Consider the following 111,732-nt stretch of genomic DNA (forward strand, 5'->3'; position numbering starts at 1 on the left):
CCAAGGGCGATTCCGCGAGCCCCGACCGGTGGTTCGGAACCTTCCGCTACCACTGGTACTTCATCGGGATCTTCGGCGCTTCGATCACCGCCGGTTTCGTCTACGGGCACTCGCACCCCGCGATGATCATCTGGGCGACGTTTGCCATGCTGATCACGGCGACGCCGATCTTCGCCTGGCGCTACATGCTGCGTCAGGACCGGAAGAAGCCCGCCGCGACCGTGCCGACCCAGACCGGGCCGCAGGACGCGGTGGCCACGGGCGCAGGCGCGGCTGCGTACCAGCCGCAGCCGATGCCCGCGCACGCCACGCCACCGCACGGCCAGCACGGCCAGCACGGCCAGCACGGCCAGCACGGCCAGCACAAGCCGAGCTGGGCCGCGTCCGGCAGTGGCGGTAACGACCAGACGATGCAGATCGCCCTGGGTGGACTTGGGGGACGTAAGGAATGAACGACCGTGCAGGCCGCCGCCGCGCCCGTCGACTCGCGATAGGCACGGCGGTGGTGCTAGCGCTGGCCGGAATGAACGGGCCGTGGCTCTATCGCGTCGGCACCGAGAAATACCACCAGTACCAGATCAACAGACCCGAGTACAAAGCCGAGAACGGCAAGTGGGAGGTCGTCGACTTCCCCGAGGAGTACCGCCTCAACACGATCCACGCGGCGCTCCTGCACACCGGCAAGGTGCTGTTGATCGCGGGTTCGGGCAACAACCAGGACAACTTCGACGCGAAGAAGTACGACACGCGTATCTGGGACCCGGTCAAGGGCACGATCAAGAAGGTGCCGACGCCGAACGACCTGTTCTGCACGGGCCACACCCAGCTGTCCAACGGCAACCTGCTGATCGCGGGCGGCACGAAGCGCTACGAGAAGCTCAAGGGTGACGTCACCAAGGCCGGCGGCCTGATGATCGTCCACAACGAGAACCCGGACGAGCCGATCACGCTGCCCGCGGGCACCAAGTTCACCGGCAAGGAGAACGGCAAGACGTTCGTCTCCAAGGACCCGGTGCTGGTGCCGCGTGCGAAGAAGGTCTTCGACAAGGCGACCGGCGAGTTCCTGCGCAACGACCCCGGCCTCGGCCGGATCTATGTCGAGGCGCAGAAGAAGGGCAGACAGTTCGAGACCGGCACCCAGGACAACTACCGGATCCAGGGCCTGTCCGGCGCCGACGCGCGCAACACGTACGGCATCGCGCAGAAGCTCGCCCTGGACAAGAAGGACTTCCAGGGCATCCGGGATGCCTATGAGTTCGACCCGGTCGCCGAGAAGTACATCAAGGTCGACCCGATGCACGAGGCCCGCTGGTACCCGACGCTCACCACACTCGGCAACGGCAAGATCCTCAGCGTCTCCGGCCTCGACGACATCGGCCAGTTGGTGCCGGGCAAGAACGAGGTGTACGACCCGAAGACCAAGAAGTGGACGTACCTGTCGAAGTTGCGGCAGTTCCCGACGTACCCGGCGCTGTTCCCGCTGGAGAACGGGAAGATCTTCTACTCGGGTTCGAACGCGGGCTACGGTCCCGACAACGTGGGCCGCGATCCCGGCATCTGGGACGTCGACACCAACAAGTTCAGCAAGCTGCCCGGCATGAGCGATCCCAAGCTGATGGAGACCTCGGGCACGGTGCTGCTGCCGCCGGCGCAGGACGAGAAGTACATGGTGATCGGCGGCGGTGGCGTCGGTGAGTCCAAGGAGTCCAGCGAGAAGACCCGGATCATCGATCTGAACGACGACAGCCCGGAGTTCGAGGACGGGCCGTCGCTGGAGAAGGGCACGCGGTATCCGCAGGCCTCCGTGCTGCCGGACGACAGTGTGCTGGTGTCCGGTGGTTCCGAGGACTACCGGGGCCGCGGTGACTCCAACATCCTTCAGGCGCACCTCTATCGGCCCGGCGCGAAGGCTCTCGACCGGGTCGCCGACCCGCTCGTGGGCCGGAACTACCACTCGGGGTCGATCCTGCTGCCCGACGGGCGCGTGATGTTCTTCGGCTCCGACTCGCTGTACGCCGACAAGGCCAACACCAAGCCGGGGAAGTTCGAGCAGCGGGTCGAGATCTATACGCCGCCCTATCTGTACCGGGACGCTCAGCCGTCGCTGTCGGGTGGGCCGCAGACCATCAAGCGGGGCGGGACGGGCACGTTCACCTCGCAGCACGCCTCGTCGATCGAGAACGTGCGGCTGATGCGGCCGAGTGCGTCGACGCATGTCACGGACGTGGACCAGCGGTCGGTGAAGCTGGACTTCAAGAAGTCCGGTGACAAGATCACGGTGGATGTGCCGACGAACCGGAATCTGGTTCCGTCGGGGTGGTACATGCTGTTCGTGATGGACGACCAAGGGACGCCCAGCAAGGCGCAGTGGGTCAAGGTCCCGTAGCGGATACGCAAATAGGGGCGCCCTCCGGGATGGAGGGCGCCCCCGTTCACGTAAGAGCTATTTGCTGCCCTTCGCCAGAGTCAGGGCGTAATCCGCCCACCACTCGCCCGCCTTCGGGCCGCCCTTGCACTCGCCGTCGGACTCGCCGGGGCGTTTGACCCAGACGTACGCGTCCACCAGCGGGTCCGACGTCTTGGTGGTCGGGGTTTCGCCGAGCGCCCGGCCGGGCGGGTTGCACCAGCGTTCGTTCGGGTCGCCCTGGGTGTACGGGCCGTTGCCGTTGCGGCTGGTGTCGATGACGAACGGCTTGTTGCCCACCTTGGTGGAGAGCTGCTTGCCGTACGCGATCGAGTCCTTGGTCGTGTAGAAGTTGGAGACGTTGACGGAGAAGCCGTCGGCCTGGTCGATGCCCGCCCACTTCAGGGGCTCGAAGATCTGGTCGGGATGACCCCAGCCGGCGTTGCCCGCGTCCACGTAGACCTTGGTGTTCTTCAGGGACTTGAGCTTGCCGATGGCACCCTTGAGGAGGTCGTAGCGCTCCTCGTGGAACTCGTCCGGGGTGCAGCCGTCCACCAGGTGCAGCAGCGCGTCCGGCTCCAGGATCACCGTCGTGTCCCGGTCCTCGATGCCCTTGGCCACGCCGTCGATCCAGGACCGGTAGGCGTTGCCGTCCGCGGCGCCGCCCTGGGAGTACTGGCCGCAGTCGCGGTGCGGGATGTTGTAGAGGACCAGCAGCGCCGTACGGCCTGCCTTGTCGGCGGCCTCGGTGTAGCCGCGGGCCTCCTGCTCCGGGTTCTCCGGGCCGATCCACTCGCCCGTCGGCTGCTGCGCGATCTTGCGGATCTGCTCGGCGTCCTCCTTCTTGCCGTCCTTCACGTAGTCGGCCACCTGCTCTGCCGCGTTCCCGTCCGGGTTCACCCAGAACGGGTCGGTGTCCTTGGGCTGTTGGCTGATCCCGGCGCCGGCGTTGTCGTCCGGCTGGTCCGCGTCCCCGGAAGAACAGCCCGCGATCAGCAGTGCCGCCCCCAGCACCATCGCGGACGTCCGCGCGCGAGCGCCCCTCCAGGCCCCCCTGTTCAGGTACATCCAGCTCCCCCTCGGGTGCTCCGTTCCAAGGCTCAATCCTGACATACGTGTCGCGAGGCACACGAGGACGCCGATCCTTGTCGGGGAGCTGTTACAGCCACTATGACGACTGCGACGGCGACAGGGGAACAGGGGAAGGGAAGTGTGCGGTCATGCACCAGTCCACCCGGGAGATCCGGCTGGCACAGGCGTTGGTGGAGTCGGCGGACACGCTCGTCGAGGGGTTCGAGAGCGCGCACCACTTATCGCGGGTCGCCGACCACTGTGTGCGGTTGCTGGCAGCGCAGGCGGCCGGCTTCATGCTGTTCGAGGAGGGCGGCACGGTGGCGCTGGCGGCGGGCGGCATCCGGCGGGAGATCGCGCTGGAGCTGCTGCGGGCCCAGCACGGCGGCGGGCCCTGCCTGGACAGCTACGGCTCCGGCCGGCCGGTGCCACCGGTCTCGATCAGGGCGGCACGGGCGGCCGGCCGCTGGCCCGAGTTCACCGAGCGGGCGCTCGCCCATGACATCGCCACCACCTACGCGGTCCCGCTGCGCCACCACGAGCGGCTGCTGGGCGCGCTCAACGTCTTCGGCCCCGCCCTGCCCGGCGGCTCCCGGTCCGAGGACGACCCGACGCTGCGGCTGGCCCAGCTCATCGCCGACAGCGCGGCCCTCGGCCTCGCGAACAACACCCGGTACGCCCAGTGCCAGAGCTTCGCCGGTCAGCTGCAGCAGGCGCTGTCCAGCCGGGTGCGCATCGAGCAGGCCAAGGGCATGCTCGCCGAGCGCTGGAACACCCCCGCCGACCATGCCTTCGTGGCGCTGCGGCAGTACGCGCGCCGGCATCAGCTGCCCCTGGACCGGGTCGCGCGGGCGGTCATCGACCGGGTCGCGGACGACGCCGGGCTGCGCCGGGAGGCGGAGCGGGCGGACGACGAGGGACGCGCCTAGGGCCTGTCCTGCGGCCCCCCGCACTTTTCCCTAGGCCCCGGCCGTCTTTCCGTTCTACAGTCAACTCCGGACGACCCCAGCCCCCGGTCGGACCGTCTCCACTGTGGTCACTCAAGACCTCCCGCGTCGGACGCCGGGTTACTCCCGCAGCCCGTGCGCCCGCGGTCGAGGACCCAGCCCGGTCGGCGGCTTCGGGGGGAGCAGGTCGTCGGCCGGGCCAGGTACGCCCTGTCCGGTCAGGGCCTCACAGTCCTGTGCCCGTCAGGTACGCCGAGACCACGACGTTCGCCGTGTAGTCACGGGCCGCCCGGTCGAAGGTGCCGGCGCAGGTGATCAGGCGCAGTTCGGCGCGGCCCGGCCGGTGGGCCCCGTAGACCTGGTGGGCGTCGAAGCGGTCGCGGGTGACGACCCGGACGTCGTCCACGGTGAACTCGGCGACCCTGCCGTCGTCGCGCAGCACCCGAACCGTGGCGCCGGGCCGCAGTGTGCCCAGGCGGTGGAAGACGGCGGGCCGGCTCTCGGTGTCGACATGCCCCACCATCAGCGCCGCGCCGGCCGCTCCCGGCTTCACCCCGGCCGCGTACCACCCGACGGCGGCGGCCTGCTCGTAGGGCGGCGGATCGATCGCGGCGTGGGCGTCGAGCCCACGGGCGACGACCGGTGCCCGCAGATCGAGCCCGGGGATGTCGAGGCGCTGCGGAAGTGCGTCGCCCAACGGCCGTGCGGTGGGCGGCAGTTGTACGGGCGCCGGCCGTCCGACCGCCGCGACGTCACCGGACACCGGTGCGGTGACGCCCTGCCGCACGCCGGTGACCTCCCTCCCCCACAGCCACAGCCCGAGCAGCAGCACGGTCCAGGCGACGCCCATGAGGAGACGGCCGCCGTGGGTGGAGCGTTCGGGCTCGGCCATGGTCAGCGCGGCCGTCGGCTCCGGCGGGCGCTGCGCAGCGCCACGGCCGTGGCGGCGACGCCCGCCAGGATCAGCCCGGTCACGGTGTGCGCCGTGCCGGGGCCGGCCTCGCGGGCGTCCACCATCGCGAGCCGGGACGTGCCACCGCCGCCGGCCCGGACGGGGGCCGTGGGAGAGGCGGGGGCCGACGGCTGCGGTCCGTGCCGTACGGACTGTTCGGCGCCGCCCTTTGCGGCGACGGTGACGGCGCCCGTGCGGGACTCCTCGCCGCAGGCGACCAGCACGTCGTACGTGCCCGCCTTGGCCGTGGAGCGGACGCGGCTCTCGCCGACGAGGATGCCGTCGGCTGCGAGGGTGAGGCGGGCGTCGGCGACGAACGCCTTGGAGAGGGCTGTGGCGGTCCGCTGGGGGCATCCGTCCACCCGCAGGGTGATGTCGCCGCCCGGGCGGGGGGACGAGGGACTGAGCGAGACGCCTCCGTCCGCCGCGTGTGCCGCCGGGGTGACGGCGACCGCCCCGAGAGCGGCGATCGTACAGAGAGTGACCCGCAGTGATCCCATCGTGAACCTCCAGTTATCTGGAGGCTCCCCCCGGAGCACGGGCCCCGCATCCTCAGCGGGGCCCGCACTGCTCCGTATGGGTCGTGTCGCGGGTGTGAGGGGTTTCAGATCCGGTCGACGAGGTCCGCGATGGAGTCCACGATCTTGGACGGCCGGTACGGGAAGTTCTCCACCTGCTCGGGCCGGGTCAGGCCGGTGAGCACCAGGTACGTCTGCATGCCGGCCTCGATGCCCGCGAGCACGTCGGTGTCCATGCGGTCGCCGATCATGGCGCTGGTCTCGGAGTGGGCGCCGATGGCGTTCAGGCCGGTCCGCATCATCAGCGGGTTCGGCTTGCCGGCGAAGTACGGCTGCTTGCCGGTCGCCTTGGTGATCAGCGCGGCGACGGCGCCGGTCGCGGGCAGCGGGCCCTCGGTCGACGGACCCGTCTCGTCGGGGTTGGTGCAGATGAAGCGGGCGCCGGCGTTGATGAGCCGGACCGCCTTGGTCATGGCTTCGAAGGAGTAGGTGCGGGTCTCGCCGAGGACGACGTAGTCCGGGTCGTGGTCGGTGAGGATGTAGCCGATGTCGTGCAGCGCGGTGGTCAGGCCTGCCTCGCCGATGACGTACGCGGAGCCGCCCGGGCGCTGGTCGTCGAGGAACTTGGCGGTGGCCAGCGCCGAGGTCCAGATGTTCTCGATCGGCACTTCCAGGCCCATGCGGTTCAGCCGGGCGTGCAGGTCACGCGGGGTGTACATCGAGTTGTTGGTGAGGACGAGGAAGGGCTTGCCGGACTCGCGCAGCCTCTTGATGAAGGCGTCGGCGCCGGGGATCGGTACGCCCTCGTGGATGAGCACACCGTCCATGTCGGTGAGCCATGACTCGATGGGCTTGCGGTCTGCCATGTTGCTCTGCTCCTGGCCTGCGTACGGGACGAGCTGGGGGCGCCGGAACCACGCCGTACCGACGCCCCCAGAGTAATCAGGACTGACTGATCCTGACCCCGTCGATCACCCAGTACCAGTTGTTGGAGCCGGTGTACCGGAACCGGAAGTTGACGCTGGAGGCCCCGGAGGGGACGTCGACGGTCAGCGACTGGGGCTGGGAGACGACGTCGGAGGTGTAGCTCTTGACGACGGTGGGCGTGCCGCCGTTGAAGGAGGCGAGGATTTGGGCCGTCTGGGCGCCCTCCTGCCGGTAGAAGGTGGTGAAGTCCAGCCGCACCTTGGTCTTGCCGGTGACGTCGTACGCGGGCGTCACCAGGGTCGAGTCGTAGGTGCCGGAGAGGGTCTTGTCCGACCACTCGTCGGAGTCGGCGACCGCGAAGACGCCGCGCGAGCGGACGTTGAGCTCGCGCCACTGGTCGCGCTGGGTGCGGGACCAGAACTCGTCGGTGGCGAAGGCCCAGCCGCGCCACTCGGTCATCCCGCCGGTGCCCATGGCGTTGTTGATGACGGACCAGCCGCTGGGCGCGGTGTGCGTGAAGCCGAGCACGCCGGCCGGGATGCCGGTCTCGTCGACCCGCCCGGCGAGGGAGGGCCGCAGGGCCTCGAAGGGGTCGGTGGAGCGCTCCTGGACCGGCTTGCCGTCCAGGCCCCAGGCGGGGTCGACGGTGATGCCGAGCTGCTTGAAGACGGTGGCGGCGACGTCGACGAGCCGGGTGTCGATCGGGCGGGCGCCCGCCGCGATGCCGGGCCCGGTGGCCAGGACGAAGGTGCGCCGCTCCTCCACCGAGGACCCGCCGTGGCCGCCCGCGTCGAGGTGGCCGTGGTCGGTGGCGATGATCACGGTCCAGCGCTCGGAGGCGTAGGAGGGCCGGGCCTTGATCGCGGCGCGCAGGCGGCCGACGTAGGCGTCCTGTACGGCGATCTGGTCGAGGTAGGCCTGGCTGCCGGCGCCCTGGTTGTGGCCGACGATGTCGGACTGGCCGAAGTAGACGAACAGGACGTCCGGGTTCTGGTCGCGGATGATCGCCTCGGTCTCGGCGGCGATGGTGGCGTCGTGCCCGGTGTAGCCGTCGCGGTCGCCGTCGAGGACCAGCTTCGCGTCGGCGCCGGGGGTGACGGTGCCCTGCGCGTCCAGGGGCTTCCAGTCGACGGCCGCGTAGGTGGACAGCGCGGGCCGCACCTGGGCGAGGCGGGCCAGGAAGCCGGGGTACTGGCCGTACTTCTTGCCGGCGAAGGTGTTGTCCTTCACGCCGTGCTTGTCGGGCCACACTCCGGTGGAGATGGTGGACCAACCGGGGCCCGAGGACGTGGCGGCCATCGGGTTCGCGTACAGCAGCGAGGTGCCGTACGTGCCCTCGCTCATCATCGCCTTCAGGTGCGGGGCGTCGGCGGCGTCGATGCGGTCGTGGCGGAGCCCGTCCATGCCGATGACGAGCACCTTGTCGTTGCTGGTGCCGTTCGGGAGCGTGGGGACGGCGTGGGCCTGGGAAGCGCTGGCGGTGCCGAGTGCCAAGGTGGCGGCGGTCGCCGCGGTGGTGGTGAGGACGGAGCGGCGGGACAGGTGTGACGTCACGTGATCCTCCTGGGAACGGGTGGGTGCGCGCATGGCAACGCCCCCGGTGGTGGTGCCAGGGGCGTTGCGGGTGGTGCTGCTCTGCAGGTGTGGCCTTGGTGGTATGGCCCCGGTGGGTGGCCTTGAGGGGGCGGGTCAGCTGCCGGTGGCCGACTTCCAGGCGTCGACATACGTCGTCAGGTTCTTGTCGATGTCGTCCCAGTCCGGCTCGAAGACCTCGACACCCTCGATGATCTTGGCGAGGGCGATGGCGTTGGCGTCGGTGGCCTTGACGTCCTGGCGGGCGCTGAAGCCGCCGCCGATCTCGCTGACCTGCTGCTGGGCGCCCTGGCTCAGCATGAAGTCGAGGAGCTGCTTGCCGTTCTCGGTGTGCGGGGCGTCGGTCACGAGGCCGGCGGCGTAGGGCAGGGCGAAGGTGGTGGGCTTGCCGCCGTCCTTCGCCGGGAACCAGATGCCGAGGTTCGGCATGTCCTTGGACTGGGCGAAGTTCATCTGGACGTCACCGTTGGCGACGAGGAGTTCGCCCTTGTCGACCTTGGGGGCGAGCTTGCCGGTGGAGGCGGACGGGCCGACGTTGTTGGCCTGGAGCTTGCCCAGGTACTCCAGGGCGGCCTTGTCACCGCCGAAGTCGTGCATGGCCTTGATGAGGACGGCGGTTCCGTCACCGGCGACGCCCGGGGTGGAGTACTGGAGCTTGTTCTTGTACTTGCCGTCCAGCAGCTCCTCCCACGTCTTGGGCGCCTGCGCCAGCTCCTTCTTGTTGTAGATGAAGCCGAAGTAGTTGTTGACGACCGAGGTCCAGGTGGCGTCGGCGCCCTTGTCGGCGCCGTTGACCTGGTCGGAGCCCTTCGGGGCGTACTTCTGCAGCAGGCCCTTGCCGTCGGCCTGCTGGATGAACGGCGGGAGCGTGACGATCACGTCGGCCTGCGGGTTGTTCTTCTCGCGGGCGGCGCGCTGCACCATCTCGCCCGAGCCGCCCTCGACGTACTCGACCTTGATGCCGGTCTGCTTCTCGAAGTCCTTGAAGATGCGGTCGTACCAGCCGTCGCCGTTCTCGCCCTTGAGGCCGTCGGCGCTGTAGACGGTGACGACCTTCTCGTCGGAGGCGGCCGTGTTGCCGCCGCAGGCGGACAGCAGCGGGGTGGCGAGGAGGGAGAGGGCGATGGCGAGCTTGAGGGTGTTTCTGGGCATGGCGGGGTGAACTCCTTGCACGGGGAGGGGCTTCGGGGTCAGCGGTACGAGGCTTTGGTGCGGATGCGGGAGACGGCGAACAGCGCGAGCAGGGTCGCCGTCATCAGGACCACCGCGAGGGCGGAGCCGGCGAAGAGGGCGCCGCGGTCGGTGGCCGCGTAGATCAGGACGGGGAGCGGGGTCCAGTCGGGCGGGTAGAGCATCATCGTCGCGCTCAACTCGCCCATGGAGAGGGCGAAGCAGAGCCCGGCGGCCGCGGTGAGCGAGGGCAGCAGGAGGGGGAGCCTGACCCGCCACAGGACGTAGGCGGGCCGGGCGCCGAGCGAGGCGGCGGCCTGTTCGTACGCCGGGTCCAGGCGGGCCAGGGCGGCGGACACGGACTGGTAGGCGAACGCCGTGACCAGGACGGTGTGGGCGAGGATCACGATCTCCCGCGTGCCGTTGAGCAGGAACGGCGGCTTGGAGAAGGCGACCAGGATCGCGAGGCCGACGACCACGGAGGGCACGGCGACCGGGAGGACGAAGAGCGCGTCCATGACCCTGCGGCACCGCCTCTTCAGTCCGGCCGCCGCGAGCGCGGCCCACGTCCCGGCGGCCAGGGCGAGCAGGCTCGCGGCGGCGGCCGTGACCAGGCTGGTGGTGAGGGCCTGGAGGGCCTCACCACGGGTGGCGGACGAGTAGTGCTCGGCGGTGAAGCCGGAGGGCAGCACGCTCGACCAGTTGGTGGCGAAGGAGGCACCGAGGACGACGAGGAGCGGAAGGGCGAACAGGGGCAGGAAGAGGACGAGGAACAGCAGCCATACGGCCCACCTGGCCCCGCGGCTATGCACCAGCACGGCGGCTCACCACCCGGTAGAGGCCGTAGAGGCCCACGGATATCAGGACGTTGACGACGGCGACCACGCAGGCGCCCGGGTAGTCGGACTCCAGGATCGCCTTGCTGTAGACGAGCATCGGCAGGGTCGTGACGCCTTTCGCGCCGGTGAACAGGACGATCCCGAACTCGTTCAGACACAGCACCAGGACCAGGCTGCCGCCCGCCGCGAGAGCGGGCACCGCCTCGGGGAGGATCACCCGCCGGACGATGCGCAGGGGGCGCGCGCCGAGCGAACTGGCCGCCTCCAGCTGGGCCGTGTCCAGCTGGGAGAAGGCCGCGAGCAGGGGTCGTACGACGAAGGGCGTGAAGTAGGTGATCTCGGCCAGCAGCACGCCCCAGGGGGTGGTGAGGAACTGGAAGGGGCCGTCCGCCGCGCCGGTGACGTCGGTCCACAGGCCGTTGGCCATGCCGACCGTGCCGTAGATGAACAGCAGCGCCAGCGTGATCAGGAAGGACGGGAAGGACAGGAAGACGTCGATGAAGCGGGCCACCGCCCGTGCCCCGGGGAAGGGCACGAAGGCGATGACGAGCGCGATCACGAATCCCAGGACCAGACAGCCGACGGTCGAACCGGCCGCCAGCCAGACGGTGGTCCACAGCGCCTCACGGAAGGAGTCGGAGGCGAAGACGTCGGCGTAGGGCTGGAGGGAGGTGCCGCCGGTGTCCGGTTGGAGGGACTGCTGAACGACGAGGGCCAGCGGGTAGAGGAAGACGAGGGCGAGGAGGGCGACCGGTGGGGCGGCCCACAGCAGCCGTTTAGTCATGGGTGACTCCGGCGGTCAGCAGCACCGCGTCCTCCGGGGCGAAGTGCAGCGTCACCTCGTCGCCGTGCGCCGGCGGGTCCTTGAGTTCCCGCAGGTCGGCGATGACCCGGTGGCCGTCGACCTCGACGTACAGCCGATGGGTGGACCCACGCCACTGGATCTCCGTCACGGTCCCGGCGAGCCGGTTGGGTCCGTCGCCGAGGCCGACGAGGTGGGGCCGTACGCACAGCGTCGCCTTCGCACCCCGCGCCGCGCCCTCCGTGTCCACCTTCAGCTCGCCGCCGCCGAAGGCGACGCCGCCCGAACCGACCGTCACCGGCAGCAGGTTGGCGTTGCCGACGAAGGAGGCCGTGAACTCGTTGGCCGGGGCCCGGTACAGCTCTCTCGGCGTCCCACAGGCCTGGAGCCGGGCGCTGTCCATCACCGCGATCCGGTCGGCGAGGGTGAGCGCCTCGACCTGGTCGTGGGTGACGTAGAGGATCGTGACGTCGGGCAACTCGCGGTGCAGCCGGGCCAGTTCGGCCAGCATGCCGGAGCGCAGCCGGGCGTCGAGGGCGGACAGCGGCTCGTCGAGGAGGAGGACGCCGGGGCGGATGGCGAGCGCGCGGGCGATGGCGACGCGCTGCTGCTGGCCGCCGGACAGCTCACGCGGGTAGCGGCGGGCGTAGGCCGCCATGCCGGTCATCTCCAGGGCCTCGGCGACCCGGGTGCGGATCTCGGCCTTGGTCACCTTGGGGGTCTTCTGCGCCTTCAGTCCGAAGGCGACGTTCTCCTCGACCCGCATGTGCGGGAACAGGGCGTACTGCTGGACGACCATCCCGATGCCCCGCCGGTACGGCGGCAGGTCGGTGACGTCCTGGCCGCCGAGGAACACCCGCCCGGAGGCGGGCCGTACGAACCCGGCGACCGCCCGCAGCGCGGTGGTCTTGCCGGATCCGGACGGCCCGAGCAGCGCCATGACCTCGCCGGGCTCGACGGTGAGGTCGAGGGAGTCGAGGACGACGTTGCCGTCGTAGGCGACGCTGACGGAGTCGAAGCGGATGCCGCTCATGTCAGCGCCCCTGGCAACTGAGCGACCGAGCCGAGGACATGGGTGGCCCCGGCCTTCCGCAGCGCGTCGGCGTCGTGCGCGCCGGTCAGGACACCGGCGACCAGGCCCGCGCCCGCGCGGACCCCGCTGAGCATGTCGTAGGAGGTGTCGCCGACGGCGGCGATCTCCCGGACGTCGTCGGCGGCAGCCGTCCGCAGCAGCGCGGTGAGGACCATGTCCGGGTACGGCCGCCCCCGGCCCCCGGCGTCGGCCGGGCACAGGGTGAGGGGGACGAGGTCCTGCCAGCCGAGCGCGTCGAGGATCGCGTCCTGGGTGACCCGGGCGAAACCGGTGGTGAGGACGACGCTGCGGCCGCCGGCCTGGAGTTCCTCGATGGTCTCGCGGGCGCCGGGGATCGGCGCGACGAGGCCGCCGTCGACGAGTTCGCCGTACGCCTTCTCGAAGGCCGCGTTGGCGCGCTGCGCCCGCTCCTCGTCGCCGAACAGATGCCGGAAGACGGAGATCTTGGACTCGCCCATGGTGGCGCGGACGTAGGCCAGCTTGTCGGCGTGGTCCGGGGAGCCGGGCTCGACGCCCAGTTCGGCGGCGGCCGCCGCGAAGGCCCGCTCGACGAGACCGCCGTCGGCGACGGTCGTACCGGCCATGTCGAGCACGACCAGCCGGATGTCCTGATGGAGCGTCATGTCTGTCACCAACCCAGTTCGTTCGCGGTCGTCTCGGCTATCGCGGGCGAGCAGGTCATGCCGCGCCCGCCGGGCCCGGTGACCAGCCACACCCCGTCGCGCACCTGCTGCCGGTGCACGACCCGCGTCGTGTCGGTGCACTGCGCGTACACGCCCGCCCAGCGGCGCCGGACCTTCGGCAGCGGGCGGCCGAGGAGGGACTCGACGACCTCGGTGAGGTGGTCGTAGGGGTCCTCCAGCGTGTCGAACGCGAAGGGGTGCTCGTACTCGTGGGTGTCGCCGATGGTCAGCCCGCCGTCGGCGCGCTGCACCATCAGCAGCTGCATCTTGTGGGCCGCGGCGGTCTCCGCCTGCGCCTGACCGGCGTTGAGGGCGTCGAGCGCGGCGGAGGCGTAGGCCGGGTAGTAGCGGAAGCTGTCCGAGTCGGCGACCGAGGTGGTCAGCGGCTCGCCCAGCGGGTCGGTCTGCATCATCTGCAGGCGGACGCGGCGCACGGGCAGGTCGGGTCCGGCCAGCTCGCGGACCAGGCCGCCGAGCCAGGCGCCGGTGCACAGGACGACGACGTCGCCGCTGTGCACGTCCCCGTGGTCGTCGCGGACGGCGCTGGTGCCGATGACCTCGCGGACCTCACGGCCGGGCTTGAACGTGTAGTTCGGGGACTTCAGCAGTTCCTCGCGCAGGGCGAGCTGTGCGGTGCGCGGCTCGACGGCGGCGTCCCGCTCGCAGTACAGGGCGGCGGTGAACTCGCCGCGCAGGGCGGGGTTCAGGGCCCGAGCTTCGTCGGGGGTCAGCAGCTTGTGGCCGCGGGCGGCGGCGTCCTCACGGGCCACGGCGGCCTCGGCGACGGCGAGTTCGAGGTCGCCGCGGACGGGGGTCAGGGAGCCGTTGGGCCTGAAGCCGAGGCCCGGTACCCGGGTCCCGATCTCCTCCCACAGCTCCCGGGCGCGCAGGGCGGTCTCCAGCTCCGCACCGCCCGCGCGTCCGCTCACCCAGATCTGGCCGAAGTTGCGCAATGACGCGCCGCGAGCCTCCGCCTCGCGCTCGATCTGTACGACCTCATGGCCGCGTTCCACTGCTTGCCAGGCGTGCATGGTGCCCACCACGCCGGCTCCGACGACTATCACTCTCACGACGGCAACGCTCCTCGGGATCGGGTAACCGGAAGGGTCCGGCTGACAACGAGAGCGTGAACTGGCTATCACGTTTGGGCTAGACCCGTTATCTGTTCGTGATATTCCAGGGGGGGTTGAAAGTGTCGATTTCCGAACTTTTCAGCCGCCGGGGTCAGCCGCCTGATCAGCCGCTGAGATGCGCGCTGAACGAGAACCGGTCGCCCCGGTACAGCGTCCGTACCCGCTCCAGCGGCAGGCCTTCGGTGTCCCGTGAGACACGGTGGATCAGCAGCATCGGCAGGGCGGGCGGGGTGCCGATGAGCAGCGCCTCGCGCGGGGTGGCCAGGACGGTCTCGATGCGCTCGTCGGCGTCGCCGAAGCCGATGCCCTGCTCGTGGAGGAAGGCGTAGAAGGAGGAGTCGGGGTCGAAGTCCACATCGAGACGCGGCACGCGGGCGACTGCCACGTACGTGCTCTCCAGGCCGACCCGCTCGTCGTCGGCGAGCAGCACGCGCTCCAGGTGCCAGACGGGTTCGCCGCGTTCGAGTCCGGCCTCGGCGGCGAGGGCGGCGGGGCAGGGGAAGCGGTCGAGGGTGACGAGGGTACGGCCGGGGGTGCGGCCCTGCCGGCGGACGCCCTCGGTGTAGCTGGCGAGGGAGAGGGGCTGTTCGAGCTTGGGGCCGGCGACGACGGTGCCCCGCCCCTGCCGCCGCAGCTTCCCCTCCAGCACGAGCTCGCGGATCGCCTGCCGGACGGTCTCGCGGGCGACCTCGTACTCCTCCGAGAGATCACGCTCGGTGGGCAGCGGGTCGCCCTCGCCGAGTTCGCCGATGAGCTGGTCGAGCCGGGCCTTCACCGCGTAGTACTTCGGGATGCGGCCGTGCTCCGGGATGCCCTGGCGCACGGGGGCGCCGGGGGCCTGGTCGTTCGGGTAGTCCACGCAGGGATCGTCGCAGACGGGGTGGGCCGCTCAGGCGGCGCCTCCCGGTGATCCGCGGGGACTTGGCCTCAGCGGCGTCTGCGGACGACCAGCAGGCCGACGCCGGTCAGGAGCAGGGCCAGGGTGGCGGCGAGGGTGACGCCGGGGGCCGAGGTGAGGCCGGTTCCGGCGAGTTCGTCAGCGAGGGTGAGCCGGTTGCGGGACGGGTCGGTGCCGGGGGAGGCCGAGGTGCTCGGGCCGACGGAGAGGGCGGGGCCGGCCGAGGCGTCGCGGTGGGCGGGGTCGGTGGGGTGGCCCCGGCCGGGCGGGGGGGTCTCGCCGGCGGCGTCCGTGGGGTCGGCCTCGATCCTGAAGCGGTAGTCGTTGGACTGGCCGACCCAGTCGCCGTCGCCCTCGTGGCGCTGTACGACGGCCGCGTTGACGGTGACGTCGTTCGGTACGGCGTCCGAGGTGACCGCGAGGCGGACCTTCACGGTGACGGTCTTGCGGGGGCCGACGGTGAAGCCGGGGAAGCCGTCGAAGGCGCCGACGAGTTCGTCCTCGTCGGTGGTCTCGAAGCGGACGGGGTGCGGGCCGGTGCCGTCCGGGGTGGCGTCCGCAGTGCCGTTCGGGGCGGCGTAGAACTCCAGGCGGGGCTGGGACGGCTTGAGGGCGTGCTTGCCGTCGACCAGGACGACGACGGGGTGGATGCCGGTGCAGGTCCGGCCGGTGGTGTTGGTGAGGTCCAGGTACCAGACGCCGAATCCGCCGCCCGCCGCGTACGAGCGCGGGCCGCCGTGGAGGCGGGTGGTGAGCGGGAAGGCCCCGTCGCCGTTGGCACAGCTGGGGAGGGCGTCGGGCGGCCGTGCGGACGCCGGGGGCGCCGCGGCCAGGAGGGCGGCTGCTGCGAGGCAGAGGGAAGCAGGTGTGTGCAGTCGCATGATCACATGAGCATGCCGGGTGGCAGGCGGCGCGCGGCGGAGCCATTCCGTACGGCCGGGCAAGTCCGCTCGATCAGCGCATGCCGGCCAGGGCGGACGGACCCGCACTCGGATCGCCCTCCCCCGTCCGGACGCACCTCGCCCTCACCCCTCCGCCCGCCCGAACAACGGCGCCAGCAGCAACTGCGCCGCCCCCTCGGCGACCCCCAGCCCCTCGCCGGAGGCGACCCGTACCGGTACCGCTTCCTCGCCCGCGCGGCCGGCGCGTTCGGCGAGGACCGCGCCGACCCCCCGTACGAAGGTCTCGGGCGCGGCGGCGACCGTGCGGCCGCCCAGCAGGACGAGGTCGACGTCGAGCAGGGCGACCAGGTTGCCGGCCGCGGTGCCGAGCACGCGCGCCGCCTCCGCCACGTCGCCGCGCGCCACGGCGGCCAGGCACAGCGCCTCCACGCAGCCGCGGTTGCCGCACCCGCAGGGCGGCCCGTCCAGCTGGACCACCTGGTGTCCGAACTCCCCGGCCCCCGTCCGGGCACCTCGGTGCACGGCTCCCCCGATCACCAGCCCGCCTCCGAGGCCCGCCCCGAAGTGCAGGTACGCGAAGGACGCGAGGGCCCCAGCCGCGCCCCCGACCGCGAGGCCGAGCGCGGCGGCGTTGGTGTCCTTGTCGACGACGACCGGCAGCGAGAGGCGCCGCGCGAGCACGTCCCGCAGCGGGAAGCCGTTCCACTCCGGGAACCCGGTGACCCGGTGCAGGACACCGCGCCGGTGGTCCAGCGGCCCGGGCAGCGCCACGCCGACCCCGAGCACCGGAACCGTCGTGGCCGGTCGCACAGTTCCCCGCGCCTCTTGAGGCCGACGGTCACTCGCCCCCCCTAGGGGCGCGGGGAAATGCGCGACCAGCCCCCCACCACCCGCACCCGACCACCCACCATCCCCCGCCAGCTCCCCCACCACCCGCACCGCCCGCTCGACGACCGTCTCCGCACCGGCCCCCAGATCCAGCGCGGCGCTCCGCCGCGCCACCACCGCACCGGTCAGGTCGCAGAGCACGGCCGTCAGCTCGTCGCGGTCCAGATGCACGCCCACCGCGTGCCCGGCCTCCGGCACCAGCCGCAGCACCGTGCGCGGCTTGCCCCCGGTCGACGCCCGCCGCCCCGCCTCCGCCGCGAGCCCGTCCTCCCGCAGCCGGGCGGTGATCTTGCTGACCGCCTGCGGGGTGAGACCGGTGCGCTCGGCGAGTTCGAGCCGGCTGATCCCCTCGGCTCCCGCCGTGCGCAGCAGGTCGAGCACCAGCGCGGCGTTGTGGCTGCGCAGGGCACCCAGCTGCAACGATGTGCGGCTCTGCCGCGCGTCGCCGCCCGCCCCGTCGGCGGCCTGGCCCTTCGTCCTGTTCACGCCGTGCCCTTCGTCCTGTTCACGGCGTCCATTGTCCCCGCCGCTTGCACTTTGGCAACAGCGTTGCGAAAGTGGGATCCATGAGTGCTACTCCCCTCCGCGTCGGCCTGGTCGGCTACGGCCTGGCCGGCTCCGTCTTCCACGCTCCGCTGATCGCCGCCACCGAGGGCCTCGCCCTGGACACGGTGGTCACCTCGAACCCCGAGCGGCAGAAGCAGGCCCGCACCGAGCACCCGGACGTACGCGTCGCCGCCACGCCCGACGAGCTGCTGGCCCGCGCGGGCGACCTCGACCTGATCGTCATCGCGTCCCCGAACAAGACGCACGTCCCGCTCGCCACCGCCGCCCTCAAGGCAGGCCTCCCGGTCGTCGTCGACAAGCCGATCGCCGGCACGGCCGCCGAGGCACGCGAGCTGGCGGCGCTCGCCGAGGAGCGCGGCCTGCTCCTCTCCGTCTTCCAGAACCGCCGCTGGGACAACGACTTCCTGACCCTGCGCCACCTCCTGGCCGAGGGCGAGCTGGGCGACGTATGGCGCTTCGAGTCCCGCTTCGAGCGCTGGCGTCCGCAGCTGAAGGGCGGCTGGCGGGAGTCCGGCGACCCGGCAGAGATCGGAGGTCTGCTGTACGACCTCGGCAGCCATGTCGTCGACCAGGCGCTGGTCCTGTTCGGTCCGGTCACGCAGGTGTACGCCGAGGCGGTCGTCCGCCGTGCCGGCGCGGAGACGGACGACGACACCTTCATCGCGCTCACGCACGCGAACGGCGTCCGCTCCCACCTGTACGTCTCCGCCACGACCGCCCAACTCGGCCCGCGCTTCCGGGTGCTGGGCTCCAAGGCGGGCTACGTCAAGCACGGCCTGGACCCGCAGGAGGCGGCGCTGCGGGACGGCCGACGCCCGGACACGACCGCCGACTGGGGCACGGAACCCGAGTCGCTGTGGGGCCGGGTGGGCGCCGGCGAGTCCCCGCTGACGGGCGGCGGCCGCGTCGCACCCACGCTCCCCGGCGACTACCCGGCCTACTATGCGGCCGTGGCGAGGGCGCTGCTGGACGGCGCTCCCAACCCGGTGACCGCCCTGGAGGCGGCCGCCACGCTGGACGTACTGGAGGCGGCGCGCCGTTCGGCGCACGACAAGGTGGCGGTGACGCTGTGACACCCGGTAAGACACACGGTTCGGAGATCACCCCGAAGTTCCAGCCGGAGATCACTCCGCCGCTTCAGGAGCTGGAGGCCCAGGAACGGCGCCTGGTCTTCCGCGGGTTCACCTACGACGACGCCTGGACGCTGGGCTCCCTGCTGGTCGAGATGGCCCGCGAGCGCCAGGCCCCGGTCGCCATCGACATCCACCGGGCCGGCCAGCAGCTGTTCCACGCGGCCCTGCCCGGCTCCACCCCGGACAACGACGCCTGGATTTCCCGCAAGCGCCGGGTGGTGGAGCGCTACGGCACCTCCTCCTACGTGGTCGGTGCCCGCTTCCGCGCCAAGGGCACGACGTTCGAGGACTCCTCCCGCCTGGACCCCGACACCTACGCGGCGCACGGCGGGTCGTTCCCGATCAACGTCGAGGGCGTGGGCGTCATCGGGTCGGTGACGGTGAGCGGCTTGCCGCAGCTGGAGGACCACCGATTCGTGACGGAGGCGCTGGAGCGGTTCCTGGGGCTGTAGTCGGGCGCCCGGCGGGGAAAAGGTGCGGGGCCGGACCGCCGCGCGGACCATGAGGGAGGTTTCTCAAGTCCGGTGGTGGCGCGACGAGATGTCGGCCCCGCCGGTTCCTCCGGGCGGAAAGCCGTACACATGCCACGCAAGAGCTGGGTGGCTGCCGCGCTGACCGTGCTCGCAGTCACCGTATCCACGACCAGTTGTGCGACCGGCCCCGGTCACGAGCGTGCCGGGGCCGCCACGCACCAGGCGGCCCCGCGGCAGACCACCCCCGAGGCCACGGGCACGGGCGCGCTCGTTCCGGGCTACCAGCCGGGCGTCACCTCGCAGGACGTCATGGAGCAGAACCTGCTCCAGCAGAACGAGGTCCTGCAGAGCGCGGCGGCCTACGCCAACTCCTTGATAGCCCTGCCCCAGAACGTGCCCCTGACGGGGCAGAGCTGCGGCGAAGCCAATGCGATGTGGGACCCGGAGAGCCAGAGCATCGCCCTGTGCTACGAGTTGCTCGAGGTGTACCGAGGGTATTTCCAGGGCCAGAACACCACCGGCACCGAGGCGCAGCAGACACGGGCCGTCGACGACGACCTCATCGGCTTCACCAACAGCGTCGTGTTCCACGAGCTGGGCCATGCCCTGATCGACCTGTACGACCTTCCCGCCACCGGGCAGGAGGAGGACTCGGCCGACCAGCTCTCCATCCTGCTGCTGTCCCGCGACGCGCTGCACCAGGAGTACGCGGCCAGCGCCATCGAGGCCTGGGCGAGCGCCTGGCAGGCGGCCGAGCAGGGGCCCAGCGACGACCAACTCGCCGACGAGCACGCGCTCGACGCCCAGCGCTACTTCAACGCCATCTGCTGGCTGTACGGCTCCGACCCCGCCACGTTCCAAGGTGTGGTGCGGACCGAGGACAACCCTGACGCCCCGCTGCCGGCGACCCGAGCCGCGAAGTGCCCCGACGAGTTCACGAAGATCAACAAGTCGTGGAGCACCCTGCTGCAGCCCTACCTGAAGAGCTGACGGTTCACGCGTCCTTGAGTTCCTGCCGCTGCCGCCCCAGCCCCTCGATCTCCAGCTCCACGACGTCCCCGGCCCGCAGGAACGGCTTCGGCTCGGGCTGGCCGAGGGCGACGCCCGCCGGCGTACCGGTGTTGATGACGTCACCGGGGTACAGGGTCATGAACTGGCTGACGTAGCGCACGACTTCGCCCACCGGGAAGATCTGATCGGCGGTGGTGCCGTCCTGCTTCAGCTCGCCGTTGACCCACAGCTTCAGGGACAGGTTCTGCGGGTCGGCCACCTCGTCCGCCGTCACCAGCCAGGGGCCCAGCGGGTTGAACGTCTCGCAGTTCTTGCCCTTGTCCCAGGTCCCGCCCCGCTCGATCTGGAACTCCCGCTCGGACACGTCGTGCGCGACCGCGTACCCGGCGACATGCGCAAGGGCCTCCTCGGCCGAGTCCAGATAGCGGGCCGTACGTCCGATGACGACCGCGAGTTCGACCTCCCAGTCGGTCTTCGTCGAATTACGGGGGACGAGCACCGTGTCGTTCGGGCCGACGACCGTGTCCGCGGCCTTGAAGAAGATGACCGGCTCGGCGGGCGGCTCGGCGCCGGTCTCGCGGGCGTGGTCGTGGTAGTTCAGCCCGATGCACACGACCTTGCCGATGCGGCTGACCGGCGGCCCCACGCGCAGGCCGGTCGCGTCCAGCGCGGGCAGCTCACCGGCGTCAGCGGCGGCGCGGATCCGGCCGAGCGCGGCGTCGTCGGCGAGCAGCGGCCCGTCGATGTCCTGCGCGACGCCCGACAGGTCCCGCAGGGTCCCCTCGGCGTCGAGCAGCGCGGGCCGCTCCGCTCCCGCCGTACCGACTCGCAGCAGCTTCATGATCACAATCTCCCTCGATCGCGGGCGCCCGCCGACGGGTGCAGCCATCGGAGGACTGGTCGATCCTCCAAGGTCCACGGCCAGTCCGCAATACCCGGTTCACGTACTGGACCGTAGGGACCTCGGCATCACCGGTCTCAGCGGTACAGCGCGGCCCGCTCCACTGCGCTCCAGGTCGTGCTGGTCACCACGTACAGGGCGGCGGCCAGCGGGACGACGGCCACGGTGACCAGCGTGAAGAAGGACATGAACGGCATGACCTTGGTCATGGCCCCCATCCCCGGCACCGCCTCACCGTCGGCGACCGGCATCGCCGGATTCGCGGCCATCATCAGCTTCGTCCGGCGGAAATTGAACGCGGCGACACAGGCGACGACCACGAACAGCGCGACGTAGACGAGCCCCGCGCCGCCGAAGGCCCCGGCGGCGCCGAGCGCGTCCGCCCACCGGTCCCCGAGGGGCGCGGCGAACAACTGGTGCGAGAGCAGTTCGTTCGCCTGGCCGCCGATCGTCGTGTTCGAGAACAGGTGGTAGAGGAGGAAGAAGGCGGGCAGCTGGAACAGGCTGGGCAGGCACCCGGACAGCGGCGACACCTTCTCCTTGGTGTGCAGCTCCAGCACGGCCTGCTGGAGCCGCTCCGGGTTCTTCGCATGCTTCTTGCGCAGCTCGGCGATCTTCGGCTGCAGCCCGGCCCGCGCCTTCTGCCCGCGTGCGGCGGCCCGGGACAGGGGATGCACGAGCAGCCGTACGAACGCGGTGAACAGGATGATCGCGGCGGCGGCCGCGCCGGCGCCGAACAGCGGGTCGAGCAGATCGGCCAGCCGCTGAACAAGGTCGGCGAATACGGACATGGGTGAGCCCTCCGGGGGTCTCGTCGTGCCGGATGAGGAATGCCGGGAATCGGCATGGCGGCATGACGACCCGCGTGGGGTCACACGTCTCGGATGTGTCGGTGCGTGCCCTACGCGACGGTCGCCGGGAGGGCGTGCCCGGGTGCCCTGGGGCGTGGCCGGCCCGAGGCGTCAGGGTCGCGCTGGGGCAGGAAGGCCGTACGGCGGGCCCGGTCGCGGATGGCCGTACGCACGCGCGTCGGCGCCACGGCGGGCGCGGCACGCGAGGCGAGCAGGGAGCACACGGCGAACGCCGAACCGGCGGCGGCGGTCGCGGCGAGCGCGACGGTCGCGGAGAGGCTGCCGGTGTCGAGCAGCACGATCTCCAGGAAGAGCAGCACCAGCGCGGCGGCGGGACGCGGATTGGCCCAGCTGCGGATCATCGGCGGCCCCTCCCCTCGCGTGTGCGGTCCGTTACGACACTCGTCCTGACGTTCGTCCTGACGTTCGTTATACAGGATCCGTCACGCCGGCTCGGTCTCGATGGGCTGCAACAGCCGCTTGGGGCCGAGCAGTGCCCGGCTGACCGGGTCCGCCGGGTCCGGGTCGAGTCCGGGTCCCGGCGTCATGAGGACGTCCTCGACCGGTACGACGGTTGCGCAGGCGGGGCACTCGCCGTACGGCCCGAGTTCCGTACCGCACTGGGCGTGCAGGAAGTAGCGCAGCCGGGCCTCGCCGAGTTGCTCGCGCCCCCACAGGCCGAGCGAGCGCAAGGTGGGCCACAGGGCGATGCCGCGCTCGGTGATGACGTACTCGTCGCGCGGCGGCGACTGCTGATACCGGCGCTTTTCGAGGATCCCCTCGGCGGCGAGCGACTGGAGGCGGGCGGCCAGGACGGCGCGCGGGATGCCGAGGTGGACGAGGAAGTCGTTGTAGCGACGGACGCCGTACAGGGCGTCGCGGATGACGAGCAGCGTCCAGCGCTCGCCGACGATCTCCAGCGCCCGGGCGATCGAGCACTGCTGGGTCGCGTAGTCCTTCCCCAATGCCATGCCGACCACTGTAACCCCTTTTCACCTTCTTGGTTCAATGAATGAACCTAGGATGTTACGGTGGGCCGCATGCCAAGGTTCAATGAACGAACTCTCCCCGAGGCCGCCACCGCAGCGGCCGTGCCGTCCCCCGCCGAGCCCGCTCCGAACCGGCGCGCCACCCTCGCCCTGACCAGCGCCGCCACCGCCGTCGCCCTGATGACGTACACGGCGCCGATGGTCACGCTCCCCCAGACCGCCGCCGCCCTGCACACCCCGCTCTCCGCCCAGGCGTGGCTGCTCAACGGCACCCCGCTCGGCCTCGCCGCCCTCCTGCTGGTGGCCGGCAGCCTCGCCGACGACTACGGCCGCCGCCGGATCTTCGTCGCCGGCACCTTCGCCCTGGGCATCACCACGGCCCTCGGCGCCCTGACGACCACCACCTGGCTCTTCACGCTGGCCCGCATCACCCAGGGCGCGGCGAGCGCGGCGCTCCTCGCCAGCAGCCTCGGCCTGATCGTCCACGCCTTCCCCGACCCGCGCGGCCGGCTGCACGCGACCGGCGTATGGGGCGCCTTCGTCAGCGGCGGCATCGCGCTGGGCCCGGTCGTCACCGGCGCGATACCGAACTGGCGCCTGTCGTACGGCGTCCTGGGCGCCGCCGCGCTGATCGTGGCGGCCCTGTCCGCGCGCAGACTGTCGGAGTCACGCGCACCCCGCGGCGGCCGCCCCGATCTCGCCGGCGCGGTGACCTTCGGGCTGGCCCTGGTCTCCCTGGTGGCGGCACTCACCCTGGGCCGGGACGGCTGGCTGCGGGCACCCGTGGGCCTGCTGCTCCTGGCGGCCGTGGCACTGCTGGGCCTCTTCGTCGCGGTGGAACGCCGTACGGCGACACCGATGATCGACCTGTCCCTGCTCCGCCGCCCCCGCTTCCTCGCGTCGTCCGCCGGCGGTCTGTTCACCGGACTCGCGGTGATCGGCCTGTTCAGCTTCCTGCCGGCCCTGCTCCAGCAGACGCTCGGCCTGTCCGCGATGGACACGGCCTGGCTGTTCCTGCTCTGGTCCGGCCTGTCCTTCGCGGTGGCCCTCCAGGCCCGCAGACTGTCGGGCCGGATCTCACCCCGCCACCAACTCGCCCTCGGTTTCGTCCTGCACGCGGGCGGCGTCCTGGCGATGCTGGGCGCGCTCGACGCGGGCTCCTGGCCCCGGCTGCTGCCCGGCCTGCTGATCGCCGGCGTCGGCAGCGGCCTGCTCAACGCCGCGCTGCCCCTGCTCTCGGTGGAGTCCGTACCGGCCCAGCGCGCCGCGATGGGCTCCGGCGCCCAGCAGACCTTCCGCTACATCGGCTCCTGTGCCGGCGTGGCCCTGACCATCGCCCTCGCCACGTCCTCCGGTGGCGGACTGGCCCACGGCGCGGACACCGTGATGACGGTCTCGGCGGGACTGGCACTGCTGGCCGCGGTGGGCGTGGTGGCGCTACGAGAGCGGGCGGCCTGACGGGCGGCCTCATTGCCCGCGTACTCAACGCGGCCGCATCGAGACGAGCTTGCCCCACACCACCAGCCGGTACTTCGACGTGTACTCCGGCGTGCAGGTGGTGAGCGTGAGGTAGTAGCCGGGCTCCGTGTAGCCGTGACCCCGCCTGACGGTGGAGCGCGGGACGGGCTGGATGACGCCCCCGTCATGGGCGGCGGTCTGCGGCAGCGTCCGGTCGACGGCGTACGTGTACGTCGCGCTCCGCGTCTCGACCCGGATGGTGTCCTTGGGCGCGAGCCGGTTGATGTACCGGAAGGGCTCGCCGTGGGTGTTGCGGTGCCCGGCGAGGGCGAAGTTGCCCGCCCGGCCCGGCTGCCCGGTACCGGGGTAGTGGCCGACGTAGCCCTTGTTGAGGACGCCGCTCTTGCTGACGCCCTCGGCGACGGGGACGCGCAGGTGGAGGCGGGGGATGGTGAGGATGGCGTAGGCCCGGGACCAGTCGGGTGCGGGCTGCGCCGCGGACCGGCGCCGGGTGCCGGCCGCGCGCTCGGGCGACCCGGTGTCCGCGGGGGCGGGTTCGGCCGTGGCCGACGGCGCCGCCACGGCCGTACCGGAGTCGCCGCCCGCGCCGTCCCAGGCCCGCTCCAGCGCCCGGACCTCGCGCGCGGCGCCCTCCCGCGCCTCCCGGTTGGTCCACCACATCTGGTGGACGACCAGCAGCAGAAGCACCACCCCGACGGTGACGAGCGCCTCGCCGCCACTCCACAGCACGCGCCGCCGCAGGGCACGCCGCCGCAGCCCGCTGTGCCGCACGACGCGAACCCGCTCCATCCGTGAGCCTCCTCGCGCTTGTCTCGCGCTTGTCTCGCCGGGGCCGCCCGCACGATAGGTGCCGGGGCGCGAGGTCTCCATACCTGTGCGCACACGGTCCGCGCGGGGCGTGCGCGCACGGGTCTGGAGACCTCGCATCCGTCCTCCCCGCATCCGGCCTCCGCGTCCGGCCCCCCGAACACCCCGCCCCCCTTCCTCCACAGGTTTGAGAAAGGGCTGTCGGAACCCTCGACAACCCCACGCGTCACACCCGATGCTTCGTGTCGGCATCAACGGGACAGGCCACGGAGCCGGTTCGACGACGACACCGCCGACACCGGCCGTTGAGCGAAGCGGAGAAGTCATGATCCGACGCAGAACTCTGCTGGCGGCGACAGGCGGCGCATTCCTCGGCGGCGCCCTGGCGACGGGCACCGCACACGCGGACGCGACCATCGCTGTCAACCCCGGCACCTCGTACGGCACTTGGGAGGGCTGGGGCACCTCGCTGGCCTGGTGGGCCAACGTCTTCGGCGCCCGGGACGACTTCGCCGACCTCTTCTTCACCACCAAGTCGGTGACCTACAACGGCACGACGCTCCCCGGCCTCGGCCTCAACATCGCCCGCTACAACCTCGGCGGGTGCAGCTGGAACACGGTGAACGGCGAATCGATGGCCGAGTCGCCGAACATCCCCGCCTTCAAGCAGATCGAGGGCTTCTGGCAGGACTGGAACAACGAGGACCCCACCTCCTCGGCCTGGAAGTGGACCGCGGACGCCAACCAGCGCGCGATGCTGGTGAAGGCGACGCAGCGGGGCGCGGTGAGCGAGCTCTTCGCGAACTCCCCGATGTGGTGGATGTGCAACAACCACAACCCCTCCGGCGCGGCCGACGGCGGCAACAACCTCCAGACCTGGAACTACCGCCAGCACGCGTCGCACTTGGCGGCAACGGCGTTGTACGCCAGGAACAACTGGGGCGTGAACTTCGCGACGGTCGACCCCTTCAACGAACCGGCGTCGAGCTGGTGGACGGCGACCGGCACCCAGGAGGGCTGCCACCTCGACCCCGCGGTCCAGGCGGCCGTACTCCCGTACATGCGCAGCGAGTTGGACGCGCGGGGCCTGTCAGGCATCCGCATCTCGGCGTCGGACGAGACGAACTACGACACGGCCCGCTCGACCTGGTCGTCCTTCAACTCCTCCACCAAGGCCCTGGTCAGCCAGGTGAACGTGCACGGCTACCAGGGCTCGGGCGGCCGCCGCGACCTCCTCTACACGGACGTGGTGACGACGTCCGGCAAGAAGCTGTGGAACTCGGAGACGGGCGACGGCGACGGCACCGGCCTCGCCCTGGCCTCCAACCTCTGCTACGACTTCCGCTGGCTGCACCCGACGGCCTGGTGCTACTGGCAGGTCATGGACCCGACGACGGGCTGGGCGCTGATCGCGTACGACGCGAACACGCTGCAGCCCACGACAGTCCAGACCAAGTACTACGTAATGGCCCAGTTCAGCCGCCACATCCGCCCGGGGATGAGGATCCTCGACACGGGCGTGAGCTACGCGGCGGCGGCCTACGACGCGTCGGCGCGCCGCTTGGTGATCGTGGCGGTGAACACGTCGACGTCGGCCCAGACGTTGACCTTCGACCTGTCCCGCTTCACGACGGTGAGCGGCGGCTCGGGCGGTCTGGTCCCGCGCTGGAACACGGTGACGACGGGCGGGGACCAATACCGGTCGTACTCGAACACGACGCTGAGCGGGAAGTCGGTGGCGGTGCCGTTCGCGGCGCAGTCGGTGCAGACGTTGCAGATCGACGGGGTGGTGATCTGACGGAATCCGGCAGGGCGGACGCCTCTCTGGAGGCAACCGGAGCGGCCTGCGGGGCGTCGTGAGCCACGTGACGAAGGCGGCAGCGGTGGAAGCGACGGAAGACGACGAGCGCGGGCGCCGGCGGCCAGGCCTGCTGGCGCCCGCGCTCGCGAACCTGGCCCTCGGGGTACCCGCGATCGTCCCGCTGCACCTGACGTACTGGCTGCTGACGGACTACCTCCCCTCGGACTGCGACGCCTTCGCGTCCACGCCGCAACTGTCGAACTGCGACTACCACACGCTCGATCACGCCCCGGTGCTGATGTTCCTGCTGGCGCTGACCGGGCTGATGCTGCTGCTCACGCTGCTTGCCGTGGACGTCCTGGGCCCACGCCGCCGTGCCGATCCCCGCCCCGGCAGGTGGCTGGCCATGGCGACGCTGATCCCGGTGCCGTTCGTGATGCTGCTGTGCCTGGCGAAGACGTGAGGGCGACGACGCCCCCTCCCGGCGACGGCCTCGACCAGGCAATATCTGCACCCTGTTCCCCTCTCTGTTCTCCGCACCGCCACCCCTGGGCAGTACGGTGTCCCCCATGCGCCCCGACACGCCTGCCGAAAACGTCGACCACACCGCCGAAGCGGCACGCCTGGAGCGAACCGCCGGCCTCTACCCCGAGGACGCCGAGGCCTTGCTGCTGCGCGCCGCGGCCCACCTGGAACTGTCCGGCGACCGCCCCGCCGCGACCGCGCTGTACGACCGCCTGCTGTCGTCGTCGACGCCCCTGGAGGACCCCCACCTGGTACGGGCCCTGAAGGCCTCGAACCTGTGGGAGTACGGCCACGAGGCGGAAGCCCGCGCGATCATCGACGGCGTCCGCGCAGCTGCCCCCAGGGACCCGGCCCCCTGGGTGATCATCGCGGAGGCGCTGGAGTCGCATGACGAGCTGGAGGCAGCGCAGGAGACGTTCACGCAGGGGGCACGGCTCCTGCTGACGGACGCACCGGAGCCGCCGTACTCCACCCGCCCGCTGCTCTTCGGCCGCCACAGGGTCCGGCGGATGCTGGGCGTGGCCCACGACGAGTGGGACGCCTTGGCGGACACCCTCCACTCGATGCCGATCTCCCTGGACGAACTCCACGACCCGAAGCGGGTGTGGTCCCTGGGCTCGGACAATCCGGCGGAGCTGGAGGCGGAGATCTCGCGGCTGCGGGCCGAACTGGGCGCGTATCGGGAGGCCCTGTCCCGCCCGTTCCCGGTGGCGATACTCCACTGGACGGGGGATGAACTGACGGAACTGGTGACGGCGTATCCGTCCCTGTCCGCGGAGTACCCCTCCCACGAGGAGCACCTGGCGACGATAGAGGGCTCGCTGAGGGAGCTGTCCGCCTCCGGCACCCCGAACCTGGGCATCGTGACAGGCACGGTCCCGTCGTACGAGGCCTTCGCCGCATCGGAGGGCTCGTCCCCGGAGGACCCGACCCTGCTGCCGCAGTACGCGACGACGCTGGCGGCGCGGGGACGGGCGGTGGCTTGGCCGCCGCAGCGGGGGGCGGGGTGCTGGTGCGGGTCGGGTCAGACGTATGGGGAGTGCCACGGGGCGCAGGCGCCGGCCTGACGCCCACACCCGCTCAACGCAGCCAAAGGCCGCTTAGCCAACCCGGCGTGCCCCCGCATCGCGAACGCGCCCCAACCCCGCCCAACCACCCAGCCGACCTGCCCCCAACCAACCTGGGCCACCCACCCCTCCGGGCCGCCCGCTCGCTTCTCCCCCGTGCTGGAGCGAGCCGGGTCAAGGGTGGCCCGCAGGGCCATCGGCGCAGCCGACGCGGAACGCAGCGCAGCGGAGTGAAGCGCCCTTGAGGCGGCTCGCGGAAGCACGACACTGACAAAGAAGCGGGCGACCCAACGGCACATACAGAGAAACCAAGCTGCCATTGGGGCCTGTCAGTGCCACCTGCTAGAACAGAGCCATTGCTGTGCGGGGATTGGGGAAATCAGCGTGGCTCAGCCGATGGATCTGTCGCAGCCTGTCGCGGGTGTTTACGAGGAACTCGTCACCCAACGCATGCAGGAACAGATGGAGCAGTTGAATGCAGCAGGTTGGAAGGCCATCGATGACGAGGTCAGCGAAGAATCGTCACCTCATGTACTCGCCCGCCACATCAGTCAGGCCGTAAGCCGGCGCCTCAGTCAGCTGCCGCATGACAGGCGCGTCGCCGTAGCCAACCAGATCATCGAGTCGCTCGCCTCCGACTCCGCCGATCTCGGAAGCGGTGATGCAGTCGAGGCCATCGCTGAGGGCCCTCGACAGCTCCTCGCTCTGGCCGAGAAGGAAGCCCCCGGCGTCTTCGCGGTACGCCCACTCACGCCTCTATCCGAGACCGCGCTCATCACCAACTCCCCCGAGGATCCAAGCCTCGGCAGCGAGCTGCGCGCTGAACTGGCAACAGCGGACCGCATTGATCTGCTCTGTGCCTTCGTGAAGTGGTACGGCCTTCGCGTACTCGAAGACTCCCTCCGTGCCGCCGCGGAACGCGGCGTCCCCATCCGCGTCATCACCACCACCTACATCGGCGCAACCGATCGCCATGCGCTCGACCGGCTCGTCCGCGACTTCGGCGCCGAAGTGAGGGTGAACTACGAGATCCGCTCGACACGCCTCCACGCCAAAGCCTGGCTGTTTCGCCGCAAAAGTGGCTTTGATACGGCGTACGTCGGCAGCTCCAATCTCTCGAAGGCTGCTCTACTCGACGGCTTGGAGTGGAACGTGCGCCTATCCTCTGTGGCCACTCCAGCAGTGCTCAACAAATTCGAGGCCACTTTCGACGCGTACTGGAACGACATCGCATTCGAGCCCTACGACCCCGATCGCGACGCCCACAAGTTGGACGAAGCTCTGCACCTGGCGGGCGGATCGGCATCCGGCCAAGACTCCAAGATCAGCCTCTCCGGTCTTGAAGTACGGCCGCACCCCCACCAGGCCGACATGCTGGAGCGGCTACGAGTCGCGCGCGAGGTCCATGGCCACCAGCACAACTTGCTAGTTGCTGCCACCGGTACGGGCAAGACAGTCATGGCCGCCCTTGACTACCGCAATCTGCATAAAGAGTGGGGCGGCAAGCAGTACCCGCGGCTTCTGTTCGTGGCACACCGCAAAGAGATTCTTAAGCAGTCCCTGCGCATGTACCGCGAAGTACTCGACGACGCATCCTTCGGCGAACCTCTGTTCAGCGGCGAACTCCCACGCGACTGGACGCACGTCTTCGCCAGCGTCCAGTCCCTCACCGACCAACGCCTCGACCAGTTCGCCCCGGAACACTTCGACATCATCGTCATCGACGAGTTCCATCACGCCACGGCTACGACGTACCGCCGCGTTCTCAACCATTTCAAGCCGAAGCAGCTCCTGGGCCTAACCGCCACTCCCGAACGCGCCGACGGCCTCAACGTCCAGGACACGTTCTTTGAGGGACGGATAGCCGCCGAGATGCGGCTGTGGGAGGCCCTCGACAACGACCTCCTCTGCCCGTTCCACTACTTCGGTGTGCCCGATGGGACGGACCTCACCCGCCTCGACTGGCGTTCTGGGACGTACGACCAAAGCCAACTCGGCGACTTGTTCTCCGCCGACCACGCGCGGGCCCGTATCGTCATCAAACAGGTACAGGACAAGGTCTCCGACCCGATGAGCATGCGGGCGCTCGGCTTCTGTGTCAGCCGGAAGCACGCCCACTTCATGGCGAAGTGCTTCCGCGATGCTGGCTTCAAGGCTGAAGCTCTGGATAGCGCGTCGACGCCCGAGGTTCGTGACCAGGTTCTCTCGCAGCTCAAGGCCGGCGAGATCCAAGTCATCTTCTCCGTGGACCTCTTCAACGAGGGCTTGGACATCCCCGACGTCGATACGCTGCTCCTGCTACGCCCCACAAGCAGTGCCACCGTCTTCCTGCAACAGCTCGGTCGAGGACTGCGCCGCACGCCGGACAAGCCCGTGCTTACGGTGCTCGACTTCATCGGCCAGCATCGCGCCGAGTTCCGCTTCGAGGAGCAGTTCCGTGCGATGACCAACCTGTCGCGCAACCGCCTCCTTGAGCACGCTGAGCACGACTTCCCGCTGCTGCCGTCCGGCTGCCAGATCATCCTCGAAGGCAAATCCAAGGATCTGGTGCTGAACAACATCCGCACCCAGATCAAGGCGACCGTCCAGACCCTCGCCAAGGAGGTCCGGGCCTTCGATACACCGCTCCTCGCGGACTATCTGAGGGAGAGCCGTCGCGAAATCAGGGAGCTGTACAAGTCAAGCAACTCGTGGACGTCGGTACTGCGCCGAGCCGGCCTGGCCGACCTGCCTGAACAGGCAGGCGAGGATGACTTGTTGAAGCGTGTTCACGCATTTTTGCACGTAGACGACCTTGAACGCGCTGAGGCATACACCCGCTTGTTGAGCGATGACGCACCGAGGTACGAGTCGCTCAACCCAAGGGACCAAACCTACGCGCGCATGCTCTTCTTCAACCTTTGGGACAAGGCTGGCGGGTTCAGCTCCTACGCGCAGGGACTTGAATCGCTAGGCGAGCAGCGGGCCCTGCGGAGCGAACTACGACAGGTACTCCACCATGTGATGAGGCAAGCCGACCACTTCCCCATTCCGTTGGATGGCCCGCACGCCCACATCCCTCTGAAAGTCCACAGCGCGTACAACCGCTCGGAGATCCTGGCCGCGCTTGGCGTCGCTCGCCTCGGTGGCCAGATGCCCGGATCCTTTGCACAGGGTGTCCTGTGGGACGAGTCGAACCAGACGGACGCACTGCTGATCACACTCGAGAAGAACGAGAAGGACTTCTCGCCGACAGTCCGCTACAAGGACTACGCGTTGGCCCCCTCCCTCTTCCATTGGGAGTCACAGAGCACCACCGCAGACACCTCACCCACGGGCCTGCGATACCAACAACACGAGCAACGCGGAAGCCACGTGCTGCTGTTCATGCGGCGCTACAAGGACACCGACATCGGCAAGGCCCAACCATGGATGCTGCTGGGCCCGGCCACCTACGTCCAGCACGACGGCAGCAAGCCCATGGCCATCACTTGGCGACTGCACTATGAGCTGCCTGCGGATGTGTGGTCGTACTCAGCCATCGCTACGAGCTAACCGACTCGGCGCTCAGACAACCTCGCCGATCTCGGCCTCAAAGTGAGACTGCGCCCGGTCGAGCACGTCATCGGGGTCATAGCCGCGTGCACGCAGCCAGTGCAGCAGGTCGGTCATGACCCCGATGGCAGCGTCCTCGACCACTGCCATGCTCAGCACACCGCCCTCGCCGTAGATCGCTCTACCGTGCGGGAGTCGCCACGACCCGTACAAGTCAAGAATGGCCTCGACTCGCGTGACACGGGGGCCGTTCGTCTGGCCGCAGGCGGCGGAAGCATCCGTAGCAAGCTCACACCACACCACCTTCGAGTTGCCTCGGAGGGACACGCCCCAGCGGTGAGCCGTCAGGGTGTCGACGAGCGCCACTCCTCTGCCCGACTCCAGCGCGGTACTGGCGGCGAGCAGTGTGGGCAATGACCGCGTATCGGGATCCTCAACCTCCAAGCGTAGATATGGCTCGTTGAGCGCCATGCGTAGCGTGGCGGGCGTTCCCTCCCCAACGTGCCGGATGACGTTGGTCACCAGCTCTGATACGCAGATCTGCGCCGCGTCAACATGATCGGGGAGCCCCCACAGAATGAGGCGGAGCTTCAACATTCGCCGCAACTCAGAGAGTTGCCTTGGCTGGGCGACGAACTTGTGCACCCAGGGCTCTCGGCCGGCACAGCCGCTCACATACATCATCTTCGACCCCTCTCACGCGCTCCATCGCGCACAGCTTTCACGCAATGACTCTGAGTGACAGAGTTGCAGTGCATGTCCCGCCGTGCAACATGCATAAAGGGATTCCCCCTTTAGGGTGATTGGCCTTTCGCGCCCCTTCCGATGGGATGGAACATCCGCTATCCCCCGAGGAGTTGCCATGACCGGGTCCCCCACGGCTCGCCGTCGCCGCCTTGCGATCGAGCTCAAGCGGCTACGCGAAGAGAGCGGCCTGACCTGTAGCCAGGTGGGCAAGGAGCTGGACTGGAGCAGTTCCAAGGTCAGCCGCATGGAGACGGGGCAGGGGCGTGTCCAACCCTCGGATGTCGACGCCGTGTGCCGTTTCTACGGGACCGCCGATGAGCTGCGTGATCTTCTGAAGTCGCTAGCCAAGGAGTCCAAGACGAAGGGGTGGTGGCACGCACACAGCGATGCGATCCCTGCGTGGTTCTCTGTGTACGTCGGCCTCGAACAGGCAGTCTCCGACCTGCGCACCTATCAAGCCGAGTTCATCCCCGGCCTGCTGCAGACCAGGGAGTACGCATCCGAGCTGAGCCGCGCATGGGTCGACCACACCCCCGAGGACATTCAGCGCATGGTCGACGTCCGGGTGCGGCGACAAGAGCTCCTCACCAGCGAGAGCGCGCCTGACCTATGGGCCGTCGTCCACGAGAGCACCCTGCTGCACACGATCGGCAGCCGCCAGGTCATGGCCCGCCAGCTCGAACGTATGCTGGAAATCCAGAGGTTGAAGAACGTGACCGTGCAGATCCTGCCGTTCGATGCAGGCGCCTATCCCACCACCGGGTCGTTCACGGTCCTCGGTTTTCCAGAGCAGGAGGACCCAGACGTGGTGTACCGAGAGGGGCTTACCGATTCGGTCTACCTCGAGGAACCCAAGGACGTTGCCCTCTACACGAAGGCATTCGATCATCTCAGGGCGTTGGCCCTGAGCCCTCAGCGCTCGGCCTTGCTGATCACAAGACTCTTGGAGGAGAACTCCCGATGATCCCGCCGTCGAGCACCCCGTGGCACAGGAGCAGCTACAGCAACGGCATGGGGGGCGAGTGCCTAGAGATGGCCTCGTTCGCTGGGACTATCGCCGTGCGCGACTCGAAGGTCCCCTCGGGGCCGCACCTAACTATCAGCTCGCCCACGTGGGAAAACTTCATAGGCGTGATTTCTCAGACAAGCCAGCCGCGCTAACTGACGGCCTGCATAGGGTCGCGAACTATCTCTCCGGCTCTCTGGAGGAAGGTGGCATAAGCCTCGTTCATGCCACCCCTCGCCTGTTCGTAGTTCGACCACTCTGGTATCCGACCTTGAGAAGTTGCCTGCTCTGCTTGAAGCAAGGACCTGACTGACTCAACTGCTCTACGAGTCAAGGCATATGCCAGCGCCCTTGCCTCGTCCGGCCCCCATAACGCCAACAGGCTTGTCTTGTCTTGCAGGTCCAGCGTGGCCCGCCGCAGTGCATCCTTGGTTGCTACGTCAAGCGGGACTCCACCCCTGACCTCAGGCGTGATTCCTGCGAGCACATCATCAAGAGCCGTGTAGGCCGCGAGGAGAGAAGCGAAGGACTGGTACCGCTGGCTACGCACCCACTGCCAGTGCTCCGCTGCCGCTTGCCCCTGAACCTGTGCGAGCGCAGCCTCAACAGCCTTGCGCCCACCCGCCTTTGCTCCACGCTCGGCGTACCTCCCCGCGATCACAGCCCCAATAACCGCTGCTATAAGACCGATGCCACCTGCTACGACCGTCGCCGTCGCGTCACCCATGGCACCATCCTCACCTGGGCCGTGCACTGTCACAACGTCACCACAAGCGAACCGCATCAGATCCGTCACTCTGTGCCTACTGAAACCACTAGCCTCGGATCATGACGACCCACACGTCCGGGCCTCGCCCCGGTCAGATCCTCACGCGCGCAGAAATACATCCCATACTTGGCGGGGCCGGCTACGCCGGAATCTGCCCAGCGGTCGAGAAGAGGAACGTTCTCATCTTCTCCGACAGCAAGGTGGGCGAGCGCTTCGGGTACCGCGACGGGTGGCTTGCCGAGGATGACGACATCGGCCCCATATTCACGTATACCGGCGCCGGGAAGCGCGGCGATCAAGCCTTAGAAGGTGGCAACAAGGCAATACTGGAGCACGTCGACAAGGGCCGCACCCTGCACTTATTTATCGCCGTGGGTAAGGTTCCCGGAAGTGATACTCGGACACATGCATACATAGGGGAATTCAAGGTCGATGCGCGCAATCCCTTCGAAATAAGGGAAGCCAAGGATGAACTAGGCGCAGATCGCAACGTAATCGTCTTCCGCCTACGCCCCACCGGCCCGCACATCCGACGGGAAGAGGACACCCTCCCGCGCGCCACGCAGGCCCGCTCCCGGTTTAACCGCAGCGCAGCCAAGCTCACTCGCGCCTATCGACGTCAGAAGCGCCAGCAACGCCAACTGTCCGACACCGAACAAGTAGCCGCTGCTCGCGATGACTTGGCAGACACCTTCGAAGAGAGCTCTCTCGTCGCAGGAGAAACGATCGGTCAGCTCGAAGTATCGATGCGTGACGCAACGGCCCAGCTCATGGTCGAGCTCTACAACCCAACGAGCAACACGGTCTATGAGCCGACAGGGAGTGCGGCCAGCGAGTCGATAGCGGAAGCTATGACTCAACTCCTTCTAGCACGCCACCACTTGAGAAGCATTGCCCACAGCCAGCCTCTCCACCTGATGGTCCTGTCCCCCGAGCTCCCCCGCGAGGACCTACGGAACCTGCTCGCCGAACACGGGATTGGCGTGGTGTATCGCAACGAGAGCGGCGACTTCTCGGAGTTCGCGGCCAGCACCTCCACCTCAGGCAGCGCCCCTCGCGCCTTCCGCTGCTTGGATTGCCCGGTGCCCGCCTAAGGCTGTCTCGTAGACAGGCCTGCTTGCACGCAATCCATGCCTACAGCCCAGGATGCGCAATCTGCTGCAATCTTTGAGCGTGCTCAGGCCGGCACCCGCATCCTGGATCTCCAAGCAGCACAGGTGGAGGGCGACATGACACTCAGGTTCCTCGGCACAACCAGCGACGACGGCGACTGCCCCACCCTCTACGAGATCGAGGGCACAGACGAGATCCTCGTCCAGGGCGAGCGGGAGACCGACCCGGAGCACCTCGCCCAGCTGCGGGACGTCAAGGATTCCGAAACCTTCGTCCGCGTGCCGCGCAGCCTGCTGACCCGCTACGCGCCCAGGAGCGATGCCCCCGAGCTCCAGCCGTTCGCCTCCATCTCGCATCTCTTCAGCGACTTCAAGCACACGGCTTGGCGCCTCGAGGCGCGCTGCGGCTACGCCTCCGACCGCAACAGCCCGAAGTGGCCACGATTCCTCGCAGGAGAAGACATCGCCCGTGACCCCGACAACGCCTGGCGGGAGAACGTCCGCGTGCAAACGGCGAAGGGCAAGCGGTTCGGACGTGTTCGGCTGGTTGATGAACCGCCCACTCAGGGGCAGGAGTTCCTCCTGGCCAGCGCCCCCAGCAACATCGCAGCGGGCGAAGACATCCGGTACCTGACGCGTTCCCAGGCGCGGGAATTGCGGCTGCCGGACCACGACTTCTGGCTCTTCGACTCCAAGATCCTCGCCCGTTTCGCGTTCGACGACGAAGACACCACCCTGGGTGTGTACGTCACCCAGGACCCGGCCGAGGTCCTCGCCGCCTGCCAAGTCCGGGACGCAGCCTGGCACCATGCCGTACGTACCGAGGAGTTCGCCAGGCCGGTACGTTCCACCATGTGAGCACGGACTACCAGACCGCCAGAGAGGCACTCGGTGCGCGGCTTCGTGAGCTGCGCACCAAGGCCGGTCTCGAAGGTAAGGACCTGGCTGCCAAGGTCGACTGGCAGCCCTCGAAGGTCTCCCGGCTCCAGAATGGCAAGCAGACTCCGTCCGCAGCAGACCTGACAGCTTGGGCGCAGGCCTGCCGCCGCCCGGACGTCGAGCCTGAGCTCCAAGGGCTCCGTGCCGGACTGGAGCTGAAGCAGCGGCACCGCTCCTGGCGACGCCAGTTGGCCGGCGGGCACCGCGGCCGCCAAGAGATCGCCGTACGCCAGACCCAGGCGACGAAGGCGATCCGCGGGCTTGAAGTCTCACGCGTTCCGGGGCTGTTCCAGACGCCGGAGTACGCCCGCATCATCTTCGAGGCGAACGCCGAGTTCCGGGGTATCCCGCCTACCACTGAGGCCGCCGTCGAAGCCCGGATGCGTCGCCAGGAAGCGCTGTACGACCCCGACAAGACGTTCCGGTTCCTCGTGTGCGAGGCAGCGCTATACCACCGGCCGTGCCCAGCAGACGTGATGGCTGAGCAACTGGACCGGCTGTACAACCTGGTGGGCCAGCGCCGGATTGAGCTCGGCATCCTGCCGTTCGGCACTCAACTGCGCCGTACGGCTCCGCACGCCTTCTGGATCTACGACCGCAGGCTGGTCATCGTCGAGACGATCAGCGAAGAGCTGTGGCTCACCGGCGAGGACGACATCCAGCTGTACGAGCGGGCGTGGGACTGGCTCTCGGAATCCGCCGAGTACGGGGCGTCGGCGCGCCGCCTGGTGGGCCGCGCGCGGGCGTCTCTGGACCTTGCCTGAGCAACCAGCCGCAAGCACGACAATCGTGTGCGCAATCAAGCGCAATCGCTGGCCAGGTGCGCAATCGAACTGCCTAACGTCCTGGTCATGGCCACGAACCCCATCCGGTTAACCCTGCAAGCGGGCCAGGACTGGCTTCTGTCCTGCACTCGGAATCCCAGTGCGGTCTGTCGCGCGTGGGCCGCGGACGAGTTCGCGCGGATCCCGAGCGGCGACCACTGGCTCGTAGTCGAGGGACCATTACTCCAGTCCATCCAGGCCATGAAGCACGTTGGCGGCCAAAGGCTCGGCCCCGTCCTGGTGGATGCCCCGAAGAGCCGGGCCTGGTGGCTGGTGTCTCCGGGCCTCGGTAACGAAGTAGGGAACGTACCGCAGTTGACCGTGCACGCGTCCGGCTGGCAGCTCGCGTGCCCGCCAGTCCTGTACGCGATCAACGAGCGCCTGTGGCTGGAGCGCCCGGACGGCTCGGGCCGCCTTACCGATCCGACTGCGCTGGGCATCGCGTTCGGCCGCACCGGGCGACCTCATGCGGAGGCACTCGGATGACGACCAGCCCAACTGCGTCCGGTGCGACTTGCGACGAGCCCGATGCCCCATCGCTCGGAGAGCTACTTGCACGGTCTGCCACCGGCCTCCGCGAGCGCACCGCGGTACAGGCCTTGGCTGAAGAGGAGAAGCTCCTCGCCCTGAGCAATGTCCGCGCGGCGCTCGTGACGAAGGAAGACGGCGTCATGACGTGCCGGTGGGAGAGCATTGCCGGACGCGTGTACACGCTCGGACTCGATGAAGGCGAGCGTGCATTCCTCGGGCTGGTGCTGTCGATCGTCGGCGTGCAGCGAAGCCACCTGGCCGCCGTTCGGTATCTGGACGAGCGCCGCTTGAAGATCGTGCTCCAGGCGATGGTGCGGCTGGCCGGCAACGACCGGATCGCGATCGGCACGCGTGTCTGAACCGTTGCGGTCAGCGCCGTAGGCCGGCCGAAAGGCCGCCGGATGCGCCGCCGTCCGGCGTCATCACATCTCATTCCCGCTCTTCCCGCTGTGTACGGGCGAGTGCTACCTCACGCGGTGCGGTGCAGAAGCCCCTCTGCCGGGTCACACGACACACGTCCAGCGCCGCGAGGGAGAGCTCCCCGAAGGTCCTCCAACCGTGAGGTGAATTCGTGCTCCACACGACCCTGTTCCGCCCCGACCAGCGTCCGGTCCTGGCCGCATCCGTCAACGGAACAATCATGAAGCGGGAGACCCGACGATGACCACCGCCGTCGCAGCCCAACCACGTACCGGCCGCTCCCTCGTCACAGACACCGAGTTCGACACGCTCGCCGCCTTCTGCGCCGACGAATACGGGCTGGAGCGCTGTGCCGCTGACCGCGTTGTCGACCAAGCTCTGGCATTGGTCTACGTCATGGGAACGACTGGCGAGGGCGCCGCCATGGCCCCGTCCCAGCTGGTCGACCCCGGCTGGCACACGCTCATCCTGCACACCGGGTGGTACGCCGACTGGTGTGAGCGGCAGTTCGGCTACTTCCTGCATCACCAACCCAACTCCAAGGTCCGCACGCACGGGCTGATGACGGACGTCGTCGCCAGGATCCGAGCCGCCGGCTTCGAGGTCGACGAGCGGCTGTGGGGCACTGCGGCCGACTGCAATCCACCCACTTGCTGTGGCGACGGGCCCTGCTGCTGACCCCTGCGTTCCCCATCCCCTTCTACGAGAGGGGCGGGGCCTGCCCTGCCTGCCCTGGCCCGATGGGTCTGCCCCTCTCGTCATCCCAGAACGGACCCATCCGTGTCCCTCACCGTGCTGACCGCAACCAGCCGCGTGACCGTCTTTCCCCTCGAAGACCTCTCCATCGCGTACACCACCCAGTCCAGCGATCAGCGCGGCCTCGGCGACGTCGGTCTCGTCACCGTCGTCGATGAGCTGTCCGACGGCGAGGAGCTGTGGCAGCTGGCCTGCAGACTCGGAGGGCGCAACAACGAACAGGATCAGGCTCGTTGGATCCTCACTCAGGCCGGTCGTGCTCGGGTGGTGAGGTCACCGGCCTACGACGATTGGGCGGACGTTCCATGGACGGCGCACGTGCGTCGGCGCCTTGAACTCGACGCGCTCTACGCGAACCACGACGTGCTGCTCACCGGTCGCATCACGCTGGCCTGCAGTTGATTGAACGAGGGAGAGTCCAAGTGAAGTTGGAACCGGCATCCGCTGTGGATGATGTACAACGCGAGCTTGCCGCATTGGAAAGGAATGCCGTGCGTCTGCGGTATTTCCTCCCGGCGATCCCCACCGGACTGATCCAGACACCCGAGTACATGCGGTGTGTGATGACGCGTGCATCGGGCGCCGCCGACATGGACGTTGAGCAAGTCATCGCGCGGAAGCTGGAACGTCAGGCCGTACTCGACGACCTCGACAAACGGTTCGAGTTCCTGCTCACCGAGTCGGCGATCCGGTGGCAGCTGTGCGAGGCGGCCGTGATGGCCGGACAGATCGAGCACCTCGTATCGCTGTCCTATCGCCCGAATGTCGACCTCAAGGTGCTTCCGCTGACGGGCCGGTTCTCCGAGGTTCCGTTCAACACCTTCACGCTGTATGACACCAGCCTTGCCACATTGGAGGTGTTCACCGGGCGAGTGGTGCTGCGCGACGCGTCGGCCATCGCGCGCTACGACCGGATCTTCGACTCTCTTGCAGAGCGTGCAGGTGTGGGGGAAATGGGGAGGCAGATGCTCGCCGGGTGGGCTGAGTGCTTCTAGGCGGGCACGTGATCGGGCAGGGCTGACGCCTTCTCACTCGCGGGGATACGGACCCCGACTTGTGCCGGCTTCGGTGGAGGCTGTTGCAGCTGATGGGGCCTCATGGCGTCCGAAGCTGATTGACCCTCATGGCCGTGGCCCGTATGGCAGCTCCGATGAGCGCCCCGGGAGATATCGGATTAGCCTCCGAAATGAGCGCAATGTGGATCTTAGGTATGCGCTCTACTCGACCCAAGGAGGAGACATGCGCAAGCTTCAGAAGGCCGCTCTTGCGGCCGCGATGGTCGGGACCCTCAGCCTCATAGCCACCGGCACCGCCTCCGCCGACGACCACGGCCATGGGCACGGGCATTGCAAGTCGCACGACCTGAATGTTGACGTTCTCGGTCAGGTCGGCTTGCTCAACGGTCTTGCCGGCAACCTGGCCAACGGTGAGGGCCACCCCGGCGCCCAGTTCAACAACGTCGGTTCCAGCTGCCACCACTGAGCGACCTGGAATCCGACACGTAGTTCACCGAAATGGGCCCCGGTGCCCTGGGCGACGAGCCCGGGCACCGGGCCCTTCTTTCATGCGGTCGCTTTCATGCGTTCCAGTAGTCCCGCTTCGCCAGCTCCACCCACGCATCCGGCGGGCCCACGATCGCCCGCGCGTCCGTCAGGCGCAGGCCCGCCCACGCGCACGCGTACGCCACCGCGTCGTGGCGGAAGAGGTAGGACGACAGGACCTCCTCGGCGGAGGACTCCTCGTCGGGGGCGCCTCCCGGGTGGAGGTCCCAGCCCTCTATGACGCCGTCTCTGGTGATGCTGCCCTGGTTGCCGCTCTTGGGGTTGGCGTAGAGGCCGTAGCTGATGGTGCCTCGGGACAGGCGGGTGTGGATGCCCGGCATGGACGGTGCGTAGCCCCAGGGCTGCGCGACTACGCAGCCGCCGGGGACCGTCGTCACGCCGACGATGTGCAGGGTTTCGTCCAGGTCGCAGGCGTACGGGTCGTCGAGGATTTCGGCCACCTCCGCCTCATCCGCCGGCGTTGCCTCCAGGCGGCTCACCGCCTCCTCCGCGTCGATGCCGGCCACGCAGGCCAGGCCGAAGCCGTCGTGGTCGATGCCGGTCAGCACGTCGGTCAGGCGTCTGCCCTCCTCGGCCGCCGCTCGCTGTGCGTCGGTGAGGCCGGGCTCGCCGGGCGGCAGGGAGAAGAGGTCCGGGGTGGGGCCCGCCAGGCTGAGGCGTCCGGGTGACCAGCCGCCGAGCAGGGGGCGCCAGGGGTCGGCTCCCGCGGCGGCGAGAGCGCGGGCGTTGTCGGGGTGGTCGCACATGACGGCCTCCCACAGGGCGGTCGTGCCGTCCTCCAGGGCGTCCACGTCCGCCACGCGTCGGGCCAGTTCCGCGACGACCTCCGGTGAGCCGTGGGCCGCCGCCCGGTGCAGCGGACGGCGCCCTCCGCGGCCCCATCGCTCGGGGTCGGCGCCCTGTTCCAGGCGGCGCCTGATGTCGTCGTGGTCCTCCCAGCCCTGCCAGGTCATGCCGCTCCAGCCGCCGTCCTCACGAGCCGTCACCATGCCACCTCCAGACGCGATACGAGCTCCAGACGCGATACGAGCTCCAGATGCGATACGAGGGTCGATGGGCCCGCCCGCTGCCCGTGACGGCCAACCTCCCCACCCCCTCCACTCACACCATCGCAGGCGGCACTGACAATCCCCTCCTCCCTCGGGCAGCCGCGGCAAAACCAAAGTCGCAGCGCCGTAGACCATCGGCCGATGGCAGGGCCTACGGCCCCTCGTCAGACTCGGCGTTGCGCCATATCGGCGACTGGCAACCGGCAACCGGCGCAACGGGAGAGCGCCGGTGCGGTGGTGAGTCGGTGGGCGCGCTGGATCTGACGCGGCATGAGGACGGGGGACAGGGTGACGGATACGGGGCGCACCGTGGGTGCGAGAGGGCGTCTGGAGAAGGTGGGGAAGGGTGATCCGGGCGTCGGTGATGTCACCGTGCTCAAGGAGTCGGCCTGGGTTCTGACACTGTTTTGGGTGGCGTGCGGGGCCGTCGTCGGCTGGCTGGTCACCCTTCTTGCCGAGTGGCTCGTGACGTTGTCCTGGGCTCCCTTGCGGGGGCCGGCCGAGCTGCTGACGTCCGTACCGGAGCCCTGGCTGACCATCGGTTCCGTCGCGGTGGGGGCGGCGGTGGGGCTGGTGGTCGGGTTCATCGCGGTGCACGAGTCGCTGTCGGTGTGCGTGTCCGACGGCCGTGTGGTGCTCGGCGTCAGGGACTCGTCGCAGGAGTTCGGGCGCGACGAGATCGCCTTGGCGGTACGGGACGGCAAGCAGCTCGTGCTGCTGGGGCCGGACGGTATGGAGGTCGCGCGGGAGGAGTGCCATCTGTCCTGGACGCGGCTGGCCGATGCCTTCGCCGCGCACGGGTTCCGGTGGGCGGACGAGGATCCGCACCGGGAGGAGTTCCGGCGCTGGGTGCCCGGGATGCCCGGGCTGCCCGTGGGGGCGGACGCGTTGCTGAGGGCTCGTGCGGCGGCTCGGGAGAAGGACGAGGGCGCGGCGGACGCCCGGGAGCTGCGCGGGGAACTGCTCGGGCTCGGCGTCGTCGTACGGGACGAGAAGGAGCGGCAGTACTGGCGGGTGCCGCCGCGGTCCTGAAGGGCGGCGGCCACCAGGTCACCACTCCCCGACCGCCGTGTCGACAGCCATAGGCCCTGCGGAACAGGGCTTGTCATACCGACTGAGAGGATGGCGGCGACCCTAGAGGAAGAAGGGGGATGAGCATGGCAGTGCTCGTCTTGGTCGGTGTCCTGGTGCTCGTCGTCGGGGGATGCGTCTGTGTCGTGTGGGCTTCACGCGGAGGCCCGCGCTGGGTGCGCATAGTGGCCCAAGTGACCATGGGGCTGGGCGAAGTGGTCCGGGTGCTGGCCCGTAGCGGGCGGAAGTCGGGGTCGGGGTCGAACTCCGACTCCAGTGACTGACGCCGTACGGCCGCCGTCCTCCGACCGCCACCACGCGAACGCGGGCCGCGCCGCCGGGTGTTGAACGGCAGCGCGGCCCGCGTCGTGGGACGGGTCAGGCGGTCTTCGTCGGGGGCGGGCTCGCCGTCGCCGTGGCCTTGCCCTCCGTCAGGAGCCACTCGTGGTGCAGGGCGCCCAGCGGGATCCTCGTCTGGAAGACGGGGGTGCCGAAGATGGTCAGTTGGAGATTGAGGGAGCCGGTGAGGTCCACGCCGCCGTAGATGGCGTAGGTGCCGGTTGCCGAACCCGTGCCGTCGGCGGAGCCCTCGGCCGTCGCGTCGGCGTGGGCGCGCAGGTACGGGGCCAGGTCGGCGGTGACGCCCACCGCGCCGTAGAGACCCACGGTGGCCTCGGCGCCGAGGGCCGCCTTGACGTCGCCCGCGGCCGTCACCGTGGTCTTCAGGGGCTCGCCCGTCATGTCGGACTCGCTGACCGGGGTCCAGCCCTTGGCCCAGGAGAAGCTGCCGCCGACGCGGAAGTCGCCCTTGAGATCCTGTTCGACGTCGACAGTGACCTTGCCGTCCGCGTTGACCTGGAGGTAGCAGGTCAGGTCGAGGTTGACGACGACGGGGATCGGGCCGACCTGGATCACCGGGTCGGAGTGGAGCTGGGCGAAGGGGATGCGGATCGGCTTGCCGTTGGTCGAGCCGGCCGCGCGGCCCTTCAGGGACCACTGGGAGGCCCAGTCTCCGGACAGGCCCAGGAAGGCGGCGCCCGGTGACGAGCCCGTGCCGGCACCGTCGTACGAGAACGCGACTTCGGGGGCCAGCTGGACGAAGCCCTTCACCGACGCGGCCGCCGACGCCGGGGCGCCCTCGGCCGTGGAGACCGCCGCGCCCACGTCGATCCGCAGGCTGCCCAGCGGGAGTTTCGCGCCCTCGGGGCCGAAGTGGAGGTCGCCGGTCTTCGCCCAGGAGACCTTCACGCCGTTCACGAGCGGCTTGACGTCGACGGACGACGGGTCGACCGGGACCTCGCCCTCGGCCTTGCTCGCGCCCAGCACGGAGTTGAGCTTCGCCGGCTCGGTCTCGACGGTCGTACCGCCGGTCTTCGCGGTGCCCACGACGTCCGTGACCTCGGCCAGTACGCCGTCGGGGGCACCGGGGGCGGGCGCGCTGGCGATGATGTCGCCGACGGCCACCGCGGGTGGCGCCGCGGGGCTGGAGGTAGGACTGGACGAGGAACTCGTCGAGGGGGTGGGCGTCGGCTTCGTCACGGACGGCGCCGAGATGACGGCCCGTCCGGTCTTCCTGTCGTACGAGGCGACCTTGAGGGAGGACTTCTTCGCCATGCCGTCCCCGTCACCGCCGGCCACGGCGGTGGGAGTGGCCGTACCGGACGGGGCCGATACGACGGCGAGTTGTTCCTGGGCCGCGGCGGGGTTGGGGCTCTCCGAAGCCGTGGAGGCCGCCGCGTCCGTGGTGGTCGAGGTGTTGGTGGAGCAGCCGGTGGTCAGTACGGCCGCGAGAGCGATCGCCGACAGTACGGCGTGGCTCTTGAACTTGGGTCTGTGCATGCGTGTTCCTCGGGAGCGGTGTATGGGGGTGCGCTGCAGGAGGTGACGCATGGGGAGCGGGCATGCCGGTCAACCAGGCATGCCGAGAAAGCCGTTCCGGCGCGGTGCGCGGCCGGTGGTTACCCCCCAGTAGTCATGCATGAGCATGCCAGTACGGCGGGGGTGGCATCCGCTTTCTTTTCATGGGGGGCCGGTGACGTGAGTCACACCTGACGAGAGGTCAGTTCCCGCAGTCATTCCCGGGGTTGTCGGGGGTTGGCTGCGGGGTGGGGGTGTCGGGGGCATCGGGGGAGTCCGGGTCCTCCGGGGTGCTCGGAGTCTCCGGATCCGCCGGGACTTCCGGCGTTTCCGGGACCTCGGGCTTACCCGGCTTACCCGGCTTCTCCGGGTCCCCTGGCTTATCCGGCTTCCCTGGCTTCTCCGGCTTCGGATCATCCGGATACGGCGCCTCGTCCCCGGGCGGCTCCGGCTGCCCCTCCACGGGATCGGACGGTCTCGGGTCGGCCGGCACCGGGTCAGCGGGCTCCGGGACAGGCGGCACCGAATCAGCGGGCGCCGGGTCAGCCGGAACCGTCACCGGCACAACAACCGCCCCCACCCCCGCCGCACCACCGGCATCGACGTCCACGTCCACGACCGGCTCGGTCCCGTCACCACCCCGCTCCGCCTCCACCGCGGCCGACCCGACCAACTCCCCCGACCCCCGAGGCACCCCGGTCCCCGACCCCGACCCCGGCCCCTCCGACGGCTGGGCCACCGGCGCCTCCGCCAGCGGCACCCGCGGTGGAAGCGGCGTGGCGGAAGGGCCACCCGTGCCGAGCGCGAGCATCATCGCGAGGGCCGCGCCGGCCACCGTGGCACCGGCCGCAACGGCCGCCGGCGCCTTCGCCCCGGCACCGCCGCCGGTCACCGCTTGGCGGGCGGAATGCAGCACGCTGCCCAGCTGACCGCTCAGCGCGGCGGTCGTACCGGCGGCTGACCCGGCCGCCAGCGGCAGCAGGAACTTGCCCGCGCCGCCCACGGCGAAGACCAGCAGGGCGGGGCCGACGAGTGCGGGCAGACGGTCGTTGGCGCGCATGAGCACCGCGAGCCGGCCGCGGCAGTCGTCGCAGGCGTCCACGTGGGCGAGCAGGCGTTCCGACTGGCGGGGCGTCGCGTTGCCGCGGACGTACGCCGGCATGCGCACCCAGTGGACCTCACAGGCGGGGTCGTCGGGGGCGCCCGTCTGGGAGCGCAGGAAGGCCTGGCGCATGCCCTCGCGGGCGCGGTGCAGCAGTACGGCCGTGGCGCCCTGCTTGGCGCCGATGCGCTGCCCGACCGCCTCCAGCGGCTGCCCCTCCGCCTCCGCGAGCCACAGCGCCTGCACCCAGCGTTCGGGGAGCTGGCCGAGCACGCGCACCAACAGGTCGACGGACGAGACCTGTTCGGCCGGGTCGGCCACGCCCTCGGCGTGGTCCGCTATCTCCGTCCGCTCGGCGGCGGTCCGCGGGTCGTGCGGGGTCTCGCGCGCCTCGCCGGCGCCGGCCGTCGCGGCCAGGTGCCGCACCGTCGTCATCAGGTACGCCGGTACGTTCTCGATCTCGTGGCCCTCCGACAGCCGGCGCCAGACGCGGAAGTGCGCCTCGGCCACCAGGTCCTCGGCCGCCCAGGAGTTGTTGCGGGTGAGCGAGCGCGCGAACGCGACCAGGCGGGGCTGCTGTTCCTCGTAGATACGGGCGTACGAGGCGGTGGCGGACGCGTGGGGTGATGCCTGGGCGGGCACCTTGGGGGAACCGTCGGACATGGCGGGAACGCTCCGGTTGCCTGCTGAGCTGGTGGGCGCGGACGGGGTTTGTCAGCGTAGATGACTAAAATCTCAAGTAAATGGTTCGCGTGAGCTAGATCACAGGGGCGAGGTTCCGGTTCGGCGTAATCAGCAGGCCTGCGGCGCGGTCGAGAAAGCGCAATCACACCGAGCCAGAGCCCAAGACCGGAAAAGACCGGAGATGAACGACCATGCGCCTCACCCTCGAACAGCCCGTCCGCGCCCGCCTCGTCACGCCCGACCACCCGGCGCTGCCGATCCGTCCCACCCTGCGTTACACCGCCACCGACCCCTTCGCCGTGCACATCGACTTCCCCGCGGATGTCTCTGAGGACGATCGGGGGGCCACCTGGACGTTCGCCCGCTCGCTCCTGGAGGAGGGGCTCGACTCGGCGGCCGGGATGGGGGACGTCCGCATGGTGCCGAGCGGGCGGTCCCGCACGATCATCGAATTCCACGCGCCGCACGGCATGGTGACCATCAGATTCGGCACCGCCGCTCTCCGGCGGTTCCTGCAGCGGTCGTACTCCGTCGTCGAGCGAGGGAGAGAGGACCTGGGGCCCGAACTCGACCACGGTCTCCTGTCCCTGCTCGACGGGGTCTGAAGCTCAGCGGGGCTCGATCGGCGTCAGGACGCGGGCGGTCGTCTGCCGGTAGATCACCGAGCTGCGGAAGGTGACCACCTCACGGCGGGCGCTGAAGCGGTCCATGAGGAAGGCGTGCAGGTGCTCGATGTCCGGGACGGCCACATGGACGAGGAAGTCGTCGTCGCCCGAGACCACGAAGACCGAGACGACCTCGGGGAGTTGGGTCAGATAGCCCTCGAAGTCGTGGATCACCTCACGGCTCAGAGGACGCAGCTTGACGAAGACCAGGGCCTGGAGCGAGCGGCCCAGCAGGCGTGGCTGTACGGCCGCGTGGTAGCCGGTGATCACGCCGCGGGCGCGCAGGGCGCGGACCCGTTCCAGGCAGGTGGAGGGTGCGATGCCGACCTTGCGGGCGAGTTCGCGGTTGGTGAGCCGTGCATCGCGCTGGAGATGGGTGAGGATCGCCGAATCAGTGTCGTCCATGGCCGTGATTCTTCCCGCGCTGCCGAATTTCGTTCGGCCGAGCCGTCCAACTCCCGTATTACGCCCTACATTTCACTCGCCACCGGACTGAATGGAGCCTCGTCCATGACGACCACGACGCCCGCCCCCACCCCCGTCCCCACCCCCGTCGCCGTCGACCACTACGACCGTTTCCTCGCCGAGCACTACACCTGGATGCTCGGCGGTGATCTCGACGCGCTCGCGGCGGGGCAGCGTGCCGCTCTCGCGGGGTGGGGTGTGACGCCCGGGTCGGCGATCGGTACGGCGGCCGGGTCGCTGGCCGTGGATCTGGGGTGCGGCCCCGGGCACACGAGTCTCGCGCTGGCCGCTCTCGGCTTCGACTCCGTCCTCGCGGTCGATCTGAGCCGGCCACTGCTGGGCGAACTCGCCGCCCATGCCGCCCATTTGCCCGCCGTGCGGGCGGTGCGGGCGGATGTGCGGACCGCGCTGCGGGAACTGGTGCGGCCGGGGTCGGCCGGGGCCGTCGTCTGTCTGGGCGACACGCTGACTCATCTGCCGACCCGCGCGGACGTGGCCGCCCTCTTCGCCGATGTCGCCGCGGCCCTCGCGCCCGGGGGGACGGCGGTGTTCGCCTACCGCGACCTGACGGTCCCGCTCACGGGTACCGACCGCTTCCTTCCGGTCCGGGCCACCGAGGACCGGATCATGACGTGCTTCCTGGAGTACCCGGACGACTACGACGACTACACGGTCGTCGTGCACGACCTGGTCCACGAGCGGGATGCCCCTGACGCCACCTGGACGCTCACCGCCCGCAGTTACCGCAAACTGCGGCTCTCCCACGCCTGGGTGCTGGAGCAGCTGCGCACGGCCGGGCTGCGGGTGCGCCGCGAGGAGAGCGGGGCGGGCGGCATGCGGACGGTCGTCCTTGAGCGCGGCTGCGGACGACCGGGCCGGTAGGGAAGCGGCACCCCTCGGGAAGGGGCGCCGCCGGATGTCCCTGCCGGGTCAGGACTCGCTCCAGTAGACGCCGTTCAGCCCGTCCTGGGCGATGGTCCTGGCCATCACGTTGCCGTCCAGCACGTAGCGCGCGTGCTTGTCGGTGAGGAAGAAGTCGAAGGCGGCCACGGGCGTCGTCGCGTCGCAGGCCAGGTCGCCGCGGATGCAGAAGCGGGCGACCGGGACACCCGGGAACTCCCGGGGGCCGGGACCTGCGGAGGTGAAGCCGAAGGCGCCCAGGCCCTTGGGCACCTTGGCCCACATGCCGGTGTCGGGCTGCTTCGGGTCGGCGTACAGCTTGCCGTCGACGAGCTCGCGCGGGATGTCCGTGCCGCCGTTCGCGATCGTCTCCAGGACCGCGTCGGCTGCCTGTGCGCCCTGGGAGTAGCCGACGATGGTCAGGCGTGCGGTCGGGTTCTCGCGGTGGGTCCGCTCGACGGCGGCCAGGAGGTTCCGGTAGCCCTCGGCGACGCTGCTGTCGTAGCTCTGCGCGGTGAGGTCCGGCTTGTTCTGGCCGTTGAGCCAGGGGCCCGCGCTGGCCGGGTAGCAGACGCGGACGGCCTCGGCGCCCTCCTCCAGGTGCTGGTTGGCGAAGTAGAACGTCCCGGTGCAGTCGGGCGCGGGCAGCGCGGTGCCGGTGCCGCCGAGCTCGATGTAGTAGTGGTGAGGGGCCTCGTCGGCCTGCGCGACGGTGGGTGTGAGGGCGGCGACGGCCGTCATCACCGCCGTGACGGCGACGGTTTTGGCGCGGCGCGCGAGTCGGTCGGTCTTCGGCATGGGTGTCCCCCTGGGTCGGTCGGCAGGCCGGGCACGTGCGGCATGTCCGCCCCGTTTGCGGCTCATTCGTGGTCCGGCCTGTGCTGTGGCGCCAGACGCTAAAGAGGCGCGATGAAATCGTCGTGAAGGGTGGCGCGGCGATGGCGCTGGGCGAGGTGGTGTTGCAGGCGGGCGTGGCGGAACTGGTAGACCGCGCCGGCCTGGCGGAGCACGCCGCGCTGGTAGGCGTCCTCCAGGAACGTGACCACGGCCCACGGCAGGCGCCCGGTCAACGGCAGCCAGATCCGGGTGAGGAGGAGCCACTGGCCCCAGGCGGTCAGGGTGAGGGCGTAGCCGAGGCCGCCGCCGAGGCCACTGATGACGCCGAGCATGAGGCTGGCCTCGCCGGGCATGGCGAGGGGGCCCAGCGGCGACTGGAGGAGGTCGACGGCCACCCCGCTGCCGAATCCGACGACCGCCCCGAAGGTGGGTGCCCAGACCAGCAGTTGGGTGGTCACCATGGCGCGGTTGGTGAGCAGGAGGCTTCGCGGGTTGACGGCGGAGTCGATGTCGAGGGGCGTTTCGAGCAGGCCGAGGAGGCAGAAGGTGAGGCCGGCGCCGGCGCTGAAGACCGAGCCGAACACGAGCCCGTCGACCAGGCCGACGTGCAGCATGGCCGAGAGGTCGTCCGTCCAGGCGTACGACTTCATCAGGCCGACCACGAAGCCGTAGCCGAAGCCGAAGATCGCCCCGCCCAGCGTGCCGATCACCAGTCGGGGGACGGCCTTCCACGCGGTGTTCTCGGGCCGGCCGCGGATCTGCAGCCGCACGGCGGACGGTGTGACCTGCTTGCCCTTGGCCGTGTACGTCAGCCAGTGCACGAAGCCGAACATGAGGCCGGCGAGGAGGCCGACGATCGACGCGTCCACGATGGGGCCGGTGAGCGTGCCGCGGAAGGCCGCGGCGACGGCGCCGTCGACGAGGCCGATGGCCAGTCCGGTCAGGACGGCGGAGACGAGGGTGCGGGTGGTGCGGCCCAGTCCGTTGCCGAGCCGCCACCAGGCGAGGTCGGGGGTCTTGAGCCGGGTCAGGTGGTGGGCGAGGTAGCCGAGCCAGTGCCGGGCGCGGTCCGCCTCGAAGCCGGGGTGCGGGCGACTGCCGCTGCTGGACGGGCCGCCGTGGAGGCGGTGGCGGTAGACGGTGGGTATGAAGTTGTCCAGCAGGTGGTCCTCCAGCTCCTCCGGGCCGGCGAACCGGTCGGTGTCGAGGAGCGAGACCGGGTCGTGGTCGGGGGTGTCGCTGTAGATGGTGCGGGCGAGCGCGACCATCAGCGGGGTCTTCAGGACCGTGGCGAGGGGGGATGCGGGTTCGTCCCTCGGCTGTGCGCGCAGTGCGGTCAGCACCGGGTCCCAGGCGTTCTCGGCGAGGTGCGCGCGGCCGGGTTTGCGGGTGGTGCGGGGCAGGTAGTCGGCCAGGTCGTCGAGGGTGAGGTCGGTGAGCTGGATCGCGGCGGCCGAGGTCAGTACGTCGGTCTCGGCGACCGCGGCGGCGTATTCGTCGGGGCGGCTGGTCAGCAGCAGCGGGAGGGTGATGGCGTTGAGGGCCTCCAGCGCGGGGCGGCGCAGGCCGTCGGCGATCTCGTCGAAGCCGTCCAGTACGGGGAGTACGCGGCCGGACTCGACCAGTTCGGCGGCCAGGCTCTCGCTGCCCCGGCCGCGGGCGGCGTAACCGGGGTGGTCGCGCGTCAACTGCTCGGCCAGCCAGTCGCGCAGGGTGATGGCGGTGGGGTTCCAGGCGCCGATACTGAAGATCACCGGGACGGGTTCGGCGGCGGTGCGCGTCTTCAGGTGGTCGAGGACGAAGCGCAGGGCCAGGATCGTCTTTCCGGAGCCGGATCTGCCGAGGACAACCATCCGGCCGGACGGGATGCGCCGGTAGACGTCGCTGATGTCGTCCAGCCGTCCGGCGAGGTCGAGGGGTTCGGCGGTGGCCCTCGCGGGCAGCCGGAGGATGTTGGCCCAGTGGTCGGTCAGTGACTCGGGGGTCGTCTCCCAGCGGACCGGCAGCGGAAAGGGGTCCTGGACCTGACGTTGTTCCTCTTCGCGCTGCCAGCGGGCCGCGACCAGCCTGGCCAGCTGCTCGGCCGGGTCGGGGGCCGGCGGATCGGAGCGGTCGGGGGCCAGGGGATCGGAGCGGTCGGGCGAGGGCTGCTCGGCGGTGGGGGGTCCTTCGGCCGGGGTGCCGGTGGAGTCCTCGGTACGTGGGCCGGTGGAGTCCTCGGTACGTGGGCCGGTGGTCTCGTCGATGCCGGAGCTGCCGCTGCCGGTCGTGGTGTCGTCGCTACGGTCGCCGGGCGGCCCGGCGTCGGTTTCGTGCGGGCGTTCGCCGTCCGGGGTGCGCGGGACGGCGGCGCTGAGTAACTCCTCGCGCTCCCGGGGCCGTAGCGAGAGCGCCTTGGCCAGTTCCTGCACCGTCGTCATGCGCGGGTTGGTCCGCTTGCCGGTCTCCAGACCGCGGATGGTGCGCTCGCTGACCCCGGAATGCTCCGCCAGTTCCTCCTGGGTCAGCCCCGCCTGCGTCCGCAGCCGTCGCAGCACCTCGCCGAACTCACCGGCCACAAGTCACGGCCCTTCCCCCACAGGTGTCGCCTTTTCGCAGGTGAGGGACTCTAGCGCGGTCACCGGCCACATATGACCGCCTCAATGGCCTGTCCACGTTTCCTACACCAGGGCCACCTTCGATGGCATCGACGGGATCGACCGGAGCGAGTGGATCGACCGGTCCGGAGAACGGGGAACCGCCATGCCTACGACGACGACCGCACGCCAGGGACACCCGAGCGCACGACAGGGATGCCCGGGCGCCGCGTCCCAGGCGCGCCCGGGTGCCCACCAGGGCCCGGCGCGCCCGGCCGGGCGCCGGCCTCAGGAGGGCGCGAGCCTCGCCGCGCTGACGGCTCAGGAGCGCGAGGTGCTCTACGCGCTCGGCTGCGGCCTGGAGGACGCCGAGATCGCCGACGTGCTCGCGCTGCCGGAGCATGTGGTGGCCGGACAACTGGGCCGCGTCCTGGTGAAGTTGGGGCTGCGCGACCGCAGTGCCGCGATCGTGCACGCCTTCGACTGCGGCCTGGTCGTACCGGGGCAGGGGCCGCGCAGGTGGGCGGCCCCGGGGGGCACCGGCCGCGTGGGGACCGGTCCCGCGTCCGAGGCGAGGCTGCGGGTCTGTGTGCTCGGACCGTTGCGGGCCCGGCTCGGCGGGCGGCCCGTGGACGTCGGCCCGGTCCGGCAGCAGGCCGTGCTGGCGGCGCTGGCGCTGAGCCCCGGCCGGTCGGTCAGCCGGCAGGAACTGCTGGACGGCGTATGGGGGATGGAGTCGCCCGGCGCGAACGTCGTACCGGTCTATGTGTACCGCCTGCGCAAGGGCCTGCGGCTCGGGGAGTGCCCCGACTCGGTGATCGGGCGCGACCGGTACGGCTATCGGCTGGTGCGGGACGCGGTCGAGGTGGACGTGTCGTGCATGGAGAACCTGGTCACCGCGGCCGAGGCGGCCGAGCGGGCCGGTGACACGTCCGAGGCGGTGCGGCTGTGCGGCCGGGCGCTGGACCTGTTCCACGGTGAGCCGCTCGCCGGACTGCCGGGACCCCTGGCCGAGTTGGAGCGGCTGCGGCTCGTCGAGCGCAGGGTCGCCCTGGCGCACCGGAAGGCGCACTGGCAGCTGCGGCTGGGCCGGGTCACCGACGCGATCGCCGACCTGTCCGCGCTGGCCCTGGAACAGCCGCTGAACGAACCCGTCGCCGCGCTGCTGATGCACGCGCTGCACCGCGCCGGCCGACGGGCCGAGGCCCTGGCCGTGTTCGAGCGCACGGCCCGCCGACTCGCCGACGAACTGGACGTCGCCCCGGGCGAACCACTGCGCCGGGCACGTCGGTCGATCCTGCGCGGGGACGAGGCGGGGCGCGGTGGGGCGGGGGCGGCGTGAGCGACGGGGCGGACGGGGGGATGGACCGGGGGCGGGTGGATGGGGGGACTCGTGGGGACTGCCCGGATGAGGAATCCCGGCGTGACCGCGCCAGCGACGGGAGTCGCCGGGACCCCCCGGACGAGGCCACTCACCGAGACCGCGCGGGCGACGGAACCCACCAGAACCGCGTGGGCGCCGGCACCCACCGGAACCGCGTGCACGAACGCGCCGACGCGTTGTTGCTGGCGCGGGTCTCCGAGGCCGCGGGCCTGGCACGCCTCGGCAGGCGGCGCGCCACCTATCGGGCGCCCACGCACCGGGCATCCACGCAGCGAGCGTCCACACGTCGCCTGCTGCGAGTCGACGGCGGCAGCGGCAGCGAAGGCGCCGGCGCCCGACTGGACCTGTACGAGCACGGCCTGACGGTCACCGTCGACGGGCGGATCCATGTCGTCCGGTACGACACCACGGTGGTGCGCAGGCGCCGGGTCCTGTCCCCGCAGGGCCTCACCCGCGCCCATGTGCTCGTCGGCGTCGACGGTGAGCGGATCGTGCTGCGCTGCGGCGACTTCGGCGAGCCGCAGGAGTGGGGACCGGAGATCCACCGGTCCGTCGCCGACGCCCAGGTACCGCGGGCGCTGGTCGCGCTGACCCGGGGTGAGCGCCTCGTCTTCGGCCCGGTGTGGATCACCAGGGCCGAGCTCGGTTCCCGGGGGACCACGCTGCGCTGGGCGCAGGTCCAGCGGATCGAGGTCCTCAAGGGTTCCGTCGCCGTGCGCACCGCCGGCCGGTGGCAGGTGTGGGGATCCGTCACGTCCGGGATCCCGAACCTCTGCGTCCTGCGCGCCCTCGTCCAGCACCTCACCGCCGCCGAACGGGACGACGACTGACGTACGGCGATTCAGAACACCCAACCCACCTGGCACAGAAGGAGATTCCGGCATGGCCGACAGCTACCGATACCGATGCGGCGAGTGCGGGCACCGCACCGCCTGGGGGAGCGAGTCCCAGGGCGAGCAGGCGATCGAGACGCACTACGCCCACCGTCATCCGCACATCGCCCCCGGCGGAATGGTCGAGTTCCGCAAGGGGTCCTCCGGCGGCGGCAGCGGCTGCCTGATCGCCCTGGGGATCGTGGTGCTGCTCCTGATCATCGCCTCCCGCCGCTGACGAGACGCACGGCTGAAGACGCCCGACACATGACCGGCAAGACACGGAGGAACAAGTGAGCACGCCCGGCGGCAACATGACGAACGTACTGATCGACAAGGCCAGAGCCGATCGCGAGCGGCGCCGAAGCGGCCGCAGCCGGATCACCGCACTGACCACTCTGGCGGTGGTGGGCGGGCTCGGGCTGCTGCTGGCCCTCACCGTCGGCGGGGACCCGAACGAGTCGCCCACCTGCGACGACAAGACCATGGCGCGCGGCGACACATGCGTCATCTATTCGAGCCGCGGCGGCGGTGGCTCGTTCTCGTACGACGAGATGGTCGACCGCAGCGAGTCGAGCGACTCGGTCCTGCGCGGGATCGGGTTCGGACTCGCCGGGCTCTGCGCGGTGCTGATGGTCCCCGTGGCGATACGGCTGGATCCGGCCACCCCCTGGGGCGACCCGGTCAGCGGGCCCTGTCCGCGCTGCGGCAAGCCGAACCGCCGGGAGCGGAAGACCACGCACAGCGTCTCCCAGGGCCGAACGACCGCGTACTGGACGGGCGTTGTCACGCTGTGCACCTGCGGCTTCAGTGACGTACGGCGGCCCTGACGCGGGGAAAATCGTTTGTCGCGTGCGGTCGGCCCGCCGTACGGTGAGCCGACTTCGACGAGACGTTCCCCCGGAAACACGCCGCAGAGCGGGAGCGTCCCACCTCCCTGAGGTGCAGGAGGGGGCGGCAGCTGACTTTGTCGACCCCTCTTCTCGGAAGGCTCTTTCATGAACGTCCCCACGAGCGTCGGTATCGGTCTGCCCATCGGCGACCCGGCCGCCCTGCTCACCTGGGCCCGGCGTGCCGACGCCGGTCCCTTCAGCACAGTCGGTCTGCTCGACCGGCTCGTCTTCGACAACCCCGAGCCGCTGGTCGCGCTGGCCGTCCTCGCGGGCGCCACCACCCGCGTCCGCGTCCAGACCGAGGTCCTGCTCGCCCCGCTGCGCGACACCGCCCTGCTGGCCAAGCAGGCCGCCACCCTGGACCGGATGACCGACGGGCGGCTCGTCCTCGGCCTGGGCATCGGCGGCCGCGAGGACGACCACCGGGTCGCGGGCACCGACCCGCGCACCCGCGGCCGTCGCCTGGACGAACAGATGGCGTTGATGTGCCGTCTGTGGCACGGCGAGTCCTACGGCGACGGCATCGGCCCCGTCGGCCCGGTGCCCGCCCGCATCGGCGGCCCGGAGGTCCTCTTCGGCGGTTTCAAGCCCGCCGCCCTCGAACGCGTCGCCCGCTGGGGCAGCGGCTTCCTCGCGGCGGCGCCGCCCTCCTGGGCGGGCGGCCTGTTCGACACCGTGCGCGGCTTCTGGAAGGAGTACGGCCGCGATGGAGCGCCCCGGCTGGTGGCCCAGGTGAACGTCGCCCTCGGCCCGCAGCAGGTCATCGACGACGCCCGTGCCCGTATGCACGCGTACTACGCCTTCACGGGAATGGCCGACCGCATGGTCGACGGCCTGCTCACCACCCCCGCCGAGATCCGCGCCGCGCTCACCGCCTTCGCCGACCTCGGCGCCGACGAGGTCATGCTCTACTGCTACGGCCTCGACCCGGACCAGGTGGACCGCCTGTCCGACTTGCTGTGAGGGCCGGTCGGTGACGCCGATCCTGTGACGCCCCTGTTGCCGGAACTGTGGGCTCCACCACAGCCGGGTGCGCCGGGCCCTGTTGGACTCGGCGCACCCGTCGTCGCCCACACGGCCTGGAGGCCAGGTGTTTCTGCTTCTCCTGCTGTTCGTCCTGATCGCGGTGATCACCGCGGTGGGTCTGGCCGGCTACGGCAGCCGCACCCTGGCCGACCGGCGCGCCCGGCATACGGGCACCCCCGGCGCGCTGCGCGGGCTCGCTGCCCTCGCGGGCGCCGGGGCGTGTGCCCTGTACGCCTGGGGCCTGCTCGGCGTCTGCGGCGCGGTCATGGTGGCCGAGGACGGCGGCACCGACTCGGCGCCGCCGCAGTCCTGCCGTACGGCGGGCTGGTGGGAACGGCATCAGCAGGGCATCGAGATCACCGGCCACACGGTCACGTATGTCCCGCTCGGGTTCGTCTGCGAGACGAGCGACGGGGGGAGTTACGACACCGGTGACGTGCCCGGGTACGTCAATCCGGCCGTACTTGCCCTCGCCCTCACCGCCGCCGGGTGCGCCATCGGCGCGGGGTACGTGTCGGAGCTGCGGGCCCGGGCGCAGTTGCGCGGGGGCGGGGGCGGTTAGCCTCGGCTCTCCAGGGCCCGGCCGAGGCCCGGCAGCACTGGTGGGAGGCAACATGGCGAAGGTTCCGAGCGCGGTGGTCGCGGCGGGCGGGCTCGTCGGCGGGTACGGCGTGGCCCGCTGGACCAGAAACCGGCAGCTCGGCGGCGCCGTGCTGGCCGTCGCGGGGGCCACCGCCGCACAGCAGTGGCGGCAGCAGGCGGGCGGCAAGGCAGCGGGTGCACTGACCGCCGCGTATGTCGCCGCCTTCGCCGGCTCGCACCCGCTGGCCAAGAAGGTGGGCGCCTGGCCGGCGGTCCTCGGCGTGGCGGGCGCGGTGGCGCTGGCGTCGTGGGCGGTGGCGGACCGCAACAGCTGACGCCCGGCCCGGCCGGTCCCGGGCGTCGTCCCGGACCGGCCTGCGCTAGGCGGGCCGGTGCGTCAGCACATTCACCACCCGCCCGCCCGGATCCCGGACGAAGAACCGCCGTACGCCCCACTCCTCGTCCCGGATCTCCCGTACGATCTCCGCGCCCGACGCCAGCACCTGCGCGTACACGGCGTCGACGTCCTCGACCTCCACGCTCAGGTCGGGGACGACGGGGGCGGTGCGTTCCTCGGTGAGGAAGCTGATCTGGGCAGTGGGGTTGGCAGGGGACGCCATGGTCATCACCCAGCCCATGTCCATCACCTCTTCGAAGCCGAGCAGGCCGTAGAAGTCACGGTTCGTCGCGATCGCTTCCTGCGACCCGGCGTGCACGTTGGGGACGATCCTGCGAATGGTCATCGGTGCGGCTCCCTGCTTCCTGTTCGTTGTTCGCTGTTCGCTGTTCGCTGTTCGCTGTTCGCTGTTCGCTGTTCGGAGTTTTTGTTATCCCCCGCAGTCTCGCTCCGTCTCCTCACCGTCCCCAGCCGTAGGCACGCGAGGAATTGACGACGTGACACGACAGATCAGCCGCCGGACCATGTTCAAGGCCGCGGGCGCGGCAGCCGGAGCCGTCGGCATCGGTACGGCCGTGACGCCCACGCCCGCCGTGGCGTCCGGCTCCTACGCGCACCCCGGCCTCCTGCACACCCGCGCCGACCTGGACCGTATGGCCGCCAAGGTGAAGGCCGGCGCCGCCCCCTACACGGCCGGGTTCGCCAAGCTCACCGCCAGCCGGCACGCGCAGAGCGGCTGGACGGCCAACCCGCAGGCGACCGTCATCCGGGGAGGCGAAGGGCAGAACTACGGGATCCTCTACCGCGACATCCACGCCGCCTACCAGAACGCCCTGCGCGGCCACGTCAGCGGGGACGGCGCGCACCTCGACACCGCCGTGGCGATCCTCAACGCCTGGTCGGCGAAGCTGACCGGCCTCGGTGGCAACGCCGACCGCTTCCTGGCCGCCGGACTGTACGGCTACCAGATCGCCAATGCCGCCGAACTCGTCCGCGACCACCCCGACTTCGAGCTCGACCGGTTCCAGGAGATGCTCACCGGCGTCTTCGCACCACTCAGCGACAGCTTCCTCGTCAAGCACAACGACGCCGTGGTCAGCAACTACTGGACCAACTGGGACCTCACCGCCATGTGCTGCGTCCTTGCGACCGGCATCTTCTGCGACGACCGGGCCCAGGTCGCCCGCGCCGTCGACTACTTCAAGCACGGCGAGGGCCTCGGCTCCCTGCGCAACGCCATCCCCGTCGTGCACGACGACGGACTCGCCGAATGGCTGGAGGCCGGCCGCGACCAGGGCCACGCGCTGCTCGGCGTCGGCCTGATGGGCACCTTCTGCGAGATGGCCTGGAACCAGGGCGTCGACCTGTACGGCTACGACGACAGCCGCTTCCTCAAGGGCGCCCAGTACGTCGCCAAGTGGGCCATGGGCGGGGAGGTGCCGTTCACCGCGAACACCCGCCGCAAAGGCGCGATCAACGGCTGGTCCGGGTCGGAGACCGTCAGCGAGGCCGCGCCCGTGGACCCGGCGATGACCCGCCCGATCTGGGCGATGATCGCCAACCACTACACCAAGCGCCGTGGCCTGTCGGCGTCGTACCTCACGCGGATCGCCGCGAAGTCCGCGCCGGAGGGCGGCGGCGGGGACTACGGGCCCAACAGCGGCGGCTACGACCAACTCGGCTTCGGCACGCTGGCGTTCACGCGGGACAAGCGCGACGCCGCCGGCCCGTCGGCATCGGCGTCGCCGTCGGCAGCCGGGTCGGCCGGCATCGGTTCGGATCCACGACCGCAGACGCAGGCCACGGCCTCGCCCTCCGCGTCCGCCACCGGCACCGACCTCGCCGCCACCGGCTCGAACCAGATCATCGGCTGGACCGCCGCCACCGGCATCACGGCCCTCGCCGGCGGCCTCCTCCTGCTCCGCCGCCGCGACCGGGCCCGGCCCGGGTCGCGCTAACCCCGCGAAGGTCACGATCTCCGGTCCCGGCGCCCACCACGAGGGGCACCGGGACCGGCTACGGTCCGGCCGCGCCCCGAAGGGGCGCGGGGCTGTATCGATGTGCGGCTCCGCCGCGTGGGCGCGACCAGCCACGACGGCGCGGCAGCCGACCGACGGCATATCGCGGCACCACCAGCGGAGCGCCTACGCCCCGAGCCCCCGCGACACCGTGTAGATCAGCAGCCCGGCGAGCGAGCCCACCACGGTGCCGTTGATGCGGATGAACTGCAGGTCGCGGCCGATGTGCGCCTCGATCTTCTTCGTCGTGTGCTCGGCGTCCCAGCCCGCCACGGTGTCCGTGATCAGGGAGGTGATCTCCTTGCGGTAGGTGGAGACGACGTACACCGCCGCGCCCTCCACCCAGCTGTCGACCTTGGCCTGCAGCCGCGGCTCGACTGCCATCCGCGAGCCCAGCGACAGCAGCGAGGCGCGCACCCGCAGACGCAGCTCGCTGCGCTCGTCCTCGGCCGCCGAGACGATCATCGAGCGTACGGCGGTCCACGCGGAGGCGATCAGGTCCTGCACCTCGCCGCGGCCCAGCACCTCGCCCTTGAGCCGCTCGACACGCGCGCATGTCTCCGTGTCGGACTGGAGGTCGGAGGCGAAGTCGGTGAGGAAGCGGTCGAGGGCGGCGCGGGCCGGGTGGGAGGGCATGTCGCGCATCTCGGTGGCGAAGCGGAGCAGCTCCTTGTAGACCCGCTCGCCGATCCTGCGGTCGACGAACCTGGGGGTCCAGCCGGGGGCGCCGCCCTGGACGGCGTACATGATCTCGTCGTCGTGCAGGATCAGCCAGCTCTGCGCCTTCGCGATGATCAGGTCGACGAAGCGCTTGTGGCCGCCGTCGGCGACGATCTTCTCCAGCATCTTTCCTATGCCGGGCGCGATCTCCTGGGCGTCGGCCCGCCGGGTGATCGCCTCCCCCACCACCGCCTGGACGTCGCTGTCGCGCAGGACCGTCAGCGCGCCTCTGAGCGCCGCCGACAGCTCCGCCGTGACCCGGTCCGCGTGGTCGGGCTCGGCCAGCCAGGCGCCGAGGCGGCTGCCGATGCCGACGGCGCGCAGACGCTGCCGTACGACGTCCTCGGAGAGGAAGTTCTCACCGACGAACTCTCCCAGCGAGACGCCCAGCTGGTCCTTCTTGGTCGGGATGATCGCGGTGTGCGGGATGGGCAGGCCCAGGGGGTGGCGGAACAGGGCCGTGACGGCGAACCAGTCGGCGAGCGCGCCGACCATGCCGGCCTCGGCGGCCGCGGCGACGTAGTTCGCCCATTCCCCGGCGCCCTGGTTCGACGCCACCTTGGCGAGGACGTACACCAGCGCCACGAAGACCAGCAGCCCGGTCGCGGTGAGCTTCATCCGCCGGACGCCGCGCTGCTTCTCCTCGTCGGCCTCGGTGAACGTCGTCATCGCACGTACGGCCGATGCGGGGACGCGCCGGTTATCGGCGGGGCCCTGCCGGGCATGCTGCTCTACGTCACGTGTTCCCGTTTCATCCGGATTCGTACGTTCCATTCCGCTCCACCCGTCCCGGTTCCCCCGCACACATTGTCCCTTCCTGACCGACTCCTGGAACGAATCAAGAGTTCCCGGCGTCTGTCCGATGGGGGGAGGTCGATGGCGAAGTCCGGATGAACTCCGGCGGCCCAAAGGGGGGTCCGTGCAACTCCCCTCTGCCTCATGACGCATCATGAGGTGATCACATCGGAGCCTCGGGCTCCCATTCCGCCCGAGGAGAAACGCACCGCATGACCAGGCGAAACGGTTATGCCCTGCTCTCCGCGATCATCGCCCTGATCGTGGCCGTGTCCGCCGCCATATACGTCGGAGTCGCCTCCGACCACGGCAGCGCCACCGGCAAGAGCGCCCCCACCAACGAACGCACCCAGCGTGGCCCCGCCGCCCCCGCCTCCACCGGCATCTGGGTCGGCGCCTGGTCCGCCTCCCCGGTCGGCGCCGAGGCCGGCACCGAGTTGCGGGGCATGGCGGGCACCTCCGTACGCAACGTCGTGCACACCAGCGTCGGCGGTACGAGTGCCCGGATCACGCTGTCCAACCTGTACGGCCAGTCGGCGCTGACGATCACGCACGCGTCGATCGCCGTGTCGGCCTCCGCCGGCACCGCGGCCGCCGTCACGGACACCATGCGGCGGCTGACCTTCGCGGGCAGCCCCCGGGTCGTCGTCCCGCCCGGCCAGCAGGTGCTCAGCGACGTCGTGCGGCTCGTGATCCCGGGCGACGCCGACGTCCTGGTCACCACCTACTCCCCCACCCCGTCCGGCCCGGTCACCTTCCACCCGCACGCCCGCCAGATCAGCTTCCTCGCCCAGGGCGACGTCACCGAGGACGCGACCGGGGCGGCGTACACCGGGCGGACCGGGGCCTGGCGCTATGTGACCGCGCTGGACGTGCTCAGCCACGACTCCGACGGCACCGTAGTGGTCTTCGGCGACTCGCTGACCGACGGCATCACGTCCACCGAGAACGCCAACCGTCGCTGGACGGACGTCCTGTCGCGCCGGCTGCGCGCCGCGGTCGCGGCCGGCGAGGAAGTGCCGCGCTACAGCGTCGTCAACCAGGGCATCAGCGGCAACCAGATCCTCGCCAGCGGCTCCGGGCGCCCCGCGGACAACCAGGCGGGCGTCGGCCGCTTCCGCCGCGACGTCCTCTCCCGTACGAACGTCAAGGTCGTCGTCATCGCCCTCGGCGTCAACGACATCCTGCGCAACCCGAACCTCGCCGACCCCGACCGCATCCTCGACGGCCTGCGCGCCCTGGTCCGCCAGGCCCACGCCCGCGGCATCAAGGTCGTCGGCGCGACCCTGATGCCCTTCCAGGGGCACCGCGGCTACACGGACGACCGCGAGAACGTACGCCGGCAGATCAACGCCGAGATCCGCGCCGGCAAGGTCTTCGACGCGGTGGCCGACTTCGACGAGGCCGTGCGGGACCCGTACAACCCCCGCAGGTTCCGGCCCGACTACGACTCGGGCGACCACCTCCACCCGAGCGACAAGGGCTACGAACAGATGGCGGAGTCCTTCGACCTGCAGAACCTGAAGGGCGCGGCTCCGGCGGAGCTGTAGGGGCAAACCCGGCCGGGGCGCTCACGCCGCCCCGGCTGCGGGCCCCCTCGCCCCACGTTCAGTCCTCGTCCCGCTCCCGCTCCCGCGCCCGTTCCCAACCGTGCCCATGGCGCAGATGGTCCCGATGCTCCTCGAGCATCCGCCGGTGAGTGTCGTACGCCTCGTCCCGCTCGGCCGCCCGCAGCTCTCCCCGCTCGCCCTGCCGCTCCAGCTTCTCCCGCCGCCGCTCCTCGCGAAGCTCCTGCTTCTGCGCCCGCGTCAGCTTCCGCTCGACCCCGACCCCGCCCCAGAAGGCGAACCCGGTCACGATCACGCGAGGCGCCCCGGGATCCCCGGGCGCCCCGTCCTCACGCTGGTCGAAACCGCCCATGATGCCGATCCCGCGCACCTCGACCTCGACCCCGGGCGGCACGATGACCTCGATCCCGCCCATGATCGCGACGCAGTTGATCTCGATCACCCGGTCCGCGAAGTTCGCCTCCCGCAGATCGATCTCCCCGCCACCCCAGAAGGCGAAGCAGTTGAACCGCTTCGGCGCGGTCCACCGCCCCTTGCGCTGGAACGCCGACATCACGGCGACACCCCACGTCGACGACCCCTCGCCGCCGACGATCCGCTCACCCCAACTCCCCAGCGGGGCACCGGACTTCTTGACCATGTCGACCTTCGGCACCGCCACGACGCCGTCCGGCAGATCCCGGGTGATCGGCGCCAGATCCCCGTAGGTGCGCGCCTTGTACGTCGCGTCGAGGCGTTCCTCGAACTCCTCCATGTCGAGCCGCCCCTCCGCGAGGGCGTCCCGCAGGACCTCGGCGACCCGTTCACGATCGGCGTCGGAGGCACGCAGCTCCGGTACGGGGGGCCTGGGGGGTGTCCCCCCAGAAGGCGCAGCGTCGCTCATGTATGCAGCCTACGAGGAACCCCGTCCAGGGGCTACGAGATCGCCCGCTCGGCCCGTCCCGCCTCCTCGGCCTGCTCGGCGTACATCTTCGCGATCACGGCCTCGATGTCGGGCTCCCGTACGGACAGGTCCACCAGCGGATACTCCGCCGCGATCCGCGCCACCAGCACCGCCGCCGACTCGGCCGCCGGGAACGCCAGCCACTGCCGCGGTCCCTCCACCTTCACCACGCGCGCGGGCGCGGCCTCGATCGGCGGCAGCTCCCGCTCCAGGTCGACCACGAGGGTCCGCTCGCTCTCCCCCACCTCGTGCAGCCCGGCGAGCGGACCGTCGTACATCAGCCGCCCGTGGTCGATGACCATCACCCGCGAGCACAACTGCTCGATGTCCTGGAGGTCGTGTGTGGTCAGCAGCACCGTCGTGCCGCGCTCGGTGTTCAACTCCCGCAGGAAATCACGGACCCTGGCCTTGGAGATCACGTCGAGCCCGATCGTCGGCTCGTCCAGGTACAGCACCTCGGGATCGTGCAGGAGCGCCGCCGCGATGTCGCCGCGCATCCGCTGGCCGAGGGAGAGCTGGCGTACCGGGACGTCCAACAGGGCGTCCAGGTCGAGGAGTTCCACCAGCCGGTCGAGGTTCTCCCGGTAGCGGCCGTCCGGGATGCGGTACATGCGGTGCATCAGCTTGTACGAGTCGATCAGCGGCAGGTCCCACCACAGCGTCGTACGCTGCCCGAACACCACCCCGATGCGGTGCGCGAGCCGGGTCCGCTCACGGGAAGGGTCGATGCCGGCGACCCGCAGCCGGCCGCCGCTCGGGGTCAGGATGCCGGTCAGCATCTTGATCGTCGTCGACTTGCCGGCGCCGTTCGGCCCGATGTAGCCGACCATCTCGCCGCGTGCCACGCGAAAGGAGATCGAGTCGACGGCCCGCACCTGCCGCCGCTCCCGCTTGAGGAAACCGGTCTTCCTGCGCACGTCGAAGACCTTCTCGACGCCGTCGAGCTCGATGAACGCCTCGTCCGCCTCGTCCCGCATGGCCTGCCCCTAACTCCCCGTACTCCGATACGACCGCAGCCCGGCCCGCCACGCCAGACCGGCCAGCGCACAGCACGCCGCCGCCACCAGGGGCGAGGCGAAGGCCGTCCACCCGGGCAGGGCGATCGGGTACGGCCGGTCCAACACGTAGGCGGCCGGCACCCAGTTGACGAAAGCGAGCGGCAGCATGAAGGTCACGCCGCGCACCAGGTCCTTGCCGAACACGGTGGGCGGGTACTGAAGCAGCGTGGTCCCGCCGTACGTGAACGCGTTCTGCACCTCGGCGGCGTCCTGCGCGAGTATCTGGAAGGACGCGCCCGCCACGAACACCGCCGAGAAGATCGCCGCGCCGCTGATCACCATCACCGGCATCAGCAGCACCTTCGCGGGCGTCCAGTCGATGTCGGCCGACATCAGCGCCCAGCCCAGGACCAGCGCGCCCTGCGTGATCCGGCCGAGGCGGCGCAGCGCGAACCGGTCCGCGCCGACCTGCGCGAGCACCGGAGCGGGTCGCACCAGCAACGTGTCGAAGGAGCCGTCGCGGATCCGGGCGCCCAGGACGTCCATCGAGCCCAGCACCAGGTCGGCGATCCCGAACGCGGTCGCCGACAGGCCGTACAGCAGGGCGATCTCGGGCAGCGACCAGCCGCCCAGGGTGTCGACCTGCGAGAACATCAGCAGGATCGCCACGAAGTCCAGGCCGGTCACCAGCAGGTTGCCGAGCACCGTGACGGCGAAGGAGGTGCGGTAGGTCATGCTTGAGCGCACCCACATGGCGGCGATCAGCCGGTAGGCCCGCAGTCCTTCGAGCAGTGCGCCGCGCTCAGCCACCCTGCACCACCACCCGCCGCGTCGCCGCCGACTGCAGGAGCCGCCCCGCGGCCAGCAGCACCACCGCCCACACCGCCTGGAAGGCGAACGCCCCGAGCGGCGCGGTCTCGCCCATCAGCACGTCCGCCGGCATCTGGATCTGCGCCGCCCACGGCAGCGCCCGCACGATCTCGCCGAACACGCCCGGGAAGGCGTTCAGCGGCAGCACCATGCCCGAGAAGAAGATCCCGGTGATCATCAGGGCCTGGTTGACGCCCATGCCGTCCAGGAGCCAGAACACGCTCAGGGCGGCCAGATAGCGGATCGCGAAACTGACGACCGCCGCCAGCAGCAGCGTCACCGCGAAGGCGGCCCAGAGGGTGGCGTCCGTGGGCAGCGCCATCGGGAAGAACAGCGCGCCGAACAGGAACGGGACCACGCCCCGCCCGATCATCTGGAACAGCGCCCGCCCCATGTCCCCCGCCAGCCACCAGAGTTGGAGGTCGGCCGGCCGGTACAGGTCGACGGCGATCTCGCCGGTGCGGATGCGCTCCATGAGGTCCTTCTCGGCGCCGCCGCCCTGGATGGCGAGCGTCGCGTAAAGGCACTGGCCCAGCCACACGTAGGTGACGGCCTGCGCCTGGTCGTACCCGCCGAGATGGGGCTTCTCGTGCCACAGCGCGAGGTAGGTGTAGACGAGGATCACGCCGAAGACGGTGTTGGTGAACACCCCGGCCGCGGTGGCGATCCGATAGGTCGCATACCTTCGGAAGCCGCCTGCCGCGACGGTCAGATACAACCGCCCGGAGCCCACATCCACAGCCCTCCTCGCCCGCGCCCGGCACCGAAGCGCAGGAGCCTAGTGCGCGCGCGAGCGTGGCTGCCAGCCATTTTCCGGGCGCTGCGGGCCCGCCCCGCGCGAGAATCCGGTCACTTTCCGATGACACGCGCGTTTTCCGGGAACGGAGCGCCCGATACGAGAGTCTTCAATGGGGGCGCAGTAGGCGTACGAGGGCGTACGGGAACGTACGACGCGAAACAGGAGTCCGTGCACGAGATGAGCGACGAGCCGCAGTCACAGGCGCAAGCGCCGAACGGGAAGGCCAAGCGGCCGAAGAGGACGGGCTGGCGGCGGATCATCCCGACCTGGCGGATGGTGCTGGGCACCTTCGTCATCGGCACGCTGCTGGTCGTCGGCCTGTTCTTCCTCGGCTATTCCCTGGTCAAGATCCCGCCGGCCAACGCGCTCGCGACGAAGCAGGCCAACGTCTACATGTACGCGGACGGCTCGGTGATCGCCCGCGACGGCCAGGTCAACCGGGAGAACGTCTCCCTCGCGCACATGTCCAAGGACGCGCAGCACGCGATCCTGGCCGCCGAGGACCGGGACTTCTACAGCGAGTCCGCCGTCGACCCCAAGGCGATGCTGCGGGCCGCCTGGAACACGGCCACCGGCAAGGGCAAGCAGTCCGGCTCCACGATCACCCAGCAGTACGTGAAGAACTACTACCTACGCCAGGAGCAGTCCGTCACCCGCAAGGCGAAGGAGTTCATCATCGCGATCAAGCTGGATCGCGAGAAGACCAAGGCCGAGATCCTCGAGGGCTACCTCAACACCAGCTTCTTCGGCCGCAACGCGTACGGCATCCAGGCCGCCGCCCAGGCCTACTACGGCACGGACGCCAAGAGCCTCGACCCGGCCCGCGCCGCCTATCTGGCCGCGCTGGTCAACGCGCCCAGCGAGTACGACGTCGTCGCCCACCCGGAGAACAAGGCCGCGGCCGTGGCCCGCTGGAACTACGTCCTGGACGGCATGGTCACCAAGGGCTGGCTCAGCGAGAGCAAGCGGGCCGGCATGAAGTTCCCGATGCCGAAGGAGGCCTCGACCTCCACCAACCTGTCCGGTCAGCGCGGTTACATCGTGCAGATCGTCAAGGACTATCTGACCAAGAACAAGATCGTCAGCGCGGAGGACCTGGAGGCCGGCGGCTACCGCGTCACCACCACCCTCCAGAAGGACAAGCAGAACGCGTTCGTCGACGCGGTCAACGACCAGCTGATCTCCAAGCTGGACAAGAAGAACAACAAGGTCGACAACTACGTCCGCGCGGGCGGCGCCTCCGTCGACCCGAAGACCGGCAAGGTCGTCGCGATGTACAACGGCATCGACTACGTCAAGCAGTACACCCCGAACGCCACCCGCCGGGACTTCCAGGTCGGCTCCACGTTCAAGCCGTTCGTGTTCACCTCGGCCGTGGAGAACGACTCGACCACGCAGGACGGCCGCCAGATCACCCCGAACACGATCTACGACGGCACCAACGAGCGCCCGGTACAGGGCTGGAACGGCACCTACGCCCCCGAGAACGAGGACCAGCACTCCTACGGCGACATCAGCGTCCGCACGGCCACCAACGACTCCGTCAACTCGGTGTACGCGCAGATGGCCGTCGACGTGGGCCCGGAGCGGGTGAAGGACACCGCGGTCGAGCTCGGTCTCCCCTCCGGCACCCCCGACCTCCAGCCGTACCCGTCGATCGCCCTCGGCACCGCCACGGCCAGCGTCCTCGACATGGCGGAGGCCTACGCGACGCTCGCCAACCACGGCAAGCACGGCACGTACACGATGATCGAGAAGATCACCAAGGACGGCGCCGACGTCGTCGAGCTGCCCGAGCGCAAGACCTCCCAGGTCATCAGCCGCGAGGCCGCCGACACGACGACCTCCGTCCTGCAGAGCGTCGTCGACAGCGGCACCGCCACCGCCGCCCTGGCCGCCGGCCGGCCCGCGGCGGGCAAGACCGGTACGGCCGAGGAGGACACCGCGGCCTGGTTCGCCGGCTACACCCCGGATCTCGCCACCGTCGTCTCCGTCATGGGCCAGGACCCGGTCACGGCCAAGCACAAGTCGCTGTACGGCGTGATGGGGCTGGACCGCATCAACGGCGGCGGGGCACCCACCGACATCTGGGCCCAGTTCACCAAGGACGCCCTGAAGGGCAAGCCGGTCAGCGAATTCGACCTGGAGCTCCAGCAGGGCGCCGACGTGCCCCAGTACCCGACGACCGACCCGACCCAGGGCGACGAGGACTCCGGCGACCAGGAAGAGGACGGCACCACCGGCGAGACCACGACCGGCGGCCAGGACACCGAGGGCCAGACCGGGGGCGAGACCCCGGGCCAGACGGACGGCGGCACCACGGGCGACACGACGACCGGCGGCACCACGGACGGGGGCACGACGGACGGCGGCGCGACCGGCGGGACCGACACCGGCGGCACCACCGACGGCGGCACCACGGACGGCGGCACGGACTCGGGCGGTACGGACACCGGCGGTACGGACACCGGCGGCAATACCGGCGGGGACGACTCCACCGGCGGGACCGACACCGGTGGAGGCGGAGCGACGTCCGGGAACACGGCCGGGACGCTGAGCACGACCCGCCGGCCGTGAGCGCCGGGGCTCAGTGACCGCTGGTCGCCTTGAGCCCCACCACGGCGACCAGCAGCAGGCAGACGAAGAAGATCCGCGCGGCGGTGGCGGGCTCCCCGAGCGCCAGCATGCCGACCACCGCCGCACCGGCCGCACCGATGCCCACCCACACGCCGTAGGCGGTACCGATGGGCAGGGACTTCGCGGCGTAGGACAGCAGCAGCATGCTGGCGACGATGCCTGCGCCGGTGAACAGGCTGGGGACGAGCCGGGTGAATCCGTCGGTGTACTTCATACCGATCGACCAGCCGACCTCGAGCAGACCGGCGACGACAAGCAGAACCCAGGCCATGACAGGCACCTCCGAGACGTACGACGTGGAACGGGGTGCGTCGTCTTTGCCTGTGTCCCGGTACGGCGCGTCTCGTCGGGTTCCTTCAAAGCTAGCAAGGAAGCAGCAAAAGGGGCTGGTGACGATGGTCACCAGCCCCTCGAACCGTCGAACCGGAGGTAGCGCTCGTGCTCGCTACAGGTAGAGCCCGGTCGAGTCCTCCGAGCCCTCGAACCGGTCGGCGGCCACGGCGTGCAGATCCCGCTCGCGCATGAGCACGTACGCGACCCCGCGCACCTCGACCTCGGCGCGGTCCTCCGGGTCGTACAGGACCCGGTCGCCGGGCTCCACGGTCCGGACGTTCTGTCCCACCGCGACGACCTCGGCCCAGGCCAGCCGGCGGCCGACGGCCGCGGTGGCGGGGATCAGGATGCCGCCACCGGAACGCCGCTCACCCTCGGCGGTGTCCTGCCGCACGAGTACTCGGTCGTGCAGCATCCGGATGGGCAGCTTGTCGTGGTGCGTGCTGTGCTCGTTTTTCTTGGCGCTCACGCTGTGAACCTACCTGCCTCTGCCGCCTGCGTACGCCGTCGGGTCCGCCGCCGCTCAGCCCCTGCGGCGCCGGGTGCCCAGGGCCAGCAGCCCCACGAGGCCGACGGCGACGAGCGCGACGGGCACGATGCGCTCCAGGCGGGGCGCGCCCTCCTCGTCGGTGAACTTGGCCGTCACACCGCTCACGGCCCGGTTGACCTCGACATAGGCCCGCCCGAGCGTGTGGTCGATGTTCGAGACGACCTTGGCCTTGGCGTCGCCGACGATCGTCCTGGGGTGCACCCGCACCCCGATCTCGTCGAGCGTCTCGGCCAGCGCTGCGCGGCGGGATTTGATGTCCGCCTCGATCTGCGCCGGTGTTCTGGTGTCCGACGTGTCCGCCACCGTACGGCCTCCGAAGTGAAGCTGATGCTGTTTCCGGACAGTCTGTCAGCTCAACGCCGGACCGCACTGTCAGGCTCCCCGGTTACGCTGGTTCGATGAGCGAGCGACTCCAGCCGGGGGACGTGGCCCCCGCCTTCACCCTGCCCGACGCCGACGGCCACGAGGTGTCCCTGTCGGACCACAAGGGCCGCAAGGTCATCGTGTACTTCTACCCGGCCGCCCTGACGCCCGGCTGCACCAAGCAGGCCTGCGACTTCACGGACAACCTGGAGCTGCTGGCCGGCGCCGGATACGACGTCATCGGCGTCTCCCCGGACAAGCCGGAGAAGCTCGCCAAGTTCCGCGAGAAGGAGTCCCTGAAGGTCACGCTGGTGGGCGACCCGGACAAGAAGGTCCTGGAGGCCTACGGCGCCTTCGGCGAGAAGAAGCTCTACGGCAAGACTGTCGTGGGCGTCATCCGCTCGACCGTGGTCGTCGACGAGGACGGCAAGGTCGAGCGGGCGCTGTACAACGTCAAGGCGACCGGCCACGTGGCGAAGATCATCAAGGATCTGGGCATCTGAGCACCCGGCCCGGCCAGTAGCATGGCCGGGCAAGGTCACGCGGCCGTGGTGGAATTGGCAGTCACGCTGGGTTTAGGTCCCAGTGGGGTAACACCCGTGAGGGTTCGAGTCCCTCCGGCCGCACCACTTCCTGCTCACTGCGCGAGCAGCTCCCGCACGACCGGCACCAGCCCTCGGAACGCCTTGCCCCGGTGGCTGATCGCGTTCTTCTCGTCCGGCGTCAGCTCGGCGCAGGTGCGCGTCTCGCCCTCCGGCTGGAGGATCGGGTCGTAGCCGAACCCGTTCGTGCCCACGGGCGAGTGCCTCAGGCTTCCCCTGAGCTGCCCCTCGACCACGCGCTCCGTGCCGTCCGGCAGGGCGAGTGCGGCGGCGCAGGCGAAGTGGGCGCCGCGGTGGACGTCGTCGATGTCGGACAGCTGGGCCAGCAGCAGGTCCAGGTTGGCCTTGTCGTCGCCGTGGCGGCCGGCCCAGCGGGCGGAGAAGATGCCGGGGGCGCCGTTCAGGACGTCGACGCACAGGCCGGAGTCGTCGGCGACTGCGGGCAGTCCGGTCGCCTGTGCCAGGGCGTGGGCCTTCAGCAGCGCGTTCTCGGCGAAGGTGACGCCGGTTTCCTTGACGTCGGGAATCTCCGGGTACGCGTCCGCGCCGACGAGGTCGTGATCGAGACCTGCGTCGGCGAGGATCGTCCGGAGCTCGGTGATCTTCCCGGCGTTACGGGTGGCGAGGATGAGGCGGGTCATGGGGACCAGTATCCCGGCCTCACCACTGCGCCTACCCGTCGCGGGTGTTGTCGCAGGTGTTACGGCGTACAGACCTTCGTCAGCTCGCCCGCCGCGTCGGTGACCGGGCTGATGTCCGGCGTCTCGTCGCCGTTCTTCACGGCGTCCCGCACGTTGGTGACGGCCTGCTGAAGGTCGTCCACGGCCTTGTTGACGTCGGTGTTGTCGGTCTTGTCGCCGATCTTGTCGAGGTTCTTGTCGATGGAGGTCAGGGACTCCTCCAGCTGCGTCGGGTCGTTCGCGGCGCTCTCCACGGCCTGCTGGAGTTCCGTGACGCTGTCGGCGATGGCGTCAGCGGTCTGGACGCAGTCCAGCGCCTTGTTGACGGCGTCGCAGCCGGTGGTCAGCCCCGCCGTCAGCCCGACTGCCGCGATGGCTGCGGCGGCTATGGCGATACGGCTCCGGCGTCGTCGGCTCGTGGCCATACTTGACGTTCCCTCCCTGCCCAGGCCTCGCAGGCCCCCGTTTCACTGGCCGAGCGCACAGCGGTGAGCCGTGCGCCCGTACCCCTAGTGACGCCGGGGAAGGCGGCGTGGTTGCCCGAGGACCTGGCTCCTCTTGGTGCGACCTTTACTTTTCGAGGACCGTATCAAGTGCCTTGCGCTGGAGTTCCGCCAGCTCCCCACAGCCCGAAACCGCAAGGTCCAGCAGGGAGTTGAGCTCCTCGCGGGCAAAGGGCTCGGCCTCGGCGGTGCCCTGGACCTCGACGAAGCGGCCGTCGCCGGTGCAGACGACGTTCATGTCGGTGTCGGCCTTGACGTCCTCCTCGTAGCAGAGGTCGAGGAGCGGTACGCCGCCGACGATGCCGACCGAGACGGCGCTGACCGTGCCGGTGAGCGGCTTGCGGCCGGGCTTGATCAGCTTCTTGCCCTGGGCCCAGGCGACGGCGTCCGCGAGGGCGACGTAGGCGCCGGTGATGGCGGCCGTGCGGGTGCCGCCGTCGGCCTGGAGGACGTCGCAGTCGAGGACGATCGTGTTCTCGCCGAGCGCCTTGTAGTCGATGACCGCGCGCAGGGAGCGGCCGATGAGGCGGCTGATCTCGTGCGTACGGCCACCGATCTTGCCCCGGACGGACTCGCGGTCGCCGCGGGTGTTGGTGGCGCGGGGCAGCATGGCGTACTCCGCGGTGACCCAGCCCTCGCCACTGCCCTTGCGCCAACGCGGGACGCCTTCGGTGAAGGAGGCGGTGCACAGGACCTTCGTGTCGCCGAAGGAGACGAGGACGGAGCCCTCCGCGTGCTTGCTCCAGGCACGTTCGATGGTGACCGTGCGGAGCTGTTCGGCGGTGCGGCCGTCGATTCGGGGAGTTGAGGTGGTAGCTGCCATGGCGTGAGCCTAGCCCCAGATACGGAAGGGGCCCCTCCCGCACTGGGAAGGGGCCCCGTTCGGTGAGCGCGCAGGCTCACATCAGGTCTTCGATCTCCGCCGCGATCGGGTCGGCGTCGGTGCCGATGACGACCTGGATGGCGGTGCCCATCTTCACGACGCCATGGGCGCCGGCGGCCTTCAGGGCGGCCTCGTCGACCAGCGAGGGGTCGCTGACCTCGGTGCGCAGCCGGGTGATGCAGCCCTCGATCTCCTCGATGTTGTCGATGCCACCGAGCCCGGCGACGATCTTCTCAGCCTTGCTGGCCATGTGCCTTCTCCCTGATCCGAACCGCTTTGTCGCAGTAACCCACAGTTGGCCCATCTTCGCGAGCGGTCATGTCGTCCTTGCCGAAGGATGGCGTTCACGACAGCGGAACCGCCCGAGCAACTGGTCTACACCACCTTACCGAGGGGCGTCCATGAGTGCCGACAGCTCCGCCATCAGCCCCGCGCGCGCTCGCTGGAACACCGCGTTCCAGGGCCTGCAGAAGATGGGCCGCAGCCTCCAGCTCCCCATCGCCGTGCTGCCGGCCGCCGGCATCCTCAACCGCCTTGGCCAGCCGGACGTGTTCGGGGACGACGGACTCGGCTGGACCGACGTCTCCAAGGTGATGGTGGGCGCGGGCGGCGCGCTGCTCGACGGTTCGCTCGGACTGCCGCTGCTGTTCTGCGTGGGTGTGGCCATCGGCATGGCGAAGAAGTCCGACGGCTCGACGGCGCTGGCGGCGGTCGCGGGGTTCCTCGTCTACTACAACGTGCTGCGCCAGTTCCCGGAGGACTGCCCCGAGGGCTCGAAGGCGGTCCCGAACGTCGGCTGCCAGGTGCAGGACGGCACGGTGACCGTCTTCGAGTACCAGAACCCCGGCGTGTTCGGCGGCATCGTGATCGGCCTGCTGGCCGCGTTCTTCTGGGCCCGCTACCACCGTACGAAGCTCGTGGACTGGCTCGGCTTCTTCAACGGCCGGCGACTCGTCCCCATCATCATGGCGTTCGTGTCGATCGCCTTCGCGGCACTGTGCCTGTGGGTGTGGCCGCCGATCGGTGACGCGCTGGAGAGCTTCAGCGACTGGATGAGCGACCTGGGTTCCTGGGGCGCGGGAGTGTTCGGTATCGCGAACCGCGCACTTCTCGTCGTGGGCCTGCACCAGTTCCTGAACGTGCCCATCTGGTTCCAGTTCGGCAGCTTCACCAAGCCGGACGGCACGGTGGTGCACGGCGACATCAACATGTTCCTCGCGGGCGACCCGGACGCCGGCCAGTTCACCTCGGGCTTCTTCCCGATCATGATGTTCGCCCTGCCGGCCGCGGCCCTCGCCATGACCCACTGCGCCAGTCCGAGCCGCCGCAAGGAGGTCGGCGGCCTGATGACGTCGGTGGCCCTGACGTCGTTCGTCACCGGCATCACGGAACCGATCGAGTACTCGTTCCTCTTCGTGGCACCCCTGCTGTACGCGGTCCACGCCGTTCTGACCGGTGTGTCGATGGCAGTGACCTGGGGGCTGGGGGTCCACGACGGGTTCAGCTTCTCCGCCGGACTGATCGACTACATCATCAACTGGAACCTGGCGACGAGACCGTGGGCGATGATTCCGATCGGCCTGTGCTTTGCCGTCGTCTATTACGTGATCTTCCGTTTCGCGATCACGAAGTTCGATCTCAGGACTCCGGGCAGGGAGCCGGAGGACCAGGTCGAGGACGTCACAAAGGTCTGAAATAGGGCTTGATAACAGTCCAGAAAACCCTTGGGAATCGCGGGTTCCTTATCTCACCTTCATCGTGCTACAACAGGTCTACACCACTGAGTGGTGTAGACCACCACCCGATGGAGGAAGTCTATGAGCACCGCCACCACATCGGCGGCCCCCACAAAGAAGTGGGGATCCGGCCTTTTCCAGGGCCTGCAGAAGGTCGGCCGCAGCCTTCAGCTCCCGATCGCCGTGCTCCCGGCGGCGGGTCTCCTGCTCCGCTTCGGCCAGCCCGACGTGTTCGGCAAGGACGGGCTCGGCTGGGACAAGGTCGCCGCCGTGTTCGCCACCGCCGGTGGCGCGATCTTCGACAACCTGCCGATGCTGTTCTGTATCGGTGTCGCGATCGGCTTCGCCAAGAAGTCGGACGGCTCGACCGCGCTCGCCGGACTGGTCGGCTTCCTGGTCTACAGCAACGTACTGAAGGCGTTCCCGGTCACCGAGGCGAAGGTGCAGGCCGGCGAGGACATAGCCGCGACCTACAACAACCCCGGTGTCCTCGGCGGCATCATCATGGGTCTGCTGGCCGCGGTGCTGTGGCAGCGTTTCCATCGCACCAAGCTGGTCGACTGGCTCGGCTTCTTCAACGGCCGCCGGCTGGTCCCGATCATCATGGCCTTCGTCGGCACCATCATGGGCGTCTTCTTCGGCCTGGTCTGGGAGCCGATCGGTGGGGTCATCTCCGACTTCGGCGAGTGGATGACCGGCCTCGGCGCCGTCGGCGCGGGCCTGTTCGGTCTGATCAACCGCGCGCTGATCCCGGTCGGCATGCACCAGTTCGTGAACACCGTCTCCTGGTTCCAGCTCGGTGACTTCAAGGACGCCGCCGGTGAGATCGTGCACGGCGACCTCAACCGCTTCTTCGCGGGTGACCCGACCGCCGGTCAGTTCATGTCGGGCTTCTTCCCGATCATGATGTTCGGTCTGCCGGCCGCCGCCATCGCCATCGCCCACTGCGCCCGTCCCGAGCGCCGCAAGGCCGTCATGGGCATGATGATCTCGCTCGCCCTGACCTCCTTCGTCACCGGCGTCACCGAGCCCATCGAGTTCGCGTTCATGTTCATCGCGCCGGTGCTGTACGTGATCCACGCGGTGCTCACCGCCCTGTCGATGGCGATCACCTGGGCGCTCGGCGTCCACGCGGGCTTCACCTTCTCCGCGGGCTTCATCGACTACGCGCTCAACTGGAACCTGGCGACCAAGCCATGGCTGATCATCCCGATCGGCCTCGTCTTCGCCGCGATCTACTACTCCGTCTTCCGCTTCGCCATCACGAAGTGGAACCTCCCCACCCCGGGCCGCGAGCCCGAGGAGGAGCTCGAGGACCTCACCAAGGCGTAGGCCCCCGGCATGACGAAGGCCCCGGAACCGCGACGGTTCCGGGGCCTTCTCGCGCATACGGGCCTGAACCCCGTACGGGCTGGTGTCCTCGGGCTAGATCTCGTACGTCTGCCTCGGCGCCGCGAGCACCACCGGACCGTCGTAGACCTCACGCGCGTCGGCCAGGTTGACCTGGGGGTCGGTCCACGGCGGGATGTGGGTGAGGACGAGGCGGCGGGCGCCCGCGCGGGCCGCTGTCTGACCTGCCTCACGGCCGTTGAGGTGCAGGTCGGGGATGTTCTCCTTGCCGTGCGTGAAGGCGGCCTCGCACAGGAACAGGTCCGCGTCGCGGGCGAGTTCGTCCAGGGCGGTGCTGATGCCCGTGTCGCCCGAATAGGTCAGCGTCTTTCCACCGTGCTCGATGCGGATGCCGTACGCCTCCACCGGGTGGGCGACGCGTTCCGTGTGCACCGTGAAGGGGCCGATCTCGAAGGTGGACGGCTTGACCGTGTGAAAGTCGAAGACCTCGCTCATGGACGAGGCGGTGGGGGTGTCGGCGTAGGCGGTGGTCAGGCGCTGTTCGGTGCCCTCGGGTCCGTAGACCGGGATCGGGTCGCAGCGGCCGCCGTCGTGCCGGTAGTAGCGCGCGACGAAGTACGCGCACATGTCGATGCAGTGGTCGGCGTGCAGGTGACTGAGGTAGATCGCGTCGAGGTCGTAGAGACCGCAGTGGCGCTGCAGCTCGCCAAGGGCACCGTTGCCCATGTCGAGAAGCAACCGGAAGCCGTCGGCCTCGACGAGGTAGCTCGAGCAGGCCGATTCCGCGGACGGGAACGACCCCGAGCTGCCGACGACGGTGAGCTTCATGAAACAGAAACCTCCGCTGGCGGGAAATCCAGAAGATCGGGAATGGGGCGTCGGGGGTCGTGCGGTTTGTCGAGCGTAAGGCGCAAAACCTCCGGTCGCTCCTCCGCAAAGGTCACTTGTGGGCGAACTCACCTGTGGTGTCACGCGTTCGGCTGGATATGGGACGCGAGTAACGGCAGGTGCGTACGAAGCGCTCGCACACGGGGGTGGCGGGGGTGGGATCAGGAGTGAAAGAAGGCGCGCGGGCGGGGGTGCGCGCCGGTACCTTCGTCCTCATGGACACGTCCTGGTGGCTCGCACTCGCGGCGGTGGTACTGCTCGCGCTGGTCGCCACGCTCGTGGACGGGTGGGGGCGCGGCAGGCGTCCCCGAGGCCGGCGGACCCGGCCGCCGGGTCGGCCCGGACGGCGGGCGTCGGCTCGTCCGGAGCCCGCCGAGATCTGGTGGGCGAGGGTGCCCTACGAGGACGGGCCAGGGGATAAAGACCGGCCGTGTCTGGTGCTGGCGGTGCGCGGGCAGAGGGTGACCGTCGCGAAGATCACCAGCAAGTACCGCGACGAACGGTACGGCGTCATTCCGCTACCGCCGGGCTCGGTCGGGGACACCCGGGGCCGGGCGAGCTTCCTGGAGACGGGTGAGCTGCGGCACGTACCGGTGTGCGACTTCCGGCGGCGGGTCGGGGTGATGGACCCGGCCGTGTGGGACCAGGTCCGTCACCTCGCGACTTAGGGCGGGGCGCCGCTCACGCCCAGAGCTGGCCCTGGAGGGTCTCGATCGCTTCCTCGGTCGTGGCCGCCGTGTAGACGCCCGTCGAGAGGTACTTCCAGCCGCCGTCGGCGACGACGAACACGATGTCCGCGCTCTCCCCCGCCTTCAGCGCCTTGTTGCCGACGCCGATCGCCGCGTGCAGGGCGGCGCCGGTGGAGATGCCCGCGAAGATGCCCTCCTGCTGGAGGAGTTCGCGGGTGCGGGTGACCGCGTCGGCCGAGCCGACCGAGAAGCGGGTGGTCAGGACCGAGGCGTCGTACAGCTCGGGGACGAAGCCCTCGTCGAGGTTGCGCAGGCCGTAGACGAGGTCGTCGTAGCGCGGTTCCGCCGCGACGATCTTCACGTCCGGCTTGTGCTCGCGCAGGAAGCGGCCGACGCCCATCAGGGTGCCGGTGGTGCCGAGGCCGGCGACGAAGTGGGTGACCGAGGGGAGGTCGGCGAGGATCTCCGGGCCGGTCGTGGCGTAGTGCGCGCCCGCGTTGTCCGGGTTGCCGTACTGGTAGAGCATCACCCAGTCGGGGTGCTCGGCCGACAGCTCCTTGGCGACCCGTACGGCGGTGTTGGAGCCGCCCGCGGCGGGGCTGGGGATGATCTCCGCGCCCCACATGCCGAGCAGGTCCCGGCGCTCCTGCGAGGTGTTCTCGGGCATCACGCAGACCATGCGGTAGCCCTTGAGCTTGGCCGCCATCGCCAGCGAGATGCCGGTGTTGCCGCTGGTCGGCTCCAGGATCGTGCAGCCCGGGGTGAGGCGGCCGTCCTTCTCCGCCTGCTCGATCATGTGCAGGGCGGGGCGGTCCTTGACCGAGCCGGTGGGGTTGCGGTCCTCCAGCTTGGCCCAGATGCGGACGTCCTCGGACGGCGACAACCGCGGCAGGCACACCAGGGGGGTGTTGCCCACCGCGGCGAGCGGGGAGTCGTAGCGCATGTGGATCAGGCCATACCGCCGGCCACGGCCGGCAGGATCGTGACGTTGTCGCCGTCGGTCAGCTTGGTGTTGATGCCCTCGAGGAAGCGGACGTCCTCGTCGTTCAGGTAGACGTTGACGAAGCGGCGCAGCTCGCCGGCGTCCACGATGCGGGCCTGGATGCCCGCATGCCGGGTTTCGAGGTCGGTGAACAGCTCGGCGAGGGTGTCCCCGTTGCCCTCCACCGCCTTCTGACCGTCGGTGTAGGTGCGGAGGATGGTGGGGATGCGGACCTCGATGGCCATGGTTGCGGGCTCCTGTCGGGAGTTAAAGGGGTCGATGGGCGCACGACGGCACGCCGCGGCTCACGGCCGTACGGCGGCAGGAAACATCAACAGATGGCGCTGTTCAGCCTGCACAGGTCGACGTGCAGCCGCGCCACGAGCAGCACGCTCGGCGCCTTGTCGCTCACGTCGTTCAGAACCATGGGGTCATCGTATCGATTCCCTGTCACGGCCCTGGAGTGTGATCTCGCATGCTGGATGGATTCTGACCGAATCGTGGGATTCAGTACGCCTCCACCACCGTGACCTCCTCCTCCGTCACCTCGCCTTCCACGATCCGGAAGGAGCGGAACTGGAAGTCGCCGAGGCCGTCGGTGTCGGCGGTGGAGACCAGGACGTAGTGCGCGCCGGGCTCGTTGGCGTAGGAGATGTCGGTGCGCGAAGGGTAGGCCTCGGTGGCGGTGTGGGAGTGGTAGATGACCACGGGCTCCTCGTCGCGGTCGTCCATCTCGCGGTAGAGCTTGAGGAGGTCGCCCGAGTCGAACTCGTAGAACGTGGGCGACATGGCCGCGTTCAGCATCGGGATGAAACGCTCGGGTCGGTCCGAGCCGGCCGGGCCCGCGACGACGCCGCACGCCTCGTCGGGGTGGTCCTTGCGCGCGTGGGCGACGATCTGGTCGACGAGGGCCTGGGTGATGGTCAGCATGTTCGCCAGGATAAGCAAAGGGCCGCCCCGTACCGAGGGTTGGTACGGGGCGGCCCACATGCCGGACGCCCTGAGCGGCGGCCGTCGGGAGCGCCACGAGTGCTCCCGAGGGCGGGACGTCCTAGGAAAGGCTGCTCGGCAGCGCCGCCAGGGGCGCGGGGAACTGCGCGACCAGCCACAGCGGCGCCGCAGACAACGGACGGCCTTCCGCGGCAATCACCTCACGGGCTCTTTCAGCGAAGCGTCCAGCTCGGGCTCCTCGCCGCCGCGGGCGGCGATCTGCGGGTTGCGGCGCTTGAGGAACGCCCAGCCGACGCCCAGGGCGACGGCCCAGCCGGCCGCGACGTACAGGCAGACCCGCGCGTCCTTGTCGTACGCGATCATGCCGGTCACTCCGATGAGGAAGAAGAGTGCGACCCAGCTGAAGACCGCCCCGCCGGGAGCGGGGAAGGACGAGGCGCGCAGTCGGCCGGCGTCGACCGCGGCGCGGTAGCGGATGTGGCTGACGAGGATCATCATCCAGGTCCAGATGCCGGCCGCGGTGGCGACGGAGGTGACGTAGCCGAACGCCTTCTCCGGGACGACGTAGTTCAGTACGACGCCAATGCCCATGAGCGTCACGGAGACCGCGATGCCGACGGCGGGCGTCTTGCGGGCGGTGAGCTTGCCGAAGGCCTGCGGGGCCTCGCTGTTGGCGGCGAGGTCGCGCAGCATCCGGCCGGTCGAGTACATGCCCGAGTTGCAGGACGACAGGGCCGCGGTCAGCACCACGAAGTTGACGATGCCCGCGGCGAGCGGGATGCCGATCTTGCCGAACGCGTGGACGAACGGGCTCTCACCGGCGGTGAACTCGGTCCACTTCACGACGGAGAGGATCACCGTCAGCGCACCGACGTAGAAGACGATGATGCGCCAGGGCAGGGTGTTGATGGCCTTGGGCAGGGTCTTCTCGGGGTTCTCGGACTCGCCCGCGGTGACGCCGACGAGCTCGACGGCGAGGTAGGCGAACATGACGCCCTGGAGCGTCATCAGGCTGGAGCCGATGCCGTTCGGGAAGATGCCGTGGTGCGACCAGAGGTTGGAGACGGTGGCGGTGTCACCGGCGTCGGAGAAGCCGAGGGTGAGCACGCCGAGGCCGATGACGATCATGCCGATGATGGCCGTGACCTTGATCATCGAGAACCAGAACTCGACCTCGCCGAAGATCTTGACGGAGATCAGGTTGACGCCGAAGAGCACCACCAGGAACACCAGGGCGCTGACCCACTGGGGGATCTCGGGGAACCAGAAGTGGATGTAGATCGCGGCGGCCGTGAGCTCGGCCATGCCGGTGACCACCCACATGAGCCAGTACGTCCAGCCCGTGACGAACCCGAAGAAGGGGCCGAGGAATTCGCGGGCGTACTCGGCGAAGGAGCCGGAGACGGGCCGGTACAGGAGCAGTTCGCCCAGGGCCCGCATGATGAAGAAGATGACGACGCCCGCGAGGGCGTACATGAGGATGATGCTGGGGCCGGCCTTCTCGATGTTCGCCCCGGCACCCATGAACAGGCCGACGCCGATGGCGCCGCCGATCGCGATCATCTGGACCTGACGGCTGCCCAGGCCCCGCTCGTACCCCTCTTCCGGGGCTCCCGTGGCCTTCTCGTCAGTGACCTTCGCAGAGGTCATGTGTAGTGCGCCTTTCTCCATGCCGACCCTGGCCTCGACGGCCTCGGATCGGGTCTCGATCCCCCCGGATTGCTGGAGCTGTGCCCGGCCGACGATCCGCCGGCCATCTGGCGCACCCGGCCGAACATTCGGGTGGTGCTCGCCGGGCGGTCGTGAAGATTTATCACGGCCGCAACAAAGATCGGCGGGGCCGCTTGTGGCGCATCACACAGGAAGAACCGGACAAAACCATCGCCGCCGCCCAGAGAGGGCGACGGCGGTGACGCGATCGTTATCCGGATTTGAGCGCCCGCTGAGCGAACACAACATCGATGCAATCAGGGCATAAGAGTGGTGACGAGCGTCTCCTGGAGCCCGCCCAGCCACAGGTACGCCATCACCATCGGCTTGCGCGGATCCTCGTCCGGGAGCCGGTAGAGCAGGTCGGTGTCGTCCTCGTCGGTGATGTCCAGCCGGGAGCCGATGGCCAGGCGCAGGTCGTTCAGGGCGCCGAGCCACTGCTGGGACTCCTCGACGGACAGCTTGAGCACCGCGCCGCCCTCACCGGCGGAGGAGGTGCTGAGCGCGTCGAGGGAGCGGACCACCGCGAGCGCGCTCTCGCGCTTGCCGGCCCGCAGGTCGTTCTCGGTGTAGCGGCGGAACTCCGCGGAGTGCGCCCGCTGCTCCTCGGCCTCCTTGGCCTGCGGGGTGCCCTCGGGGTCGCTGTAGGCGTCCGGGAACAGGCGCTTGAGGACCGGGTCGGCCGGCGGTTCGCTCGGGCCGTCGGCGAACAGCTCGGCGAGCGGGTCGTCGGGGGTGTCCTCGGCGGGGCCGGGGCCGATGAGCTCCAGGAGCTGCACGGCCAGCGACCGGATGATGGAGATCTCGACGTCGTCGAGGGCGACGGCCGCGCCGCCGCCGGGGAGCGGTTCGAAGGTTCCTGGCATGGAGACGATTCGCTACTTCCGGTCCTGCGGGCGAGGGGTCATTTGCGGTCGTGCTGAAGGGTGGCCCACAGGCCGTAGCCGTGCATGGCCTGCACGTCGCGTTCCATCTCCTCACGGGTACCGCTGGAGACGACCGCCCGGCCCTTGTGGTGGACGTCGAGCATCAGTTTGGTGGCCTTGTCCTTGGGATAGCCGAAGTACGACTGGAAGACGTAGGTCACGTAGCTCATGAGGTTGACCGGGTCGTTGTGCACGATCGTGACCCAGGGGACGTCCGGCTCGGGCACGGCGAAGGTCTCTTCCGCCGTTTCGGTGCGTTCGATCTCTACGGGAGCGGGTGACGTCACAGTGCCCATGCTGCCACCGGAGGGGGGTGGTCGCACAAATCCTCGGCGAACCCACGGGACCAAATCGTCAGACTGACGAGATGGGGGGTATCATCGGTTGCCATGCTGCTTGCACCGGGGGACAACCCCCGGACCCCCGGCCGCCTGGGGGCATCCTGAGAATCACGGCTAGGAGAGCTTTCGTGGATGTAGCGGACCTTGGGCTGCCGGTGGATGTTCCCTCTACGGCGCTCTTCACGGACCAGTACGAGCTCACGATGCTGCAGGCGGCCCTCAAGGCGGGCACGGCCGAGCGGCGGAGCGTGTTCGAGGTCTTCACCCGACGCCTGCCGAACGGGCGGCGCTACGGCGTCGTCGCCGGCACCGGCCGGGTCCTGGACGCGGTGGAGAACTTCCGCTTCGACCCGGACGTCCTCGGCTTCCTGCGCGAACGGAAGATCGTCGACGAGCAGACCCTCGCCTGGCTCGCGGACTACCGGTTCTCCGGCGACGTCTGGGGCTACCCCGAGGGCGAGGTCTACTTCCCGGGCTCGCCGATCATGCGGGTCGAGGGCAGCTTCGCCGAGTGCGTGCTGCTGGAGACGGTGATCCTCTCCATCCTCAACCACGACTCCGCCATCGCCGCGGCCGCCTCCCGCATGTCGTCGGCGGCGGGCGAGCGCCCGCTCATCGAGATGGGCGCCCGGCGCACCCACGAGCTGGCGGCGGTGGCCGCCTCCAGGGCCGCGTACGTCGGCGGCTTCGCCTCCACCTCCGACCTCGCGGCCGGCTTCCGCTACGGCATCCCCACCGTCGGCACCAGCGCACACGCCTTCACCCTCCTGCACGACCGCGAGCGGGACGCCTTCCAGGCCCAGGTGAACTCCATGGGCCGGGGCACCACCCTGCTCGTGGACACCTACGACGTCGCCGAGGCGGTCCGTACGGCCGTCGAGGTCGCCGGGCCCGAGCTGGGCGCCGTCCGCATCGACTCGGGCGACCTGCTGCTGGTCGCGCACCGGGTCCGCCAGCAGCTGGACGAGCTGGGCGCGACGGGCACCCGGATCATCGTGACCTCGGACCTCGACGAGTACGCCATCGCCTCGCTGGCGGCGGCGCCGGTGGACGCGTACGGCGTCGGCACCCAGCTGGTGACCGGCTCCGGGCATCCGACCTGCTCGATGGTCTACAAGCTGGTCGCCCGCGCCGAGTCCGCCGAGGCCGGGGCGCCGCTGGTGCCGGTCGCCAAGAAGTCGACCGGCGGCAAGACCTCCATCGGCGGCCGCAAGTGGGCCGCGCGGCGCCTGGACGAGTACGGCGCCGCGGAGGCCGAGGTCATCGGCACGGGGGCGGTGCCGGCCGGGCTCGCCGACCGGCAGCTGCTGGTCGAGCTGATCAAGGGCGGCGCCGTGGTGGCGAGGGAGCCGCTGGACGTCGTACGGGACCGGCACGTGGCCGCCCGCGCGAATCTGCCGCTGTCCGCCACGCAGCTCTCGCGTGGGGAACCTGTCATTCCGACCGAGTACGTAAACGGGCGCTCGGGGAGCCGACCGGGGGCGTGAAGCGAGCGCGCCCGGCGTGCTCACCCCATGCCCCCTCCCGCACCGCACCCGAAGTCTCTAGGCTCGGAGGTTCACGGCCGGGCCCGCACGCTCTCACCGTCCCGACCTCAGCGTCCATAACCGAAGGACACCGCCCATGCGCCGCGCCTTGATCGTCGTAGACGTGCAGAACGACTTCTGCGAGGGAGGCAGCCTCGCCGTGGCCGGCGGTGCCGACGTGGCCGCCGCCGTCACCGAGCTGATCGGGCAGGCGGCCGGGTCCGGCTACCAGCATGTCGTGGCCACCCGCGACCACCACATCGCGCCCGGCGGCCACTTCTCCGCCCACCCCGACTTCCGGCACTCCTGGCCGGCGCACTGCGTCGCGGGCACGGAGGGGGTCGGGTTCCACCCGAACTTCGCCCCCGCGGTCGCCTCGGGCGCCATCGACGCCGTGTTCGACAAGGGGGCGTACGCGGCCGCTTACAGCGGGTTCGAGGGGGCCGACGAGAACGGCGTGAAGCTGGCGGACTGGCTGCGGGCCAGGGAGGTCTCGGAGGTGGACGTGGTGGGCATCGCCACGGACCACTGCGTGCGCGCTACCGCGCTGGATGGCGCGCGGGAGGGGTTCCGCACCCACGTACTGCTGGATCTGACCGCGGGGGTGGCCACGGAGACCACCGAGCGGGCGCTGGAGGAGATGCGCGAGGCGGGCGTGGAGCTGTCCGGCAAACCTGTGGTGGCGTAGTGATTCGCAGGTAGTGCCGCGATTGGTCTCGGGCGGCCGCGGGCCCGTCGTGGCTTGTCGCGCCCACGCGGCGGTAGCCGCAAATCGATACAGCCCCGCGCCCCTAGGGGGTTGCGGCGGGCCTTCTCAACAACGCCCTGATCGGGTGCCACAGCTCCTGCATCAGCTCCGGACCTGTCGCGACACCGTTGTCAGGGGCCGTTCGCCATATCAGGCCGTCGGGGTGGTGGAGGACCGCCGTGATCTCGTCGGGGGTCGGTGGGGCGGCGTTGCCGCGCAGGTAGACGGCGCGCATGCCCAGATTGCGGAGCCTGGTCAGGGCTCGGGCGCGGTTCTGGGCGTGGACGAGGACACGGACGCAGCCCGTGCCGTCGGCGGTGGGTCTGGGCAGGTTCAGAGCCACCACCACGCTGCCGGTCGGCAGCTTGCAGAAACCTCCTGCGGCCATGCGGTCACACCCCCGTGCGAGTCGGTGTCAATAAGGGAAGCACAGGGTGCACCTAAACACGACCGGCGGCAACCCGCCAAGGGGCCGCCGCCGATCATGCTCTGACCTGGGGAAATGCCGACTACTTCACTGCAGGGCCGACCTCGAGCTCGATCGTGGAGCCGTTCTTGGCCTCCTTGACGATCTTGATCTTGGTGTTGGTGTCAGTGATCTTGACGCCCGCGGTCGGGGTCAGCGCGTCGTAGTACGTGTTGGTGCGGTCGTTGAAGACCGGCACCCCCGCACTCGACGGGATCTTGGTCAGGACGTCGGCGTTGTGCAGGTTGATGCCGTCCGTCCGGAACTTGCTGAAGGGCGAGTCGAAGGACTGGATGCGGTTGCGCATCACCGTGCCGTCGGCCCACTTCAGCGCCGCCGGGTGGGAGTCGATCGGCAGGACCAGGCCGACACCGGGGTGCACGCTGGTGTTGTTGTCCGCCTGGGAGGTGTCCCACTTCCAGATCAACAGGCCGTTCTGGTACGCGTAGTGCTCGACCCAGTCCGGACGGACCCCGGCGAAGCCGAAGTTGTACGGGCCGGTCTTGAGCGTCTTGTCGTACGACACGTACTGACGGTTCTCGGCGATGTAGTACTGCGCGTAGTCGTCCGTGATGGACGCGCCGATGCGGGAGAAGCCCTTGGTCTTCCAAGCGGCGTCCGCGCTCTCCGCGTTGTCGGAGAACAGGGCCGTGCCGTCGGCGGTCACGGAGATCTGGTCGGCCGCGAAGCCCTTCTGGGCCACGCCGCCGTCCGTCTGGTAGCGGAAGCGCAGGTCGATCTTCTTGCCCGCGTAGGCGTTCAGCGGGAAGACCAGCTTCTTGTACGCGTCCACCGAGCCGGTCAGCGCGGGCTTGCCGCTGGCGTCCTTCGGGAGGGCCGCACCGTCGACGGTGCCGTCGACCGCGGTCCAGTTGGCGCCGCCGTCGGTCGAGACCTCGGTGTAGAGGTAGTCGAACTCGGCCTCGATGTCGTACCAGCCGTCCAGCGTCAGCGAGGCGGCGGACTTGCCCGTGAGGTCCACGGAACGGGTCAGCGTGTTGGCGAGGTTGTCGCCGCTGCCGCTCCACCACTGGTTCGCGCCCTGCGCCGGCTGCACGATCTGGGTGGTGACCCGCTTCTTGGGCAGCTCGACCACGAGAGCCTGCTTGTGCTTGGTGTTGTACTCGGCGACACCCAGCTTGTGCCACGAGCTCGTGGCGGCCTTGGCCGTGTCGTACTTCAGCCAGCCCAGCTGCAGCTTGTCCCAGGCGGTCATGTCGCCGGGCAGGTTGCCGATCTCCTGCTTGCCGGTTCCGAGCCAGGAACCGGAGGACATCAGGGTCCAGAAGCCGGTGGAGTTGTCGCCGTTGCCGGTGGTGTCGTAGTGGTCCGGCAGACCGAGGTCGTGGCCGTACTCGTGGGCGTAGACACCCAGGCCGCCGTTCTCGGGCTGGACGGTGTAGTCGCCGACCCAGATGCCGGTGTCGCCGATCTTCGCGCCGCCCAGCTTGTTGCCGTCGGGGCCGGTGGCACCCGCGTCGGTGCCGAACGCGTACCAGCGGTGGGCCCAGATCGCGTCGGTGCCCTGCGCGCCGCCGCCCGCGGACTCGTCCTCACCGGCGTGCACGACCTGGAAGTGGTCGATGTAGCCGTCGGACTCGTTGAAGTCGCCGTCGCCGTCGAAGTCGTAGCGGTCCCACTGGTCGAACTGCTTGACGGCCGCCTTGATCTCGGCGTCGGTCTTCCCAGCTGCCTTCTGCTGGGCGACCCACGCGCTCAGGCCGTCGCTGACGACGTTCCAGACGCTGGAGCAGTTGGTCTGGCCGCAGGCGTTGTTGCCGTAACGGGCCTCGTTGTAGGGGACCTTGACCCAGTCGGCGACCTCGCCCTCGACCGAGTAGCGGCCCGAGGACTGCTTCTCGTAGTACTTCTTCACCGACTCGGTCTTCTTGCCGGTGCCGAAGTAGAGGTCCTGGTAGTGCTTCTGGTTGTAGTCGGCCTGCCACGCCGTCGAGTTGTCCTTGGCGCGGTCGGGCTCGGCTATCTGGTTGTGGGCCGGGCCGGCCGTGCCGCCGAACTCGCTGAGCTTGTCGCCGAACTCGACCAGGATCGTGAAGATCTTGTCGGTCTTCTCGCGGCCGAGCTCGACGTACTTGCTGTCGCCCTTCTTGCTCTTGAGCTGGACGACCTGCGAGCCCTCGCGCTTGGTCACCTTGGCGTCGCCGGATATGACCTGATTCAGGGCTTCTTCGCGCTGGGCCTCCTGAGTCTTGGTCATCGGGCCGTCGAGGTTGTGGTCGGCGTGAGTGTTGTCCGCCGGGTCGTGCCGCTCCACGGAAGCAGGCGCGCCTTCGTCGGCCTGAGCCACCGCGAAGGTCGAGAATGTCGCCGCCGCCGTCGCGAGCGCTACGGCGGTAGCCGCCGCTCTGAACGTCCAGGGTCTACTGGTCACTTGAAATCCTCCCCCGCGCCGGGCGCGCGGAAGGAGGGTCCTGGTCATGGAGGATCCGCGCACGTGATCAACGCGTGTAGTCAAGTGACGACATTTGACTAGAGGTTAAGCAGAAAAGACAGACCTTGACTTGCACAAGTCAATTGCACTATGCGAAGTCGATGTTCGTTTAGCGAACAACGATCTTTCGGTTAACGGGCGCGCGCCGCCGTCCACTTGCTGGACCCCATGACTCCGTGCGCCCCCCGTGCACCGGCACTGTTGGTTAGGTCACGCTTACGGTTTGTTCCACTCGGGCATGCACGCGGTTAGAGTCGGATGGCGGAACGCCCGGACGTCGGCGGAAAGCCAGGCCGAGACCCCCCGTGCACCCCTGATTCCGAGGACACGATGATCATGCCTCGTCCGACTGCCGCACAGCTCGCCTACGGCTCGTGCACCGTGCTCTTCTCCACACTCGCCATGCTGCTGCTGTCACAGACCAGTTCGGGTGTGGGGATCGCGGTCATCGCCGTATCGGCGCTCATGCTCGGGTTGCTGGTCGCCATGACCGTACCCATGCCGAAGAGGACCCGCGTGGTGGCGGTGCGCAAGCCCGCCGCCGCGGAACAGGAGAAGGCGGAGGAGCCCGCGCTCTCTCAGTCCTGACGTTCGTCCAGTCCTGACGTTCGTCCCGCTTCCGGTTCGTCAGCCGCCCGTGCTGACCACCACCGTCTTGGCCGCCTTGTCGTGCAGCCCCTGCTTGTAGGGCCGGTCGAAGTAGCTCCAACCACCACAGATCGCCGTCCAGATACAGGCGCAGCAGAACGCGAACGGGATCCACAGCACCGCCGCGCGGATCAGTGAGGTCTGCACGGACGGTGTGGCGCCGTTGTCGAGGTTGGCCACCCGCATGTTGAGCAGCTTCTTGCCGAGGGTCTGCCCCGTGCGGACGGTCAGGGCGGTGTCGTACGCGATGTAGAGCACGGCGGCGATCGCCGACTGGGCGAGGGACTTGCTGTATTCGACCTTGTCGGTGTCCACGTCGAGTTCGGTGACCCCGAATCCCCAGGTGAGCAGCCAGACGACGATGCCCACCAGGATCATGTCGAGGATGCGGGCCAGCGTGCGCTTGCCGCTGTCGGCGAGCGGCGGCATTCCGGCGAGCGGGTCGGCGGGGTAACCGCCACCGCCGTACGGATCACCGCCGTAGGGGCCACCGCCGGGCGGAGGCGGGGGCTGGCCGCCGTACGGAGGCTGATCACCGTACGGCGAACCCGGGCCGCCGGGCGGCGGGGGCTGCTTCCTGAACGGGTCGTCTTCCGGGGGCTGCTGCCCGGAGCCGGGAGGCGGTTCGCTGCTCATGGCCCCGAGTCGACCGCGAACCTTGCGGTTTCGCATCCGGCGCGGGGCCGTCCGAGGTACGTAAATCGCCTGGGACGTTCGCCGTACGGGTTCAGGCCGCGACGAACGTATGCGCCACCTTGTCGTGCCAGCACTGGTGCCACGGCCGGTCGAAGACGCACCACAGCACGCCGACGACGCCGACGACGAGCAGGCCGGGCACGCTGTAGACCAGCCAGCGGCGCAGGGCCGCGCCGAACTCCGGGGGCTGGTGCCCCTCGATGTCCCGCACCTCCAGGCCGAGCAGCTTCTTGCCCAGCGTGCGGCCCCACTTGGCGGTCGGCAGGGCTTCGTAGACCACGCCGAACAGCAGCAGCACGGCCAGGATGATGCCCAGATACACCGACGTGGTGCCGTCCAGCAGCCACACCGTGACCGTCTCGCCGGAGAGCTTGGCGGCGTCGATCTTGTCGTTGACGTGGTCGAGGGCCTTGCTGCCGAGCGGCACGGCGACCACCGCGGTGACGGCGGCCAGCGCGATCGTGTCCAGCAGCCGGGCGAGCAGCCGCTTGCCGAGGTTCGCCGGGCGGGCGGCGGACTGACGCAGGGCGGCCGCCTGGAAGGGGTCCAGGGTCGGCGGCTTCCACGGGGCGACCGGCTGGTCCTCGTCCGGGCCCGCGAGCCGGTGGACCTGCTGCGCCCAGGAGGACTGACCGCCGCCGACGCCCGGCGACATGGGCATGGCATCGCCGGCGCCCTGCTGCGGGCCGCCCGACTGGCGCGGGACGCTCGGAGCGCCCTGCTGCGGGCCGGAGAGGCCCGTGGGGGCACCGCTGGCGGCCTGAGCGGCGCCACCGGCTCCAGGGGCCGCCTGAGCCTGCGGCTGGGCCACTGCTGCGCGGTCGGCGGCGGCCTTCCCGGCGCCGAAGCCGGGGCCCTGCGGGGCACCGGCCGCGGAGGGGCGCTCTGCGTCCCCATGTGCGGCGCCCGGGACGGCGGACGCGCCCGTGCCACCTGCCTGCGCCCCGGCCGCCCCTCCCTGCTGCCCCGTGCGCGGGGTCACGGCGCGGATGGCCATGGTGCCGTCGACAGGGGCGGGGCCACCGGGGCTCGGGATGCCGGGAGCGCCCTGCCCCGAGGCGCCGGAGGACTGCGCACCGCGGGCCCCCGCCACGGGCCTGCGGATCATGAACGTGTCACCCGAGGCGAGGCCGCCGGCGTCCGTGTCCGGCTCGGCGGGCGATGGGGGTCCCCCCTGTTCGAGCGAAGCCGAGAACTTGGGGGAGGACGCCGTGCCGTCGGTGCGGGCGGCGTGGCCGTCCGGCTGACCCGTAGGCGCGGCCGCACGCGGGTCCCTCGGGTCGTTGTCCTGCGGTGACCCCCAGGAGACCCGTCGGTCCTGCTCGCCGCCGAAGCCGGACTGGCGGGAGGAGTCGGCGCCCCAGGCGGACGCCGGCTCGGGCCGGCTGCCGTGCTGGGCACCGCCCGGCGCCGGCTCCTCGTCGAAGAAGTGCGGGCCGGTCTCCTCCACCAGGGGAGCCTGGCCGGCCTGGGCCGGCTGAGCGCCCGGCGGCGGGGCGAGCGTCTCGCCGTCCGTGGGCGCCGGACGGCTGGTGCCCGGCACCCAGGAGGCACCGTTCCAGTACCGGACATATCCAGGAATGGACGGGTCCGGGTAATACCCGTCGCGGGGCCGGTCGTCACCGGGGGCCGGGGTTGGGGCGCTCATGTCCGTCGTCCGGTATCTGCTCGTGGGTCAAATGAAGGCCTCCACATCTATCAGACCGGCGAGGCGAGCACCGCCGGTCCCGTGGGACCCACCCCTTTCCGGGCAACCTCGTACACGTAGTTCACACGAGCGGAACCCCCGTGGGGACCGGGGCGGAAAAAAGTTCCGCGAACCCGCGTAATGATCCGCGCCCCCGCTCCCTCTCCACTCGTACGGGCCCGTCCACACGGCTCGCACGCGTCACGAGAGAGGACCCGCACGCCATGCATGACACCGTCGTAGAGCGCGAACTGGAGCTGAAGCTCATCCTGTCGCCGGAGCGCAGCGTCGCCGTCCCGGCCCGGCTGAGCTACCACAGCGACGATCCGTACGCCGTCCACATCACCTTCCACATCAACTCCGAGCACCCCGTGTACTGGACCTTCTCCCGCGATCTGCTCGTCGAGGGGGTGTTCCGGCCGTGCGGGCACGGGGACGTGCGGGTGTGGCCGACGAAGTCCGAGGGGCGCAGTGTGGTGCTGATGGGCCTGAGCTCCCCCGACGGGGACGCGCTGCTGGAGGCGCCCGCTGCTCAGGTGTCGGCCTGGCTGGAGCGGACGTTGCGGGTGGTGCCCCCGGGGACCGAGGGCGAGCAGCTGGGGATCGACGACGCGCTCGACCAGTTGCTCGCCCAGTGAGCCGTGGGGGCGTCGGGTCAGAAGAGCTTGCCCGGGTTCAGGATGCCCAGCGGGTCGAAGACCTGCTTGACGGCCCGCTGCATCTCGATCCCCACGGGGCCGATCTCACGCGCCAGCCACTCCTTCTTCAGCACACCCACGCCGTGCTCGCCCGTGATCGTGCCGCCGAGTTCCAGGCCGAGGGCCATGATCTCGTCGAAGGACTCACGGGCGCGCCGGGACTCGTCGGGGTCCGACGCGTCGAAGCAGACGGTGGGGTGGGTGTTGCCGTCCCCGGCGTGGGCGACGACGCCGATGGTCAGCTGGTGCTTCTCGGCGATCCGCTCCACGCCCTCGATCAGGTCGCCGAGCCTGGACCGGGGCACGCACACGTCGTCGATCATCGTCACGCCCCGCACGGCCTCCAGCGCCGTGAGGGACAACCGCCGTGCCTGCAGGAGGAGTTCGGACTCGGCCGCGTCGTCCGCCGGGACGACCTGGGTGGCGCCGGCCGCCTCGCACAGCGCACCGACGGCGGCGAGGTCGGGCGCGGGGTCCGGGGTGTCGAAGGCGGCCAGGAGCAGGGCCTCCGTGGTCTCCGGCAGGCCCATGTTCGCGATGCTGTTGACCGCTTTGACCGTCGTACGGTCCATGATTTCGAGCAGCGACGGGACGTGCCCGCCCGCCATGATCCGGCACACCGCGTCACAGGCGGCGGCCGCCGACGCGAACTCGGCGGCGAGGACCAGCTGCTGCGGCGGCTGCGGCCGCAGGGCCAGGACGGCCCGTACGACGATGCCCAGCGAGCCCTCTGAGCCGACGAACAGGCGGGTCATGTCGTACCCCGCCACGCCCTTGGCCGTACGGCGGCCCGTGGACATCAGGCGTCCGTCGGCGAGGACGACGTCGAGGCCGAGGACGTACTCGGCCGTCACCCCGTACTTCACACAGCACAGGCCCCCCGAGGCGGTGCCGATGTTGCCGCCGATCGTGCACATCTCCCAGCTGGACGGGTCCGGCGGGTAGTACAGGCCGTGTTCGCCCACCGCGCGGGACAGGGCGGCGTTGATGACGCCGGGCTCGACGACGGCGATGCGGTCGACGGGGCTGATCTCCAGGATGCGGTCCATCTTGGTCAGGGACAGCACGACGCAGCCGTCGGAGGCGTTGGCCGCGCCCGACAGGCCCGTGCGGGCGCCCTGCGGGACGACCGGGACGCGCAGCTCGGTGGCGGTGCGCATGACGTGCTGGACCTCTTCGACGGTGCGCGGCAGCACGACCACGGCGGGGGTGCCGGCCGGGCAGAAGCTCGCCATGTCGTTGGCGTAGGCGGCCGTGACGTCGGGGTCGGTGAGGACGGCCTCGGCGGGCAGACCCGCGAGCAGCCGCTCGGTGAGGTCACCGCGGGCCTGGTCGGGTGCGGCTTCGGTACGGCTCATGATCACAGCGTGACACCCGGGGCCATCGGTGTGAACCCCGCGTACGGCGGTCGGCGGCAGGCGGGTGTGGTCGTCGTGTCGACGCGGCGTTTCACGCACAGTGAGCGCCATGGAGAACCGCACCGTGAGCGCCCCGGACGACGATGCCGTGGAGAACGAACAGGCAGCGCCGGCAAGCCGCCCGCGCGTCCGGCGGCGGGTGCTGCTCGCCGCGGTGGCGGGGTGTGCCGTGCTCGGCGTGGTGCTGGCGCTGGTGCCGTGGGGGCAGGGCGGGACCCGGGCGCCCGAGCCGGCGCCGGGGGCGCAGGCGTTGACCGCGGTCACCACGGGCGTAGCGGCCGCGCTGCCCGATCTGGCGGTGCTGATCGACGAGCGGGAGCGGCATCTGCGGTCCCATCCGAGGGACGCCGAGTCGTGGGCCGTGCTGGGGGCGGCGTATGTGGAACAGGGCCGGCGGACCGCCGAGCCGGCGAACTACCCGAAGGCGGAGGACGCGCTGCGTACGTCCCTGAAGGTGCGGGCGCACAACGCCGAGGCGCTGGACGGCATGGCGGCGCTGGCGAACGCGCGGCGGGACTTCCGGGCGGCGCGCACTTGGAGCGAGGCGGCGCTGAAGGCGGACCGGGGGCGGTGGGCGACGTATCCGCAGCTGATCGACGCGCACACCGGGCTGGGTCAGTACAAGGCGGCCAAGCGGGCGCTGGACCGGCTGCTGGAGCTGCGCTCGGGGCCGGAGACGCTGGCGTGGGCGGCGGGCGTGTACCGGGACCGGGGCTGGCGGGAGGACGCGGCGGCCGCGCTGTCGGACGCGGCGGCGGGCGCCGAGGCCCCGGCCGAGCGGGCGGCGTATCTGGAGCGGGGCGGGCAGCTCGCGTGGGAGCGCGGCGACTTGGAGGTGGCGCTGCGGCACTTCCAGGAGGCGGTACGGCTCGACCCCGACCAGCGGGCGGCGCTCGCCGGTCAGGGGCGGACGCTGGCGGCGCTGGGCCGTACGACGGAGGCGCTGAACGCCTACCGGGTGGCGTTCGCCAAGCAGCCGAATCCCGAGTACGCGCTGGAGCTGGGCGAGCTGTACGAGTCGCTGGGGCTCGGGCAGGCGGCTCGGGTGCAGTACGACCTGCTGCGGGAGCGGGCGGCGCGGGGCGCGGCCGGTGGGGTGGACGAGGAACTGGTGCTCGGCCGTTTCGAGGCGGACCACGGTGATGTGGAGTCGGCCCTACGGCGGCTGCGGGCCGAGTGGCGGGTGCAGCCGGGGATCGCGGTGACCGACGCGCTGGGGTGGGCGCTGCACCGGGCCGGGAAGGACAAGGAGGCGCTGAAGCTCGCGCGGGTGGCGACCGACCGGCACCACGGGGGTGCGGTGCGCAACGCGCTGTATGTGTACCACTTGGGGATGATCGAGCGGGAGCTGGAGATGCCGGGGGCCGCGCGGCGGCATCTGCAGGAGGCGCTGCGGATCCATCCCCACTTCTCGCCGACGCGGGTGCCGCTGGCCGAGCAGGCGTTGGCGGAGCTGGGCGAGCCGTCGGTGCGGGACGTGCCGGACATGGACGCGAAGCCCGAGAAGGACTGAGCGGGGCCGAAGGGGCCGGGGAGGGCGTGGTCGGTTCCTCCGGGCGTGCGGGCCCCCCGTGGCACCCGCACGACCGGAGCGACTCAGTCGGCCCAGTCGGCCGTCACAGGTTTCCGCGCTTCTCCTGCTCCCGCTCGATCGCCTCGAACAGGGCCTTGAAGTTGCCCTTGCCGAAGCCCATCGAGCCGTGGCGCTCGATGATCTCGAAGAAGACCGTCGGGCGGTCCTGGACCGGCTTGGTGAAGATCTGCAGCAGGTAGCCGTCCTCGTCACGGTCGGCGAGGATCTTCAGCTCGCGCAGGGTGTCCACGGGGACCCGGGTGTCGCCGACCCACTCGCCGAGCGTGTCGTAGTACGAGTCGGGGGTGTCCAGGAACTGGACGCCGGCCGCGCGCATCGTCCGTACCGTCGCGACGATGTCGTTGGTGTTGAGCGCGATGTGCTGGACGCCGGCGCCGCCGTAGAACTCCAGGTACTCGTCGATCTGGGACTTCTTCTTGGCGATGGCGGGCTCGTTGATCGGGAACTTGACCTTGAGCGTGCCGTCGGCCACGACCTTCGACATCAGCGCGCTGTACTCGGTCGCGATGTCGTCGCCCACGAACTCCTTCATGTTCGTGAAGCCCATGACCTTGTTGTAGAAGCCGACCCATTCGTTCATCCGGCCGAGCTCGACGTTGCCGACGCAGTGGTCGATGGCCTGGAAGGTGCGCTGGGCGGGCGGCTCGACCATGGGGCTCGCGGCTACGTAGCCGGGCAGGTACGGGCCGTCGTAGCCGGTGCGCTCGACGAGGGTGTGGCGGGTCTCGCCGTAGGTCGCGATCGCGGCCAGCACGACCGTGCCGTGCTCGTCCTTCACCTCGTACGGCTCCGTCACCGAGCGGGCGCCGTGTTCGAGGGCGTACTCGTAGGCCCGCCGCGCGTCCGGGACCTCGATGGCGAGGTCGATGACACCGTCGCCGTGCTCGGCCACGTGCTGGGCGAGGAAGTGGCCCCAGGCGGTGGCGGGCTTGATGACGGAGGTGAGGACGAAGCGGGCGGAGCCGTTCTCCAGCACGTAGCTCGCGGTCTCGCGGCTGCCGTTCTCCGGTCCGGAGTAGGCGACCAGCCGCATGCCGAAGGCGGTCGAGTAGTAGTGCGCCGCCTGCTTGGCGTTGCCGACGGCGAACACGACCGCGTCCATTCCCTTGACCGGGAAGGGGTCGGCCTGCCGGGCGGTGTCGGGAGTGTGGTGTGTGGTCTGCGTCATAGGCGCAGGGTCACTCCGATGCGGCAAGGTGCGCAATAGTTTGGTTTTTCACTGGGCAACATGCTTAGTGCAGGGTCCGTTTCTGCTGGCTGTCTGTACAGGATGACCACCGCACCGGGAGGCTGCCATGGCGATCGATCATCTGGACGGGCGGATCATCGTGCTGCTGGCGCGCGAGCCGCGGATCGGGGTGCTGGAGATGTCCCGGCGGCTGGGGGTGGCCCGCGGGACCGTGCAGGCGCGCCTCGACCGGCTTCAGTCGAACGGAGTCATCCGCGGATTCGGTCCCGAGGTGGATCCGGCCGCGCTCGGGTATCCGGTCACGGCGTTCGCGACGCTCCAGATCCGCCAGGGGCAAGGGCCGGACGTACGCGCGCACTTGGCGACCGTGCCGGAGGTGCTGGAGCTGCACACCACCACCGGGACCGGGGACATGATGTGCCGGCTCGTGGCGCGCTCCAACGCCGATCTCCAGCGTGTGATCGACCGGGTTGTCGGCTTCGATGGGATCGTCCGGGCCTCCACCGCGATCGTGATGGAGAACCCCGTTCCGCTGCGGATCATCCCGCTGGTGGAGCAGGCGGCGGAGGACCGGGACCGCAGCTAGCCCGGGCCGGCAACCGGCCCGCGACCCGGTGGGGTGAGTCCTGTGAGCTTCTGGGAGTACCTGGGCAACCGCCACCAGCAGCTGCTCACCGACGCCTTCCAGCACGCCAGCGCCGTCCTGCAGTGCATGGTCGTGGCGACGGTGATCGGGGTGCTGATCGGGGTGGCCACGTATCGCAGCGAGTGGGCCGGCAACTTCGCCACGCTGACCACCTCGGGCATCCTGACCGTTCCGTCGCTGGCCATGATCGGTCTGCTCATCCCGATCGTGGGGCTGGGCGTGGCGCCCACGGTGATCGCGCTGACGCTGTACGGGCTGCTGCCGATCGTGCGCAACTCGATCGTCGGGCTGCGCGGTGTCGACCCGTCCCTGGTGGACGCGGCCAAGGGCATCGGGATGTCCCGGCTCATCCGGCTGCTGAAGGTGGAGCTGCCGCTGGCCTGGCCGCCGATCCTGACCGGGATCCGGGTCGCCACGCAGATGCTGATGGGCATCGCGGCCATCGCGGCGTACGCCTCGGGCCCCGGCCTCGGCAATGTGATCTTCCGTGGTCTCGCCTCGCTGGGCAGCGCGAACGCGCTCAACCAGGTGCTCGCGGGCACGGTCGGGATCATCATCCTGGCGCTGCTGTTCGACGCCGCGTACGTCCTGATCGGGCGGCTGACGATCTCCAGGGGGATCCGTGCCTGAGAGCAGCGGTCACGACGACCACCACGGTGCCTCCATCGAGCTGGAGAACCTGTCGAAGCAGTATCCGGGCAATCCGCAGCCGGCCGTGGACAACGTGAACATGGAGATCAAGGCGGGCGAGGTCGTCATCCTCGTCGGCCCCTCCGGCTGCGGGAAGTCGACGACGCTGAAGATGATCAACCGGTTGATCGAACCGACCGGCGGCCGCATCCGCATCGGGGGCGAGGACGTCACCGACATCGACCCGGTGAAGCTGCGCCGCAAGGTCGGCTACGCGATCCAGTCCGCGGGCCTGTTCCCGCACATGACGGTCGCGCAGAACATCGCGCTCGTACCGAAGATGATCGGCTGGTCCAAGGCTCGGATCGCGTCCCGGGTCGAGGAGCTGCTGGACCTCGTCGGGCTGGACCCCGGGGAGTTCCGCAGCCGGTACCCGCGCCAGCTGTCCGGCGGACAGCAGCAACGCGTCGGCGTGGCAAGGGCGTTGGCGGCCGATCCCCCCGTCCTGCTGATGGACGAGCCGTTCGGCGCGGTCGACCCGATCACCCGCGATCATCTCCAGGACGAGCTGATCAGGCTCCAGCACGAGCTGCACAAGACGATCGTCTTCGTCACCCATGACTTCGACGAGGCCATCAAGCTCGGTGACCGCATCGCCGTCCTGCGCGAGCGCTCGCACATCGCCCAGTTCGACACCCCGGAGGCGATCCTCACCAACCCGGCGGACGACTTCGTGTCCGGGTTCGTGGGTGCCGGGGCGGCGCTGAAGCGGCTGAACCTGTCCCGCGTACGGGATGTGGAGATCACCGACTATCCGACGGTGACCGTCGACGACCCGCTCCAGGAGATCTTCAACCGGCTCCGGTCCAGCGGTACGAACGAGATCCTTCTGCTCGACAAGCGGGGCCGGCCCTACAAGTGGCTGCGGCGCGGCGATCTGATGCGGGCCAGGGGTTCGCTGGCACGGGCCGGGACGCTGGTGCACGACACGGTGACGCGGGACGCCACCCTGCGGGACGCCCTGGAGGCGGTCCTCACCGACAACGCGGGGCGGGCGGTGGTGACCGGGCGGCGCGGTGAGTACACGGGTGTCGTCGACATGGAGACGCTGATGAACTCCGTGCACGAGCTGCTGGAGGCCGACCGGCTGGAGGCGCTGGAGGCACAGCACGAGCTGGAGGGGGCGCGGGCGGAGCGGACGCACGCCGAGCAGGAGGGCCCAGGAGTGGAGAGGAAGGCGTGAGCACTCCGGAGGCTCCCCGGCCGTCAGGGGTTCAGGAGACGTCCGGGACCGGGGGGCGGGCGGAATCCGGGACTTCGGGCGCCGCGGAGGCCGCGGAGGAGGCCACCGGGGAGACCACGGCTTCCGCCGCCCCCTCCCCCTCCCCCGCCGCGCACAAGCCTCCAGCCCGGAAGGTGAGCTGGCAGCAGCTGACCGTCGTACCGGCCCTGCTGGTGGTGATGCTGCTGGCGACCTGGCTGTGGTTCCAGCAGGCGGACCTGGACGCGATCTCCGAGAACGCGCTGGCTCACGGGCAGGTCTCCACAGCCCTTCAGGAGCAGATCGAACTCACGGCGATCTCCACCTTCTTCGTGCTGATCATCGCGATCCCGGTGGGCATCCTGCTGACCCGGCGGGCGTTCCGGAAGGCCACCCCGGTGGTCATGGCGATCGCCAACATGGGCCAGGCGACCCCGGCGATCGGTCTGCTCGCCCTGCTGGTGATCTGGCTGGGCATCGGCCGCAGGGCCGCCCTGATCGGCATGATCGCGTACGCCGCCCTGCCCGTGCTGTCCAACACGATCGCCGGGCTCAAGGCGAACGACCCGACGCTGCTGGAGGCGGCCCGCGGCATCGGCATGTCCCAGACGGGCGTGCTGACCCGGGTCGAACTGCCGCTGGCGGTCCCGCTGATCCTGGCGGGTGTGCGCACGGCCCTGGTCCTGAACGTCGGTACGGCGACGCTCGCGGTCTTCGGCGGGGGTGGCGGCCTGGGTGTGCTGATCACGGCCGGCATCACCAACCAGCGCATGCCGGTACTGGTCCTGGGCTCGATCCTCACGGTCGCCCTGGCCCTGCTGGTGGACTGGCTGGCGTCACTGGCCGAACTGCTGCTGCGGCCGCGGGGGTTGGACGTATGAGGCGGCGCACGGTCCTGCTCGCGGCGGGGTTGCTGGTGGCGGCCTCCGGATGCGGCCTGACCAGCGGCTCCCCGATGGTCGACGACGTACGGCCCGGAACGATCGGACGGGGCGAGCCGCTGAAGGGCGCCGAACTGACGGTGACGTCGAAGTCGTTCACCGAGCAGCTCATCCTCGGCGCGATCATGGGCATCGCCTTCCAGGCGGCCGGCGCGGACGTGCTCGACCGCACCGGGATCCAGGGGTCCATCGGCAGCCGCGAGGCGGTCGTGAAGGGGGACGCGGATGCCGCGTACGAGTACACGGGCACGGCCTGGATCACCTACCTGGGGCACAGCGATCCCGTCGTCGACCCTCAGGAGCAGTGGGAGGCCGTGCGGAAGGAGGACGCGCACCACGGGCTGACCTGGCTGGCGCCGTCCGCGCTGGACAACACGTACGCCCTGGCGATGAACCAGGAGAACCACAAGAAGTACCGGACGAACGACCTCTCCGAGGTCGCCGCGCTGTCGAAGTCCGACCCCGCCGCGGTGACGCTGTGCGTGGAGGTCGAGTTCGCGAACCGGGCGGACGGGCTGCCGGGAATGCAGAAGGCGTACGGCATGAACGTGCCGACGAAGGACATCACCCAGATGGACACCGGGATCATCTACACGCAGGTGGCGAAGGGGAGTTGCACCTACGGCGAGGTCTTCACGACGGACGGCCGCATCAAGTCCATGAACCTCGTGGTGATGGACGACGACAAGCACTTCTTCCCCAACTACAACGCCGCCCCGGTGATCAACACCAAGACCCTGAAGAAGTGGCCGGCGATCCCGGAGATCCTCGACCCGATCACCAAGAAGCTGAACAACACGGTCGCCCAGGACCTGAACGCGAAGGTGGATGTGGACGGGGAGGATCCGCATCAGGTGGCGTTGGACTGGATGAAGGAGGAGGGGTTCGTGAAGTAGCGGGTTCCAAAGAACTCCTTGCAAAGGGACGGCACGGGGCGGCGACCGCGTTGATGCTCGCCGAGCGCTTGGGCCAGTCGAGCGGCGCCACCAGTTATCACCTGCGACAGCTCGCCGCGCACGGGTTCGTCGAGGACGATCCGGAGCGCGGAAAGGGGCGGGAGCGGTGGTGGAAGGCGGTCGAGCAAGGCATCTCGGTACAGGAGGACTTGCATCAATCCTCGGATCCGACGGTGCGCGGTGCGGCCGACATGCTTCTGCACGAGATGATCTCCCAGCACACCCGCGACGTGACGACGTGGGTGGCCACCCGCGACACCTGGGGGCCCGCGTGGTGGGAGAACCACGCGATGGACCTGAGCGACTGGGAACTACGCCTGACGCCCGAGCTCGCCCGCGAACTCATCGCGAAAGTCCATGAGTTGATCGGCAAGTACGACGACCTCGATGTCCCCGAGAACGCGCCAGAAGCGGAGTACGTCCGCTTCCACACGCACGTCTTCCCCATCGCCACGGACCGAAAGAGACCCCAGTGATCGACCCGGAGACCCACCGCGCCTTACACCGCATCCGCGCCGCCGAACTCCACGCCCAGGCCGCAGCCCATCGGCTCGCGGCCCGGACCAGGCAGCCGTACGACATCCGCAGCCGACTCGGCTGGACCCTCGTAGAACTCGGCCTGCGCCTCGCCACCCCCCGGCCGCCGGCGCTCGCGCACTAGCAGCTCGGCACAGAACCCTTGCCCGACTCCAGTGACTCCAGTGCTCCCACGGCGCCCTTCAGCGTGGTCACCGGGACCAGTCGCAGCCCCTTCGGCAGTTCCGCCTTCGCGTCGCCGCACTCCTCCTTCGGGACCAGGAAGATCGTCGCGCCGTCGCGTTTGGCCGCCTGGGTCTTCAGGGAGACGCCACCCACCGCGCCGACCTTGCCGGCCGGGTCGATCGTGCCGGTGCCGGCGATGGTGCGGCCGCCGGTGAGATCGCCGTCGCCGCCCAGCTTGTCGATGATGCCGAGGGAGAAGAGGAGGCCGGCGCTGGGGCCGCCCACGTCCGCGAGTTTCAGGGTGACCTTGATGTCCTTGTCGTTCAGGTCGAGGTAGTTCAGCGCGGCCTGGGTCGCGGCGTCCTGGGACTCCTTCATCTGCTCGGTGTTGTACTGCTCGATCTCCTGCGTGCTGCGCCCGCTCGGATAGACCGAGTCGCGCGGCATGACCGCCTCGTCCGTGCGGAACCACGCGCCGATCACGTCGCCGAGCGAGACGTCCGTGTCGGGCGAGGTCGCCTCGATCGTCGTCATGCGCAGCTCGCCGCTCGTGTCCCGGGTCGGCGCACCGGAGATCGTGATCACCGGTTCCCCCCTGTTCTCACCCAGCACGTCAGCCGTCAGGCCGGGCTGCGTCAGCGAGAACGGCAGCGGCGCGAAGGCAGCCGTGGCGAGCAGGGCCACGACCGGCAGGGCGCAGAGGGCGACGGCCCGGGGGCGCGTGAGACGAGAGAACACGGGATCAATCTAACGTGGCGGCGAGTTCCGGCCCGGCGCAGGTCGGAGCTGCCCAGGTTCCCCCACTCAGGTCACGTACAGGTCTCGCCGCGCCCGTGTGAAGCGGCGCAGCGCCTCCGGCAGCGGTCGCACCCCGATGCCCGGCGTTCGCGGCACCGGCAGATGGCCGTCCACCAGCACGAACGGCTCCGTGAGGTCCTCGGCGAAGTAGCGGCTGGAGGCGGAGGTGTCCCCGGGCAGCGTGAAGCCGGGCAGGGCGGCCAGTGCCAGGTTCGGCGCGCGGCCGATTCCCGTCTCCAGCATGCCGCCGCACCACACCGGCACCCCATGCGCGTGCGCCACGTCGTGCACCCGCCGCGCCTCCAGGTATCCCCCGACCCGCGCGGGCTTGACGTTCACGACCCGGCAGGCGTCCATCGCGATGGCGGACGCGGTGTCGCGGGCGTTGTGCAGGGACTCGTCCAGGCAGACGGGGGTCGCGATGCGCTGCTGGAGGCGGGCGTGGGCGTGGAGGTTGTTCTCGTCCAGCGGCTCCTCGATCAGCAGCAGCCCGTACTCGTCCAGCCGCCGCAGGTGCTCGGCGTCCGCGAGCGTGTACGCCGTGTTGGCGTCCACCTGGAGCGGCAGCCCGGCCCCGAAACGGTCACGCACCGCCCGTACCGGCTCCAGGTCCCAGCCGGGTTCGATCTTCAGCTTGATCCGGACGTAGCCCTCGGCGAGATAGCCCTCGACGGCGTCCAGCAGCTCGGGGATCGTCCGCTGGATCCCGACCGACACCCCGGCCGGCACCCGCTCCCGCACCGCCCCGAGATACGTGGCCAACGGCATCCCGTACGACCGCAGCTCCGCGTCGAGCACCGCGGTCTCCAGCGCCGCCTTCGCCAGCTCGTGTCCCTTGATCTTCGCCGTCACGGGCGCGAGGTGGGCCGTATCGAGCACGGGCAGCGCGGCGGCGCGCGGCAGCAGGAAGTCGCGCAGCACGATCTCCGCGCCGGCCACGAACTCCGAGCAGTACAGCGGCTCCGGGTCGGCCGCGAACTCCGACCAGCCCTCGGCGGTGTCGGTGACGACGTGCAGCAGGAAGGTGTCCTTCGTCGTCATCGTGCCGAAGGACGTACGGAAGGGGCTGACCAGCGGAATCGCGACATGGACGATCTCGACGCGTTCGAGTTTCACGAAGTGGCCTCCCGGCGGGTGAGCGTGTACCAGCCGTCCCGAGACATACCCGTCGCGACGAAGCCGTCCGCGAAGGCCTTCGTGAAGACGTCCCGAACGGCCCGCCGCCAGCGCAACGCCAGCTGGGGATCGGCGGCCCGCAGCGCCACGATGTCGTCCGGCACCCGGCACCAGACGTACCGGTCGGACAGGTCGCGGCGGGCGAGGGGGCCGCCGTCGGGGGCCGCGTGGGTGGTGGGCGCGGCCTCGCGCTCACCGGGTCCGGGGGCGCCTTGCCGGCGCCCCGGCTCGATCAGGTCCCAGGTCACCGCCAGCCGGTCGGTCTCGTCGCCGTCGTTCACGCCGTCCGCCATGGGGCCGTAGAAGTCGACGAGGTACTCGGTGCCCTCGGCGCCGAGCTTGACGAAGTTGAAGCGGGCGTTGCGCCCGACCAGCGGATCGAACGTCCAGCGCATGGTGCGCGCGCCGAGCTCCACCGCCCACTCCCGCTGCGCCTCCTTGATCCGCACCCCGAGCCCCCGCTCGGACGCGGTCAGCAGGGAGTACACCTCTCTGGACACCGGCGGCCCGAACACGGCCACGCAGGCACCGGCGAGCCGTTCCCCGTCGTACGCGGCGTGCACGGCCCCGCCCGCGTGGGCGATGCTGTGCAGCGTCTCGGGCAGTAAGGGCGGCGCGGTACGGGGCGTCTGCCATACGTCGCTGAAGTAGTCGGCGACCGCGGCGAACCCGGCGACGTCATGGACCGTGCGGATGCTGAGTGAGGTCATGGGTCGAGTGTCGGAGGTGGCACGAGCCCTGCCTAGAGCGCCTACGCACCGTCGGCACCGACCGGCCACCGCCGAGCCGCCCCGCACCGGTCAGCGCAACGCTTCGGCGACCTCCTTCGCCGCGTCCACGACGCGCGGTCCCACCCGCTCCGGCACCGAGTCGGCCAGCATCACCACACCCACGCTGCCCTCGACGCCGGTCACCCCGAGCAGCGGCGCGGCCGCCCCGCTCGCTCCCGCCTCCAGTTCGCCGTGGGTGAGGGTGTAACCCGGCTCCTCCATGGGCTGGAGCCGGGCGGAGAGTATCGCCCGGCCCGCGGCACCGCGGTCCAGCGGATGCCGGAAACCGGCCCGGTAGGCCACGTGGTAGTCGGTCCAGGTCGGCTCGACCACGGCGACGGCGAGCGCTTCCGTGCCGTCCACCAGCGTCAGATGGGCCGTCGCCCCGATGTCCTCGGCGAGCGAGCGCAGCGCCGGCAGCGCGGCCTCGCGTACGAGGGGGTGCACCTGGCGGCCCAGGCGCAGCACCCCGAGCCCGACCCGGGCGCGGCCGCCCAGGTCACGGCGTACGAGGGCGTGTTGTTCCAGCGTGGCGAGCAGCCGGTACACAACGGTCCGGTTCACGCCCAGTTTGTTGGATAGCTCGGTGACGGTCAGCCCGTGGTCCGTATCGGCCAGCAGTTTGAGGACACGCAGTCCCCGGTCGAGCGTCTGAGAGGTCTCCGCGGTCACGACGCCCACTCCTTAAGTGGTGAGGTCGGCGGGCCCCCTCGCGGCGAATGCGTCACCGAGTCCCGTCAGTGACGCGCTTCAGAGGCCGCCGATCGGCCTGCGGTCCGGCATTCCGGACCGCGTCGCTTCACGGCTGCGCTCCGCGGCGGCGCTGCCACGGGGCGTGTGCGTAGCGGGACATTAGCGAAGGCGGTTCGCTGAGCGGAAGGCTCCGTCCAGAATCCGGGCAGTGGCCGGTACGGACCACGCCCTTTCGTCCCGATATACGGCGCACGCGGCGCCCCTTCAGGAGCGCAGGGAATCGCACGCCCGGCGTCACCGCATACGGGTGGCCCACTCCTGCACCTTGGCGATCCGCTGCCGCAGCTGCCCCGCCGTGGCCTCGGCGCTCGGCGGCCCGCCGCACACCCGCCGCAGCTCGGTGTGGATGACGCCATGGGGCTTGCCGCTCTGATGGACGTAGGCACTCACCATCGTGTTGAGCTGCTTGCGCAACTCCATCATCTCTTTGTGCGAGACGACGGGCCGCCGCTCGGCCGGCAGCTCCAGCAGGTCGGCCTCGCTGTCCGGCTTCTTACGGCTGTGCGCTATCTGCCGGGCCTGGCGCTTCTGCAGAAGCATCTGCACCTGATCGGGTTCGAGCAGCCCCGGAATCCCGAGGTAGTCCTGCTCCTCCTCGCTTCCCGGGTGGGCCTGCATGCCGAACTCGGCGCCGTCGTAGAGGACCCGGTCGAAGACGGCCTCGGACTCCAGCGCCTCGAAGGAGAACTGCTCCTGCTCGCCGGTGTCCTCGTCCTGCTCCTTGTTCGCCTCCTCCATCTCCTTCTCGGATTCGGCGTACGGGTCCTCCTCGCCCTCCTTCTTCGGCTTGTCGAGGGCGTGGTCGCGCTCGACCTCCATCTCGTTGGCGAAGGTGAGGAGGTCGGGGACGGTCGGCAGGAAGACGGAGGCGGTCTCGCCGCGCCGCCGGGACCGTACGAAACGGCCGACGGCCTGCGCGAAGAAGAGCGGGGTCGAGATGGTGGTGGCGTACACGCCGACGGCGAGGCGCGGCACGTCGACGCCCTCGGACACCATTCGTACGGCGACCATCCACCGGTCGTTGTTGCCGCTGAAGTCGTCGATCCGGTTGGACGCCCCGGCGTCGTCGGACAGCACGAGCGTCGCCTTGTTGCCGGTGATCTCACGGATCAGCTTGGCGTACGCGCGGGCGGAGTCCTGGTCGGAGGCGATGACGAGCGCGCCGGCGTCCGGGATGGCCTTCCTGACCTCGGTCAGCCGCTGGTCGGCGGCGCGCAGCACACTCGGCATCCACTCGCCGCGCGGATCCAGCGCCGTACGCCAGGCCTGGCTGACGGCGTCCTTGGTCATGGGTTCGCCGAGCCGCGCGGCGATCTCGTCGCCCGCCTTGGTGCGCCAGCGCATGTTGCCGCTGTAGGAGAGGAAGATGACCGGCCTCACCACATGGTCGGCAAGGGCGTTGCCGTAGCCGTACGTGTAGTCGGCGGCCGACCGCCGGATTCCGTCGTTCCCCTCCTCGTACGTCACGAAGGGGATGGGGTTGGTGTCGGACCGGAACGGCGTACCGGTGAGCGCGAGCCGGCGCGTGGCGGGCTCGAAGGCCTCCAGGCAGGCCTCGCCCCAGGACTTGGAGTCACCGGCGTGGTGGATCTCGTCGAGGATGACGAGCGTCTTGCGCTGCTCGACCCGGTTCCGGTGCAGCATGGGCCGTACGCCGACACCGGCGTAGGTCACGGCGACGCCCTGGTAGTCCTTGCCGAGCGGGCCGGCGCTGTACTCGGGGTCGAGCTTGATGCCTATGCGCGCGGCCGCCTCCGCCCACTGCTTCTTCAGATGCTCGGTCGGCGCGACCACGGTGACCTGCTGCACGACATGGTGGTGCAGCAGCCAGGAGGCGAGGGTCAGAGCGAAGGTCGTCTTACCGGCGCCGGGCGTGGCGACCGCGAGGAAGTCACGCGGCTGCTCCTGGACGTACTTCTCCATCGCGCCCTGCTGCCAGGCACGCAGCTTGCTGGCGGTACCCCAGGGGGCACGGCCGGGAAAGGCGGGTGACAGGTGGTGGGAGTGGGAGGCAGAACTGGAGCTGGCGGCGGTGGTAGTCACGGTCTCCGGAAGAGGGGTCGGGCGGCTCGGCACGTATGACAACCGGGCCACCCTACCGGCGCCCCGGCGGTACCGATGTGCGGACCAGGCCGGGTCGGGGGCGGGTGCGACTGACGTCACAACGGCGGCAGCGGCGGCGCGATCACCCCGGCGTCTGCATCTCCGCGGAGGCCACGTCGATGACCAGCGTGTACGTCGCGTCGTGGATGCTTTTAGCCCGTCCGGCGTTTGAGGACGAGGCCCGTTCAGGGCCGAAGCGGGGGTCCGGGGGCGGCAGCCCCCGGGGACGGGAAGGGTAGGGGCGGCGGGGGCGAAGAAGACCCACCGCCCCCCACAACTCACCGCTCCCGCAACCGCGTCGTCACCCAGGCCCCCACCAACGCCACCCCCGCCATCGGCAGGAACACCACCGCGAACGCCACCGGATGCGAACCGGACGCCTCCATCGCCGTATGACTCACCGACCCCCCACCCAGCGCAGCGAACGCCGCACCACCCACCGCCAACAGGATCACGTTCGACAACGCGTCGGAGATCTGAAGGGCCGCGGAGTTGGTCCCGGCCTCCTCCGGAGCGGAGAGATGGAGCAGCAGCACGCTGGTGGACGAGATCACCAGCCCCATCCCGAAGCACCCGAACCCCCACGCCACGGCAAGGCTCCACACCGGCACGGAGTCGACCAGCACACTCGGCGCGGCGGCGATGGATGCCGCCACCAGCACCATCCCCAGCGTCATCAGCCGTTCCCGATACGGCTCCACCCGCGGCCGCGACTGCAGCCACGACCCCAACGCCCAGGTCACCCCACCCGCCGCGAGCGAGAACCCGGCGAGCGTCGGCGACAGCCCCCGCTGGGTGACCAGCATCAACGGCACGAACGACTCGGCCGCGATGAACGACCCCGCGGCCACCCCACGCAACAACACCACGGACGGCAGCCCACGCACCGCCCGATACGTCCCCCGCGGAAGCAGCCCCAGCACAGCCGGCACAAGAAGCGCGGCGCCGACGACACCGGGAACAAGCGAAAGCCACCGCAGGTCCTGCGCGGCGTACTGCAACAACCCCGCCCCGAGCGAGATACCGAGCGCGAGCCGAATGCGACGCCGGTCGAACGAAGCGACACGGGCGGAGTCGTCGACCGGTCCCCCCGCCCGCCGCCGTATCTGCGGCAGCGCGAGCGCGAGCGGGAACACGACGAGCACCGGAATCCCGACGAACACCCACCGCCAGCCCAGATGCTCGGTCACCGCCCCGGAGGCCAGCGGCCCCACGATCGACGGCACGACCCAGCCCGCCGCGAACGCCGCCATGATCGCCGGCCGCAGCCGCTCGGGGTAGGCCCGCCCGACGACCACGTACAGGGCGACGATCACCAGACCGCCGCCGAGCCCCTGCACGGCCCGCCCGAGAATGAACAGCCACATCGCCCCGGCGGTCCCGGCCAGCAGCAGCCCGGCCCCGAAGGAGGCGATGCCCGGCCGTGAGCGCGCCGAGCGGCCCCCGCCGGTCCGACCACTGCCCGGCGAGCACCATCCCGAACAGGCTGGTGGTGAAGTACCCCGAGAACGCGAAGGCGTACAGCGACACCCCGTCCAGCTCCCGCGCGGCAACCGGCATCGCCGTCCCGACGGCGGTCGCCTCGAAGGCGATGAGCAGCACGACGGAGACGATCCCGATACTGAGCGCCCGATACGACCTGCTCAGCACAGTCTCCTCGGACTCGGGGACCGAGGGCACATCGGATCTTTTCGCGACGTCGGCGTCACGCGGCTCGAGGACAGTCATGGTCGCCAGCGTAAGGGCCACAACCGACTTTGACCCCTGTCGAGAGACGGCCCCACGATGGGACCTTGGTCGTACGACCAGGGCTTCATGAACGGGCTTCATGAACGGCGTATGGCAGTCCCATTGCAGGGCGCGCGATTCCCTTGAGCCACGCTCGGCCCCGCCCGTACGGTCGAACCACCGATCAAGGCCGTGTGCCCGAGTGGTTCAGGGATTCGCCTGCAAAGCGAATTACGCGGGTTCGATTCCCGCCACGGCCTCTGTCTTTCCTCCTTGTCCCCACGCCCTCCCCTGTCCCTCCTCAAACAGGAGCACAACCCTCGACACCTTCCAGGTGTCCAGAACATGACTGGACGGCAAAGCTCCGGTCGCTGTGCTTCCTGTTTCGACGAGGAGACCCATCCGTGCGCCAGCGCATCCGCCCCTCGCACCTCCGCACGTCCGCGGCCTTCGTGGCCGCCGCCGCGATCGCCGCGGCCGTTCCCGCGGTCGCCGCCTCTCCGGCGTATGCCGAGGAGGGCGCACCCTCCCTGGTGATCTCGAATCTGCCGAGTACGTCTCCCAAGCCCGGCGAGGTGTACGACGAGAAGGTCGTCATCACCAACAACGGCACCGCGGCGGCCGACGGCGTCACCTTCCGGATCCGGCTGACCCGGGGCCTCGACTTCCCCGAGGACGTGCAGGGCTGCACCTACTCGACCGTCGAGAACCAGGTCAGGCAGGCGCTGTGCGAGCTCGACACCGTCGTCGAACCCGGCGCCTCCGTCGAGACGCCCGTGCGGTTCAAGGCGCTGCCCAACGCGCTGATGGAGGCCGTCGAGTACGGCACCTCGGCCACCGGCGAGACCCCGGGTGAGGGATTCGACGACAGCTACCGGCGGCTGACCCTGACCGCGGACAGCTCCGCCGACCTCGTCGCCGTCGGCGAGGACACGGAGGCCCTCGCGGGCGGCAAGCAGTCCATCACGGTGCAGCTCCGCAACGACGGCCCCGGCTGGATCCAGAACCAGGAGAGCGACGACCAGACGGCGCTCATGGTGCAGATCCCGAAGGACACGGTGGCCGCCGAAGTGCCCGAGGAGTGCGCGCCGTTCGGCATCGACGGACCGTCCGGCCCCGGCGGTACGCCGGGCAAGTCCAAGTACGTCTGCTGGCCCTCCGACCACACCATCGACGTCGGCGAGTCCCTCTCCTTCACCTTCATGCTGGAGATCGACGACGACGCGAAGACCACCACGGGCGAGGTGAAGGCGACCTCCGTCTACGACATCCACCCGGAGTTCGACAAGAACCCCGCCAACGACAAGGCCCAGATCCGGATCTCCATCCCCACCGACAACGAGCCCGGCCCCGCCACCTCCGGCGGCTCGACGGACGGCGGCTCCACCACGGGCGGCGACGGCAACGACCCCGAGGGCCAGTCCACCGGCGGCACCGGCAGCACGGGCTCCACGACCACGGGCGGCACCGGCTCCGCCTCGGCCGGCTCCTCGACGGGCGGCTCCACCACCGGCTCCGTCGACGGCAACCTGGCGAGCACCGGCTCCGACGGGACCCCGCTCATCGCCGGCGCCGCAGCCGCCGCGGCAGCCCTCGGCGGCGGCCTGCTCCTGGCCGTACGCCGCCGCCGCGCAACCGCCAAGTCCTCCTGAGACCGCCAGGTCCAAACTGACGCCCCTACCCCTGCGGCCGATCCGATCCGATCCGGTCCGGTCTCAGGGGTACGGCGTCGTCCGCGCCACATGCGCCTGCAGCAGCCGCGGCGAGCTCTCGAACCCCAGCCGGGCGTACGCCGGCACCGCCCGGTTCGAGGAGTGGACGGTGACCCGCTCCAGCCCGAGCTCCTCCGCCCTGGCCAGCGTTTCCGTGATCAGCCGGCCGCCCAGCCCCGCGTCACGCGCCTCCGGGACGACGTACACGCACTGAAGGTCCCCGGACGACCGGTCCGGCGCATGCGGCGTCGGTACGCGGTGGACGACCGCCAGCCAGGCCATGCCGATGACCTCCGCGCCCCGGACCAGGACCATGCAGCGGTGCGAGGAGGCGTGCTGCCCGGCCCAGGCGACGAAGTGACGTACGAAGGCCTCCCGGTCCATGGCCGCCGGTGCGGCGTCGTCGCCTTCGAGGATCCACCGCCACCGCAGCTCAGCGACGGCCGCCAACTCCCCTGGCTCGGCGGGGCGAACGGTGACGTGGTCCATACGGTGCTCCACAGGGGCGCCGTCCGTCGGGCTCACCGCCCCGCGCCCACCGCTTCGAGCGCCCCGCTCGCCTCGTCCTGGAACACCTCGGTCCAGTAGTGCCGGCCGCCCCTGCCCGCTCTGGTGCCGGTCGGGTCGACCGTCGACAGCACCTGGAGCATGGTCATGGCCAGCTGGTCGTAGGCGTCGCTGGTCAGCGCGTGGCCCGACTCCTGGTCGATCGTCTGCTCGCGGTGCAGCAGCCAGAGGGTGAAGGCGAGCGTCGAGACGTCCGTGTTCAGCGGGAACAGCCGCGCCTCGGACTCGCTCCAGTTCAGCACCGCGCCCGTCTCGCCGTCGACGACCAGGCTGTTGTCCTCGACGAGATGGCCCAGGCGTATCAAGTGGGCGGCCCGGGCGGGGAGTTCGGCCGAGGGGTCGGCTTCGGCGTAGTACTCGGCCAGCGTCGGCAGCGAGACGTCCGGGTCGAGGGAGAACAGGAAGCCGTCCTCGGGCAGGCCCACCTCGCGCAGGAAGCGGCGGGTCGGCTCGTGCGTGAGGGTGCCGGGGAAGTCGACGTCCTCGAAGCGCACCACCTGGCGCCGGCCGAACTCCTGGTCCAGCAGGCGCGACGGCAGGTCCAGGGCGAGCCCGGACTCCCCGGCCCGGCCCGCGACGAGCGCCAACGGCCGGATGAGCGCCGCCATTCTCCAGAACGGCGCCGGTTCGCCCTCCGTGCCCTCCTCGAACACGGCCAGCAGATGCCGCGACGCCTCCGCGACCGCCTTCGGGCCGTACCGTCCGACGTAGGAGGCGAACTGGCCGCGCAGGCCCGCCAGTTCGTCCGTCGCCCCCGCGAAGCGCACCAGCGTCCGCAGGGACGGCGCCAGGGGGCGGCGGTCCATCAGGTCGGGGCGGTCGTGCAGGAAATGCGTCGTCGAGATCTCGCCCGTCGCTCCGTCCAGCAGGACCGATTCCGTCTCCAGGCCGCCGGGCCCCAGCAGTCCGCCTATCACCAGCTGGTCCCTGAGCTCCGTCGCGAGCCGGTCCTGCGGGTCACCGGTCGAGTCCGCCACCGTCCGCAGGCCGTCGCGGCCGAGCTCGGCGAAGGTCAGCACACCGCTGTCGCCGGGCAGTCCGGGGCCCGTCAGCCAGCTTCGCGTCGACGCGTGCGTGACGAACGGATCCAGCTCGGACTCGGTCAGGACGATCGCCGTATCACCGGCGTGAGTCGTGGTCGTCGTGCTCATGGCTCCCCCGCATGCGCTTTCACATCGCCCCCGGGCACGACACGGCCGACCGGCCGGCCCGCCGGACGCCGCTGCCGTCCCCACTGCCCAGAACACTACGCGCCACCACTGACAACGCCCCCGGACCAGCACGCCCACTGATAGCGCTTCACATCACTAGACGCTCAGCCCACCCTCGAACGTTCCCTCCCGGCACGAATCACCTCGACCGACCCTGCGTCACGTTGTCGGCCGGCCGGTTCAGGAACTCCACGACGTCCCGGACACTCCCCCGCTCGGCGACGCTTCGACCACGACCCGTCGTCCTGTTGAAAGGCCGCCTCCGCCACCCCGCACTGACCCACGCGTCACCGCACCGGCACGCGTGGGAGTGCGATCAGTGGCCGGTCACCACCGCCGCCTGCGGCCGGATCGGCAGCCGGTTCACGGGACGGCCGGTCGCCGCGCGCACGGCCGACGCGATGGCCGCCGGTGACGTCACCACCGGCACCGCGCTCACCGCCTTCGCGCCGAAGGGCGCGACGACGTCCCGCTCCTCGACCAGCTTCACGATCCGGATGTCGGGGGCGTCCAGGGCCGTCGGCAGGGAGTAGCCCGTCAGGTCGGGGTGGCGGATCAGGCCGCGTGCCGAGCGCAGGTTCTCCGTGAGCGCTATGCCCACGCCCTGCGTCACACCCGCCTCGATACGTGCCTCCAGCTGCGCCGGGTTCAGCACCCGGCCGACGTCCTGGGCGAGGGCCAGCTCGACCACGCGCACCGAGCCCAGCTCGATGTCGACGTCGACGACCGCGCGGATCGCGCAGAAGGACATGCCCACGAAGGCGTCGCCCTGGCCGGCGTCGTTCAGCGGCTCGGTCGGGTGCGGGCGGCACTGGGCCGTCGCCCACAGCTCCTTGC

115 protein-coding genes, 2 tRNA genes, 1 pseudogene and 1 riboswitch (2 of these 119 only partly in view) are annotated in these 111,732 nt (G+C 70.1%); of the genes and pseudogenes, 55 read left to right on the top strand and 63 right to left on the bottom strand.

From position 1 onward, the window contains the following. Together OG254_RS18680 and OG254_RS18685 are read left to right on the top strand one after the other, a co-directional pair. Positions 1-452, top strand: the end of a protein-coding gene (locus OG254_RS18680) for a glycosyltransferase family 2 protein (protein ID WP_405583177.1). It extends 1,582 nt beyond the left edge of the window; only the last 452 of its 2,034 coding nucleotides appear in the window; the start codon falls outside the window, past its left edge; the stop codon is at positions 450-452. Then, positions 449-2,386 (top strand): galactose oxidase-like domain-containing protein, encoded by a 1,938-nt coding sequence (locus OG254_RS18685; RefSeq protein WP_405583179.1) that lies wholly within the window; start codon positions 449-451, stop codon positions 2,384-2,386. The genes OG254_RS18680 and OG254_RS18685 overlap by 4 nt, the downstream gene beginning before the upstream one ends. A gap of 57 nt (positions 2,387-2,443) precedes the next feature. Here the strand turns inward: OG254_RS18685 and OG254_RS18690 are convergent, their stop codons facing one another. Further along, a complete protein-coding gene (locus OG254_RS18690) occupies positions 2,444-3,472 on the bottom strand; it encodes a glycoside hydrolase family 6 protein (protein WP_351189864.1) in 1,029 nt (342 codons plus the stop codon). Between the two features lie 152 nt (positions 3,473-3,624). Between OG254_RS18690 and OG254_RS18695 the strand changes: the two genes are divergently transcribed. Next, complete coding sequence (locus OG254_RS18695) at positions 3,625-4,404, top strand: GAF and ANTAR domain-containing protein (RefSeq protein ID WP_405583181.1); 780 nt, start codon at positions 3,625-3,627, stop codon at positions 4,402-4,404. Positions 4,405-4,648: 244 nt separating this feature from the next. On the opposite strand, the gene OG254_RS18700 is transcribed toward OG254_RS18695, so the two are convergent. From OG254_RS18700 to OG254_RS18760, 13 genes are all read right to left on the bottom strand, one after another. Next, positions 4,649-5,314 carry a class F sortase gene (locus OG254_RS18700; RefSeq protein WP_405583183.1) on the bottom strand — a complete coding sequence of 222 codons (666 nt, stop codon included), beginning with the start codon at positions 5,312-5,314 and terminating at the stop codon, positions 4,649-4,651. Between the two features lie 2 nt (positions 5,315-5,316). Continuing rightward, positions 5,317-5,874 carry a hypothetical protein gene (locus OG254_RS18705; RefSeq protein WP_405583185.1) on the bottom strand — a complete coding sequence of 186 codons (558 nt, stop codon included), beginning with the start codon at positions 5,872-5,874 and terminating at the stop codon, positions 5,317-5,319. Positions 5,875-5,978: 104 nt separating this feature from the next. Beyond that, entirely contained in the window at positions 5,979-6,758 is a 780-nt protein-coding gene (locus OG254_RS18710; protein ID WP_405583187.1) for an HAD-IIA family hydrolase, read from the bottom strand. Between the two features lie 76 nt (positions 6,759-6,834). Next, on the bottom strand, positions 6,835-8,406 hold the full coding sequence (locus tag OG254_RS18715; RefSeq protein ID WP_405583189.1) for an alkaline phosphatase family protein: 1,572 nt from the start codon (positions 8,404-8,406) through the stop codon (positions 6,835-6,837). Positions 8,407-8,508: 102 nt separating this feature from the next. Then, positions 8,509-9,564: a 2-aminoethylphosphonate ABC transporter substrate-binding protein gene (locus tag OG254_RS18720; protein WP_405583191.1), complete on the bottom strand. Its 1,056-nt coding sequence runs from the start codon at positions 9,562-9,564 to the stop codon at positions 8,509-8,511. Positions 9,565-9,602: 38 nt separating this feature from the next. Beyond that, positions 9,603-10,400: an ABC transporter permease gene (locus OG254_RS18725; RefSeq protein ID WP_405583193.1), complete on the bottom strand. Its 798-nt coding sequence runs from the start codon at positions 10,398-10,400 to the stop codon at positions 9,603-9,605. Next, positions 10,387-11,205, bottom strand: a complete 819-nt coding sequence (locus tag OG254_RS18730; protein ID WP_405583195.1) for a 2-aminoethylphosphonate ABC transporter permease subunit — start codon at positions 11,203-11,205, stop codon at positions 10,387-10,389. Before OG254_RS18730 ends, OG254_RS18725 begins: the two co-directional genes overlap by 14 nt. Next, positions 11,198-12,256: an ABC transporter ATP-binding protein gene (locus OG254_RS18735; protein WP_405583197.1), complete on the bottom strand. Its 1,059-nt coding sequence runs from the start codon at positions 12,254-12,256 to the stop codon at positions 11,198-11,200. The genes OG254_RS18730 and OG254_RS18735 overlap by 8 nt, the downstream gene beginning before the upstream one ends. After that, positions 12,253-12,939, bottom strand: coding sequence for a phosphonatase-like hydrolase (locus tag OG254_RS18740; protein WP_405583199.1), 687 nt, complete (start codon positions 12,937-12,939; stop codon positions 12,253-12,255). Before OG254_RS18740 ends, OG254_RS18735 begins: the two co-directional genes overlap by 4 nt. Before the next feature lie 5 nt (positions 12,940-12,944). Beyond that, complete coding sequence (locus tag OG254_RS18745) at positions 12,945-14,069, bottom strand: TIGR03364 family FAD-dependent oxidoreductase (protein ID WP_405583201.1); 1,125 nt, start codon at positions 14,067-14,069, stop codon at positions 12,945-12,947. A gap of 166 nt (positions 14,070-14,235) precedes the next feature. After that, the gene (locus OG254_RS18750; protein WP_405583203.1) at positions 14,236-14,991 is read right to left on the bottom strand and encodes a GntR family transcriptional regulator; all 756 of its coding nucleotides are present in this window, start codon (positions 14,989-14,991) and stop codon (positions 14,236-14,238) included. Between the two features lie 68 nt (positions 14,992-15,059). Beyond that, positions 15,060-15,911, bottom strand: coding sequence for a hypothetical protein (locus OG254_RS18755; protein WP_405583205.1), 852 nt, complete (start codon positions 15,909-15,911; stop codon positions 15,060-15,062). A 144-nt stretch (positions 15,912-16,055) separates the two neighbouring features. After that, positions 16,056-17,240 carry an ROK family protein gene (locus OG254_RS18760; RefSeq protein WP_405595065.1) on the bottom strand — a complete coding sequence of 395 codons (1,185 nt, stop codon included), beginning with the start codon at positions 17,238-17,240 and terminating at the stop codon, positions 16,056-16,058. 146 nt (positions 17,241-17,386) lie between these two features. Between OG254_RS18760 and OG254_RS18765 the strand changes: the two genes are divergently transcribed. The 3 genes from OG254_RS18765 (at position 17,387) to OG254_RS18775 (ending at position 19,983) form a co-directional block, all read left to right on the top strand. Beyond that, the gene (locus OG254_RS18765; protein WP_405583207.1) at positions 17,387-18,460 is read left to right on the top strand and encodes a Gfo/Idh/MocA family oxidoreductase; all 1,074 of its coding nucleotides are present in this window, start codon (positions 17,387-17,389) and stop codon (positions 18,458-18,460) included. After that, entirely contained in the window at positions 18,457-18,972 is a 516-nt protein-coding gene (locus OG254_RS18770; RefSeq protein ID WP_405583209.1) for a heme-degrading domain-containing protein, read from the top strand. The genes OG254_RS18765 and OG254_RS18770 overlap by 4 nt, the downstream gene beginning before the upstream one ends. A 129-nt stretch (positions 18,973-19,101) precedes the next feature. Further along, positions 19,102-19,983, top strand: a complete 882-nt coding sequence (locus tag OG254_RS18775; protein WP_405583211.1) for a DUF4344 domain-containing metallopeptidase — start codon at positions 19,102-19,104, stop codon at positions 19,981-19,983. 4 nt (positions 19,984-19,987) lie between these two features. Here OG254_RS18775 and OG254_RS18780 read toward each other — a convergent pair whose 3' ends face one another. The 4 genes from OG254_RS18780 to OG254_RS18795 form a co-directional block, all read right to left on the bottom strand. Beyond that, positions 19,988-20,845, bottom strand: a complete 858-nt coding sequence (locus OG254_RS18780) for a fumarylacetoacetate hydrolase family protein (protein ID WP_405583213.1) — start codon at positions 20,843-20,845, stop codon at positions 19,988-19,990. A gap of 137 nt (positions 20,846-20,982) precedes the next feature. After that, the gene (locus tag OG254_RS18785; protein ID WP_405583215.1) at positions 20,983-21,696 is read right to left on the bottom strand and encodes a YidC/Oxa1 family membrane protein insertase; all 714 of its coding nucleotides are present in this window, start codon (positions 21,694-21,696) and stop codon (positions 20,983-20,985) included. Positions 21,697-21,806: 110 nt separating this feature from the next. Then, positions 21,807-22,118 carry a DUF6412 domain-containing protein gene (locus tag OG254_RS18790; RefSeq protein WP_147999513.1) on the bottom strand — a complete coding sequence of 104 codons (312 nt, stop codon included), beginning with the start codon at positions 22,116-22,118 and terminating at the stop codon, positions 21,807-21,809. A gap of 81 nt (positions 22,119-22,199) precedes the next feature. Continuing rightward, positions 22,200-22,727, bottom strand: coding sequence for a helix-turn-helix domain-containing protein (locus OG254_RS18795; RefSeq protein WP_147999514.1), 528 nt, complete (start codon positions 22,725-22,727; stop codon positions 22,200-22,202). Positions 22,728-22,796: 69 nt separating this feature from the next. Between OG254_RS18795 and OG254_RS18800 the strand changes: the two genes are divergently transcribed. Next, the gene (locus OG254_RS18800) at positions 22,797-24,203 is read left to right on the top strand and encodes an MFS transporter (RefSeq protein WP_405583218.1); all 1,407 of its coding nucleotides are present in this window, start codon (positions 22,797-22,799) and stop codon (positions 24,201-24,203) included. A gap of 24 nt (positions 24,204-24,227) precedes the next feature. Here the strand turns inward: OG254_RS18800 and OG254_RS18805 are convergent, their stop codons facing one another. Continuing rightward, positions 24,228-25,013 (bottom strand): class E sortase, encoded by a 786-nt coding sequence (locus OG254_RS18805; protein ID WP_405583220.1) that lies wholly within the window; start codon positions 25,011-25,013, stop codon positions 24,228-24,230. 343 nt (positions 25,014-25,356) lie between these two features. Between OG254_RS18805 and OG254_RS18810 the strand changes: the two genes are divergently transcribed. The 4 genes from OG254_RS18810 (at position 25,357) to OG254_RS18825 (ending at position 31,958) form a co-directional block, all read left to right on the top strand. Next, positions 25,357-26,829, top strand: coding sequence for a beta-1,6-galactanase (locus OG254_RS18810; protein WP_351189933.1), 1,473 nt, complete (start codon positions 25,357-25,359; stop codon positions 26,827-26,829). Positions 26,830-26,914: 85 nt separating this feature from the next. Then, positions 26,915-27,295, top strand: a complete 381-nt coding sequence (locus tag OG254_RS18815) for a hypothetical protein (RefSeq protein WP_405583222.1) — start codon at positions 26,915-26,917, stop codon at positions 27,293-27,295. A gap of 106 nt (positions 27,296-27,401) precedes the next feature. Continuing rightward, positions 27,402-28,424 carry an SEC-C metal-binding domain-containing protein gene (locus tag OG254_RS18820; protein WP_405583224.1) on the top strand — a complete coding sequence of 341 codons (1,023 nt, stop codon included), beginning with the start codon at positions 27,402-27,404 and terminating at the stop codon, positions 28,422-28,424. A 396-nt stretch (positions 28,425-28,820) separates the two neighbouring features. After that, positions 28,821-31,958, top strand: a complete 3,138-nt coding sequence (locus OG254_RS18825) for a DUF3427 domain-containing protein (RefSeq protein ID WP_405595068.1) — start codon at positions 28,821-28,823, stop codon at positions 31,956-31,958. 12 nt (positions 31,959-31,970) lie between these two features. On the opposite strand, the gene OG254_RS18830 is transcribed toward OG254_RS18825, so the two are convergent. Further along, positions 31,971-32,642 carry an ATP-binding protein gene (locus OG254_RS18830; RefSeq protein WP_405583226.1) on the bottom strand — a complete coding sequence of 224 codons (672 nt, stop codon included), beginning with the start codon at positions 32,640-32,642 and terminating at the stop codon, positions 31,971-31,973. Between the two features lie 178 nt (positions 32,643-32,820). Here OG254_RS18830 and OG254_RS18835 point away from each other — a divergent pair, with 178 nt between their 5' ends. Beyond that, complete coding sequence (locus tag OG254_RS18835; RefSeq protein ID WP_405583228.1) at positions 32,821-33,669, top strand: helix-turn-helix domain-containing protein; 849 nt, start codon at positions 32,821-32,823, stop codon at positions 33,667-33,669. After that, a complete protein-coding gene (locus tag OG254_RS18840) occupies positions 33,666-33,866 on the top strand; it encodes a DUF397 domain-containing protein (RefSeq protein ID WP_405583230.1) in 201 nt (66 codons plus the stop codon). Before OG254_RS18835 ends, OG254_RS18840 begins: the two co-directional genes overlap by 4 nt. Here the strand turns inward: OG254_RS18840 and OG254_RS18845 are convergent. Then, the gene (locus tag OG254_RS18845; protein WP_405583232.1) at positions 33,863-34,438 is read right to left on the bottom strand and encodes a hypothetical protein; all 576 of its coding nucleotides are present in this window, start codon (positions 34,436-34,438) and stop codon (positions 33,863-33,865) included. The two genes, OG254_RS18840 and OG254_RS18845, sit on opposite strands and share 4 nt — an antisense overlap. A 101-nt stretch (positions 34,439-34,539) precedes the next feature. On the opposite strand from OG254_RS18845, the gene OG254_RS18850 reads away from it, so the two are divergent. The 9 genes from OG254_RS18850 to OG254_RS18890 all read left to right on the top strand — a co-directional run bounded on the left by OG254_RS18850 (position 34,540) and on the right by OG254_RS18890 (position 40,544). Further along, the gene (locus OG254_RS18850; RefSeq protein WP_405583234.1) at positions 34,540-35,574 is read left to right on the top strand and encodes a hypothetical protein; all 1,035 of its coding nucleotides are present in this window, start codon (positions 34,540-34,542) and stop codon (positions 35,572-35,574) included. Positions 35,575-35,709: 135 nt separating this feature from the next. Then, entirely contained in the window at positions 35,710-36,450 is a 741-nt protein-coding gene (locus tag OG254_RS18855) for a DUF6879 family protein (RefSeq protein WP_405583236.1), read from the top strand. Next, on the top strand, positions 36,447-37,295 hold the full coding sequence (locus tag OG254_RS18860) for a helix-turn-helix domain-containing protein (protein ID WP_405583238.1): 849 nt from the start codon (positions 36,447-36,449) through the stop codon (positions 37,293-37,295). Before OG254_RS18855 ends, OG254_RS18860 begins: the two co-directional genes overlap by 4 nt. 87 nt (positions 37,296-37,382) lie before the next feature. Further along, complete coding sequence (locus OG254_RS18865) at positions 37,383-37,841, top strand: hypothetical protein (RefSeq protein ID WP_405583240.1); 459 nt, start codon at positions 37,383-37,385, stop codon at positions 37,839-37,841. 113 nt (positions 37,842-37,954) lie between these two features. Next, a complete protein-coding gene (locus tag OG254_RS18870) occupies positions 37,955-38,245 on the top strand; it encodes a hypothetical protein (RefSeq protein WP_405583242.1) in 291 nt (96 codons plus the stop codon). A gap of 301 nt (positions 38,246-38,546) precedes the next feature. Further along, positions 38,547-38,984 (top strand): hypothetical protein, encoded by a 438-nt coding sequence (locus tag OG254_RS18875; protein ID WP_405583244.1) that lies wholly within the window; start codon positions 38,547-38,549, stop codon positions 38,982-38,984. Between the two features lie 102 nt (positions 38,985-39,086). Then, positions 39,087-39,464 (top strand): hypothetical protein, encoded by a 378-nt coding sequence (locus tag OG254_RS18880; protein WP_405583245.1) that lies wholly within the window; start codon positions 39,087-39,089, stop codon positions 39,462-39,464. Positions 39,465-39,484: 20 nt separating this feature from the next. Further along, positions 39,485-40,057 (top strand): DUF5753 domain-containing protein, encoded by a 573-nt coding sequence (locus tag OG254_RS18885; RefSeq protein WP_405583247.1) that lies wholly within the window; start codon positions 39,485-39,487, stop codon positions 40,055-40,057. Positions 40,058-40,301: 244 nt separating this feature from the next. After that, positions 40,302-40,544 carry a hypothetical protein gene (locus OG254_RS18890; protein ID WP_405583249.1) on the top strand — a complete coding sequence of 81 codons (243 nt, stop codon included), beginning with the start codon at positions 40,302-40,304 and terminating at the stop codon, positions 40,542-40,544. A 94-nt stretch (positions 40,545-40,638) separates the two neighbouring features. On the opposite strand, the gene OG254_RS18895 is transcribed toward OG254_RS18890, so the two are convergent. Continuing rightward, complete coding sequence (locus OG254_RS18895) at positions 40,639-41,613, bottom strand: ankyrin repeat domain-containing protein (RefSeq protein ID WP_405583251.1); 975 nt, start codon at positions 41,611-41,613, stop codon at positions 40,639-40,641. 369 nt (positions 41,614-41,982) lie between these two features. Between OG254_RS18895 and OG254_RS18900 the strand changes: the two genes are divergently transcribed. Continuing rightward, a complete protein-coding gene (locus tag OG254_RS18900; protein ID WP_405583253.1) occupies positions 41,983-42,705 on the top strand; it encodes a hypothetical protein in 723 nt (240 codons plus the stop codon). Between the two features lie 125 nt (positions 42,706-42,830). Continuing rightward, positions 42,831-43,028, top strand: coding sequence for a hypothetical protein (locus OG254_RS18905; RefSeq protein ID WP_405583255.1), 198 nt, complete (start codon positions 42,831-42,833; stop codon positions 43,026-43,028). A gap of 94 nt (positions 43,029-43,122) precedes the next feature. On the opposite strand, the gene OG254_RS18910 is transcribed toward OG254_RS18905, so the two are convergent. Together OG254_RS18910 and OG254_RS18915 are read right to left on the bottom strand one after the other, a co-directional pair. Next, entirely contained in the window at positions 43,123-44,583 is a 1,461-nt protein-coding gene (locus OG254_RS18910) for a hypothetical protein (RefSeq protein ID WP_405583257.1), read from the bottom strand. Between the two features lie 220 nt (positions 44,584-44,803). After that, on the bottom strand, positions 44,804-46,366 hold the full coding sequence (locus tag OG254_RS18915; RefSeq protein WP_405583259.1) for a sigma-70 family RNA polymerase sigma factor: 1,563 nt from the start codon (positions 46,364-46,366) through the stop codon (positions 44,804-44,806). Positions 46,367-46,578: 212 nt separating this feature from the next. Between OG254_RS18915 and OG254_RS18920 the strand changes: the two genes are divergently transcribed. Further along, positions 46,579-46,992 carry an SsgA family sporulation/cell division regulator gene (locus OG254_RS18920; RefSeq protein WP_405583261.1) on the top strand — a complete coding sequence of 138 codons (414 nt, stop codon included), beginning with the start codon at positions 46,579-46,581 and terminating at the stop codon, positions 46,990-46,992. Positions 46,993-46,995: 3 nt separating this feature from the next. Here OG254_RS18920 and OG254_RS18925 read toward each other — a convergent pair whose 3' ends face one another. Continuing rightward, positions 46,996-47,457, bottom strand: a complete 462-nt coding sequence (locus tag OG254_RS18925) for an Lrp/AsnC family transcriptional regulator (RefSeq protein WP_351190006.1) — start codon at positions 47,455-47,457, stop codon at positions 46,996-46,998. Positions 47,458-47,562: 105 nt separating this feature from the next. On the opposite strand from OG254_RS18925, the gene OG254_RS18930 reads away from it, so the two are divergent. Continuing rightward, positions 47,563-48,399, top strand: a complete 837-nt coding sequence (locus tag OG254_RS18930; RefSeq protein WP_405583263.1) for a methyltransferase domain-containing protein — start codon at positions 47,563-47,565, stop codon at positions 48,397-48,399. A 48-nt stretch (positions 48,400-48,447) separates the two neighbouring features. On the opposite strand, the gene OG254_RS18935 is transcribed toward OG254_RS18930, so the two are convergent. Together OG254_RS18935 and OG254_RS18940 are read right to left on the bottom strand one after the other, a co-directional pair. Continuing rightward, complete coding sequence (locus OG254_RS18935) at positions 48,448-49,215, bottom strand: PE-PPE domain-containing protein (protein ID WP_405583264.1); 768 nt, start codon at positions 49,213-49,215, stop codon at positions 48,448-48,450. 98 nt (positions 49,216-49,313) lie between these two features. Continuing rightward, the gene (locus OG254_RS18940) at positions 49,314-51,812 is read right to left on the bottom strand and encodes a helix-turn-helix domain-containing protein (protein ID WP_405583266.1); all 2,499 of its coding nucleotides are present in this window, start codon (positions 51,810-51,812) and stop codon (positions 49,314-49,316) included. A 184-nt stretch (positions 51,813-51,996) separates the two neighbouring features. Here OG254_RS18940 and OG254_RS18945 point away from each other — a divergent pair, with 184 nt between their 5' ends. The 7 genes from OG254_RS18945 (at position 51,997) to OG254_RS18975 (ending at position 56,922) form a co-directional block, all read left to right on the top strand. Then, on the top strand, positions 51,997-53,172 hold the full coding sequence (locus OG254_RS18945) for a BTAD domain-containing putative transcriptional regulator (protein WP_405583268.1): 1,176 nt from the start codon (positions 51,997-51,999) through the stop codon (positions 53,170-53,172). 170 nt (positions 53,173-53,342) lie between these two features. Further along, positions 53,343-54,044: a DUF6585 family protein gene (locus tag OG254_RS18950; RefSeq protein ID WP_405583270.1), complete on the top strand. Its 702-nt coding sequence runs from the start codon at positions 53,343-53,345 to the stop codon at positions 54,042-54,044. Positions 54,045-54,096: 52 nt separating this feature from the next. Continuing rightward, on the top strand, positions 54,097-54,324 hold the full coding sequence (locus tag OG254_RS18955; RefSeq protein WP_351190024.1) for a hypothetical protein: 228 nt from the start codon (positions 54,097-54,099) through the stop codon (positions 54,322-54,324). Between the two features lie 55 nt (positions 54,325-54,379). Further along, positions 54,380-54,916 (top strand): hypothetical protein, encoded by a 537-nt coding sequence (locus OG254_RS18960; protein ID WP_405583272.1) that lies wholly within the window; start codon positions 54,380-54,382, stop codon positions 54,914-54,916. 168 nt (positions 54,917-55,084) lie between these two features. Continuing rightward, positions 55,085-55,942 (top strand): LLM class flavin-dependent oxidoreductase, encoded by an 858-nt coding sequence (locus tag OG254_RS18965; RefSeq protein WP_405583274.1) that lies wholly within the window; start codon positions 55,085-55,087, stop codon positions 55,940-55,942. 127 nt (positions 55,943-56,069) lie between these two features. Then, positions 56,070-56,567, top strand: coding sequence for a hypothetical protein (locus OG254_RS18970; RefSeq protein WP_405583276.1), 498 nt, complete (start codon positions 56,070-56,072; stop codon positions 56,565-56,567). A 52-nt stretch (positions 56,568-56,619) separates the two neighbouring features. Then, complete coding sequence (locus OG254_RS18975) at positions 56,620-56,922, top strand: hypothetical protein (RefSeq protein ID WP_405583278.1); 303 nt, start codon at positions 56,620-56,622, stop codon at positions 56,920-56,922. Between the two features lie 45 nt (positions 56,923-56,967). On the opposite strand, the gene OG254_RS18980 is transcribed toward OG254_RS18975, so the two are convergent. Beyond that, on the bottom strand, positions 56,968-57,330 hold the full coding sequence (locus OG254_RS18980) for a VOC family protein (protein ID WP_405583280.1): 363 nt from the start codon (positions 57,328-57,330) through the stop codon (positions 56,968-56,970). Positions 57,331-57,508: 178 nt separating this feature from the next. On the opposite strand from OG254_RS18980, the gene OG254_RS18985 reads away from it, so the two are divergent. Continuing rightward, the gene (locus OG254_RS18985) at positions 57,509-58,942 is read left to right on the top strand and encodes an alginate lyase family protein (protein WP_405595070.1); all 1,434 of its coding nucleotides are present in this window, start codon (positions 57,509-57,511) and stop codon (positions 58,940-58,942) included. Between the two features lie 186 nt (positions 58,943-59,128). Here the strand turns inward: OG254_RS18985 and OG254_RS18990 are convergent, their stop codons facing one another. Then, the gene (locus OG254_RS18990) at positions 59,129-60,391 is read right to left on the bottom strand and encodes a DUF445 domain-containing protein (protein WP_405583282.1); all 1,263 of its coding nucleotides are present in this window, start codon (positions 60,389-60,391) and stop codon (positions 59,129-59,131) included. Positions 60,392-60,729: 338 nt separating this feature from the next. On the opposite strand from OG254_RS18990, the gene OG254_RS18995 reads away from it, so the two are divergent. Continuing rightward, positions 60,730-62,067: an SGNH/GDSL hydrolase family protein gene (locus OG254_RS18995; protein WP_405583284.1), complete on the top strand. Its 1,338-nt coding sequence runs from the start codon at positions 60,730-60,732 to the stop codon at positions 62,065-62,067. A gap of 58 nt (positions 62,068-62,125) precedes the next feature. Here the strand turns inward: OG254_RS18995 and OG254_RS19000 are convergent, their stop codons facing one another. The 4 genes from OG254_RS19000 to OG254_RS19015 are packed head-to-tail and all read right to left on the bottom strand — an operon-like array spanning position 62,126 to position 65,629. Then, on the bottom strand, positions 62,126-62,968 hold the full coding sequence (locus OG254_RS19000) for a DUF1707 domain-containing protein (RefSeq protein WP_351190048.1): 843 nt from the start codon (positions 62,966-62,968) through the stop codon (positions 62,126-62,128). A 32-nt stretch (positions 62,969-63,000) separates the two neighbouring features. Then, positions 63,001-64,005, bottom strand: a complete 1,005-nt coding sequence (locus OG254_RS19005; protein ID WP_351190051.1) for an ATP-binding cassette domain-containing protein — start codon at positions 64,003-64,005, stop codon at positions 63,001-63,003. 9 nt (positions 64,006-64,014) lie between these two features. Beyond that, positions 64,015-64,836 (bottom strand): ABC transporter permease, encoded by an 822-nt coding sequence (locus OG254_RS19010; RefSeq protein ID WP_405583287.1) that lies wholly within the window; start codon positions 64,834-64,836, stop codon positions 64,015-64,017. Further along, complete coding sequence (locus OG254_RS19015) at positions 64,829-65,629, bottom strand: ABC-2 family transporter protein (protein WP_351190342.1); 801 nt, start codon at positions 65,627-65,629, stop codon at positions 64,829-64,831. The genes OG254_RS19010 and OG254_RS19015 overlap by 8 nt, the downstream gene beginning before the upstream one ends. 243 nt (positions 65,630-65,872) lie before the next feature. On the opposite strand from OG254_RS19015, the gene OG254_RS19020 reads away from it, so the two are divergent. Beyond that, a complete protein-coding gene (locus tag OG254_RS19020) occupies positions 65,873-68,272 on the top strand; it encodes a transglycosylase domain-containing protein (protein ID WP_405583289.1) in 2,400 nt (799 codons plus the stop codon). A gap of 10 nt (positions 68,273-68,282) precedes the next feature. Here the strand turns inward: OG254_RS19020 and OG254_RS19025 are convergent, their stop codons facing one another. The 3 genes from OG254_RS19025 to OG254_RS19035 form a co-directional block, all read right to left on the bottom strand. Then, positions 68,283-68,603, bottom strand: a complete 321-nt coding sequence (locus OG254_RS19025; RefSeq protein ID WP_405583291.1) for a DMT family transporter — start codon at positions 68,601-68,603, stop codon at positions 68,283-68,285. Positions 68,604-68,637: 34 nt separating this feature from the next. Then, positions 68,638-68,708, bottom strand: a riboswitch (guanidine-III (ykkC-III) riboswitch). A gap of 69 nt (positions 68,709-68,777) precedes the next feature. Then, positions 68,778-69,134 carry a co-chaperone GroES gene (locus OG254_RS19030; RefSeq protein WP_351190063.1) on the bottom strand — a complete coding sequence of 119 codons (357 nt, stop codon included), beginning with the start codon at positions 69,132-69,134 and terminating at the stop codon, positions 68,778-68,780. Positions 69,135-69,188: 54 nt separating this feature from the next. After that, on the bottom strand, positions 69,189-69,518 hold the full coding sequence (locus OG254_RS19035) for a DUF3618 domain-containing protein (RefSeq protein WP_147999531.1): 330 nt from the start codon (positions 69,516-69,518) through the stop codon (positions 69,189-69,191). A gap of 95 nt (positions 69,519-69,613) precedes the next feature. Here OG254_RS19035 and bcp point away from each other — a divergent pair, with 95 nt between their 5' ends. Both bcp and OG254_RS19045 read left to right on the top strand, forming a co-directional pair. Next, the gene (gene bcp / locus OG254_RS19040) at positions 69,614-70,081 is read left to right on the top strand and encodes a thioredoxin-dependent thiol peroxidase (protein ID WP_405583293.1); all 468 of its coding nucleotides are present in this window, start codon (positions 69,614-69,616) and stop codon (positions 70,079-70,081) included. Between the two features lie 39 nt (positions 70,082-70,120). Further along, a tRNA-Leu gene (locus OG254_RS19045) sits at positions 70,121-70,207 on the top strand. A gap of 8 nt (positions 70,208-70,215) precedes the next feature. Here the strand turns inward: OG254_RS19045 and rdgB are convergent. From rdgB to OG254_RS19065, 4 genes are all read right to left on the bottom strand, one after another. Beyond that, positions 70,216-70,821, bottom strand: coding sequence for an RdgB/HAM1 family non-canonical purine NTP pyrophosphatase (rdgB, locus tag OG254_RS19050; protein WP_405583295.1), 606 nt, complete (start codon positions 70,819-70,821; stop codon positions 70,216-70,218). A 59-nt stretch (positions 70,822-70,880) separates the two neighbouring features. After that, positions 70,881-71,285, bottom strand: a complete 405-nt coding sequence (locus tag OG254_RS19055; protein WP_147999536.1) for a hypothetical protein — start codon at positions 71,283-71,285, stop codon at positions 70,881-70,883. 145 nt (positions 71,286-71,430) lie between these two features. After that, positions 71,431-72,186 (bottom strand): ribonuclease PH, encoded by a 756-nt coding sequence (gene rph, locus OG254_RS19060; protein ID WP_351190072.1) that lies wholly within the window; start codon positions 72,184-72,186, stop codon positions 71,431-71,433. A 76-nt stretch (positions 72,187-72,262) separates the two neighbouring features. Next, positions 72,263-72,496 (bottom strand): glucose PTS transporter subunit EIIB, encoded by a 234-nt coding sequence (locus tag OG254_RS19065; protein WP_147999538.1) that lies wholly within the window; start codon positions 72,494-72,496, stop codon positions 72,263-72,265. 151 nt (positions 72,497-72,647) lie between these two features. Between OG254_RS19065 and OG254_RS19070 the strand changes: the two genes are divergently transcribed. Then, complete coding sequence (locus tag OG254_RS19070; protein ID WP_405583298.1) at positions 72,648-73,940, top strand: PTS transporter subunit EIIC; 1,293 nt, start codon at positions 72,648-72,650, stop codon at positions 73,938-73,940. A gap of 123 nt (positions 73,941-74,063) precedes the next feature. Further along, the gene (locus tag OG254_RS19075) at positions 74,064-75,314 is read left to right on the top strand and encodes a PTS transporter subunit EIIC (protein ID WP_405583300.1); all 1,251 of its coding nucleotides are present in this window, start codon (positions 74,064-74,066) and stop codon (positions 75,312-75,314) included. 93 nt (positions 75,315-75,407) lie between these two features. Here OG254_RS19075 and OG254_RS19080 read toward each other — a convergent pair whose 3' ends face one another. Then, positions 75,408-76,160, bottom strand: coding sequence for an MBL fold metallo-hydrolase (locus OG254_RS19080; protein WP_405583302.1), 753 nt, complete (start codon positions 76,158-76,160; stop codon positions 75,408-75,410). 275 nt (positions 76,161-76,435) lie between these two features. On the opposite strand from OG254_RS19080, the gene OG254_RS19085 reads away from it, so the two are divergent. Further along, the gene (locus tag OG254_RS19085) at positions 76,436-76,888 is read left to right on the top strand and encodes a type II toxin-antitoxin system PemK/MazF family toxin (protein ID WP_405583304.1); all 453 of its coding nucleotides are present in this window, start codon (positions 76,436-76,438) and stop codon (positions 76,886-76,888) included. 13 nt (positions 76,889-76,901) lie between these two features. Here the strand turns inward: OG254_RS19085 and OG254_RS19090 are convergent, their stop codons facing one another. The 7 genes from OG254_RS19090 to clpS all read right to left on the bottom strand — a co-directional run bounded on the left by OG254_RS19090 (position 76,902) and on the right by clpS (position 81,774). Further along, entirely contained in the window at positions 76,902-77,852 is a 951-nt protein-coding gene (locus OG254_RS19090) for a cysteine synthase (RefSeq protein ID WP_351190087.1), read from the bottom strand. A gap of 5 nt (positions 77,853-77,857) precedes the next feature. Continuing rightward, positions 77,858-78,136, bottom strand: a complete 279-nt coding sequence (locus OG254_RS19095; protein WP_351190090.1) for a MoaD/ThiS family protein — start codon at positions 78,134-78,136, stop codon at positions 77,858-77,860. An 86-nt stretch (positions 78,137-78,222) separates the two neighbouring features. Next, the gene (locus OG254_RS19100) at positions 78,223-78,318 is read right to left on the bottom strand and encodes a putative leader peptide (protein WP_311737150.1); all 96 of its coding nucleotides are present in this window, start codon (positions 78,316-78,318) and stop codon (positions 78,223-78,225) included. Positions 78,319-78,398: 80 nt separating this feature from the next. After that, entirely contained in the window at positions 78,399-78,821 is a 423-nt protein-coding gene (locus OG254_RS19105) for a Mov34/MPN/PAD-1 family protein (RefSeq protein WP_393457301.1), read from the bottom strand. Between the two features lie 216 nt (positions 78,822-79,037). Further along, positions 79,038-80,492: an amino acid permease gene (locus OG254_RS19110; protein ID WP_405583308.1), complete on the bottom strand. Its 1,455-nt coding sequence runs from the start codon at positions 80,490-80,492 to the stop codon at positions 79,038-79,040. Positions 80,493-80,809: 317 nt separating this feature from the next. Further along, a complete protein-coding gene (locus OG254_RS19115) occupies positions 80,810-81,418 on the bottom strand; it encodes a DUF2017 domain-containing protein (RefSeq protein ID WP_405583309.1) in 609 nt (202 codons plus the stop codon). 38 nt (positions 81,419-81,456) lie between these two features. Further along, positions 81,457-81,774: an ATP-dependent Clp protease adapter ClpS gene (clpS, locus tag OG254_RS19120; RefSeq protein ID WP_147999548.1), complete on the bottom strand. Its 318-nt coding sequence runs from the start codon at positions 81,772-81,774 to the stop codon at positions 81,457-81,459. A 173-nt stretch (positions 81,775-81,947) separates the two neighbouring features. On the opposite strand from clpS, the gene OG254_RS19125 reads away from it, so the two are divergent. Together OG254_RS19125 and OG254_RS19130 are read left to right on the top strand one after the other, a co-directional pair. Beyond that, positions 81,948-83,306, top strand: coding sequence for a nicotinate phosphoribosyltransferase (locus OG254_RS19125; protein ID WP_405583311.1), 1,359 nt, complete (start codon positions 81,948-81,950; stop codon positions 83,304-83,306). Between the two features lie 136 nt (positions 83,307-83,442). Further along, positions 83,443-84,033, top strand: a complete 591-nt coding sequence (locus OG254_RS19130; protein WP_405583313.1) for an isochorismatase family protein — start codon at positions 83,443-83,445, stop codon at positions 84,031-84,033. A 103-nt stretch (positions 84,034-84,136) separates the two neighbouring features. Here OG254_RS19130 and OG254_RS19135 read toward each other — a convergent pair whose 3' ends face one another. Continuing rightward, positions 84,137-84,481, bottom strand: coding sequence for a hypothetical protein (locus OG254_RS19135; RefSeq protein ID WP_351190110.1), 345 nt, complete (start codon positions 84,479-84,481; stop codon positions 84,137-84,139). A gap of 121 nt (positions 84,482-84,602) precedes the next feature. Continuing rightward, on the bottom strand, positions 84,603-86,951 hold the full coding sequence (locus OG254_RS19140) for an immune inhibitor A domain-containing protein (protein WP_405583316.1): 2,349 nt from the start codon (positions 86,949-86,951) through the stop codon (positions 84,603-84,605). Between the two features lie 390 nt (positions 86,952-87,341). On the opposite strand from OG254_RS19140, the gene OG254_RS19145 reads away from it, so the two are divergent. Continuing rightward, entirely contained in the window at positions 87,342-87,599 is a 258-nt protein-coding gene (locus OG254_RS19145; protein ID WP_147999553.1) for a hypothetical protein, read from the top strand. A gap of 39 nt (positions 87,600-87,638) precedes the next feature. Here OG254_RS19145 and OG254_RS19150 read toward each other — a convergent pair whose 3' ends face one another. Further along, entirely contained in the window at positions 87,639-88,295 is a 657-nt protein-coding gene (locus tag OG254_RS19150; RefSeq protein ID WP_405583318.1) for an RDD family protein, read from the bottom strand. A 91-nt stretch (positions 88,296-88,386) separates the two neighbouring features. After that, positions 88,387-90,003 (bottom strand): RDD family protein, encoded by a 1,617-nt coding sequence (locus OG254_RS19155; protein WP_405583320.1) that lies wholly within the window; start codon positions 90,001-90,003, stop codon positions 88,387-88,389. Positions 90,004-90,266: 263 nt separating this feature from the next. On the opposite strand from OG254_RS19155, the gene OG254_RS19160 reads away from it, so the two are divergent. Continuing rightward, entirely contained in the window at positions 90,267-90,680 is a 414-nt protein-coding gene (locus OG254_RS19160) for an SsgA family sporulation/cell division regulator (protein WP_405583322.1), read from the top strand. A 17-nt stretch (positions 90,681-90,697) separates the two neighbouring features. Here OG254_RS19160 and OG254_RS19165 read toward each other — a convergent pair whose 3' ends face one another. Next, complete coding sequence (locus OG254_RS19165; protein WP_405583324.1) at positions 90,698-92,104, bottom strand: FAD-binding oxidoreductase; 1,407 nt, start codon at positions 92,102-92,104, stop codon at positions 90,698-90,700. Positions 92,105-92,207: 103 nt separating this feature from the next. Between OG254_RS19165 and OG254_RS19170 the strand changes: the two genes are divergently transcribed. Beyond that, a complete protein-coding gene (locus tag OG254_RS19170) occupies positions 92,208-93,671 on the top strand; it encodes a tetratricopeptide repeat protein (RefSeq protein ID WP_405583326.1) in 1,464 nt (487 codons plus the stop codon). Between the two features lie 103 nt (positions 93,672-93,774). Here OG254_RS19170 and hppD read toward each other — a convergent pair whose 3' ends face one another. Beyond that, the gene (hppD, locus tag OG254_RS19175) at positions 93,775-94,920 is read right to left on the bottom strand and encodes a 4-hydroxyphenylpyruvate dioxygenase (RefSeq protein WP_405583328.1); all 1,146 of its coding nucleotides are present in this window, start codon (positions 94,918-94,920) and stop codon (positions 93,775-93,777) included. A gap of 127 nt (positions 94,921-95,047) precedes the next feature. Here hppD and OG254_RS19180 point away from each other — a divergent pair, with 127 nt between their 5' ends. From OG254_RS19180 to OG254_RS19210, 7 genes are read left to right on the top strand one after another with little or no spacing between them, the layout of a single operon-like run. After that, positions 95,048-95,527 (top strand): Lrp/AsnC family transcriptional regulator, encoded by a 480-nt coding sequence (locus OG254_RS19180; RefSeq protein ID WP_147999560.1) that lies wholly within the window; start codon positions 95,048-95,050, stop codon positions 95,525-95,527. Between the two features lie 42 nt (positions 95,528-95,569). Beyond that, positions 95,570-96,217 (top strand): ABC transporter permease, encoded by a 648-nt coding sequence (locus OG254_RS19185; RefSeq protein ID WP_351190136.1) that lies wholly within the window; start codon positions 95,570-95,572, stop codon positions 96,215-96,217. Continuing rightward, a complete protein-coding gene (locus tag OG254_RS19190; RefSeq protein WP_405583331.1) occupies positions 96,210-97,460 on the top strand; it encodes a betaine/proline/choline family ABC transporter ATP-binding protein in 1,251 nt (416 codons plus the stop codon). The genes OG254_RS19185 and OG254_RS19190 overlap by 8 nt, the downstream gene beginning before the upstream one ends. Continuing rightward, positions 97,457-98,359, top strand: coding sequence for an ABC transporter permease (locus OG254_RS19195; protein ID WP_405583333.1), 903 nt, complete (start codon positions 97,457-97,459; stop codon positions 98,357-98,359). The genes OG254_RS19190 and OG254_RS19195 overlap by 4 nt, the downstream gene beginning before the upstream one ends. Next, a complete protein-coding gene (locus OG254_RS19200) occupies positions 98,356-99,315 on the top strand; it encodes a glycine betaine ABC transporter substrate-binding protein (RefSeq protein ID WP_405583335.1) in 960 nt (319 codons plus the stop codon). The genes OG254_RS19195 and OG254_RS19200 overlap by 4 nt, the downstream gene beginning before the upstream one ends. A gap of 53 nt (positions 99,316-99,368) precedes the next feature. After that, positions 99,369-99,851, top strand: coding sequence for a transcriptional regulator (locus tag OG254_RS19205; protein ID WP_405583337.1), 483 nt, complete (start codon positions 99,369-99,371; stop codon positions 99,849-99,851). Then, a complete protein-coding gene (locus tag OG254_RS19210) occupies positions 99,851-100,036 on the top strand; it encodes a hypothetical protein (protein WP_405595072.1) in 186 nt (61 codons plus the stop codon). Before OG254_RS19205 ends, OG254_RS19210 begins: the two co-directional genes overlap by 1 nt. Here OG254_RS19210 and OG254_RS19215 read toward each other — a convergent pair. From OG254_RS19215 to OG254_RS19240, 6 genes and pseudogenes are all read right to left on the bottom strand, one after another. Next, on the bottom strand, positions 100,033-100,815 hold the full coding sequence (locus OG254_RS19215) for a S16 family serine protease (RefSeq protein ID WP_405583339.1): 783 nt from the start codon (positions 100,813-100,815) through the stop codon (positions 100,033-100,035). The genes OG254_RS19210 and OG254_RS19215 overlap by 4 nt on opposite strands. 66 nt (positions 100,816-100,881) lie before the next feature. Further along, on the bottom strand, positions 100,882-101,991 hold the full coding sequence (gene menC, locus OG254_RS19220) for an o-succinylbenzoate synthase (protein WP_405583341.1): 1,110 nt from the start codon (positions 101,989-101,991) through the stop codon (positions 100,882-100,884). After that, the gene (locus OG254_RS19225; RefSeq protein WP_405583343.1) at positions 101,988-102,761 is read right to left on the bottom strand and encodes a chorismate synthase; all 774 of its coding nucleotides are present in this window, start codon (positions 102,759-102,761) and stop codon (positions 101,988-101,990) included. Before OG254_RS19225 ends, menC begins: the two co-directional genes overlap by 4 nt. A gap of 90 nt (positions 102,762-102,851) precedes the next feature. Beyond that, on the bottom strand, positions 102,852-103,493 hold the full coding sequence (locus OG254_RS19230) for an IclR family transcriptional regulator (protein WP_147999569.1): 642 nt from the start codon (positions 103,491-103,493) through the stop codon (positions 102,852-102,854). A gap of 315 nt (positions 103,494-103,808) precedes the next feature. Next, the gene (locus OG254_RS19235; RefSeq protein ID WP_351190162.1) at positions 103,809-105,617 is read right to left on the bottom strand and encodes a DEAD/DEAH box helicase; all 1,809 of its coding nucleotides are present in this window, start codon (positions 105,615-105,617) and stop codon (positions 103,809-103,811) included. A gap of 338 nt (positions 105,618-105,955) precedes the next feature. Then, positions 105,956-107,405: pseudogene (locus OG254_RS19240) on the bottom strand (MFS transporter). 188 nt (positions 107,406-107,593) lie between these two features. Between OG254_RS19240 and OG254_RS19245 the strand changes: the two are divergent. Further along, positions 107,594-107,665 (top strand) — tRNA-Cys (locus OG254_RS19245). Positions 107,666-107,809: 144 nt separating this feature from the next. Continuing rightward, the gene (locus tag OG254_RS19250; protein ID WP_405583345.1) at positions 107,810-109,057 is read left to right on the top strand and encodes an LPXTG cell wall anchor domain-containing protein; all 1,248 of its coding nucleotides are present in this window, start codon (positions 107,810-107,812) and stop codon (positions 109,055-109,057) included. 63 nt (positions 109,058-109,120) lie between these two features. Here the strand turns inward: OG254_RS19250 and OG254_RS19255 are convergent, their stop codons facing one another. The 3 genes from OG254_RS19255 to OG254_RS19265 all read right to left on the bottom strand — a co-directional run. Further along, positions 109,121-109,606: a GNAT family N-acetyltransferase gene (locus OG254_RS19255; RefSeq protein WP_405583347.1), complete on the bottom strand. Its 486-nt coding sequence runs from the start codon at positions 109,604-109,606 to the stop codon at positions 109,121-109,123. Between the two features lie 32 nt (positions 109,607-109,638). Then, positions 109,639-110,835, bottom strand: a complete 1,197-nt coding sequence (locus OG254_RS19260) for an SUKH-4 family immunity protein (protein ID WP_405583349.1) — start codon at positions 110,833-110,835, stop codon at positions 109,639-109,641. Positions 110,836-111,211: 376 nt separating this feature from the next. Then, positions 111,212-111,732, bottom strand: partial view of a xanthine dehydrogenase family protein molybdopterin-binding subunit gene (locus tag OG254_RS19265; protein ID WP_405583351.1) — the 3' portion only. It continues 1,789 nt past the right edge of the window; only the last 521 of its 2,310 coding nucleotides appear in the window; its start codon lies off the right edge, out of view; its stop codon occupies positions 111,212-111,214.

Source organism: Streptomyces sp. NBC_01092, assembly GCF_045039535.1.
Taxonomy (GTDB): domain Bacteria; phylum Actinomycetota; class Actinomycetes; order Streptomycetales; family Streptomycetaceae; genus Streptomyces.

Bases quoted from the DNA above. Each gene is read 5' to 3' on its own strand.
- OG254_RS19005 (WP_351190051.1), bottom strand. From the start codon at position 64,005: ATGCGGGACGAGGCGGACGAGGCGTTCATCGAGCTCGACGGCGTCGAG.
- OG254_RS18735 (WP_405583197.1), bottom strand. From the start codon at position 12,256: ATGAGCGGCATCCGCTTCGACTCCGTCAGCGTCGCCTACGACGGCAAC.
- OG254_RS18820 (WP_405583224.1), top strand. From the start codon at position 27,402: ATGCGCCCCGACACGCCTGCCGAAAACGTCGACCACACCGCCGAAGCG.
- OG254_RS18715 (WP_405583189.1), bottom strand. From the start codon at position 8,406: ATGCGCGCACCCACCCGTTCCCAGGAGGATCACGTGACGTCACACCTG.
- OG254_RS18910 (WP_405583257.1), bottom strand. From the start codon at position 44,583: ATGCACAGACCCAAGTTCAAGAGCCACGCCGTACTGTCGGCGATCGCT.
- OG254_RS18685 (WP_405583179.1), top strand. From the start codon at position 449: ATGAACGACCGTGCAGGCCGCCGCCGCGCCCGTCGACTCGCGATAGGC.
- OG254_RS18835 (WP_405583228.1), top strand. From the start codon at position 32,821: ATGACCGGGTCCCCCACGGCTCGCCGTCGCCGCCTTGCGATCGAGCTC.
- OG254_RS18795 (WP_147999514.1), bottom strand. From the start codon at position 22,727: ATGGCATTGGGGAAGGACTACGCGACCCAGCAGTGCTCGATCGCCCGG.
- OG254_RS19160 (WP_405583322.1), top strand. From the start codon at position 90,267: ATGCATGACACCGTCGTAGAGCGCGAACTGGAGCTGAAGCTCATCCTG.
- bcp (WP_405583293.1), top strand. From the start codon at position 69,614: ATGAGCGAGCGACTCCAGCCGGGGGACGTGGCCCCCGCCTTCACCCTG.
- OG254_RS19260 (WP_405583349.1), bottom strand. From the start codon at position 110,835: ATGAGCACGACGACCACGACTCACGCCGGTGATACGGCGATCGTCCTG.
- OG254_RS18890 (WP_405583249.1), top strand. From the start codon at position 40,302: ATGCGCAAGCTTCAGAAGGCCGCTCTTGCGGCCGCGATGGTCGGGACC.
- OG254_RS19255 (WP_405583347.1), bottom strand. From the start codon at position 109,606: ATGGACCACGTCACCGTTCGCCCCGCCGAGCCAGGGGAGTTGGCGGCC.
- OG254_RS18925 (WP_351190006.1), bottom strand. From the start codon at position 47,457: ATGGACGACACTGATTCGGCGATCCTCACCCATCTCCAGCGCGATGCA.
- OG254_RS18805 (WP_405583220.1), bottom strand. From the start codon at position 25,013: ATGGAGCGGGTTCGCGTCGTGCGGCACAGCGGGCTGCGGCGGCGTGCC.
- OG254_RS18720 (WP_405583191.1), bottom strand. From the start codon at position 9,564: ATGCCCAGAAACACCCTCAAGCTCGCCATCGCCCTCTCCCTCCTCGCC.
- OG254_RS19155 (WP_405583320.1), bottom strand. From the start codon at position 90,003: ATGAGCGCCCCAACCCCGGCCCCCGGTGACGACCGGCCCCGCGACGGG.
- OG254_RS18710 (WP_405583187.1), bottom strand. From the start codon at position 6,758: ATGGCAGACCGCAAGCCCATCGAGTCATGGCTCACCGACATGGACGGT.
- OG254_RS18785 (WP_405583215.1), bottom strand. From the start codon at position 21,696: ATGTCCGTATTCGCCGACCTTGTTCAGCGGCTGGCCGATCTGCTCGAC.
- OG254_RS18830 (WP_405583226.1), bottom strand. From the start codon at position 32,642: ATGATGTATGTGAGCGGCTGTGCCGGCCGAGAGCCCTGGGTGCACAAG.
- OG254_RS18740 (WP_405583199.1), bottom strand. From the start codon at position 12,939: ATGACGCTCCATCAGGACATCCGGCTGGTCGTGCTCGACATGGCCGGT.
- OG254_RS18915 (WP_405583259.1), bottom strand. From the start codon at position 46,366: ATGTCCGACGGTTCCCCCAAGGTGCCCGCCCAGGCATCACCCCACGCG.
- OG254_RS18865 (WP_405583240.1), top strand. From the start codon at position 37,383: ATGGCCACGAACCCCATCCGGTTAACCCTGCAAGCGGGCCAGGACTGG.
- OG254_RS18700 (WP_405583183.1), bottom strand. From the start codon at position 5,314: ATGGCCGAGCCCGAACGCTCCACCCACGGCGGCCGTCTCCTCATGGGC.
- OG254_RS18945 (WP_405583268.1), top strand. From the start codon at position 51,997: ATGCCTACGACGACGACCGCACGCCAGGGACACCCGAGCGCACGACAG.
- OG254_RS19065 (WP_147999538.1), bottom strand. From the start codon at position 72,496: ATGGCCAGCAAGGCTGAGAAGATCGTCGCCGGGCTCGGTGGCATCGAC.
- OG254_RS19100 (WP_311737150.1), bottom strand. From the start codon at position 78,318: ATGGTTCTGAACGACGTGAGCGACAAGGCGCCGAGCGTGCTGCTCGTG.
- OG254_RS19110 (WP_405583308.1), bottom strand. From the start codon at position 80,492: ATGACCTCTGCGAAGGTCACTGACGAGAAGGCCACGGGAGCCCCGGAA.
- OG254_RS18790 (WP_147999513.1), bottom strand. From the start codon at position 22,118: ATGATCCGCAGCTGGGCCAATCCGCGTCCCGCCGCCGCGCTGGTGCTG.
- OG254_RS18840 (WP_405583230.1), top strand. From the start codon at position 33,666: ATGATCCCGCCGTCGAGCACCCCGTGGCACAGGAGCAGCTACAGCAAC.
- OG254_RS18705 (WP_405583185.1), bottom strand. From the start codon at position 5,874: ATGGGATCACTGCGGGTCACTCTCTGTACGATCGCCGCTCTCGGGGCG.
- OG254_RS18895 (WP_405583251.1), bottom strand. From the start codon at position 41,613: ATGGTGACGGCTCGTGAGGACGGCGGCTGGAGCGGCATGACCTGGCAG.
- OG254_RS19150 (WP_405583318.1), bottom strand. From the start codon at position 88,295: ATGAGCAGCGAACCGCCTCCCGGCTCCGGGCAGCAGCCCCCGGAAGAC.
- OG254_RS19205 (WP_405583337.1), top strand. From the start codon at position 99,369: ATGCTCGCCGAGCGCTTGGGCCAGTCGAGCGGCGCCACCAGTTATCAC.
- OG254_RS19075 (WP_405583300.1), top strand. From the start codon at position 74,064: ATGAGCACCGCCACCACATCGGCGGCCCCCACAAAGAAGTGGGGATCC.
- OG254_RS19000 (WP_351190048.1), bottom strand. From the start codon at position 62,968: ATGAGCGACGCTGCGCCTTCTGGGGGGACACCCCCCAGGCCCCCCGTA.
- OG254_RS18985 (WP_405595070.1), top strand. From the start codon at position 57,509: ATGTTCAAGGCCGCGGGCGCGGCAGCCGGAGCCGTCGGCATCGGTACG.
- OG254_RS18800 (WP_405583218.1), top strand. From the start codon at position 22,797: ATGCCAAGGTTCAATGAACGAACTCTCCCCGAGGCCGCCACCGCAGCG.
- OG254_RS19070 (WP_405583298.1), top strand. From the start codon at position 72,648: ATGAGTGCCGACAGCTCCGCCATCAGCCCCGCGCGCGCTCGCTGGAAC.
- OG254_RS18965 (WP_405583274.1), top strand. From the start codon at position 55,085: ATGAACGTCCCCACGAGCGTCGGTATCGGTCTGCCCATCGGCGACCCG.
- OG254_RS18920 (WP_405583261.1), top strand. From the start codon at position 46,579: ATGCGCCTCACCCTCGAACAGCCCGTCCGCGCCCGCCTCGTCACGCCC.
- OG254_RS18930 (WP_405583263.1), top strand. From the start codon at position 47,563: ATGACGACCACGACGCCCGCCCCCACCCCCGTCCCCACCCCCGTCGCC.
- OG254_RS18695 (WP_405583181.1), top strand. From the start codon at position 3,625: ATGCACCAGTCCACCCGGGAGATCCGGCTGGCACAGGCGTTGGTGGAG.
- OG254_RS19135 (WP_351190110.1), bottom strand. From the start codon at position 84,481: ATGGCCGCAGGAGGTTTCTGCAAGCTGCCGACCGGCAGCGTGGTGGTG.
- OG254_RS18825 (WP_405595068.1), top strand. From the start codon at position 28,821: ATGGATCTGTCGCAGCCTGTCGCGGGTGTTTACGAGGAACTCGTCACC.
- OG254_RS19085 (WP_405583304.1), top strand. From the start codon at position 76,436: ATGGACACGTCCTGGTGGCTCGCACTCGCGGCGGTGGTACTGCTCGCG.
- OG254_RS18980 (WP_405583280.1), bottom strand. From the start codon at position 57,330: ATGACCATTCGCAGGATCGTCCCCAACGTGCACGCCGGGTCGCAGGAA.
- OG254_RS18730 (WP_405583195.1), bottom strand. From the start codon at position 11,205: ATGACTAAACGGCTGCTGTGGGCCGCCCCACCGGTCGCCCTCCTCGCC.
- OG254_RS19025 (WP_405583291.1), bottom strand. From the start codon at position 68,603: ATGGCCTGGGTTCTGCTTGTCGTCGCCGGTCTGCTCGAGGTCGGCTGG.
- OG254_RS18850 (WP_405583234.1), top strand. From the start codon at position 34,540: ATGACGACCCACACGTCCGGGCCTCGCCCCGGTCAGATCCTCACGCGC.
- OG254_RS18780 (WP_405583213.1), bottom strand. From the start codon at position 20,845: ATGAAGCTGCTGCGAGTCGGTACGGCGGGAGCGGAGCGGCCCGCGCTG.
- OG254_RS19080 (WP_405583302.1), bottom strand. From the start codon at position 76,160: ATGAAGCTCACCGTCGTCGGCAGCTCGGGGTCGTTCCCGTCCGCGGAA.
- OG254_RS19105 (WP_393457301.1), bottom strand. From the start codon at position 78,821: ATGCTGACCATCACCCAGGCCCTCGTCGACCAGATCGTCGCCCACGCG.
- OG254_RS18765 (WP_405583207.1), top strand. From the start codon at position 17,387: ATGAGTGCTACTCCCCTCCGCGTCGGCCTGGTCGGCTACGGCCTGGCC.
- clpS (WP_147999548.1), bottom strand. From the start codon at position 81,774: ATGGGCACTGTGACGTCACCCGCTCCCGTAGAGATCGAACGCACCGAA.
- OG254_RS18955 (WP_351190024.1), top strand. From the start codon at position 54,097: ATGGCCGACAGCTACCGATACCGATGCGGCGAGTGCGGGCACCGCACC.
- OG254_RS18935 (WP_405583264.1), bottom strand. From the start codon at position 49,215: ATGCCGAAGACCGACCGACTCGCGCGCCGCGCCAAAACCGTCGCCGTC.
- OG254_RS18905 (WP_405583255.1), top strand. From the start codon at position 42,831: ATGGCAGTGCTCGTCTTGGTCGGTGTCCTGGTGCTCGTCGTCGGGGGA.
- OG254_RS19055 (WP_147999536.1), bottom strand. From the start codon at position 71,285: ATGGCCACGAGCCGACGACGCCGGAGCCGTATCGCCATAGCCGCCGCA.
- OG254_RS19095 (WP_351190090.1), bottom strand. From the start codon at position 78,136: ATGGCCATCGAGGTCCGCATCCCCACCATCCTCCGCACCTACACCGAC.
- OG254_RS18810 (WP_351189933.1), top strand. From the start codon at position 25,357: ATGATCCGACGCAGAACTCTGCTGGCGGCGACAGGCGGCGCATTCCTC.
- OG254_RS19200 (WP_405583335.1), top strand. From the start codon at position 98,356: ATGAGGCGGCGCACGGTCCTGCTCGCGGCGGGGTTGCTGGTGGCGGCC.
- OG254_RS19115 (WP_405583309.1), bottom strand. From the start codon at position 81,418: ATGCCAGGAACCTTCGAACCGCTCCCCGGCGGCGGCGCGGCCGTCGCC.
- OG254_RS19180 (WP_147999560.1), top strand. From the start codon at position 95,048: ATGGCGATCGATCATCTGGACGGGCGGATCATCGTGCTGCTGGCGCGC.
- OG254_RS19225 (WP_405583343.1), bottom strand. From the start codon at position 102,761: ATGACCTCACTCAGCATCCGCACGGTCCATGACGTCGCCGGGTTCGCC.
- OG254_RS19170 (WP_405583326.1), top strand. From the start codon at position 92,208: ATGGAGAACCGCACCGTGAGCGCCCCGGACGACGATGCCGTGGAGAAC.
- OG254_RS18990 (WP_405583282.1), bottom strand. From the start codon at position 60,391: ATGACGACGTTCACCGAGGCCGACGAGGAGAAGCAGCGCGGCGTCCGG.
- OG254_RS18845 (WP_405583232.1), bottom strand. From the start codon at position 34,438: ATGGGTGACGCGACGGCGACGGTCGTAGCAGGTGGCATCGGTCTTATA.
- OG254_RS18875 (WP_405583244.1), top strand. From the start codon at position 38,547: ATGACCACCGCCGTCGCAGCCCAACCACGTACCGGCCGCTCCCTCGTC.
- OG254_RS19130 (WP_405583313.1), top strand. From the start codon at position 83,443: ATGCGCCGCGCCTTGATCGTCGTAGACGTGCAGAACGACTTCTGCGAG.
- OG254_RS18855 (WP_405583236.1), top strand. From the start codon at position 35,710: ATGACACTCAGGTTCCTCGGCACAACCAGCGACGACGGCGACTGCCCC.
- rph (WP_351190072.1), bottom strand. From the start codon at position 72,186: ATGGCAGCTACCACCTCAACTCCCCGAATCGACGGCCGCACCGCCGAA.
- rdgB (WP_405583295.1), bottom strand. From the start codon at position 70,821: ATGACCCGCCTCATCCTCGCCACCCGTAACGCCGGGAAGATCACCGAG.
- OG254_RS18995 (WP_405583284.1), top strand. From the start codon at position 60,730: ATGACCAGGCGAAACGGTTATGCCCTGCTCTCCGCGATCATCGCCCTG.
- hppD (WP_405583328.1), bottom strand. From the start codon at position 94,920: ATGACGCAGACCACACACCACACTCCCGACACCGCCCGGCAGGCCGAC.
- OG254_RS18755 (WP_405583205.1), bottom strand. From the start codon at position 15,911: ATGCGACTGCACACACCTGCTTCCCTCTGCCTCGCAGCAGCCGCCCTC.
- OG254_RS18690 (WP_351189864.1), bottom strand. From the start codon at position 3,472: ATGTACCTGAACAGGGGGGCCTGGAGGGGCGCTCGCGCGCGGACGTCC.
- OG254_RS18975 (WP_405583278.1), top strand. From the start codon at position 56,620: ATGGCGAAGGTTCCGAGCGCGGTGGTCGCGGCGGGCGGGCTCGTCGGC.
- OG254_RS18775 (WP_405583211.1), top strand. From the start codon at position 19,102: ATGCCACGCAAGAGCTGGGTGGCTGCCGCGCTGACCGTGCTCGCAGTC.
- OG254_RS19020 (WP_405583289.1), top strand. From the start codon at position 65,873: ATGAGCGACGAGCCGCAGTCACAGGCGCAAGCGCCGAACGGGAAGGCC.
- OG254_RS19145 (WP_147999553.1), top strand. From the start codon at position 87,342: ATGATCATGCCTCGTCCGACTGCCGCACAGCTCGCCTACGGCTCGTGC.
- OG254_RS19090 (WP_351190087.1), bottom strand. From the start codon at position 77,852: ATGCGCTACGACTCCCCGCTCGCCGCGGTGGGCAACACCCCCCTGGTG.